Source organism: Streptomyces sp. RLA012, from assembly GCF_056270325.1.
This window is the reverse complement of the sequence record NZ_JBWDPA010000002.1, coordinates 4,298,804-4,414,146: the sequence shown is the minus strand read 5'-3', so window position 1 is coordinate 4,414,146 and position 115,343 is coordinate 4,298,804. Positions and strand designations below refer to the sequence as shown.

Annotated in this window: 104 protein-coding genes, 1 tRNA gene and 3 pseudogenes (2 of these 108 running past the window's edge); 69 read left to right on the top strand and 39 right to left on the bottom strand. The window is 69.5% G+C overall.

The window, feature by feature from the left end; all coding sequences use genetic code 11:
- The 9 genes from pstS to RV986_RS19850 all read left to right on the top strand — a co-directional run.
- Nucleotides 1-607, top strand: the 3' end of a protein-coding gene (gene pstS, locus RV986_RS19890; RefSeq protein ID WP_475918708.1) for a phosphate ABC transporter substrate-binding protein PstS. Its footprint begins 1,139 nt before the window's first position; the window shows 607 of its 1,746 coding nt (coding positions 1,140-1,746); the start codon falls outside the window, past its left edge; the stop codon is at nt 605-607.
- A gap of 38 nt (nt 608-645) precedes the next feature.
- Complete coding sequence (locus tag RV986_RS19885; protein WP_475918707.1) at nt 646-3,087, top strand: hypothetical protein; 2,442 nt, start codon at nt 646-648, stop codon at nt 3,085-3,087.
- Between the two features lie 170 nt (nt 3,088-3,257).
- Nucleotides 3,258-4,247 (top strand): hypothetical protein, encoded by a 990-nt coding sequence (locus RV986_RS19880; protein WP_475918706.1) that lies wholly within the window; start codon nt 3,258-3,260, stop codon nt 4,245-4,247.
- A 422-nt stretch (nt 4,248-4,669) separates the two neighbouring features.
- The gene (locus RV986_RS19875) at nt 4,670-5,821 is read left to right on the top strand and encodes an Ig-like domain-containing protein (protein ID WP_475918705.1); all 1,152 of its coding nucleotides are present in this window, start codon (nt 4,670-4,672) and stop codon (nt 5,819-5,821) included.
- Nucleotides 5,822-5,908: 87 nt separating this feature from the next.
- The gene (locus RV986_RS19870; RefSeq protein ID WP_475918704.1) at nt 5,909-6,850 is read left to right on the top strand and encodes a sortase; all 942 of its coding nucleotides are present in this window, start codon (nt 5,909-5,911) and stop codon (nt 6,848-6,850) included.
- Nucleotides 6,851-6,871: 21 nt separating this feature from the next.
- Nucleotides 6,872-7,771: a phosphate ABC transporter ATP-binding protein gene (locus RV986_RS19865; RefSeq protein WP_475918703.1), complete on the top strand. Its 900-nt coding sequence runs from the start codon at nt 6,872-6,874 to the stop codon at nt 7,769-7,771.
- Between the two features lie 61 nt (nt 7,772-7,832).
- A complete protein-coding gene (locus RV986_RS19860) occupies nt 7,833-8,828 on the top strand; it encodes a hypothetical protein (RefSeq protein WP_475918702.1) in 996 nt (331 codons plus the stop codon).
- A gap of 148 nt (nt 8,829-8,976) precedes the next feature.
- Nucleotides 8,977-9,996: a hypothetical protein gene (locus RV986_RS19855; RefSeq protein WP_475918701.1), complete on the top strand. Its 1,020-nt coding sequence runs from the start codon at nt 8,977-8,979 to the stop codon at nt 9,994-9,996.
- Nucleotides 9,997-10,089: 93 nt separating this feature from the next.
- The gene (locus RV986_RS19850; protein ID WP_475918700.1) at nt 10,090-10,932 is read left to right on the top strand and encodes a sortase family protein; all 843 of its coding nucleotides are present in this window, start codon (nt 10,090-10,092) and stop codon (nt 10,930-10,932) included.
- 155 nt (nt 10,933-11,087) lie between these two features.
- Here the strand turns inward: RV986_RS19850 and RV986_RS19845 are convergent, their stop codons facing one another.
- Both RV986_RS19845 and RV986_RS19840 read right to left on the bottom strand, forming a co-directional pair.
- Nucleotides 11,088-11,360 (bottom strand): DUF397 domain-containing protein, encoded by a 273-nt coding sequence (locus RV986_RS19845; protein ID WP_475918699.1) that lies wholly within the window; start codon nt 11,358-11,360, stop codon nt 11,088-11,090.
- Complete coding sequence (locus RV986_RS19840) at nt 11,357-12,232, bottom strand: helix-turn-helix domain-containing protein (protein WP_475918698.1); 876 nt, start codon at nt 12,230-12,232, stop codon at nt 11,357-11,359. The genes RV986_RS19845 and RV986_RS19840 overlap by 4 nt, the downstream gene beginning before the upstream one ends.
- A 154-nt stretch (nt 12,233-12,386) precedes the next feature.
- Between RV986_RS19840 and RV986_RS19835 the strand changes: the two genes are divergently transcribed.
- The 4 genes from RV986_RS19835 to RV986_RS19820 all read left to right on the top strand — a co-directional run bounded on the left by RV986_RS19835 (nt 12,387) and on the right by RV986_RS19820 (nt 16,657).
- Nucleotides 12,387-12,977 (top strand): ATP-binding protein, encoded by a 591-nt coding sequence (locus RV986_RS19835; RefSeq protein ID WP_475918697.1) that lies wholly within the window; start codon nt 12,387-12,389, stop codon nt 12,975-12,977.
- A 145-nt stretch (nt 12,978-13,122) separates the two neighbouring features.
- A complete protein-coding gene (locus tag RV986_RS19830) occupies nt 13,123-14,082 on the top strand; it encodes a helix-turn-helix domain-containing protein (protein ID WP_475918696.1) in 960 nt (319 codons plus the stop codon).
- A 123-nt stretch (nt 14,083-14,205) separates the two neighbouring features.
- Nucleotides 14,206-14,925: a hypothetical protein gene (locus tag RV986_RS19825; protein WP_475924340.1), complete on the top strand. Its 720-nt coding sequence runs from the start codon at nt 14,206-14,208 to the stop codon at nt 14,923-14,925.
- 376 nt (nt 14,926-15,301) lie between these two features.
- Nucleotides 15,302-16,657: a lytic transglycosylase domain-containing protein gene (locus RV986_RS19820; RefSeq protein ID WP_475918695.1), complete on the top strand. Its 1,356-nt coding sequence runs from the start codon at nt 15,302-15,304 to the stop codon at nt 16,655-16,657.
- Between the two features lie 311 nt (nt 16,658-16,968).
- Here RV986_RS19820 and RV986_RS19815 read toward each other — a convergent pair whose 3' ends face one another.
- From RV986_RS19815 to RV986_RS19800, 4 genes are all read right to left on the bottom strand, one after another.
- Nucleotides 16,969-18,081, bottom strand: a complete 1,113-nt coding sequence (locus tag RV986_RS19815; RefSeq protein ID WP_475924339.1) for a hypothetical protein — start codon at nt 18,079-18,081, stop codon at nt 16,969-16,971.
- 314 nt (nt 18,082-18,395) lie between these two features.
- Nucleotides 18,396-20,054 carry a phospho-sugar mutase gene (locus RV986_RS19810; RefSeq protein WP_475918694.1) on the bottom strand — a complete coding sequence of 553 codons (1,659 nt, stop codon included), beginning with the start codon at nt 20,052-20,054 and terminating at the stop codon, nt 18,396-18,398.
- A 60-nt stretch (nt 20,055-20,114) separates the two neighbouring features.
- On the bottom strand, nt 20,115-20,939 hold the full coding sequence (locus RV986_RS19805; RefSeq protein WP_475918693.1) for a purine-nucleoside phosphorylase: 825 nt from the start codon (nt 20,937-20,939) through the stop codon (nt 20,115-20,117).
- Between the two features lie 159 nt (nt 20,940-21,098).
- On the bottom strand, nt 21,099-21,536 hold the full coding sequence (locus tag RV986_RS19800) for a gamma-glutamylcyclotransferase family protein (RefSeq protein WP_261689046.1): 438 nt from the start codon (nt 21,534-21,536) through the stop codon (nt 21,099-21,101).
- Nucleotides 21,537-21,643: 107 nt separating this feature from the next.
- On the opposite strand from RV986_RS19800, the gene RV986_RS19795 reads away from it, so the two are divergent.
- The 3 genes from RV986_RS19795 to RV986_RS19785 all read left to right on the top strand — a co-directional run bounded on the left by RV986_RS19795 (nt 21,644) and on the right by RV986_RS19785 (nt 25,791).
- Nucleotides 21,644-23,092 (top strand): NAD(P)H-quinone dehydrogenase, encoded by a 1,449-nt coding sequence (locus RV986_RS19795; RefSeq protein WP_475918692.1) that lies wholly within the window; start codon nt 21,644-21,646, stop codon nt 23,090-23,092.
- 167 nt (nt 23,093-23,259) lie between these two features.
- Nucleotides 23,260-24,222, top strand: a complete 963-nt coding sequence (locus RV986_RS19790) for a DeoR/GlpR family DNA-binding transcription regulator (RefSeq protein WP_099920958.1) — start codon at nt 23,260-23,262, stop codon at nt 24,220-24,222.
- A 336-nt stretch (nt 24,223-24,558) separates the two neighbouring features.
- Entirely contained in the window at nt 24,559-25,791 is a 1,233-nt protein-coding gene (locus RV986_RS19785) for an AI-2E family transporter (RefSeq protein WP_475918691.1), read from the top strand.
- A gap of 148 nt (nt 25,792-25,939) precedes the next feature.
- Here the strand turns inward: RV986_RS19785 and RV986_RS19780 are convergent, their stop codons facing one another.
- A complete protein-coding gene (locus tag RV986_RS19780; RefSeq protein WP_475918690.1) occupies nt 25,940-27,712 on the bottom strand; it encodes an acetyl/propionyl/methylcrotonyl-CoA carboxylase subunit alpha in 1,773 nt (590 codons plus the stop codon).
- A gap of 355 nt (nt 27,713-28,067) precedes the next feature.
- On the opposite strand from RV986_RS19780, the gene RV986_RS19775 reads away from it, so the two are divergent.
- The gene (locus tag RV986_RS19775; protein ID WP_475918689.1) at nt 28,068-28,604 is read left to right on the top strand and encodes a hypothetical protein; all 537 of its coding nucleotides are present in this window, start codon (nt 28,068-28,070) and stop codon (nt 28,602-28,604) included.
- A gap of 26 nt (nt 28,605-28,630) precedes the next feature.
- Here RV986_RS19775 and RV986_RS19770 read toward each other — a convergent pair whose 3' ends face one another.
- Together RV986_RS19770 and mmpB are read right to left on the bottom strand one after the other, a co-directional pair.
- On the bottom strand, nt 28,631-29,251 hold the full coding sequence (locus tag RV986_RS19770) for a Maf family protein (RefSeq protein ID WP_475918688.1): 621 nt from the start codon (nt 29,249-29,251) through the stop codon (nt 28,631-28,633).
- 74 nt (nt 29,252-29,325) lie between these two features.
- Nucleotides 29,326-29,454, bottom strand: a complete 129-nt coding sequence (mmpB, locus tag RV986_RS19765) for a morphogenic membrane protein MmpB (RefSeq protein WP_475918687.1) — start codon at nt 29,452-29,454, stop codon at nt 29,326-29,328.
- Nucleotides 29,455-29,618: 164 nt separating this feature from the next.
- On the opposite strand from mmpB, the gene RV986_RS19760 reads away from it, so the two are divergent.
- Entirely contained in the window at nt 29,619-30,761 is a 1,143-nt protein-coding gene (locus tag RV986_RS19760) for an SGNH/GDSL hydrolase family protein (RefSeq protein WP_475918686.1), read from the top strand.
- A 55-nt stretch (nt 30,762-30,816) separates the two neighbouring features.
- Here RV986_RS19760 and RV986_RS19755 read toward each other — a convergent pair whose 3' ends face one another.
- Complete coding sequence (locus RV986_RS19755) at nt 30,817-31,026, bottom strand: acyl-CoA carboxylase epsilon subunit (protein ID WP_475918685.1); 210 nt, start codon at nt 31,024-31,026, stop codon at nt 30,817-30,819.
- Nucleotides 31,027-31,073: 47 nt separating this feature from the next.
- Entirely contained in the window at nt 31,074-32,666 is a 1,593-nt protein-coding gene (locus RV986_RS19750) for an acyl-CoA carboxylase subunit beta (protein WP_475918684.1), read from the bottom strand.
- 322 nt (nt 32,667-32,988) lie between these two features.
- Between RV986_RS19750 and RV986_RS19745 the strand changes: the two genes are divergently transcribed.
- Nucleotides 32,989-33,882 (top strand): biotin--[acetyl-CoA-carboxylase] ligase, encoded by an 894-nt coding sequence (locus tag RV986_RS19745; protein ID WP_475918683.1) that lies wholly within the window; start codon nt 32,989-32,991, stop codon nt 33,880-33,882.
- A gap of 160 nt (nt 33,883-34,042) precedes the next feature.
- Nucleotides 34,043-35,362, top strand: a complete 1,320-nt coding sequence (locus tag RV986_RS19740) for an adenylate/guanylate cyclase domain-containing protein (protein ID WP_475918682.1) — start codon at nt 34,043-34,045, stop codon at nt 35,360-35,362.
- 68 nt (nt 35,363-35,430) lie between these two features.
- Here the strand turns inward: RV986_RS19740 and RV986_RS19735 are convergent, their stop codons facing one another.
- Nucleotides 35,431-36,015 carry a hypothetical protein gene (locus RV986_RS19735; RefSeq protein WP_475918681.1) on the bottom strand — a complete coding sequence of 195 codons (585 nt, stop codon included), beginning with the start codon at nt 36,013-36,015 and terminating at the stop codon, nt 35,431-35,433.
- 535 nt (nt 36,016-36,550) lie between these two features.
- On the opposite strand from RV986_RS19735, the gene RV986_RS19730 reads away from it, so the two are divergent.
- The 5 genes from RV986_RS19730 to RV986_RS19710 all read left to right on the top strand — a co-directional run bounded on the left by RV986_RS19730 (nt 36,551) and on the right by RV986_RS19710 (nt 42,420).
- Nucleotides 36,551-37,357, top strand: a complete 807-nt coding sequence (locus tag RV986_RS19730; protein WP_475918680.1) for an enoyl-CoA hydratase/isomerase family protein — start codon at nt 36,551-36,553, stop codon at nt 37,355-37,357.
- A gap of 112 nt (nt 37,358-37,469) precedes the next feature.
- Nucleotides 37,470-38,624 (top strand): GGDEF domain-containing protein, encoded by a 1,155-nt coding sequence (locus RV986_RS19725; RefSeq protein ID WP_475918679.1) that lies wholly within the window; start codon nt 37,470-37,472, stop codon nt 38,622-38,624.
- 99 nt (nt 38,625-38,723) lie between these two features.
- Nucleotides 38,724-40,262 carry a histidine ammonia-lyase gene (gene hutH, locus RV986_RS19720; protein WP_475924338.1) on the top strand — a complete coding sequence of 513 codons (1,539 nt, stop codon included), beginning with the start codon at nt 38,724-38,726 and terminating at the stop codon, nt 40,260-40,262.
- A 210-nt stretch (nt 40,263-40,472) separates the two neighbouring features.
- A complete protein-coding gene (locus RV986_RS19715; RefSeq protein ID WP_168510673.1) occupies nt 40,473-40,676 on the top strand; it encodes a cold-shock protein in 204 nt (67 codons plus the stop codon).
- Nucleotides 40,677-40,788: 112 nt separating this feature from the next.
- Nucleotides 40,789-42,420 carry a DEAD/DEAH box helicase gene (locus tag RV986_RS19710; RefSeq protein ID WP_475918678.1) on the top strand — a complete coding sequence of 544 codons (1,632 nt, stop codon included), beginning with the start codon at nt 40,789-40,791 and terminating at the stop codon, nt 42,418-42,420.
- 266 nt (nt 42,421-42,686) lie between these two features.
- On the opposite strand, the gene RV986_RS19705 is transcribed toward RV986_RS19710, so the two are convergent.
- On the bottom strand, nt 42,687-43,415 hold the full coding sequence (locus RV986_RS19705; RefSeq protein ID WP_475918677.1) for a DUF2625 family protein: 729 nt from the start codon (nt 43,413-43,415) through the stop codon (nt 42,687-42,689).
- Nucleotides 43,416-43,450: 35 nt separating this feature from the next.
- Nucleotides 43,451-43,855 (bottom strand): cell wall protein, encoded by a 405-nt coding sequence (locus tag RV986_RS19700; RefSeq protein ID WP_475918676.1) that lies wholly within the window; start codon nt 43,853-43,855, stop codon nt 43,451-43,453.
- A gap of 149 nt (nt 43,856-44,004) precedes the next feature.
- Between RV986_RS19700 and RV986_RS19695 the strand changes: the two genes are divergently transcribed.
- The 13 genes from RV986_RS19695 (at nt 44,005) to RV986_RS19635 (ending at nt 66,773) form a co-directional block, all read left to right on the top strand.
- The gene (locus RV986_RS19695) at nt 44,005-44,313 is read left to right on the top strand and encodes a hypothetical protein (RefSeq protein ID WP_475918675.1); all 309 of its coding nucleotides are present in this window, start codon (nt 44,005-44,007) and stop codon (nt 44,311-44,313) included.
- A 264-nt stretch (nt 44,314-44,577) separates the two neighbouring features.
- Nucleotides 44,578-45,843 (top strand): L,D-transpeptidase, encoded by a 1,266-nt coding sequence (locus tag RV986_RS19690; protein ID WP_475918674.1) that lies wholly within the window; start codon nt 44,578-44,580, stop codon nt 45,841-45,843.
- 235 nt (nt 45,844-46,078) lie between these two features.
- Nucleotides 46,079-47,551 (top strand): ABC transporter permease, encoded by a 1,473-nt coding sequence (locus tag RV986_RS19685; protein ID WP_475918673.1) that lies wholly within the window; start codon nt 46,079-46,081, stop codon nt 47,549-47,551.
- 68 nt (nt 47,552-47,619) lie between these two features.
- The gene (locus RV986_RS19680) at nt 47,620-48,303 is read left to right on the top strand and encodes an ABC transporter ATP-binding protein (RefSeq protein WP_475918672.1); all 684 of its coding nucleotides are present in this window, start codon (nt 47,620-47,622) and stop codon (nt 48,301-48,303) included.
- Between the two features lie 204 nt (nt 48,304-48,507).
- Complete coding sequence (locus RV986_RS19675) at nt 48,508-51,807, top strand: S8 family peptidase (RefSeq protein ID WP_475918671.1); 3,300 nt, start codon at nt 48,508-48,510, stop codon at nt 51,805-51,807.
- Nucleotides 51,808-52,374: 567 nt separating this feature from the next.
- Nucleotides 52,375-54,027 (top strand): alpha-keto acid decarboxylase family protein, encoded by a 1,653-nt coding sequence (locus tag RV986_RS19670; protein ID WP_475918670.1) that lies wholly within the window; start codon nt 52,375-52,377, stop codon nt 54,025-54,027.
- 45 nt (nt 54,028-54,072) lie between these two features.
- Nucleotides 54,073-54,888: an SDR family NAD(P)-dependent oxidoreductase gene (locus RV986_RS19665; RefSeq protein WP_475918669.1), complete on the top strand. Its 816-nt coding sequence runs from the start codon at nt 54,073-54,075 to the stop codon at nt 54,886-54,888.
- Nucleotides 54,889-55,165: 277 nt separating this feature from the next.
- Entirely contained in the window at nt 55,166-58,756 is a 3,591-nt protein-coding gene (locus RV986_RS19660) for a LamG-like jellyroll fold domain-containing protein (protein WP_475918668.1), read from the top strand.
- Nucleotides 58,757-58,836: 80 nt separating this feature from the next.
- Entirely contained in the window at nt 58,837-59,355 is a 519-nt protein-coding gene (locus RV986_RS19655) for a hypothetical protein (RefSeq protein WP_475918667.1), read from the top strand.
- Between the two features lie 22 nt (nt 59,356-59,377).
- On the top strand, nt 59,378-65,272 hold the full coding sequence (locus RV986_RS19650; protein WP_475918666.1) for an RHS repeat-associated core domain-containing protein: 5,895 nt from the start codon (nt 59,378-59,380) through the stop codon (nt 65,270-65,272).
- 2 nt (nt 65,273-65,274) lie between these two features.
- Nucleotides 65,275-65,667 carry a hypothetical protein gene (locus RV986_RS19645; protein ID WP_475918665.1) on the top strand — a complete coding sequence of 131 codons (393 nt, stop codon included), beginning with the start codon at nt 65,275-65,277 and terminating at the stop codon, nt 65,665-65,667.
- A 101-nt stretch (nt 65,668-65,768) separates the two neighbouring features.
- A complete protein-coding gene (locus RV986_RS19640) occupies nt 65,769-66,317 on the top strand; it encodes an RDD family protein (protein ID WP_475924337.1) in 549 nt (182 codons plus the stop codon).
- 252 nt (nt 66,318-66,569) lie between these two features.
- Nucleotides 66,570-66,773, top strand: a complete 204-nt coding sequence (locus RV986_RS19635; protein WP_475918664.1) for a hypothetical protein — start codon at nt 66,570-66,572, stop codon at nt 66,771-66,773.
- Here RV986_RS19635 and RV986_RS19630 read toward each other — a convergent pair.
- Nucleotides 66,766-67,086, bottom strand: coding sequence for an ATP-binding protein (locus RV986_RS19630; RefSeq protein ID WP_475918663.1), 321 nt, complete (start codon nt 67,084-67,086; stop codon nt 66,766-66,768). The two genes, RV986_RS19635 and RV986_RS19630, sit on opposite strands and share 8 nt — an antisense overlap.
- Nucleotides 67,087-67,253: 167 nt before the next feature.
- On the opposite strand from RV986_RS19630, the gene RV986_RS19625 reads away from it, so the two are divergent.
- From RV986_RS19625 to RV986_RS19610, 4 genes are all read left to right on the top strand, one after another.
- Entirely contained in the window at nt 67,254-67,751 is a 498-nt protein-coding gene (locus tag RV986_RS19625; protein WP_475918662.1) for a hypothetical protein, read from the top strand.
- Nucleotides 67,748-67,990, top strand: coding sequence for a Scr1 family TA system antitoxin-like transcriptional regulator (locus RV986_RS19620; RefSeq protein WP_475918661.1), 243 nt, complete (start codon nt 67,748-67,750; stop codon nt 67,988-67,990). Before RV986_RS19625 ends, RV986_RS19620 begins: the two co-directional genes overlap by 4 nt.
- Entirely contained in the window at nt 67,947-68,240 is a 294-nt protein-coding gene (locus tag RV986_RS19615; protein WP_475918660.1) for a DUF397 domain-containing protein, read from the top strand. Before RV986_RS19620 ends, RV986_RS19615 begins: the two co-directional genes overlap by 44 nt.
- A gap of 276 nt (nt 68,241-68,516) precedes the next feature.
- A tRNA-Met gene (locus RV986_RS19610) sits at nt 68,517-68,594 on the top strand.
- A gap of 107 nt (nt 68,595-68,701) precedes the next feature.
- Here RV986_RS19610 and RV986_RS19605 read toward each other — a convergent pair.
- The gene (locus RV986_RS19605) at nt 68,702-70,042 is read right to left on the bottom strand and encodes an FG-GAP and VCBS repeat-containing protein (RefSeq protein WP_475918659.1); all 1,341 of its coding nucleotides are present in this window, start codon (nt 70,040-70,042) and stop codon (nt 68,702-68,704) included.
- Between the two features lie 706 nt (nt 70,043-70,748).
- Between RV986_RS19605 and RV986_RS19600 the strand changes: the two genes are divergently transcribed.
- The 3 genes from RV986_RS19600 to RV986_RS19590 all read left to right on the top strand — a co-directional run bounded on the left by RV986_RS19600 (nt 70,749) and on the right by RV986_RS19590 (nt 76,510).
- Nucleotides 70,749-75,389 carry an RHS repeat domain-containing protein gene (locus tag RV986_RS19600; RefSeq protein ID WP_475918658.1) on the top strand — a complete coding sequence of 1,547 codons (4,641 nt, stop codon included), beginning with the start codon at nt 70,749-70,751 and terminating at the stop codon, nt 75,387-75,389.
- Nucleotides 75,390-75,405: 16 nt separating this feature from the next.
- Nucleotides 75,406-75,969 (top strand): hypothetical protein, encoded by a 564-nt coding sequence (locus tag RV986_RS19595; RefSeq protein WP_475918657.1) that lies wholly within the window; start codon nt 75,406-75,408, stop codon nt 75,967-75,969.
- 100 nt (nt 75,970-76,069) lie between these two features.
- Nucleotides 76,070-76,510 carry a hypothetical protein gene (locus tag RV986_RS19590; protein ID WP_475918656.1) on the top strand — a complete coding sequence of 147 codons (441 nt, stop codon included), beginning with the start codon at nt 76,070-76,072 and terminating at the stop codon, nt 76,508-76,510.
- 38 nt (nt 76,511-76,548) lie between these two features.
- Here RV986_RS19590 and RV986_RS19585 read toward each other — a convergent pair.
- Nucleotides 76,549-77,100 (bottom strand): annotated as a pseudogene (locus RV986_RS19585) (HARBI1 family protein); the annotation flags it as partial.
- A 12-nt stretch (nt 77,101-77,112) separates the two neighbouring features.
- Between RV986_RS19585 and RV986_RS19580 the strand changes: the two are divergent.
- Nucleotides 77,113-77,733 carry a hypothetical protein gene (locus tag RV986_RS19580; protein ID WP_475924736.1) on the top strand — a complete coding sequence of 207 codons (621 nt, stop codon included), beginning with the start codon at nt 77,113-77,115 and terminating at the stop codon, nt 77,731-77,733.
- Between the two features lie 88 nt (nt 77,734-77,821).
- Here the strand turns inward: RV986_RS19580 and RV986_RS19575 are convergent, their stop codons facing one another.
- The gene (locus RV986_RS19575; protein WP_475924336.1) at nt 77,822-78,232 is read right to left on the bottom strand and encodes an ATP-binding protein; all 411 of its coding nucleotides are present in this window, start codon (nt 78,230-78,232) and stop codon (nt 77,822-77,824) included.
- An 8-nt stretch (nt 78,233-78,240) separates the two neighbouring features.
- Nucleotides 78,241-78,483, bottom strand: coding sequence for a hypothetical protein (locus RV986_RS19570; protein WP_475918655.1), 243 nt, complete (start codon nt 78,481-78,483; stop codon nt 78,241-78,243).
- A 190-nt stretch (nt 78,484-78,673) separates the two neighbouring features.
- On the opposite strand from RV986_RS19570, the gene RV986_RS19565 reads away from it, so the two are divergent.
- Both RV986_RS19565 and RV986_RS19560 read left to right on the top strand, forming a co-directional pair.
- Nucleotides 78,674-79,537, top strand: a complete 864-nt coding sequence (locus RV986_RS19565; RefSeq protein WP_475918654.1) for a helix-turn-helix domain-containing protein — start codon at nt 78,674-78,676, stop codon at nt 79,535-79,537.
- On the top strand, nt 79,509-79,802 hold the full coding sequence (locus tag RV986_RS19560; protein WP_475918653.1) for a DUF397 domain-containing protein: 294 nt from the start codon (nt 79,509-79,511) through the stop codon (nt 79,800-79,802). The genes RV986_RS19565 and RV986_RS19560 overlap by 29 nt, the downstream gene beginning before the upstream one ends.
- 9 nt (nt 79,803-79,811) lie before the next feature.
- Here RV986_RS19560 and RV986_RS19555 read toward each other — a convergent pair whose 3' ends face one another.
- The 3 genes from RV986_RS19555 to tnpA form a co-directional block, all read right to left on the bottom strand.
- On the bottom strand, nt 79,812-80,063 hold the full coding sequence (locus RV986_RS19555) for a hypothetical protein (RefSeq protein ID WP_475918652.1): 252 nt from the start codon (nt 80,061-80,063) through the stop codon (nt 79,812-79,814).
- On the bottom strand, nt 80,060-80,419 hold the full coding sequence (locus RV986_RS19550; protein WP_475918651.1) for a hypothetical protein: 360 nt from the start codon (nt 80,417-80,419) through the stop codon (nt 80,060-80,062). Before RV986_RS19550 ends, RV986_RS19555 begins: the two co-directional genes overlap by 4 nt.
- A gap of 352 nt (nt 80,420-80,771) precedes the next feature.
- Entirely contained in the window at nt 80,772-81,203 is a 432-nt protein-coding gene (gene tnpA / locus RV986_RS19545; protein ID WP_467595250.1) for an IS200/IS605 family transposase, read from the bottom strand.
- A 25-nt stretch (nt 81,204-81,228) separates the two neighbouring features.
- On the opposite strand from tnpA, the gene RV986_RS19540 reads away from it, so the two are divergent.
- Both RV986_RS19540 and RV986_RS19535 read left to right on the top strand, forming a co-directional pair.
- Complete coding sequence (locus RV986_RS19540; RefSeq protein WP_475918650.1) at nt 81,229-82,509, top strand: RNA-guided endonuclease InsQ/TnpB family protein; 1,281 nt, start codon at nt 81,229-81,231, stop codon at nt 82,507-82,509.
- Between the two features lie 38 nt (nt 82,510-82,547).
- A pseudogene (locus RV986_RS19535) lies at nt 82,548-82,934 on the top strand (group II truncated hemoglobin); the annotation flags it as partial.
- Between the two features lie 89 nt (nt 82,935-83,023).
- Here RV986_RS19535 and RV986_RS19530 read toward each other — a convergent pair.
- Complete coding sequence (locus RV986_RS19530; protein ID WP_475918649.1) at nt 83,024-83,914, bottom strand: helix-turn-helix domain-containing protein; 891 nt, start codon at nt 83,912-83,914, stop codon at nt 83,024-83,026.
- Between the two features lie 175 nt (nt 83,915-84,089).
- Here RV986_RS19530 and RV986_RS19525 point away from each other — a divergent pair, with 175 nt between their 5' ends.
- Entirely contained in the window at nt 84,090-85,130 is a 1,041-nt protein-coding gene (locus RV986_RS19525) for an NAD(P)-dependent alcohol dehydrogenase (RefSeq protein WP_475918648.1), read from the top strand.
- Nucleotides 85,131-85,275: 145 nt separating this feature from the next.
- Here RV986_RS19525 and RV986_RS19520 read toward each other — a convergent pair whose 3' ends face one another.
- From RV986_RS19520 to RV986_RS19510, 3 genes are all read right to left on the bottom strand, one after another.
- The gene (locus tag RV986_RS19520) at nt 85,276-86,283 is read right to left on the bottom strand and encodes a FecCD family ABC transporter permease (protein ID WP_475924335.1); all 1,008 of its coding nucleotides are present in this window, start codon (nt 86,281-86,283) and stop codon (nt 85,276-85,278) included.
- A 140-nt stretch (nt 86,284-86,423) separates the two neighbouring features.
- On the bottom strand, nt 86,424-87,410 hold the full coding sequence (locus RV986_RS19515; RefSeq protein WP_475918647.1) for a FecCD family ABC transporter permease: 987 nt from the start codon (nt 87,408-87,410) through the stop codon (nt 86,424-86,426).
- 56 nt (nt 87,411-87,466) lie between these two features.
- Nucleotides 87,467-88,528 (bottom strand): ABC transporter substrate-binding protein, encoded by a 1,062-nt coding sequence (locus RV986_RS19510; protein ID WP_475918646.1) that lies wholly within the window; start codon nt 88,526-88,528, stop codon nt 87,467-87,469.
- Nucleotides 88,529-88,663: 135 nt separating this feature from the next.
- Here RV986_RS19510 and RV986_RS19505 point away from each other — a divergent pair.
- Together RV986_RS19505 and RV986_RS19500 are read left to right on the top strand one after the other, a co-directional pair.
- Nucleotides 88,664-89,299, top strand: a pseudogene (locus RV986_RS19505) (baeRF10 domain-containing protein); the annotation flags it as partial.
- A gap of 200 nt (nt 89,300-89,499) precedes the next feature.
- Nucleotides 89,500-89,901, top strand: a complete 402-nt coding sequence (locus RV986_RS19500) for a hypothetical protein (RefSeq protein WP_475924735.1) — start codon at nt 89,500-89,502, stop codon at nt 89,899-89,901.
- A 42-nt stretch (nt 89,902-89,943) separates the two neighbouring features.
- Here the strand turns inward: RV986_RS19500 and RV986_RS19495 are convergent, their stop codons facing one another.
- Nucleotides 89,944-90,429: a DUF3885 domain-containing protein gene (locus RV986_RS19495; RefSeq protein WP_475918645.1), complete on the bottom strand. Its 486-nt coding sequence runs from the start codon at nt 90,427-90,429 to the stop codon at nt 89,944-89,946.
- A 250-nt stretch (nt 90,430-90,679) separates the two neighbouring features.
- On the opposite strand from RV986_RS19495, the gene RV986_RS19490 reads away from it, so the two are divergent.
- The 4 genes from RV986_RS19490 to RV986_RS19475 all read left to right on the top strand — a co-directional run bounded on the left by RV986_RS19490 (nt 90,680) and on the right by RV986_RS19475 (nt 94,856).
- Entirely contained in the window at nt 90,680-91,501 is an 822-nt protein-coding gene (locus RV986_RS19490; protein WP_475918644.1) for a hypothetical protein, read from the top strand.
- Nucleotides 91,502-92,000: 499 nt separating this feature from the next.
- The gene (locus RV986_RS19485; protein WP_475918643.1) at nt 92,001-92,228 is read left to right on the top strand and encodes a ferredoxin; all 228 of its coding nucleotides are present in this window, start codon (nt 92,001-92,003) and stop codon (nt 92,226-92,228) included.
- Entirely contained in the window at nt 92,225-93,619 is a 1,395-nt protein-coding gene (locus tag RV986_RS19480; RefSeq protein WP_475918642.1) for an NAD(P)/FAD-dependent oxidoreductase, read from the top strand. Before RV986_RS19485 ends, RV986_RS19480 begins: the two co-directional genes overlap by 4 nt.
- Nucleotides 93,620-93,641: 22 nt before the next feature.
- A complete protein-coding gene (locus RV986_RS19475) occupies nt 93,642-94,856 on the top strand; it encodes a cytochrome P450 (protein WP_475918641.1) in 1,215 nt (404 codons plus the stop codon).
- A gap of 53 nt (nt 94,857-94,909) precedes the next feature.
- On the opposite strand, the gene RV986_RS19470 is transcribed toward RV986_RS19475, so the two are convergent.
- Together RV986_RS19470 and RV986_RS19465 are read right to left on the bottom strand one after the other, a co-directional pair.
- Nucleotides 94,910-95,551, bottom strand: coding sequence for a hypothetical protein (locus tag RV986_RS19470; protein WP_475918640.1), 642 nt, complete (start codon nt 95,549-95,551; stop codon nt 94,910-94,912).
- 119 nt (nt 95,552-95,670) lie between these two features.
- On the bottom strand, nt 95,671-96,264 hold the full coding sequence (locus RV986_RS19465) for a DUF4291 domain-containing protein (protein ID WP_475918639.1): 594 nt from the start codon (nt 96,262-96,264) through the stop codon (nt 95,671-95,673).
- A 344-nt stretch (nt 96,265-96,608) separates the two neighbouring features.
- On the opposite strand from RV986_RS19465, the gene RV986_RS19460 reads away from it, so the two are divergent.
- Together RV986_RS19460 and RV986_RS19455 are read left to right on the top strand one after the other, a co-directional pair.
- Nucleotides 96,609-97,058, top strand: coding sequence for a TMEM175 family protein (locus RV986_RS19460; protein WP_475918638.1), 450 nt, complete (start codon nt 96,609-96,611; stop codon nt 97,056-97,058).
- Nucleotides 97,055-97,243: a hypothetical protein gene (locus tag RV986_RS19455; protein ID WP_475918637.1), complete on the top strand. Its 189-nt coding sequence runs from the start codon at nt 97,055-97,057 to the stop codon at nt 97,241-97,243. The genes RV986_RS19460 and RV986_RS19455 overlap by 4 nt, the downstream gene beginning before the upstream one ends.
- 149 nt (nt 97,244-97,392) lie before the next feature.
- Here RV986_RS19455 and RV986_RS19450 read toward each other — a convergent pair whose 3' ends face one another.
- Nucleotides 97,393-98,454: a DUF5996 family protein gene (locus RV986_RS19450; protein ID WP_475924334.1), complete on the bottom strand. Its 1,062-nt coding sequence runs from the start codon at nt 98,452-98,454 to the stop codon at nt 97,393-97,395.
- 262 nt (nt 98,455-98,716) lie between these two features.
- Here RV986_RS19450 and RV986_RS19445 point away from each other — a divergent pair, with 262 nt between their 5' ends.
- Nucleotides 98,717-99,571 carry an NmrA/HSCARG family protein gene (locus RV986_RS19445; RefSeq protein ID WP_475918636.1) on the top strand — a complete coding sequence of 285 codons (855 nt, stop codon included), beginning with the start codon at nt 98,717-98,719 and terminating at the stop codon, nt 99,569-99,571.
- 673 nt (nt 99,572-100,244) lie between these two features.
- Here the strand turns inward: RV986_RS19445 and RV986_RS19440 are convergent.
- A complete protein-coding gene (locus RV986_RS19440; protein ID WP_475918635.1) occupies nt 100,245-100,529 on the bottom strand; it encodes a hypothetical protein in 285 nt (94 codons plus the stop codon).
- Nucleotides 100,530-100,706: 177 nt separating this feature from the next.
- Entirely contained in the window at nt 100,707-100,919 is a 213-nt protein-coding gene (locus RV986_RS19435) for a hypothetical protein (RefSeq protein WP_475924734.1), read from the bottom strand.
- A 141-nt stretch (nt 100,920-101,060) separates the two neighbouring features.
- Between RV986_RS19435 and RV986_RS19430 the strand changes: the two genes are divergently transcribed.
- Complete coding sequence (locus tag RV986_RS19430) at nt 101,061-101,504, top strand: hypothetical protein (RefSeq protein ID WP_475918634.1); 444 nt, start codon at nt 101,061-101,063, stop codon at nt 101,502-101,504.
- A 79-nt stretch (nt 101,505-101,583) separates the two neighbouring features.
- Here the strand turns inward: RV986_RS19430 and RV986_RS19425 are convergent, their stop codons facing one another.
- Nucleotides 101,584-102,057, bottom strand: coding sequence for a winged helix-turn-helix transcriptional regulator (locus tag RV986_RS19425; RefSeq protein WP_475918633.1), 474 nt, complete (start codon nt 102,055-102,057; stop codon nt 101,584-101,586).
- Between the two features lie 67 nt (nt 102,058-102,124).
- Here RV986_RS19425 and RV986_RS19420 point away from each other — a divergent pair, with 67 nt between their 5' ends.
- The gene (locus RV986_RS19420; protein WP_475918632.1) at nt 102,125-102,790 is read left to right on the top strand and encodes an NADPH-dependent F420 reductase; all 666 of its coding nucleotides are present in this window, start codon (nt 102,125-102,127) and stop codon (nt 102,788-102,790) included.
- Nucleotides 102,791-103,026: 236 nt separating this feature from the next.
- Here the strand turns inward: RV986_RS19420 and RV986_RS19415 are convergent, their stop codons facing one another.
- Complete coding sequence (locus RV986_RS19415) at nt 103,027-103,392, bottom strand: MerR family transcriptional regulator (protein WP_475918631.1); 366 nt, start codon at nt 103,390-103,392, stop codon at nt 103,027-103,029.
- Between the two features lie 91 nt (nt 103,393-103,483).
- On the opposite strand from RV986_RS19415, the gene RV986_RS19410 reads away from it, so the two are divergent.
- From RV986_RS19410 to msrA (RV986_RS19400), 3 genes are all read left to right on the top strand, one after another.
- Nucleotides 103,484-104,008, top strand: a complete 525-nt coding sequence (locus tag RV986_RS19410; protein ID WP_475918630.1) for a hypothetical protein — start codon at nt 103,484-103,486, stop codon at nt 104,006-104,008.
- A 314-nt stretch (nt 104,009-104,322) separates the two neighbouring features.
- Entirely contained in the window at nt 104,323-105,651 is a 1,329-nt protein-coding gene (locus RV986_RS19405) for a vanadium-dependent haloperoxidase (RefSeq protein ID WP_475918629.1), read from the top strand.
- 700 nt (nt 105,652-106,351) lie between these two features.
- On the top strand, nt 106,352-106,864 hold the full coding sequence (gene msrA, locus RV986_RS19400) for a peptide-methionine (S)-S-oxide reductase MsrA (RefSeq protein WP_475918628.1): 513 nt from the start codon (nt 106,352-106,354) through the stop codon (nt 106,862-106,864).
- A gap of 302 nt (nt 106,865-107,166) precedes the next feature.
- Here the strand turns inward: msrA (RV986_RS19400) and msrA (RV986_RS19395) are convergent, their stop codons facing one another.
- Nucleotides 107,167-107,871, bottom strand: a complete 705-nt coding sequence (msrA, locus tag RV986_RS19395; protein WP_475918627.1) for a peptide-methionine (S)-S-oxide reductase MsrA — start codon at nt 107,869-107,871, stop codon at nt 107,167-107,169.
- Between the two features lie 171 nt (nt 107,872-108,042).
- A complete protein-coding gene (locus RV986_RS19390) occupies nt 108,043-109,161 on the bottom strand; it encodes a hypothetical protein (protein ID WP_475918626.1) in 1,119 nt (372 codons plus the stop codon).
- 111 nt (nt 109,162-109,272) lie between these two features.
- Here RV986_RS19390 and RV986_RS19385 point away from each other — a divergent pair, with 111 nt between their 5' ends.
- A complete protein-coding gene (locus RV986_RS19385) occupies nt 109,273-110,427 on the top strand; it encodes a cystathionine gamma-synthase (RefSeq protein ID WP_475918625.1) in 1,155 nt (384 codons plus the stop codon).
- 151 nt (nt 110,428-110,578) lie between these two features.
- Nucleotides 110,579-112,177 (top strand): IS1634 family transposase, encoded by a 1,599-nt coding sequence (locus RV986_RS19380; RefSeq protein ID WP_475918624.1) that lies wholly within the window; start codon nt 110,579-110,581, stop codon nt 112,175-112,177.
- Nucleotides 112,178-112,220: 43 nt separating this feature from the next.
- Here the strand turns inward: RV986_RS19380 and RV986_RS19375 are convergent, their stop codons facing one another.
- The 3 genes from RV986_RS19375 to RV986_RS19365 all read right to left on the bottom strand — a co-directional run bounded on the left by RV986_RS19375 (nt 112,221) and on the right by RV986_RS19365 (nt 113,780).
- Nucleotides 112,221-112,469, bottom strand: a complete 249-nt coding sequence (locus RV986_RS19375) for a hypothetical protein (RefSeq protein ID WP_475918623.1) — start codon at nt 112,467-112,469, stop codon at nt 112,221-112,223.
- Nucleotides 112,466-113,038 carry a sigma factor-like helix-turn-helix DNA-binding protein gene (locus tag RV986_RS19370; protein WP_475918622.1) on the bottom strand — a complete coding sequence of 191 codons (573 nt, stop codon included), beginning with the start codon at nt 113,036-113,038 and terminating at the stop codon, nt 112,466-112,468. Before RV986_RS19370 ends, RV986_RS19375 begins: the two co-directional genes overlap by 4 nt.
- Nucleotides 113,039-113,276: 238 nt before the next feature.
- On the bottom strand, nt 113,277-113,780 hold the full coding sequence (locus RV986_RS19365; protein WP_475918621.1) for a MarR family winged helix-turn-helix transcriptional regulator: 504 nt from the start codon (nt 113,778-113,780) through the stop codon (nt 113,277-113,279).
- Nucleotides 113,781-113,945: 165 nt separating this feature from the next.
- Here RV986_RS19365 and ilvA point away from each other — a divergent pair, with 165 nt between their 5' ends.
- A complete protein-coding gene (ilvA, locus tag RV986_RS19360) occupies nt 113,946-115,175 on the top strand; it encodes a threonine ammonia-lyase (RefSeq protein WP_475918620.1) in 1,230 nt (409 codons plus the stop codon).
- 145 nt (nt 115,176-115,320) lie between these two features.
- Nucleotides 115,321-115,343, top strand: partial view of an ATP-binding cassette domain-containing protein gene (locus tag RV986_RS19355; protein WP_475918619.1) — the beginning only. 1,090 nt of this gene lie beyond the right edge of the window; only the first 23 of its 1,113 coding nucleotides appear in the window; the start codon lies at nt 115,321-115,323; its stop codon lies off the right edge, out of view.

Sequence of the window (115,343 nt, the reverse complement as noted above, 5' to 3'; positions counted from 1 at the left end):
CCAGGTGCGCAAGATCCCCGGCGCCGTGGCGGAGAACATCAACATCAAGAACTGCAACAACCCGACGTTCTCCAGCGACGGGAAGAACCTCCTCGCCAAGAACGCCCCGCACCCCGCGGCGTGCGACAAGAAGGGCGCGGACCAGTGCGCCACCGGCACCGGCGGCGCCAAGCAGCCCACCTCGCCGAGCGGCTCCGGTACGTCCGGCGGCAGCTCCGCCTCGGGCGGCTCCGGTACGACCGGCGGCTCGGGCACGACCGGCGGCTCCGGTTCGACGGGCGGCTCGGGTTCCGCGGGTGCGACCGGCGCCACCACCACCGGCGGTAGTGGCACGGCGGGCAGCACCGGCGGTACGGGCGGGACGACGACGGCAGGGACCGTGGTCGACCCCGACACCGGCCAGGTGCTCAGCACCAGCGGCGGCGGCACCGGCGACACCTCGGTCGTCGCCAGCCCGGTCTCCCTCGGCACGGGCGACGCCCTCGGTCTGCGTACGGCTCTGATGGCGCTGTCGGCGGTGCTGCTGATCGGCATCGTCGTCGGACCACCGCTGATCGGGCGCATGATGTCCAACCGGGCCCGCCGCCGGACCGGGGGTGCGGCATGACCGCCACAACGAGATCGCGGCGCCGTGTCATCGCCGCCGTGAGCGCGCTGCTGGCCGCGCTGGTCCTGGCCCTGCTCCCGCTGCCGTCCGCCACCACGTCCGCCGCCGCGGCGGACGGCACGGCGGAGGACTCCGCGGTGACGGTGACGGGGAAGAAGGGCATCGACGACTTCTCCAGGCTGAAGGTGACCGTCCATCAGACGAAGAACCTGCGGTCGCAGGGGGTGCGGGTCAGCTGGGAAGGGGGGGCGCCGACGCCGGCGGACAGGTTCGATTACAACTACCTGCAGATCATGCAGTGTTGGGGGGACGATCCGGCCGGGCCCGATCGGGATCAGTGCGTATTCGGCGAAACGGACACGAACTCTGCCGTGGTCCCGGGCAACTTCACCACGTACCGGACAGTGGACGCCAAGAGTGGCGGGGAGGCCACCGACCCGGGTGAGACGCAGTACACGGGTGCCAACGCATTCGTTCCTTTCCGCCCTGTCGGTAACCTCCCGCCCACCAAGTCCACCAAGGATCCGACCTACTTCGGTCCGCTGGACACGAATGAGCAGGTCGCCAACCGTACTTTCGCCGACGGTACGGGGGAGGTGACCTTCGAGGCACAGGACGCGCTCGAGGCGCCCCACCTCGGGTGTGGCGCGAATAAGGCGCCCACCGGCAGTACCCCCGTTCCGCGGTCGTGCTGGCTGGTCATCGTGCCACGCGGCACCCACGACGCCGACGGCACGGATGTCACGAATCCGGGTGGCAGCCGCACTCACAATCTTCAGACCTCGCCACTGTCAGCGACGAACTGGGCTCAGCGGATGGTCGTCCGACTGGACTTCCTGCCGAGCGAGGCCTATTGCCCGGAAGGCCAGCCGGAGCGGCCCACGGCCGGCTCCGAACTGGTGACGGACGCCGTCACCTCCTGGCAGCCGAAGCTGTGCTCGTCCACGGGGAGCACGTTCGCCTTCACCCAGGGCGGGGAGGAGGAGGCCAGGAACCAGGTGCTGAGCACGACGGACGATTCGCCCCTGCTGGGCTTCACCGTCGACCCAGTCACCCAGCCGGAAGACGGATCCAAGGTCGTGCACGCGCCGGTGGCGGTGTCCGGGCTGGCGATCGCGTTCTTCATAGAAGGCCCGTCCGGCGTGGTACAGGGAATGAATCTGAATCCGAGGCTTGTGGCGAAGATGCTCACTCATTCCTATGTGAATGATGTAACGCTGGGCGCTGTCCCCGATCATTTGAAGGGAAATAGCCTTGCCCTCAATGAGGATCCGGAATTCAAGGAGTTGAATCCGGGATTTCCTGTGCTGAGTAGCCGCCAGCTGAGGAGCCTCATGGTCCCGCTGCAGAGCTCCGACACCACGCGGATTGTCTGGAACTGGCTCCAGTCGGACAAGGACGCCCGGGAATTCCTCTCCGGGACGAAAGATCGCTGGGGCATGCGGGTGAATCCCAACTTCCAGGACCTGAACTTGGCAGAGAACACTTCGCTGACTGATTACCCCAAGGTGGACCCGACGACGTCGCCGTCCCTCGGCAACGGAACCCCGCCTCTCAACTACACGATCACCGACCTGGACCCGTACACGGCCGACCTGCACGACGGGGCCCTGCGAACCCGCCGGGGCAACAACACTCGCACCATCCAGTATCAGGTGGGAGACAGCCAGACCCCGACCAGGCTCATCAATGACGCCCCCATGTCGGGCAAGCGGGCGGTCATGGCGATCGTCGACGCCGCGTCGGCGGAGCGTTACGGGTTGACGACAGCGGCTCTGCGCAACGCGGACGGCAACTTCGTGAAGCCCTCGGCCGCCACACTCACGGCGGACGTCGCGACCATGCAGCCGTCGTCCGGGGACCCCACGGTGCTCAAGCCCGACCCGGCGCGAGCCAAGGGACAGGCATATCCCCTGACGGCAGTGGCCTACGCCGCGGCCTCGGTGAACCAGGACGCGAAGGTCCGCGAGTCGTACGCGAAGTTCATCAGGTACGTCGCGGGATCGGGCCAGACGCTCGGCGCGTCGGCAGGCCAGCTGCCCTTCGGTTACGCGCCGTTGTCGGCCAAGCAGCGGACGCAGGCCAAGACCGCCGCCGACGCCCTGGAGCGCGGCGAATCCGTGACCGATCCTGCGTCCGACGGGTCGAACCAAGGTGACACGGGGGGAGTCGGAGCCGACACCGGAGGAACTTCCTCCGGCGCGGACACCGGCGGAGTGTCCGCCGGTGGAACGGGCGGAACGGGCGGAACAGGCGGTGCCGGCACCAGTCCGTCGCCTTCGGATTCCGCTGCCGTGAACGGCTCCGCGCCACCCTCCTCCGGGCCGCAACAGAATGTCGCGGAATCCAAGGACACATTCACCCCCGGAGAGATTCTGGGAATTATCCGCTGGGTTCTTCTCGTCGTCCTGTTCGTGGGCGGGGCGGCAGGACTGTCAGGTCCGATAATGCTGCACTTCGCGCAGCGCCGGACTCCCTAGGAGACACCTAGGAAGCCTGCCCGTAACCTTTCCCTCATGGGGAATTGGTTGGTCATCTGGTGGAAACCCTGGAATTGTTTGCGGTGGCCGACCGACGGGTCGGCAGCAAAAAAATCCGGATTCAGCTCGAACGGCCAGCCTTCGAAAACCAGAAACCAAGGGGTTCAGAAGTGAACGTCAAGTCTCGCGCCAAGGTCGGCGCTGCTTTCGGTGTCGCGGCTCTCGGTCTCGGCATCCTGGCCTCCCCGGCGTCGGCGGACCCGAACCCGATCACTGACTACCGTCAGCTGGCTGGTGTCGGTTCGGACACCACGCAGTACGTCATGAACGGCATCGGTGACTCCGTCACGAACGCCAGCGGCAAGATCATCGCTTCGTGGAACGCCACCGGCACCACCACCGTCAAGACCAAGGCGACCGGCTGTGACAGCGTCGCCCGCCCGGACGGCTCCTCGAACGGTATCAACGCGCTGAACGCCGACATCACCGCCGGCACCAACTGCATCGACTTCGCCCGCTCCTCGCGCGGCCCGGCGGACACCAGCACCACGGACCTCACCTTCATCCCGTACGCCAAGGACGGTGTCACCTTCGCCACCGCCCTGGGCAGCACGCTGCCGACGAACCTGACGAAGGCGCAGCTGGCCGCGATCTACGAGTGCAACTCCACCGAGTTCCCGAGCGCGCAGCCGCTGCTGCCGCAGTCCGGTTCCGGCACCCGCTCCTTCTGGCTGTCGGCCGTCGGGATCACCGAGGCGCAGATCGGCTCCTGCGTCGACCAGACCATCCAGGAGCACAACGGCCTGGCGGTCACCAACGGCAACCAGATCATGCCGTACTCGATCGCTCAGTGGATCGCCCAGGGCAGGGGCTTCTCGGACGTCCCGAACCGTCGTGGTACGACGCGTCTGCGCAACATCAACGGCACTGCCCCCACCACGGGCTCGGGCACCGCGCTCGCGCTCAACGCGGCCTTCGACGCCGGCTTCCTCCGGAACGTCTACAACGTCGTCCCGACCGCCAAGCTCGCCGACTCCGTCGTTGCCGAGACCTTCGTCGGCTCCACCTCGAAGGTCTGCTCCAGCGGCACCGTCATCGCCAACTACGGCTTCGGCACCCTCACCAACTGCGGTGACACCTCCATCAAGGCCGAGCGGTAATCGATGACCGTCGTCTGATCCTCGCGTGAAGGCCGGGCACCTCTCCAGGTGCCCGGCCGCACGCGCTGTCCCTGTAATCCGTCAACCGTCCCCCGGGGGGCATAGCCGTGACCCTGCTACATCCATTCCGAAGAGCGGGCGCAATCCTGGCCGCCTGCGCCATACTCGCCCTGGGCCTTGTGGCTCTGGTCGTGTCCCAGTCCCAGCCTGCTCGGGCGGCGGCGTCCATGGGGGAATTCACCTTCGCATCCAGCAGTGGCAAGCTCAGCGATGCGGCGCCGTTCGGCCCGTCCCTCTCGACACCGGCAGCGTGCCCCGACTACGAGGTCAAGGACGACAACGGCAACGTAGTTGTGGCAATCCCCATCAACTACACCCTTAGTCTTTCGGTGGTTAAGCCGGGCGGTGGGTCGGACCCCGTGATGGCTTCGATCACGAGCGCGTCGCCCTACGATGCGGCCAAGTCGGCTTCTTTGGCAGCGGCGGACAATCCCGATCTGGGGCTCAAGAACCCGTCGGAGATCTTTACCTCCGATGGCACGTACGAACTCCGGTTGGTGTGCCTCGATGATTTCGGCGGCACACACCCCGACGGTAACTACTGGACCCAGAAGATCACGGTCACCGGGGACAACTGGGTGGTCGGCGAGGGTGCGAAGGCCACCCAGGTCGCGCTGACCGCCGCTCCTTCCGTGATCGAGCCCAACAAGGAGACAACGCTCACCGCGACGATGTCGCCGGTGGAAGTGGCCGGCACGGTCACCTTCCTGGAGGGCGGGACAACGCTGGGTCAGGCCACCGTGGCCAGTGGGAAGGCCGAGCTCAAGACATCGACGCTGTCCGAAGGACAGCACCACATCACAGCGCGTTTCACCCCTGCGAACACCGCTGAGTGGGGAGCCTCGGAATCCGCGCCTTTCCTGGTGACCGTGCAGTTGCCGAGGTTCGAGATGCGCGACGACTCGGGACAACTCCTGGCTGTCAACCCCGAGCTGAAGCGCGGCCAGACGGTGAAGGTCATCGCCCGCGGATGCCAGCCGAACGCCAAGTATTCGATGGTCATGTTCCACAACGACACCAAATTCCCCGACGGGACGGCTGACGCGAGCGGAACGGTGACCTGGCCCACTCTGACCGTGCCGGACGACGCGGTGGCGGGGCAGACCAGCTGGAACTATGACCCGATCTGCAACGGCGGTGCGGACAACCACCTAAGTGCGGTGCAGTTCACCGTCGCCGAACCGTCCTCCGACTCCCCGTCACCGAGCCCGACCGGCACCACGACGGACGAGCCCACGGACGATTCCAGCAGTAGCCCGACCGACGACTCTTCCGGTGACTCGTCCGGCACCACGTCCGGAACCACCACCGGTGGCAGCAGCACCGGTGGCAGCAGCACCGGCGGCGACTCCACCTCCGGCGGGACCTCGCCGACCGGCGGCCTCGCCTCCACCGGCAGCGAGATCGCGCTGTTCTCCGGCCTCGGCGCCGTCATCCTCGTCACGGCCGGCGTCTTCGCCGTACGGTACGGCCGCCGCGAGGGCCTGCTGAAGTTCGGCGAGCCCCGCTCGTAACAGCTCGGGAGCACGGGCGGCGGGCCCCCACCCCGCCGCCCGCGCCTCCGTTTCTCCACCACACACCTCTCCACAGGAGCGCTCCCCGTGACCGTGTTGTCCCCGCCCCCGCCGGCCGATGCGCCGCCGGTGCCGGCGCCTGCACCCGAGCCCAAGCCCGCCTCGGGGCCGCCGCGGGTCGAGCGCCCCGGCTTCGCGTTCGCCGGGGCCGCGCTGTGCGTGCTCGCCGCGCTGCTGCTCGGCTTCGCCGCCAACCTCACCATCGTGGGTCACCTCCAGCACGCGCGGGACCAGCAGACCGCGTACGACGAGTTCCGCCGTCAACTCGCGGTCGGTGTCGCACCGGTGGGCCAGCAGACGTACGACGGCAAGATGCTGGAGCCGGGCGCGCCCGTCGCCCTGCTGCGCATTCCGGCGCTGGGCCTGAAGGAGGTCGTGGGGGAGGGCACCACCTCCGGGGTGCTGATGTCCGGCCCCGGCCACCGCCGGGACACCCCGCTGCCGGGTCAGGCCGGCACCAGCGTGCTCATGGGCCGCCAGTGGGGGTACGGCAGCCCGTTCAACGACCTGCACCAGCTGCCCCTGGGTACCGAGATCCGGCTGACGACGGGTCAGGGCACGGCCACCTACAAGGTCTCCTCCATCCGCCGGAAGGGCGACCCGCTGCCGCCCACGCTCAAGGAGGGCGAGGGCCGGCTCACGCTCATCACCGCCGACGGCGCGCCCTACACGCCCTCCGGCACCCTCCGCGTGGACGCGACCCTGACGAGTGACGTACAGCCCGCCCCGCCCCGCCCGCTGGCGCTCGGCTGGATCGACGAGTCCGAGCAGGCCCTGGGCACCGAGAACGCGGCCTGGCTCCCGGTCTTCCTCTGGTCGCAGGCTCTGCTCGGCGCGGCCCTGCTCACCATGGCCGCGTACCGCGTGTGGGGCCGCTGGCAGACCTGGGTCGTCGGTGTGCCCGTACTGGCCGCCCTCGGCCTCGCCGTCTCCGGCGCCGCCACCCGCCTGCTGCCCAACCTGCTCTGACCGACTAGGAGTTCAACCATCATGTCCGACACGAACCCGACGCTCGTCGACGAGATCTTCGACCCGACGGTGAAGATGGCGAGCGCGAAGGCGGGCAGGCCTGCCGGTGCGCGTGCGAGTGCCGGTACCGGTCCCGGCGAGAGCAACCCGGCCACCCTGGAGGCCGACTCCATCTCGGCCTGGTTCGGCGACCACAAGGTCCTGGAGCACGTATCGCTCACCATGCCCGCCCGCAAGGTGACCGCGCTCATCGGCCCGTCCGGCTGCGGCAAGTCCACGTTCCTGCGGATCCTCAACCGCATGCACGAACTGATCGGCTCCGCCTCCCTCGCGGGCCGGGTGCTGCTCGACGGTGAGGACATCTACGACCGCGGCCGCCGCATCACCCACGCCCGCCGCCAGATCGGCATGGTCTTCCAGAAGCCGAACCCCTTCCCGGCGATGTCGATCTACGACAACGTCACCGCCGGCCTGAAGCTCGGCGGCATCAAGGCCGGCCGTGAGAGCAAGGACTGGCTCGTCGAGGAGTGCCTGACGAAGGCGGGCCTGTGGAAAGAGGTCCGGGACCGGCTGCGGCAGCCCGGCGGCGCGCTCTCCGGCGGCCAGCAGCAGCGGCTGTGCATCGCGCGCTCGCTGGCCGTACGACCGCGGGTGCTGCTCATGGACGAGCCGTGCTCGGCGCTGGACCCGACCTCGACGCGGCGCATCGAGGAGACGATCCACGAGCTGTCCGAAGAGGTCACCATCGTGATCGTCACCCACAACATGCAGCAGGCCGCCCGCGTCTCCGACCAGTGCGCGTTCTTCCTCGCCGAGCAGGGCACCCCCGGCGGCATCGTCGAACACGGCACCACGGACGCGATGTTCAACAACCCGCAGGATCCGCGCACGACGGACTACGTGAACGGACGCTTCGGATAGGCGCGTCGGCCAGACACATCGCACTTCCAGTGTGCGGTTCCAGTTCGAGCAGCCCGCCCATGTGAAGGAGTTCACCGTGAATCTCAAGACGCGTATCAAGGTCGGCGCGTTAGCCGGCGCCACGACTCTCGCCTTGAGCGCCCTGGCCGTCCCGGCCTCGGCGGACCCGAACCCGATCACTGACTACCGTCAGCTGGCGGGTGTCGGTTCGGACACGACGCAGTATGTGATGAACGGTCTGGGTAACGTCGTCACGAACACCAACGGCAAGGTCATCGCGTCGTGGAATGCCCTCGGCTCCGCCACGATGAAGACCAAGGCGACCGGATGTAACAGCGTCGCCCGCCCGAACGGCGACACGGCCGGTATCGACGCGTTGAACGCCGACATCACCGCCGGTACCAACTGCATCGACTTCGCCCGCTCCACACGCGGCCCGGCCGCGCAGGGTTCGAGTCTCACTTTCATCCCTTACGCCAAGGACGGCGTCACCTATGCCACCGACCTGGGCAGCACCGTGCCGACCAACCTGACGAAGCAGCAGTTGAGGGACCTCTATACCTGCGCGCCGAGCCGGATCCCGGACGTGGAGCCGCTGTTGCCGTATCCGGCTCTCGGCGACACGTTGGCCTTCCTGCGGTCCATTGGTGTGAGCGAGCTCGAACTCGGCTCCTGCGTCACCTACGGCGTCCAGTCGAACGATGGCACGGCGATCACCAAGCCCAACCAGCTCATGCCGTATTCGGTGGCGCAGTGGATCTCTCAGGGCAAGGGCTTCTCGGACGTCCCGAACCGGCGGGGTGCCTCGCGTCCGCGCAGCATCGAAGGCACATCCCCGTTCATCGGCGCGGGCACCTCGCTCGCCGTCAACCCGGACTTCGTCAGTCTCATCGACGTGTACAACGTCGTCCCGACCGCCAGGCTCACCGCCTCCGTCATCGGCGAGACCTTCGTCGGTGCCGGCTCGAAGGTGTGCGCCGCAACCGCCACCATCATGGACTACGGCTTCCGGACCGTGCCCAACTGTGGTGCCACCACCCTCACGGGTAACCGGTAGCTGCTGACCGCCATCTCGCTCCCCCGCCGCAGCCGGGCACCACCAAGTGCCCGGCCCGGCACCCACTGCCCGCACCCCCACGTCACTCGCCCTTCAGAGCCACCTGACCGCCCCGCTCATGAAGCCCAGTAGACCAAGGAGTCCGGAAGTGAACGTTTCGTCTCGCGCCCGATTCGGAGCCGTCCTCGGCGCAGCGGCCCTCGGCCTGGGCGCTCTGGCCGCGCCCGCGTCGGCCGACCCCAGCTCGTTCACCGACTACCGCATCCTGTCGGCCGTCGGCTCGGACACCACACAGGACGTCATGAACGGTCTCGCCAACGGCACCGACGTCGTGAACGCCGGCGGGGCCAAGATCATCTCGTCGTGGAACGCCGCCGCCAGTCAACCGTTCGACACCAAGGACCCGGCGACGACCCCGGGCTGCTCATACACCCGCTCGTCCACGAACGGCTCCACGAACGGTATCGACCGGCTGTCCGACGACATCTACTTCGGCGGGTCCACCTGCATCGACATCGCCCGCTCCTCGCGCGGTCCGAGGCTGCCCGGTCCCGACCTCACCTACATCCCGTTCGCCCGGGACGCCCTCACCTACGCCACCGACCTGGGCAGCACCCTGCCGACCAACCTGACGAGGCTGCAGCTGAAGGACATCTACACGAACTGCACCTACACGGACGGCACGGGCGTGCACGCGGTGCAGCCGCTGCTGCCGTTCGACGGAACGGGCACCTGGCATCTCTGGCTGGACTACCTCCGTGTCACCACGCCGGGCGCGTGCGTCGACCAGACCATCCAGCCGAACAACGGTCAAGCGATCACCGCCGCCAACCAGCTCATGCCGTACTCGGTCGCCCAGTGGATCTCCCAGGGCAAGGGCTTCTCGGACGTACCGAACCGTCGTGGTGAGACCCGTCTGCGCGGCATCGACGGCCAGACCGCCACCACCGGCACGGGCACCACGCTCGCGATCAACCCGAACTACGCCTTCTCCCGCGACGTCTACAACGTCGTCCGGTCGACCGGGCTGAACGACGCTGCGATCGCCGAGGCGCTTGTGGGGAGCACGTCGGACGTGTGCCGGGCGTCCGCCACCATCCAGACCTACGGCTTCCTCCCCATCGCCAACTGCGGTGCGACCACGCTCACGGGCGGCCTGTGGTCGTGAGCGTCGTCCGATCCCGCTGATCCCGTGTCACGGCCGGGCACTCCCGCCCGAGTGCCCGGCCCGCACCACCGACCACAGGAAGGGATGCGCCGCATGAAACGCACCCTCCGCGCAACGACCGAGAGACGTTCCCGCCGCACGACGGCGACGGCCCGTACCGCGGCCGTCCTGGCCGCTGTCGCCACTGCTGCTTCCGTCGCCCTCGCCGGCTGCGCCGTCCCCGGAGCGCCCGACAAGGGCCTGGCGGCCCCGCCCGCGTCCGTCCCGTCCGCCGAGCGGGCGGCCCCGGCCCCGGACCCGGCCGAGCCCACAGCACTCGGGACCTCGGCCCGCCCCCTCACGCCCGAACCCGCTCCCACCGCCACGCCACCGCCCCGCAGCCCCGCCCCGGAGCCCTCGCCCTCTCCCGGCAGGCCCACCGCGTCGTCGACGACGAAGCTCCCGGACCTGTCGCGCACCCCACCCCCGTCCGCGTCGCCGCGCCCCAGCCCCACACCCGTAAAGGCGTCGCCGGAGCCGTCGGCCGGGGCCGGTGCCGAGACGTTCGGCCGGCGCAGCCCGGACGGTTCGACCACCCTGCGCATCGGCTCCTGGTCGGCCCGGGTCGTACGCGGTGGGCAGGAGGAGGTGGACGCGTGCCGTGACGCCGTGCAGTGGGCGGGGCCCGACCTCGGGACGACGGAGGACGGCTACGCGCTGCGCACCGCCGTCGTCGTCGGCCACGACTATTGCGGCGGCTTCGAGCGGTTCGCCAAGCTGCCCGTGGGCTCCGTCGTCACGGCCACGACGCCACGCGGTACGTTCGAGTACCGCGTGTACGCCCACTACGTCAGCCCCGGCCGCGGCACCCCGTCCCAGGGCCTGTACTGGGGCGACCTCACGCTCCAGTCCTGCGTCGGCCCGAACACGGGCTTCAGCTACCTCATGCGGGTGTGAGGCGTAGCCGTCACCGGAGGGAGCACGGGATGTCGGAAGAGAAGAAGAACAGCGACGGCGGTCCTGTCACCAGCTTCGGTGTCCCATGGACGGCACGCTGCTCGACGGCGTGCCGTGGACGGCTTGGTGGTCGGCCTCGGCGGCCTTCTGACGCGTCAGCCTTCCGACGCGTACGTCACGAAGTGCGCCCAGGCGCCAGGCGCGAGCGCCAGTCGGGGACCTTCGACGTTCTTGGAGTCGCGGACGTGGACTGTGGCGGGGGTGGTGGCGATCTCGACGCAGGAGTCGCCTTCGCTGCCGCTGCTGTAACTGCTCTTGAACCAGTCCAGTGCCACTTCCACGCAGGAGTCGGCTTCGCTGCCGCTGCTGTAGCTGCTCTTGAACCATGCCAGGTCGGAGGGGCCCCCGGCCGAGGTCTTGCGGATCATGTTTCCCCCAGCAGTTGTTCGACGAAGGCCATGGACTCACGTGGGGTGAGAGCCTGCGCCCGGATGATGCCATACCGCAATTCCAGGATACGGAGGTGCCTCGGCTCGGAGAGTGGACGGCCGTTGGCCACCGCTGGAGAGCGTCCCACCGCCGAGCCGTCCTGGAACTTCAGCACATCGATCCCGCCGTCTACACCCGCGTGCTCCTCGCGGTCCATCAGCATCACTTGAAGCTCGACGTTCCTCAACTGTCCTGCCTCAACCAGATGTTCGAGCTGGCGGCACAATGCCGCCCTCCCTCCGAGCGGACGTCGCAGCGTCCACTCCTCCAGGACGAAACTGATCTCAGGCGCCGGATCCCGTTCGAAGACGGCCTTGCGGGCCACGCGCGCGGCGATGAACCGCTCCACCTCGTCCCCGGTGTAGGAGGGGCGCCGCATCAGAAGCAGCGCCCGTGCGTACTCCGGCGTCTGCAGCAACCCGTGAATGTTCAGCGGATCGTAGAGCTGAAGCTCAACCGCTTTGGCCTCCATCTGCGCCAGGTCCCGAACCTTCTTCGGATACCGAACCTTCGCCACATCCTCCTTCATCGCCGAGAGCAACCCTCCCGCCCCCAACACGTCGTCCGCCCTGTCCAGATGCTCGGGCCGGGGAATCCGCTTCCCGCCCTCGATCTTGTAAACCAGATCCTCCCCGTACCCCACCGCCGTGCCGAACTCGGCGGTCCGCATCCCCACCGCCTCCCGCCGCAGCTTCAACTGCCGCCCCACCGTGGCCACGACCGCAACGCCCCAGTCGTCGTCCGGGTCGACCTCCCACCCCGTCTCGTCCGCCTCACCCTTGAGCCGTCGTACCTCGCCGTTCACCGACATGCCACACCCCTCCGTCGTACCGCTCGGCCGCAACGCCCTTACCCGTAGGGCAGGTTCCGACAGCCCGGACAACAGCGGACATTCTCCGGACGGTCACCCTACGCATCGGCATCGTCACTGTTCACGGTAGGCATGCACCGCCACGCTCAGTGACGTGAACCAGAAAAAGTCCACCCAATTCCACACTTCGGCACGTCACTTCAGCGTCCTGCTGTCCCCCACGCCACGCGGCGCCCGCCTCGCCCGGCTCCTCGCCGTCGAGTGGCTGCGCACCTGGGGCCTGCCGTACGGCATCACGGAGACCGCGGAGCACCTGGTGGCCGAGCTCGCCGCGAACGCCGCCACCCACGGACGTCTCCCCGGACGGGACTTCCGGCTCGTGGTCCTGGCGCGCAGCGAGACCCTCCGTATCGAGGTGACGGACACGCGCGGCGACGACCTCCCGCGCCGCCAACCACCCTCCCCCGACGGTGAGTCCGGACGCGGCCTTCTCCTCGTCGAAGCCTTCGCCGACCGCTGGGGCGTCGAACTCGGCCCCGTGCCTCGCAAGACCGTATGGGCCGAACTCGACCTGCCGCCAGGAACGGGAGCAGCGGAAACGGCCCGCGCACCGGAACCCGACCGCGTGTGCTCCGGTGCGGCCGGTGCTCTTCCCCAAGGAACACAAGAAGGAACACAAGAGGGAAAGAAACCGCACCAAACCCCACCCCTCCCGACCACGGCGCACGCTCACTCGCGCGAGTGAACATCACCAACTCGGCTGGATTCGGGACAGGTCGGCTGCTCTACGCTCAGCGCGACACCACACCACCGCAGACATGCGACGGCCCTCGCCGGGACTGGCATCCCAGTGCGAGGGCCTGACCACCGAGGAAGTAAGAGGCTTCCTGATGGATACGAAGAACCCTAGCGCGCCCCCGCACGCCCAGACCCGTGGCACGGGCGAAAACCACCCGCTCCGGTACGCCCGCACGAACCCCCACCCGGGCGGCGTGATCCACGACAACACCCGCCACACCACCCGCTTCACGGTGATCGGCAACCACCTCGCCCAACACCCGGAGCTGTCCGGGCTGGCCATCGGACTCGCCGTCCACATCCAGTCCCTGCCCGGCGGCGCCCGCGTCGACATCAAGACCCTCGCCGCCCGATTTCCGGAGGGCGTGACCCGTATCGCCGCCGCCCTGCGCGAACTGGAGACCCAGGGCTACCTGCGCCGCACCCGCGAGCGCACCGAAAGCGGCCGTATCGTCACCCGCACCGTCTCCTGCAATCAGCCGGGCCGACATGGCGACGCGACCGACCATCAGCCGGGCCGACACAGCGCCACGACCGACAACCAGCCGGGCCGACACAGCACCACGACCGAGGCACCCAAGTCCCCGGCCCGCCGCGCGGCGGCACCGCAGCAGAACCCCCCGCGCCGCGCCCTCCCCGCCGTACCGCAGCCCGCGTACGCCAGTCCCGTCCTCCTCCGGACGGCCACCGATGTCCTTGCCGGCTTGCGCCGCCACGACCCCCGCCTTCTCCTCTCCGCCACCGACGCCGAGCACCTCGCCCCCGGCGTCGCCGCCTGGCTGGAGCGCGACCTCACCCCCACCGCCGTACGCCACGCCCTGACCAGCGACCTGCCGTCCGACCCCCTGTACCGCCCGGCCGCCCTCCTGGCCCACCGCCTCACCGCCCTGCTCCCGCCCCCGCCACCGCCGTTCCGTGCGCCCGTCCCACCGCCGACCGCCCGGCACCCGCTCCAGAACTGCGGCGGCTGCGACCGCGCCTTCCGCGCCCCCGAACCCGGCCGCTGCCGCGACTGCCGCGAGCTCCGGCAACCCACCCCCACGGCTGCCTGACGGAGCCGACCGGAGCTCGGACCTTCACCGGAGCTCTACTCACAGCCACGCTCACTCGTGCGGGTGAACATCGTCAACTGGGCTCATGCCAGGCGGTGTTGGCCCCTACGTTCACCGCAAGACCTGCTTCGGCCGCTTCTCCTCGCCGTCGAGGCCCAGGGCAAGAAAGACCCGGACAAGCCCGCGAGCTGGGCGTACTACGCCTCATATCTGCTCAAGAAGTACCGACTGCAGCCCATGCTGCTGGTCGTCTGCCAGGACCGCGCGACCGCGGAATGGGCAGCGCGTCCGGTCCGCTTCGGCCCTCCCCAGTGGCCTCTGCTCACCCTGCGCCCCCTGGTCGCGGGTCCGCACAACATGCCGGTGATCACCGACCCCGCCGAGGCCCGCAAGGACCTCGCGCTCGCCACGCTGTCCGCGATCACCCATGTCACGGATCCGGACATCGGGGCCATACTCAAAGCAGTGTCAACGGTGTTGCGGGACACACCGCAACACCTCACCGGCCCGATCATCGAACTCATCGCACAAGGCATGGGCAAGCACCCAGCCGCAGAACTCTGGAGGAAACTGGTGGCCGTGGACCTGTCTTTCTACAAGTCGCCCCTCTCCGAAGAAATCCGCGACGAAGGCCGGGCAGAGGGCCGGGCAGAGGGCCGGGCACTGGGCGAGGTGCGACGCGCCGCCGAGGACGTCCTGGCCGTCCTGACGGTGCGTGGCATCGACGTCCCCGAGGACGCCCGTGAGCGCATCACCGGCTGCGGCGACCCCGAGATCCTGCGCCGCTGGCTCCGGCGTGCCGTCACCGCCGCCTCCGTCGAAGAGATCTTCGAATCCGAGTAGCCGTGGTCGGCCGGAGGGGCGTCCCGGCGCTTCACCTACTTCGCGCGCAGCGCCTCGTCACTCCGGCCCGACCACGAACGCCCGCCCCCCCGCATCCGCACCCCGCCGCGCGCGGCGCACCGCACATGCGCGCCGCGCCGCCGGCAGGCGCCGCACGCACTGACCCTCAGTCACATGCGGCCCCGGTCAAGGCCCTCAACTGCTCCACCCGTGTGACACTCCGTCAAGCACCCAAGGTGTTCACCTCCCCTTAGCCCCTCGGAGGCCGCCAGGCGTCCCGGAGCCGTCGCGGGCTGCCTAGCGTCGGGCGCGGTAACCGGAACTGACACCTCAGACCCCGTGCGCCACCGAAGTCCCGATGGTCAGGAGTGTCCGCATGTCCCGTCCGCTCACCCGCCCGCTGCGCCGCGTGGGCGCACGGCTGCGTACCCGGCGCGGCCTGCGTGCCACCGTCGTCGCCACGGCCGCCACCGTCGCCACCGCCCTGCTCACCGCCGGTTCCCAGGCGCCGGGGTCCGCCGGTGCCGCCGCGTCCCCGGTGGGCGACGGCTTGAGCGTCCCCGGCGGATTCGTGGCCCCCGACACCCCGCTCCCCGACGTCCCCTCGCAGGGCGACAACTCCTACCACGTCGAACTGCCGCCGCTGAAAGGTGTGTCGGCCGCCGGGAAGGTGTGGGGCGAGAAGGCCGTGGGGTCCTCCGCGCAGCACGCCGCGGCCGAGGCCGGGCTGCCGGCGAGCGTGTTCGCCGCCTACCGGCAGGCCGCGGCCTCCGTCGGGCGCACCGACCCGGGCTGTGGGCTGCGCTGGGAACTGCTCGCGGCGATAGGGAAGGTCGAGTCGGGGCACGCGGGCGGCGGCGCCGTCGCCGCCAACGGCGACACCCTCACCCGGATCACCGGTCCCGCCCTCGACGGCAACGGCTTCGCCCTGATCCTCGACAGCGACCACGGCGCCTGGGACGGCGACGTGGTCCACGACCGGGCCGTGGGCCCCATGCAGTTCCTGCCGAGCACCTGGAAGACCTGGGGCGCGGACGGCAACGGCGACGGCACCGCGAACCCCAACAACGTCTACGACGCCGCCCTGGCCGCGGGTCACTACCTGTGCGCCGGCGAGCGCGACCTGGGCACCTCGGCGGGCCTGGAGCGGGCGATCCTCAGCTACAACTACTCGCGCGACTACCTCAACCTCGTCCTCGGCTGGATGGAGTTCTACCTCCGCGGGGTGCACACCGTCCCCGACGGCACGGGGGTCGTCCCGAGGAGCCCGGGGGCGGGCAGCGACACCCCGGCCACGCAGCCGGTGCGTGAGGTGGGCGGCGGGAACGCGGGCACGGACGGCGACGCCTCCGGCCACCACACGCCCGGCGCCGGTGCCACCCAGTCGCCCGCCGTGCCCACCCCGCCGGCATCCCCCTCGCCGTCCTCCCCGTCCTCCTCGGCCTCCCCGTCCGCGAGCCCCACCGCGGCCCCGGAGCCGACCCCCAGCGAAACCCCCACGGCGACTCCCACCGGGACCCCCGGGGCGACCGCCCCCGACGGCGGCACCGAGCCCGTCCCCTCGGAGAGCTCCACGGCCCCCGAGCCCTCGGCCGGTGCCTCGGAGAGCCCCGGCGAGACGGCGTCCCCCACGCCCACGGAGACCCCTGATTCCACCCCGTCCGACAGCGCCGCCCCGGACTCGGCGGGGACCGGCACGGCCGAGGCCATCGCTGCGGCGTCCATGGGCTGAGCGGGCTCCACGTGGGTGACCCGACACGGGGTTCAGTTGCCTGGGGGGCGGGCTGAACCCCGTGTCCGGCCCATGCGCGGCGTCCCGCTTCTCGTGGTGAAGGGGGCGCGGGACACCTGGTGGAGGATGCGTCCAAGGGGGGCGAGGAGCACATCCGCACTTCCCTCCAGCGTGAGACGCGCGGGGACGGAGCAGGCAGCCGAGGAGCATGCGACAGCCCAACTCCCCGTGAATCGACGAACGTTCGGATCGACGAACCGTTCGGATCGAGGAACCCTCGGATCGAAGGCCGTTGCCGTACGGATGCCCGCTCAGGGTGCGCTCGGCCACACCAGCACCATGTACGCGCCGCAGTACGCCGAACCCAGCACCGCCGCCGTCAGGGCGAGCGTACGGAAGCGGCATGAGGCGCGGGCCAGGTGGAGGGCCAGGGGCAGCAGGAGCGGGAAGCCCGGGAGGAGGAAGCGGGCGCGGGGGAAGTAGACGCCGCCGCTGCCCAGGACGATCAGGAGCAGGACGCCGGTGAAGACCAGCAGGGGGAGTGGCTGGCGGTCCCAGGCGCAGAGGGCGTAGAGGACCACGGACACGATCAGCGTGACCGTCACCATCACCAGGAAGAGTTCCGGCCGGGAGCCGTGCGCCAGTACCTGCCGCATACGGCGCAGGGTCTCCGCACCGCCGTCCCACTCGTTGTGCCACAGCCGCTGCACGGCGAAGTAGCCGTCCCAGCGGCCCAGGCGCAGGCCCACCCAGCCGACGTACGCGAGCCAGCCCGCCGGAGCGAGGGCGGCGGCCGCGAGAGCACGGGGCGAGAACCGCTGCCGCAGGGAGAGCAGGGCCGTGACGCTGACCGCGGCCGCCACCGCGATGCCCGTCGGACGGGTCAGGCCCGCCAGCGCCGCCAGGCCGGCCGCCCAGAGCCGGTGGCCGGTGAGCACCGCGTACAGCGACCAGGCGGCGAACGCCGTGAACAGGGACTCCGTATAGCCCATCCACTGGACCAGGCCGACCGGGAGGGCCGCCCACAGAACCGTCAGGAGCACGGCCACGCGGCGGCCGTGGAGGTGGTCGCCGACGGCGAAGACTCCCCACGCCGCGAGGAAGGAGGCGGCGACCGAGAGCGCCAGGCCCGTCGTCGCGCGCGTGCCCGGGGTCAGGACCGCGACCGCCTTGACCAGGAACGGGTACAGCGGGAAGAAGGCGAGGTTGTTCGCGTCGTACCGGGTCCCCAGATGAGGGGTGTAGCCGTGCTCGGCGATGCCCAGGTACCAGCCCGCGTCCCACTGCGTGGCCAGCATCGGCCAGACGCCGTGGTGCTGGTGGTGCGCCCAGCGGGTGAGCAGCAGCAGGCCCACGAGATGTACGGCCGCGTAGGCGAGGAGGGCGGGGGCGGCCCGGCGCAGGTGGGTACGGAGGGCGCACAGGACGCCTGTGGCCGTACTCGTGCTCGAACTCGTACTCGTGCCCGAACTCGTCTCCGTGTCCGAATTCGTGCCCGAACTCGTGTTCGCGGGGAGTTCGCCGGGGGCGTTCCGGGGTGGGGCGGATGTCGGCCGGGAAGCGGTCGAGGACACGCGGCAGCTCCTGGGGCTCGGCGGTGCGCTACCGCCAACCGTTCCTCGGTCGGACGGTGGCGCACCGGAGCGCTGCGTCAACTGCCGGGCGGAAATCACCCGTAAGGGGCTGAGCCCCGGGCCCGCGGGAGTCCCGGTCTGCGGGAGTCCCGGGGGCCGGTGGGTCAGAGGCCGGCCGCCGCCGACAGGTCCCGCTTGATCGCCGTCAGCAGCTCGGCGGCCTTCGCGTGGGCCGCGGGCAGCTCCGCGTGCGAGCCGACCGGGACCACGACCTCCAGGTAGCACTTCAGCTTCGGCTCGGTGCCGCTGGGGCGGACGATGACGCGGGCGCCGTCCAGCGTGTAGCGCAGCCCGTCGGTCGGCGGGAGCCGGTCCGTGCCCCGCGTCAGGTCCTCGGCCTCGGTGATGGGCAGGCCCGCCAGCCGCGTCGGGGGCCGCTCGCGCAGCCGGCGCATCGCGTTCGCGATGATCGACAGATCCTCGACGCGCACCGAGAGCTGGTCGGTGGCGTGCAGGCCGTGCGCCACGGCGATGTCGTCGAGCAGGTCGAGGAGGGTGCGGCCGCGTTCTTTGAGCTCGGAGGCCAGCTCCGTGATCAGGAGGGCCGCGGTGATGCCGTCCTTGTCGCGTACGCCGTCCGGGTCCACGCAGTAGCCGAGGGCCTCCTCGTAGCCGTAGCGCAGACCCTCCACACGGGCGATCCACTTGAAGCCGGTGAGGGTCTCCTCATAGGGCAGGCCCGCCTTCTCGGCGATCCGGCCGAGGAGGGAGGAGGAGACGATCGACTCGGCGAAGGTGCCACGCGCTCCGCGGTCGACCAGGTGCTGGGCGAGCAGTGCGCCGACCTCGTCGCCGCGCAGCATCCGCCAGTCCCCTCCTTCCCCTCCTTCCCCTGCTTCCCTGCCTTCCTTCACCGCCACCGCGCAACGGTCCGCGTCCGGGTCGTTGGCGATGATCAGGTCGGGGTCCGTCTCGCGGGCCTTCGCGAAGGCGAGGTCCATCGCGCCGGGCTCTTCCGGGTTCGGGAAGGCGACGGTCGGGAAGTCCGGGTCCGGTTCGGCCTGCTCGGCGACGAGCACGGGCTCCGGGAAGCCGGCCCGGGCGAAGGCGGCGAGCAGGACGTCCTTGCCGACGCCGTGCATCGCCGTGTAGACCGTGCGGGCGGTGCGGGGGGAGTCCTGGGTGAGTACGGCGTCGGTGCGGGCCAGATAGGCGTTCAGGACGCCCTCGTCGAGGGTTTCCCAGCCGGTGTCGGGGCGGGGGACGTCCGCGAGCCCGGCGACGGCGGCGATCTCGGCGGCGATCTCGGCGTCCGCGGGCGGGACGATCTGCGAACCCTCGCCCAGGTAGACCTTGTAGCCGTTGTCGCGGGGCGGGTTGTGGCTGGCGGTGACCTCCACGCCGGCCACGGCGCCGAGGTGCCTTATGGCGTACGCCAGCACGGGGGTGGGGAGGGGGCGGGGGAGCACGGCGGCGCGCAGGCCCGCGCCCGTCATCACCGCGGCGGTGTCGCGGGCGAAGTCGGCGGACTTGTGGCGGGCGTCGTAGCCGATGACGACCAGGCCGTCCGTCTCGCCCTGCTTCTTCAGGTACGCGGCCAGGCCCGCGGCGGCGCGGATGACCACCGCGCGGTTCATGCGCATGGGGCCCGCGCCGAGTTCGCCGCGGAGGCCGGCGGTGCCGAACTGGAGGGTGCCGCTGAAGCGTGCGGTGAGCTCGGTGACGTCCTTGGTGTCGATGAGCTTGGCGAGTTCCTCGCGGGTTTCCGGGTCGGGGTCCTCGGCGAGCCACGCCTCGGCCCGTGCGATGAGTTCGTCCTGCACGTCGGGTGAACCTCTCTGTCGGTGGTGCCTTGCTGTGTACCCGGGCGGGGGCGAGGAAGGTTACAGGCGGTCCAGGACCTGGGTCAGGAGGGCGCCCATGCGGGTGGCGGAGTCGCGGCCCGCCTGGAGGACCTCCTCGTGGTTGAGGGGCTCGCCCGTCATACCGGCCGCGAGGTTGGTGACCAGGGAGATGCCCAGCACCTCCGCACCGGCCTCGCGCGCGGCGATGGCTTCGAGGACGGTCGACATGCCCACCAGGTCCGCCCCGATGACACGGGCCATCCGGATCTCGGCCGGCGTCTCGTAGTGCGGCCCGGTGAACTGCGCGTAGACGCCCTCCTCCAGGGTGGGGTCGACCTCCTTGCAGAGGGCGCGCAGCCGCGGGGAGTACAGGTCGGTGAGGTCGACGAAGTTCGCCCCGACGATGGGAGACGTCGCCGTCAGGTTGATGTGGTCGCTGATCAGCACCGGCTGGCCGGGGCGCATGTCCTCGCGCAGACCGCCGCAGCCGTTGGTGAGCACGATGGTCTTGCAGCCCGCGGCGACGGCGGTACGGACCCCGTGCGCGACGGCGGCGACACCGCGGCCCTCGTAGTAGTGGGTGCGGCCGAGGAAGACCAGGGCCCGCTTGTCGCCGATCCGGTACGAGCGGATCTTGCCGCCGTGTCCCTCGACCGCCGGCGGGGGGAACCCGGGCAGCTCGGTGACCTGGAACTCGGCCTCGGGGGAGCCCAGGGCGTCCACGGCCGGAGCCCAGCCGGAGCCCATCACGAGCGCGACGTCGTGGGTCTCGGCGCCCGTGAGCTCCCGCAGGCGGGTGGCGGCGGCGTCGGCGGCGGCGTAGGGGTCGCCCTGGATGTCGTCCGGAAGAAGAGATGCGTTCACGCGCATGAGGGTAGCTGGTCCAGGCCTACGCGCGTAGATGAGGGAGGTCACCGTCTTGCGATCGTTGTCTTGTCGTTGAGGACGAGCTGGGGCGGACCTGGGGCGGACCTGGGGAGGAGTCGAGGAGGATCTGGGGAGGACCGTCGGGTGAGGGCGTCCTCAGCAAGGGCGCTTGCGGAGTTCCATCACGTAGTCGTGCGGCGCCCCCGCCGACTCCGCCGCGTCGGCGAGCTCGCCGAGGTAGCGCGCGGAGGGGAGTCCGCCCTCGTACCCGTTGAGTACGTACACCCACGCGGGCTCCTCGCCCTCCAGCGTGTGCACCCGTACGCGCATCCGGCGGTAGATGTCGAGGCCCACGCCCTCCCAGCGGTCCATGGAGTCCTCGTCCAGCGGGGCGATGTCGTACAGCGCGACGAAGACCTGGGAGCGGGGCGCCTCGACGAGGGTCGCCAGCGCGCCCTCCCAGCCCATGTGCTCGCCCCCGAACGTCAGCCGCCAGCCGTTCAGCCAGCCCGTGGCGCGCAGCGGCGAGTGCGGGGCGCGGCGCGTCATGAGCCGCGGGTCGAGATTGCCGGCGTACGCGGCGTAGAGCGACATGGGGTCGAGGGTACGGCAGCGACACGTACGCCTCTTGCGTAACAGAAGGAGCTCGGATGGACGGGGCGCGGCCCCCCGGGCGGAAGTACCTTGAAGCGTGCGGGACAATGGAGTACGTGACTCGGATCGTGATCATCGGTGGCGGACCCGGCGGATATGAGGCGGCGCTGGTTGCCGCCCAGCTCGGCGCGGAGGTGACCGTCGTCGACTGCGACGGTCTGGGCGGGGCGTCGGTGCTCACCGACTGTGTGCCGTCGAAGACCCTTATCGCGACGGCCGAGGTGATGACCACCTTCGACTCGGCGTACGAGGAGCTGGGGATCATCGTCGCCGACGACACCCCTCCCGCGGAGCAGGCGGCCCGGGTCGTCGGCGTCGACCTCGGGAAGGTCAACCGGCGTGTGAAGCGGCTCGCGCTCGCGCAGTCGCACGACATCACGGCCTCCGTGACCCGGGCCGGCGCGCGGGTGCTGCGCGGGCGTGGGCGGCTGGCGGGCATGCAGTCCCTGGACGGCTCGCGCAAGGTCGTCGTACGGGCCGCGGACGGGACCGAGGAGACGCTCGTCGCCGATGCCGTGCTGATCGCCACGGGCGGGCATCCGCGGGAGCTGCCCGACGCGCAGCCGGACGGCGAGCGGATTCTGAACTGGACGCAGGTCTACGACCTCGACGAGCTCCCGGAAGAACTCATCGTGGTCGGGTCCGGTGTCACCGGCGCCGAGTTCGCCGGCGCCTACCAGGCGCTCGGGTCGCGTGTGACGCTCGTCTCCAGCCGCGACCGGGTGCTGCCGGGCGAGGACCCGGACGCCGCCGCCGTCCTGGAGGACGTGTTCCGCCGCCGCGGCATGAACGTCATGGCCCGCTCCCGTGCCGAGTCCGCCAAGCGGGTCGGGGACCGGGTCGAGGTCACGCTCTCGGACGGCCGGGTCATCAGCGGCTCGCACTGTCTGATGGCCGTCGGCGCCATCCCGAACAGCAGCGGCATGGGCCTGGAGGAGGCCGGGGTCAGGGTCAGGGACTCCGGGCACATCTGGACCGACAAGGTCTCCAGGACCACCGCCCCGGGCGTGTACGCCGCCGGTGACGTGACCGGCATCTTCGCCCTCGCCTCCGTCGCGGCGATGCAGGGACGTATCGCCATGTACCACTTCCTGGGCGACGCGGTCGCTCCGCTGAACCTGAAGACGGTCTCGTCCAACGTCTTCACCGACCCCGAGATCGCCACCGTCGGTTACTCGCAGGCCGACGTCGACGCGGGCAAGATCGACGCCCGGGTCGTCAAGCTGCCCCTGCTGCGCAACCCGCGCGCCAAGATGCAGGGCATCCGGGACGGCTTCGTCAAGATCTTCTGCCGCCCCGGCACCGGGATCATCGTCGGCGGCGTGGTCGTCGCGCCGCGCGCCTCGGAACTGATCCATCCCATCTCGATCGCGGTCGACAACAATCTGACGGTCGAACAGATCGCGAACGCGTTCACCGTGTACCCCTCCCTTTCGGGCTCGATCGCCGAGGTGGCACGGCAGTTGCACACGCGCAAGGCGGGCGACGAAGGCTGACGTCCCGCCCCGACTTCCCGCTGGTCACGGGGGGTTGTCGACCATGCGTACGGCATGGGCGGCGCGAGTAGACGCGTATACCACTTCACGTACTGCCGTGCGAACAACTTCTGTTATTCGGCGCAAACTGCTGAAAGCAGACGGTCGTTGGGGTTACTGTCAGTTTCGTGTTCGCTGCAGAACGTCGCCAATTGATCCTCGAAATGGTGCGAGCGAACGGGGCCGTGTCGCTCCGTGAGCTCGCCCGCGTCGTCCAGACCTCCGAAGTGACCGTACGGCGGGACGTGCGCGCACTGGAGGCAGAAGGACTCCTCGACCGCCGGCATGGCGGTGCGGTATTGCCGGGCGGGTTCACGCGGGAGTCCGGCTTTCCGCAGAAATCGCATCTCGCGACCGCCGAGAAGACGGCCATCGCCGATCTCGCCGCGGGTCTCGTCGAAGAGGGCGAGGCCATCGTGGTGGGGGCGGGTACCACCACACAGGAGCTGGCGCGCCGGCTCGCGCGGGTGCCCGGGCTGACCGTCGTCACCAACTCCCTGCTGGTGGCCCAGGCACTGGCCCATGCCAACCGCGTCGAGGTCGTGATGACCGGCGGCACCCTGCGCGGTTCCAACTACGCCCTGGTGGGCAGCGGCGCCGAGCAGTCCCTCCAGGGGCTGCGGGTCTCGCGGGCCTTCCTCTCCGGCAGTGGGCTGACCGCCGAGCGCGGCCTGTCCACGTCCAACATGCTGTCGGCGTCCGTCGACCGCGCGTTGGTGCAGGCCGCCGCGGAGGTCGTGGTCCTCGCCGACCACACCAAGCTGGGCACCGACACCATGTTCCAGACGGTGCCGACCGATCTGATCACCCGACTGGTCACGGACGAGCCGCCCGCGCACGACGACCGCGCGGTCACCGAACTGCAGGCCCTGGCGGACCAGGGCGTACAGATCGCGGTGGCCGGGCAGTCGGGCGGCGGCACCGGAGGAGACACGGTCCCGGCGGGGCGTCAGTCGCGCCGGGACATGCCGCTCCCCGGTCCGCGACGCGGTCAAGTGCCGGGTGCGGGACCGCAGTTGCGCAGCGCTACCGTTCTGGGCGAGCAGTCCCCGGGAGAGCGGGCGCGGGTAGCGGATTTGCGCCGCCGCTGAGACCGCCGCGCCATGGTCGGTTCGCTTCGGCGGTGACGGGGCCGAGCCTCGGGTCACGGCTCGGGCCCCGTAGTACGTCAGTACGTCCCGAGTACGTCCCGAGTGCGCCCCGTAGTACGTCGCGCAGTGCGTCGCGCGGTACATCCCGTCGTACGCCTCGCGGTACGCACCCGCCCACCCGGGCCGCCGCTCACCCGCCCGGGTGATGAGGCGCACGGTCGTTCCGCCGGACCGCGGCCGCGTTTCCCCGGCGCACCGGGCGGGCATCACGCCACACCCCTCTCTGCCCCCTTCGTCCCGGCTTGCGACGTCTCCTCGCACACCCCCACCCTGTCCATGACGACGACGGGAGGCGGTGACGCACAGGTGAACGACGGATCGCGCCGTTCGCGTCGGCGACGGATGCGGTACGTCGTCCTGGGGAGCCGGCCCGCCCGTGGGGTCGGGGCGGTGGCGCGGGCCCGTACGGCCGGTGCGGCGACGCGGCGTGCCGAGGACCGCGACGGCCCCCTGGTGCGCCACGGGCTGCGGGTGGCCGCGGCGTACGCATGGCGGCTGCTGGTCCTCGGAGGCGCCGTGTACGCGGCGTTCAAGATCCTGGGCCGGCTGCAACTGGTCGCCGTGGCGCTCTTCCTCGCCCTGGTGGTGACCTCGGTACTGCGTCCCCTGGCCGATCTGCTGGCCCGCCGGCTGCCCAGGCCGCTGGCGGTCGTGCTGAGCGTGGTGGGGAGCCTGGTGCTGCTGCTGGGCCTGCTGGCGCTGGTCGGCGGTCTGGTGGCCGGAGAATGGGACCGGTTGGGCCAGCAGTTCGCCGGGGGCGTCGGACGCATCCAGCGGTGGCTGGAGGCCCCGCCCTTCCGCGTCCGCCACAGCGTGCTGACGAACCTTCAGGGCAAGGTGATGGCCTTCATCTCGGAGCACCGGTCCACACTGATCAGCAGCGCGCTCAGCGGCGCGGGGCGGTTGGTGGAGGTGCTCACCGGAGCCGTGCTCGCGCTGTTCTGCTCCCTGTTCTTCGTTCATTCCGGGGACAGGTTCTGGCACTGGTTCCAGGGCCTGCTGCCGGAGGGCGTACGGGATCCGTGGAGCCGCGCGGGACACGCGGCGTGGCGGACGTTCGCCGGGTACACGCGGGGCATCATCGTCGTGGCCGCCGTCAATGCCGTACTGGTCGGGATCGCCCTGTTCGCGCTGCGCGTGCCGCTGGCGCTGCCGCTGACCCTGCTGGAGTTCTTCGCCGCGTTCATCCCGCTGGTGGGCTCGCCCATCGCGCTGGCCGTCGCCACGGTCGTCGCGCTGGCCTCGCGGGGGCCGGTGGTCGCGCTCCTGGTCCTCGCCCTGATCGTGGTCGTCGGCCAGATCGAGGGGCATGTGCTGCACCCGCTGGTGCTGAGCTGGGCGGTCCGGCTGCATCCCGTGGTGGTGGCCCTGTCCGTCATCGCGGGTGGCATCCTCGCCGGGGTGATCGGCGCGGTCGTGGCCGTCCCGATGGTGTCGGTCGCCTGGTCCGTGGTCGGTGCGCTGCGCGCCCCGCCCGCGCCGGACCACCCCGGCCGCTCACCCGGTTGACACAGGAGCACCCACCTTTTTGACGCCCTCCGCGTCGGGGAACGCCGAAGCGCCCGGCGGACCGACTCTTCGGTCCGCCGGGCGCTTCGTACACGACCGTGCCTGCCTTGCCTACCTGCCTACCTACCCGCCTACCTGTCTGCCTGTCTCAGTCCTTGATCTCACAGATCGCGGCACCGGAGGTGATGGACGCACCGACCTCGGCGGCGAGGCCCTTGATGGTGCCGGAGCGGTGGGCGTTGAGGGGCTGTTCCATCTTCATGGCCTCCAGGACGACGACGAGGTCGCCCTCGTTGACCTCCTGGCCCTCCTCGACCGCGACCTTGACGATCGTGCCCTGCATGGGCGAGGCGAGGGTGTCGCCGGAGGCGACCGGCCCGGACTTCTTGGCGGCGCGGCGCTTGGGCTTGGCGCCCGCGGCGAGGCCGGTGCGGGCCAGGGACATGCCCAGCGAGGTGGGCAGCGAGACCTCCAGGCGCTTGCCGCCGACCTCGACGACGACCGTCTCGCGCCCCGGCTCCTCGTCGGCCTCCGTGTCCGCGGGGGCCGTGAAGGCGGGGATCTCGTTGGCGAACTCGGTCTCGATCCAGCGGGTGTGGACCGTGAACGGGTCGGCGGAGCCGGTCAGTTCGGGAGCGAAGGCCGGGTCCTGGACCACCGCGCGGTGGAACGGGATGGCGGTCGCCATGCCCTCGACCTGGAACTCGGCCAGGGCGCGGGCGGCGCGCTGCAGGGCCTGCTCGCGGGTGGCGCCGGTGACGATCAGTTTGGCGAGGAGGGAGTCCCAGGCCGGGCCGATGACACTGCCGGACTCGACGCCCGCGTCCAGGCGGACGCCCGGACCCGACGGCGGGGCGAACAGCGTCACCGTGCCGGGAGCGGGCAGGAAGTTGCGTCCCGGGTCCTCGCCGTTGATGCGGAACTCGAAGGAGTGGCCGCGCAGGGTGGGGTCGCTGTAGCCGAGTGGTTCGCCGTCGGCGATGCGGAACATCTCGCGGACGAGGTCGATCCCGGCGACTTCCTCGGTGACGGGGTGCTCGACCTGGAGTCGGGTGTTGACCTCCAGGAAGGAGATCGTGCCGTCCGTGCCGACGAGGAACTCGACGGTGCCGGCGCCGACGTAGCCGGCTTCCTTCAGGATCGCCTTGGAGGAGGAGTACAGCTCCGCGACCTGTTCGTCGGACAGGAAGGGGGCGGGGGCCTCCTCGACGAGCTTCTGGTGGCGGCGCTGCAGCGAACAGTCACGCGTCGACACGACGACGACGTTGCCGTGGGTGTCGGCCAGGCACTGGGTCTCGACGTGGCGGGGCTGGTCGAGGTAGCGCTCGACGAAGCATTCGCCGCGGCCGAAGGCGGCGACGGCCTCGCGGACGGCGGACTCGTACAGCTCGGGGACCTCTTCGAGGGTGCGGGCGACTTTCAGACCGCGTCCGCCGCCGCCGAAGGCCGCCTTGATCGCGATCGGCAGGCCGTGTTCCCGGGCGAAGGCGACGACCTCGTCGGCGCCGGAGACCGGGTCGGGGGTGCCGGCGACGAGGGGGGCGCCGGCACGCTGGGCGATGTGCCGGGCGGCGACCTTGTCGCCGAGGTCGCGGATGGCCTGCGGGGGCGGGCCGATCCAGGTCAGCCCGGTGTCCAGGACCGCCTGGGCGAACTCGGCGTTCTCGGACAGGAAGCCGTATCCGGGGTGGATGGCGTCCGCGCCGGAGTCCTTGGCGGCCTGGAGCACCTTGGCGATGTCCAGATAGCTGGTGGCCGGGGTGTCACCGCCCAGGGCGAACGCCTCGTCCGCCGCCCGGACATGCAGAGCGTCCCGATCTGGTTCCGCATATACGGCAACGCTCGCGATCCCGGCATCCCGGCACGCCCGGGCCACGCGGACAGCGATTTCGCCACGGTTGGCGATGAGCACCTTGCGCACGATGGCTCCCTCCTTGAAACAAGCCGAGTTTAGGGACTGCCGACACGACCTTTCGACCCGTCCCCAATGGTGAGCTTGCCCACACGGAGCGTGATTCGAGGCGCGCTCGACCCGCGAGATCCCTTGTCACACCGCGGCACGCAGGAATCCTTGCCTGAACCCTAGCCCTCCTGTGTGGTCAAGGTCTCTGTGTGGCAGTGCCGCGCCGCACAGCGTTTCTTTGTGGAGTCCCTACGAATGGCCCAATGATTCTTTGCCCGCGGCGGAACCCTTGTCCCGGCGTTTACCCGTTAGTAGCGTTCGGGATGTCCCGAACATACTTGGGGTAACAGCACTCGGAAGTGGGTGGGGACCGGTGGTGCGCAGACCGGTGGCGTGGGTGGCGGCGATCGTGCTGTTCGTGGAGGCGATCGGTATCGCGCTGCTGAACTGGTTTCTCGGTGTCGTCGTCGACCGCCAGGACATGTCCCTGGCGGGTCTGGACCCGGACATGATGTCCGTGTCGTCGAAGGTCGGCGGGTTGGTCTTCGGCCTCTACTTCGCGCTGTGCGGTGTCGCCGCGCTGCTCGTCGCGGTGCGCGACCGTGCGCCGGGCCTCTTCGGCCGCGTTCTGCTCATCAGTGTCGCCGTGGTGCACGGGCTGCTCGGCGCGTTCACGGTGGGTCTGGTGGGCTGGGGCGCGTTCGCGTTCATGATGGTGGTGCTCGCGCTGGTCGTCTTCACCCTGATGGCCTTCGACAGCGGGCGGGCGGGCCCCGCCGACACCGCCGCACCGGGCGACGGCAAGGGCGGCAACGGCGGCACGAACGGCGACAACGGAGGAACCCCGGCCACGGCTCCCGTGGTCCCCCCGGCGCCCTCCGCCGCTCCCCCCGCGCCCTCCGCCTCCTGATCCACTCCCCTGGCCCACTCGCCCGGTCACTTCTCCCGGGGCGTCCACAGCTCCGTGATGCCGACGCCCAGTTCGGCGAACAGGCGGCGTACCAGCGGCAGTGAGATGCCGATGACGTTGCCGTGGTCGCCGTCGATGCCCTCGATGAACGGGGCCGAGCGGCCGTCGAGGGTGAAGGCCCCGGCGACGTGGAGCGGTTCGCCCGAGGCGACGTACGCGGCGATCTCGGCGTCGGTCGGCTCGCCGAAGCGGACCACGGTGGACGCGGTCGCCGACGCGTAGCGCTTGGCCGCCGTGTCGTAGACGCAGTGCCCCGTCTGGAGGGTCCCGGCCCGGCCGCGCATCGCCTTCCAGCGCGCGGTGGCCTCCTCGGCGTCCGCGGGCTTGCCCAGCGCCTCGCCGTCGAGGTCGAGGACCGAGTCGCAGCCGATCACCAGGGCGCCCTGGACCTCGGGCTTCGCGGCCACCACGGAGGCCTTGGCCTCGGCCAGGGCGAGCGCGAGCTCGGCGGGGGTCGGGGCGGAGACGGTGTCCTCGTCGACCCCGCTCACGATCACCTCGGGATCGAGTCCGGCCTGGCGCAGCAGGTTGAGCCGGGCGGGGGACTGAGAGGCGAGCACGAGGCGGCGGCGCGGCTGATCGGTCATGCCGTCAGGGTATCGGCGTACGGGGGCCCGGTCCTGGCCGGTGGCCCAGGTTCCGGTGGTCCCGTCGCGGCGGCTCACGTCACGCCGAGGACGATCATCGCGAGCAGCATGGCCAACGCCATGAGAAGGCCGAGCCGCCGCAACATCTCCTGCATGTCGCGCAGCTCCTTGGGCGGCTCGTTCTCGGGGTCGGACCACAGCATGCGTTCGATCGTGCGGCGGTGAGGGCGCCGGACGCCTGAGTACGCGTACTCAACTTGCGCTCGACCCTCGTAAACGGGTCTGGAGTTTCTTTAGTGCGGCCATTCCTGCTACGGTCATGGCGACCACTAAAGGAACCATGGTCCCCTTTAGGGAGGGAACTGCCGTGTTCACCACCGCCTGGACCGCACCGCCCCAGTCCCCCGCCGCGGGCTTCACCCCCAACTGGTCCCAGGAAGGCTTCTGGCGGCAGTCCCTGCGCCAGGTCGTCCGGGTCACGGCGGGCGGCGGCCGGGTTCGTATACGGCTGTCGAACGTGTACGGGACCTCGCCGCTGCGGGTCGCGGGGGCCACCGTGGCCCGTACGGGCGAGGGGGCCGCCGTCGAGCCCGGCTCGCTGCGGCGGCTCACCTTCGAGGGGGCCGACGGCGTCGCGGTCCCGGCGCGTGGCCAGGCCGTCAGCGATCCGGCCGAACTCGCCCTGGAGCCCCTGGAGTCGGTGACCGTCACCCTGCGCCTCGACGCCGTCACCGGGCCCGCCACCTTCCACGCGCAGGCCTTCGCGACGAGCCACCGGGGCGCGGGCGACCTCCTGGCGGACATGACCGGTGAGGGCTTCGGCGAGACGACCGGGTCCTGGTACTACCTGTCGGCCGTGGAGGTCGACGCGGGGCGCACGGACGGCGTCGTGCTCTTCGGGGACTCCGTCACCGACGGTTTCGGCTCGACACCGGACACGAACCGCCGCTGGTCGGACGCGCTCGCCGAACGCACGGGGCGGCCCGTGCTGGGCGCGGGCATCGGCGGGAACCTGCTGCTGAACGACTCCGCCTGGTACGGGGAGAAGGGCGTCCACCGGTTCGGGCGGGACGTTCTCGACCAGGCCGGGGCCGAGTCGGCCGTCGTACTCCTGGGGCTCAACGACATCGGCTTCAGCGAGACGGACGAACAGCCGACGTACAAGCCCGCGCCGCTGGTCGAGGCCGATGAACTCATCGACGGGTACCGGACGTTGATACGGCAGGCGCGCGGGCGGGCACTGCGGGCGATCGGCGCGACGCTGCTCCCCTTCGGGGGGTCGGACCACTGGGGGGAGCGCGCGGCGAAGGTGAGCCGGGAGGTGAACGCGTGGATTCTCGGCTCGGGGGAGTGGGACGCGGTGGTGGATCTGCACCGGGCGCTCGCCGATCCGGGGGATCCGGATCGGCTACGGCGTGCGTACGACTTCGGCGATCATCTGCATCCCGATGACGCCGGGTACGGAGTGATGGCCGAGAGGGTGGCGCTGTGTTTGGAGGGCCGCCTGTGACCGCGGGTCGTTCGTGGCCGAGCGCGCGGTTCCCCGCGCCCCTGCCGGGGCGGCCCTAGGCGCGCCAGTAGGTGCGGGCCCAGGCCGTGGGGCCCGGCTGGGGGAGGCGGTGGGTGGCTATGCGGGACGGGTCCGACCAGGAGTCCCTGCTGCCGGGCGCGCCGGGCGGGGTGGTGGCCACCGCCGCGGCGCGCACCCGGACCACCGCCAGTGCGGCGGCCAGCTCCTCCGGGGTCGGATTGCCCCGTACGACCTTGATCGTCATGTCTGCTCCCGAGGGTCGAGGGGTCAAGGGGTCGAGGGATCGGGGGTCTAGAGCGGGATGTTGCCGTGCTTCTTCGGAGGGAGTGATTCCCGCTTTGTGCGCAGTTGACGCAGGCCCCGTACGACATGGGAGCGGGTGTCGGACGGCATGATCACCGCGTCGATGTAGCCGCGCTCGGCCGCCGTGTAGGGATTGAGGAGCGTGTCCTCGTACTCCTGGATCAGCCGGGCCCGGGTCGCCTCCTGGTCCTCGGCGGCGGCGATGGTGCGGCGGTGCAGGATGTTCACCGCGCCCTGCGCGCCCATGACGGCGATCTGCGCGGTCGGCCAGGCGAGGTTGAGGTCGGCGCCCAGGTGCTTGGAGCCCATGACGTCGTACGCGCCGCCGAAGGCCTTGCGGGTGATGACCGTGATGAGCGGGACGGTCGCCTCGGCGTAGGCGTAGATCAGCTTGGCGCCGCGGCGGATGATGCCCGTGTGCTCCTGGTCGACGCCCGGGAGGAAGCCGGGGACGTCCACGAAGGTGATGACGGGGACGTTGAAGGCGTCGCAGGTGCGCACGAAGCGGGCCGCCTTCTCGGAGGCGTCGATGTCCAGGCAGCCGGCGAACTGCATCGGCTGGTTGGCGACGATGCCCACCGGGTGACCCTCGACCCGCCCGAAGCCGGTGAGGATGTTCGGCGCGAACAGCGCCTGCGTCTCGAAGAACTCGGCGTCGTCCAGGATGTGTTCGATCACCGTGTGCATGTCGTAGGGCTGGTTCGCGCTGTCCGGCACGGTCACGTCCAGCTCGCGGTCCTCGTCCGTGAGCGCGAGGTCCGCCTCCTCCGGGAACACCGGGGGCTCGCTGAGGTTGTTGGACGGCAGGTACGACAGCAGCTGCTTGACGTACTCGATGGCGTCCTTCTCGTCGCCCGCCATGTGGTGGGCCACGCCCGACACCGCGTTGTGGGTGCGCGCGCCGCCCAGCTCCTCGAAACCGACGTCCTCGCCCGTCACCGTCTTGATGACGTCCGGGCCCGTGATGAACATGTGCGAGGTCTGGTCCACCATCACCGTGAAGTCGGTGATCGCGGGGGAGTAGACCGCGCCGCCCGCGCAGGGGCCGACGACGAGCGAGATCTGCGGGATGACGCCGGACGCGTGCGTGTTGCGGCGGAAGATCTCGCCGTACATGCCGAGCGCGCCGACACCCTCCTGGATACGGGCGCCGCCGGAGTCGTTGATGCCGATGACCGGACAGCCGGTCTTCAGCGCGAAGTCCATCACCTTCATGATCTTCTGGCCGAAGACCTCGCCCAGGGCGCCGCCGAAGACGGTGAAGTCCTGGGAGAAGACGGCGACGGGACGGCCGTCGACCATGCCGTACCCGGTGACGACACCGTCGCCGTAGGGCCGGTTGTTCTCCATGCCGAAGTCGGTCGAGCGGTGCTGTGCGAACTCGTCCAGCTCGACGAACGAGCCCTCGTCGATCAGCAGCTCGATCCGCTCACGGGCCGTCAACTTGCCCTTGGCGTGCTGCTTTTCGACGGCGCGCGCCGAGCCGGCGTGCGTCGCTTCCCGGACGCGGCGCCGCAGATCCGCGAGCTTGCCCGCGGTCGTGTGGATGTCGGGGTGGTGCAGCTCTTCCGGCTCGGACATCGGGATGCGGCTCCCTGCCTGCTCAGTGGGAAAATGAGGGTGACGTGCTCAGGGGGTTGCTACTGACTCGTAGGGTAGTGGTGCCCATACGGTTCGGCAGTGCGGCGTTTACCACACTCGCCCTCTGGTTTCAGCGGGGACGAGATCTCGGGATCAGGCCGCGGAGAGACCGGGACCAGCCGTGAAATGGGTGCCTCGCGGCGGGACACGCCGGAGGGGTGACATCACGAGAGTGATCGAGCGCCCGTGAACCTCAGCCCGGCAGGGCTGGAATCCGTCCCCTTCTCGCGGGGCGGCGGATGTCAAACCTAGGGTGGGTTGTATGACGACGCCACCAGGTGCAGAAGGAAGCCCCTCCGACGGACACGGTGAGTCGAGGTCGGACCGGTGGTCCGACCTCGACCGTCCGCCGCTCAACGCCACCGCACTGCGCCGGGCCCTGGTCCGCGAGGACGGGCTCTGGTGCGATGTCGAGGTCGTACAGCACACCGGGTCCACCAACTCCGACCTTGTCGCCCTTGTCACGGAGGAGAAAGCGGACGAGGGCGCGGTCCTCGTCGCCGAGGAGCAGAACGCCGGGCGGGGCCGCCTGGACCGCCGGTGGACCGCGCCGGCCCGCTCGGGCCTCTTCTTCTCCGTCCTGCTGAAGCCCACCGGGGTGCCCGTGGAGCGCTGGGGGTGGCTGCCGCTGCTCACCGGGGTCGCGGCGGCGACGGCCCTGTCGCGGGTCGCGGGGGTCGACACGGCACTCAAGTGGCCCAATGACCTGCTGGTCACCGTGGACGGCGAGGAACGCAAGGCCGGCGGCATCCTCGCCGAGCGTGCCGGGACCGACGCGGTCGTCGTCGGCATCGGCATCAACGTAACCCTGCGCGCGGACGAGCTGCCCGTGCCCGGCGCGGGCTCCCTCGTCCTCGCCGGAGCGACCACCACGGACCGTGACACCGTGCTGCGGGCCGTGCTGCGCTCCCTGGAGCAGTGGTACGGGAAGTGGCGTGCCGCGGCCGGCGACCCCGCCGCGTCCGGCCTCCAGGAGACGTATGCCGCAGGATGCGCGACCCTCGGAAGAGTGGTGCGGGCCGAACTGCCCGGCGGTACGTCGATCACGGGCGAGGCGGTGGCCGTCGACGGGGACGGGCGCCTGGTCCTGGCCACCGAGGACGGCGTGCAGCAGCCGGTCGGAGCGGGGGACATCGTCCATCTGCGGTCGGCGTGAGCCAAGGAGGTCGGCCGGCCGTACTCAGCGGGGGACCCGGAAACCGATCACGATGCCGGGCCCCGACCAGGCGTACGAGTCAGGAGTGAGCCAGCCCACACCTGCCGTAGAGTTGAGCGCGGTCGATACCTGACCGTGGCAGATCGGAAGGGCAGCAGGCGTGACCGTCGACGACACGGGCTCCGGCACGGGTGCACACCCCGCCCCCGACGGTGAGCCGGGGCGTGCCGCGGGGCCGGCCGCCGACCCGGTGCCTCCAAGCGTCGACGTGAACGGCACGAGTGGCATGAGCGGCACGAGCGGGCAGGGTGACGCGGGCACCCCCGTGGACAGGAACGACAGGAACGACAGGAACGGCAGACTCGACGGACAGAGTCGGCTGGACGCGCAGAACCGGATGGACGAGGAGTTCGCCGACTCCGGCGAGGACCCCCTCGCGCTCCGCCTCGAAACGCTCATCCTCGGCGCGGAGCGCCGCTACACCCCCTTCCAGGCCGCCCGCAGCGCCGGTGTCTCCATGGAACTGGCCTCCCGTTTCTGGCGGGCCATGGGCTTCGCCGACATCGGCCAGGCCAAGGCGCTGACCGAGGCCGATGTGCTCGCGCTGCGGCGCCTGGCCGGTCTCGTCGAGGCGGGCCTGCTCAGCGAGGCGATGGCGGTCCAGGTCGCCCGCTCCACCGGGCAGACCACCGCCCGGCTGGCCGAGTGGCAGATCGACTCCTTCCTGGAGGGCCTGACCGAGCCCCCGGAACCGGGCATGACACGCACCGAGGTCACGTACCCCCTGATCGAGCTGCTCCTGCCCGAGCTGGAGGAGTTCATCGTCTACGTCTGGCGGCGGCAGCTCGCCGCCGCGACCGGCCGGGTCGTCCAGGCCGGTGACGACGAGGAGATGGTCGACCGCCGCCTCGCCGTCGGCTTCGCGGACCTCGTCGGCTTCACACGGCTCACGCGCCGGATGGAGGAGGAGGAACTCGGCGAGCTCGTCGAGGCCTTCGAGACCACCGCCGCCGACCTGGTGGCCGCGCACGGGGGCCGGCTCATCAAGACCCTCGGGGACGAGGTGCTGTACTCCGCGGACGACGCCGGGGTCGCCGCCGAGATCGCCCTGCGCCTCATAGAGACGATGGCCAACGACGAGACGATGCCGGAACTGCGCGTCGGCATCGCCTTCGGCACCGTGACGACCCGCATGGGCGACGTCTTCGGTACGACGGTGAACCTCGCCTCGCGCCTCACGTCGATAGCGCCACGGGATGCCGTCCTGGTGGACGGCGCTTTCGCGGAGGAACTGATCCGCACCGCGGACGCACCCGCCTCCGAGGCGGAGGCGGCCGAGGCCGCGGCCGCCGCGGAGAAGGAGGGCGAGGAGCCGCCCGCCTACCGGTTCGCCCTCCAGCCGATGTGGCAGCGCCCGGTCCGTGGCCTCGGCGTGGTCGAACCCTGGCTGCTGGGCCGCCGGAACGGCGATCAGCCCTAGCCCCCGCCCCAGCTCTCCTTTTTCTTTGCACGGCTTCCGGTTTCTTCCACCTCGGCCTTCGGTTCCTTTCAATGGCCTCCGGCCGGGCCCGTCAGATCGTTCACACAGATGCCGACGATCGGCACGCACAGGCCCGGCGGGTTCTGACCGGGTTTCGGGGCCGGGGCGCGGGGGGTGGCGCTCGGGGTGGGGTGCGGGGCGGGAGCGCTCGCGGCCGGCGGCCGTGTCCGGGGCCGCGCCGGTACGACGGGGGCGGTGGGGATGCCGGTCGCATCGGGTGCACCGCCCGCCGGGACACCGGCCCGGGCCGACGGCATCGCCGACCGCCATGGTGTCGCCGACGGCGCCGTGGGAGCGAGGCTCGGGCCCGCGGCGGAGGCGGGGGTCGCGCTCGGGCCGCCCGGCGCGGCGGTCGCGCCGGGGGACGCGGGATGTGCGGAGGGCACGGTCCAGACGGTCGGCGTGGCGTCGATCGCCTCGCCCGTGGCGGATCCGGGCCTCGGCTCGGCCTCCGTGTTCCCCCTGTCACCCGCACCGCCGACCACCGAGTCCGGCGCCATCCGCACCAGGCTGAGCGCCCCGGCCGCCAGCGCGAGCCCGCCCACCGCGAAGAGCACCCGTCGCGGCCGCGGCTTGCGGTGCCGCCCCCGCACGGGCCGGAGCGGAGCGGGTGCCTCCGGCGGGACAGCCGCCAGGGGTGCGGAGCCGCCGCCCGGCACGCGCCGCCCGGCCGCGGGGCTCCCGAGCGGCGAGGCGGCCGGAGGCGCCGCGGGCCCCGCCGTCCTGCCGCCGGTCGCCGCCGGGCCAGCCGCCCCGCGGTGTGCGGGCGCGCCGACGGCAGCCGCGCGGACCGCTGCAGCCTCACGAGGCCCCACAGGCCCCACAGGCCCCCCGAAGTGCGGGGCCCACGGAGTGTCCGCCCGCGTCCCCGACTCCCTCGTCACGTCCGTCGTCGTGCCGTTCGTCATGGTCGTCCCTCCCCGGTGTGCCTGCGCCCCCCGATGCGCTGGGCGGTGCGCAGGTTATGTGTCTTTTGGGGGCGTGGGGCGGGAGTTGGGCGGGATGTCACCCGAACGGGGAGCGGGGGCGAGGGGCAAGGGAAACGACGGGTTTCGCCGGGCGGGGTCGGCTGCGATGATCGGAGGCGTCGGGAGTTAACCCGCGTTAACCGTTCACCGGGAGGGTGTCATGGCGGAGCAAGGGGACGAGCGGCGGTTCGGGGAGTTCGTCGTCGTACGGCGGCACGGGTACGTCGCGGAGCTCGCCCTCGACCGGCCGAAGGCCATGAACGCCGTGTCCACGGACATGGCCCGTTCCGTCACGGCCGCCTGCGAGGCGCTCGCGGGCGACGGTGACGTACGCGTGGTCGTGCTGACCTCCACCGCCGAACGCGCCTTCTGCGTCGGCGCGGACCTGAAGGAGCGCAACTCCTTCAGCGACGCCGACCTGGTCCGGCAGCGCCCCGTCGCACGGGCCGCGTACACCGGCGTGCTGGAGCTGCCGATGCCGACGATCGCCGCCGTGCACGGCTTCGCGCTCGGTGGCGGTTTCGAGCTCGCCCTGTCCTGCGACCTGATCGTGGCCGACCGTACGGCGGTGCTCGGGCTGCCCGAGGTGTCGGTCGGGGTGATTCCGGGAGGCGGCGGCACCCAGTTGCTGCCCCGCCGGGTCGGGGCGGCCCGCGCGGCCGAGCTGATCTTCTCGGCGCGTCGGCTGGAGGCGGGCGAGGCGCGGGAGTTGGGGCTCGTCGACGACCTCGTGGACGAGGGGCAGGACCGTACGGAAGCCCTCGCGCTGGCCGCCCGCATCGCCGCCAACTCCCCCGTCGGCCTGCGCGCCGCCAAGCGCGCGCTGCGGCTCGGGCACGGGCTGGACCTGCGTGCGGGCCTGGAGGTCGAGGACGCCGCCTGGCGGTCCGTCGCCTTCTCCGGGGACCGCGCGGAGGGCGTCGCCGCGTTCAACGAGAAGCGCAAGCCGCAGTGGCCGGGGGAGTGAGCCTGCTCCCGCTCCCCCCGGCGTCCCGGGCCCGTACGGCCACTCGGCTCCTCGGACCCCTGTTCGCCCCACCAATGTCCCGGATCGTCGTAAATATCCCTAGCCTGGAGTGATGGGTGAGGACAGACGGCTGACGGCCGTGGTGGAGCTGGCGCAGGGGATGGCGGCGGCGCCCACCCCGCGCGAGTCCTGGCGGGCCGCGGCGCTCGGCGCCTGCCGCGCGCTCGCCGGGAGCTTCGCCGCGCTCTCCGTGTGGGAGCGCGAGCTCGGCCGGCTGAGAGTCCTGGTGAACGTCGGCGAACGCGCGCCGGACGAGGAGGAGTTCCCGGACGGGGAGTCCTACCCGGTGCACCAGTTCCCCGAGATCGCGGAGTTCCTGCACGAGCGCTGGGCCGGGGGCGGCGGCCCCAACGCCTGGGTGGAGACCGCCGACGGCCCGGCGGGTGGCCGTGCCGGGTACGGCCACCAGCGGGTCGCCGCGCTGCGCCGGCGTGGCCGCGGCTGCTGTGTCGTGGCCCCGATCGTGCTGCACGGGCGGGCCTGGGGCGAGCTGTATGTGGCCCGCCCGGCCGCGGCCCCCGCCTTCGACCGCGCCGACGCCGACTTCGCGACCGTACTGGCCTCCGTGATCGCCGCCGGGATCGCCCAGGCCGAGCGTCTGGAGGAGGCCCGGCGGCTGGCGTTCACCGACTCCCTGACCGGGCTCGCCAACCGCCGCGCCGTCGATGTACGCCTGGACGAGGCCATCGAGCGGCACCGGCGCGAGGAGGCCGTGGTCAGCCTCGTCGTCTGCGACCTCAACGGGCTCAAGCACGTCAACGACACCCGCGGGCACGCCGTCGGCGACCGGCTTCTGGAACGGTTCGGCTCCGTGCTGTCGGTGTGCGGAGCGATGCTCCCGGGCACCCTCGCCGCCCGCCTCGGCGGCGACGAGTTCTGTCTGCTCGCGCTCGGGCCGCCGGCCGACGAGGTGGTCCGTGTCGCCGACGAACTCTGCCGCCGCGCCGCCGAGTTGGAGCTGGGCGAGGGGGTGGCGTGCGGGGTCGCCTCGACCGAGGACCCGATCGGGCCGGTCCGCTCGGCCCGCCGGCTCTTCCGGTTGGCCGACGCCGCCCAGTACCGTGCGAAGGCCGTACGGGCCGCCAAGCCCGTCGTCGCCGGGCGCGAGGGGCCCGACGACCCGGTCGTACGCCTCGCCGACGCGCCGTCCCCGGACCGGCGGGAGCGCCGCCGCTTCCGGGGGCGTCACGACCAGCCCCGTCCCTGAGCCTGTGCGGGCGCGTGTGACGTACGGCGAAGTAAGGGGTCAACCGGCCACCCGCTAGTGACATCAACGAATTCACTGCGTACGCTCCTGAATATGGATATGCACACTGTGGTGGTGGGGACGTCCGGAGTGACCGCGTCCGACGTGCTCGCGGTGGCGCGCGACGGCGCCCGGATAGAGCTCTCCGGCGAGGCGCTGGCGGCCCTCGCCGCGGCCCGCGAGATCGTGGACGCGCTGGCCGCCAAGCCGGAGCCCGTCTACGGCGTCTCCACCGGGTTCGGTGCCCTCGCGACCCGGCACATCAGCCCCGAGCTGCGCGCCCAGCTGCAGCGCAACATCGTCCGCTCGCACGCCGCCGGGATGGGCCCGCGCGTGGAGCGCGAAGTCGTCCGCGCCCTGATGTTCCTGCGGCTCAAGACCGTCTGCTCGGGACACACCGGTGTGCGGCCCGAGGTCGCGCAGACCATGGCCGACATCCTCAACGCCCAGATCACCCCGGTCGTGCACGAGTACGGTTCGCTCGGCTGCTCGGGCGACCTCGCCCCGCTGTCCCACTGTGCCCTCACCCTCATGGGGGAGGGGGACGCCGAGGGCCCCGACGGTGTTCTGCGCCCCGCCGGTGAACTGCTCGCCGAGCACGGCATCGAGCCCGTCGAACTGCGCGAGAAGGAGGGCCTCGCCCTCCTCAACGGCACCGACGGCATGCTGGGCATGCTGGTCATGGCCCTCGCCGACCTGGAGACGCTCTACAAGTCCGCCGACGTCACCGCCGCGCTCTCCCTCGAAGCCCTGCTCGGGACGGACAAGGTGCTCGCCCCCGAGCTGCACGCCATCCGCCCGCACCCGGGGCAGAGCGCCAGCGCCGCCAACATGCTGGCCGTGCTGAAGGGTTCGGAGCTCACCGGCCACCACCAGGACGGCGCCCCGCGCGTCCAGGACGCCTACTCCGTGCGCTGTGCCCCGCAGGTCGCGGGCGCCGGCCGGGACACCCTCGCGCACGCCCGTACGGTCGCCGAGCGCGAGCTGGCCTCCGCCGTCGACAACCCGGTCATCCTGCCCGACGGCCGTGTCGAGTCGAACGGCAACTTCCACGGCGCCCCGGTGGCGTACGTCCTCGACTTCCTCGCCATCGCCGCCGCCGACCTCGGCTCGATCGCCGAGCGCCGCACCGACCGGCTGCTCGACAAGAACCGCTCGCACGGCCTGCCGCCGTTCCTCGCGGACGACGCGGGCGTCGACTCCGGCCTGATGATCGCCCAGTACACCCAGGCGGCGCTGGTGAGCGAGATGAAGCGCCTCGCCGTACCGGCGTCCGTGGACTCCATCCCCTCCTCCGCCATGCAGGAGGACCACGTCTCCATGGGCTGGTCGGCCGCGCGCAAGCTGCGCACCGCCGTGGACAACCTCACCCGTATCGTCGCGATCGAGCTGTACGCCGCCACCCGCGCGATCGAACTGCGCCAGGGCCTGACCCCGGCGCCCGCCTCGCAGGCGGTCATCGACGCCGTCCGCGCGGCCGGCGTCCAGGGCCCGGGCCCCGACCGCTACCTCTCCCCGGACCTGGAGGCCGCGCACGCGTTCGTGCGCGGCGGCCAGGTGGTGGCGGCGGTGGAACCGGTGACCGGACCACTGGCCTGACCGGACCGCCGGTCCGACCGGAGCGCCGACGGGCTGCCGCTGTCACAGCGGCGGCCCGAAGTGTGCTACTGTCTCATTGATACGTTTTTGGTACCCATTTACTTTGTGCGCCTGATCGGAATCCTCCGCAGGCGCGTTTTGTTTTACCGGCATCTCCGGCTTTTCCCGGTGCATCTCCGGATGGGGGCCCTACCTGTTCAGGAGAACAACATGGCTACAGGCACCGTGAAGTGGTTCAACTCGGAAAAGGGCTTCGGCTTCATCGAGCAGGACGGCGGCGGCCCCGACGTCTTCGCCCACTACTCCAACATCGCCAGCTCCGGCTTCCGTGAGCTGCTGGAGGGCCAGAAGGTCTCGTTCGACGTCGCGCAGGGCCAGAAGGGCCTGCAGGCGGAGAACATCGTCCCCGCCTGATTTCGGGGACGCGCTTTTCCAGAGCCGGGGCCCCGCACCTTCGGGTGCGGGCCCCGGCTCGCGCTGTGCGTGTGCTTGTCCGTGGGGCCCAGGAAGGAAATCCAGATCCAGCATGACTCGATCCGAACGTCCCGTCCGTAAGCGGCCGGCAAACACACGCGGCGCCCAGACCGGCGGTTCCGGCTCCGCGAAGAACACCGGCCGGGGCACCGGCCGGGCCGGCGGCGGCAGGGGGCCGGTCCGCAAGGCCGTGGCGCCGCAGGAGTTCTCCCTGCCCGAGAGCATCACGCCCGCGCTGCCCGCCGTCGACTCCTTCGACGCGCTGGACATGCCGGCCGCCCTCACCAAGACCCTCGCGGCCCAGGGCGTCATCGAGCCCTTCCCGATCCAGGGCGCCACCCTGCCCAACTCCCTCGCCGGACGCGACGTCCTGGGCCGGGGCCGCACCGGCTCGGGCAAGACGCTCGCCTTCGGACTCGCCCTGCTGGCGCGCACGGCGGGCCGCCGTGCCGAGTCGAGGGCGCCGCTCGCGCTCGTCCTCGTCCCCACGCGCGAACTCGCCCAGCAGGTCGACGACGCGCTCACCCCGTACGCCACCGCCGTCAACCTGCGGGTGGCCACCGCCGTCGGCGGGATGTCGATCGGCCGGCAGGCCGGCGCGCTGCGGCGCGGCACCGAGGTGCTGGTGGCCACTCCCGGGCGGCTCAAGGACCTCATCGAGCGGGGCGACTGCGTCCTCGACCAGGTCGCGATCACCGTCCTCGACGAGGCCGACCAGATGGCCGACATGGGCTTCATGCCGCAGGTCACCGCGCTGCTCAAGCAGGTCGAACCGGGCGGTCAGCGCCTGCTGTTCTCGGCCACCCTCGACAAGAACATCGACCGGCTCGTACGGATGTTCCTGACCGACCCCGTGGTGCACTCCGTGGACCCCTCGGCGGGCGCGGTGACCACCATGGAGCACCATGTGCTGCACGTCGCCGACGAGACCGACAAGAAGGCCGTGGCGCTGCGGATCGCGGCGCGCGACGGCCGGGTGATCCTGTTCGTGGACACCAAGCGGGGCGCCGACCGGTTCACCAAGCGGCTGCTCGCCAACGGCGTGCGGGCCTCCGCGCTGCACGGCGGGCGCAGCCAGCCGCAGCGCAACCGGACCCTGGACCAGTTCAAGAACGGTCAGGTCACCGCGCTGGTCGCGACCAACGTGGCGGCCCGCGGCATCCACATCGACGACCTCGACCTCGTGGTCAACGTCGACCCGCCGACCGACCACAAGGACTACCTGCACCGCGGCGGACGCACCGCCCGGGCCGGTGAGTCCGGCAGTGTCGTCACCCTCGTACTGCCCGAGCAGCGGCGGGAGATGACGCGTCTGATGGCGGACGCGGGCATCACTCCGCGCACCGCCCGGGTCAAGTCCAGCGACGAGGAGCTGGCCCGCCTCACCGGCGCCCGCGAGCCCTCCGGCGTCCCGGTCGTCATCGAGGTGCCGCAGCCGGCCGAACAGCCGAAGCAGCAGCGGCCGAGGTCGCGCGCGCGGCGCCCCGCGGGTACGGGTACGGGTACGGGCACGGAGTCGCAGCAGCAGCGGCAGCCGAGGCGTGCCGCCGGCGGCACGGCGAGCGGTGCGGGCGGTGGCACCGGGGGTGCGGGGCGCGCCGGTGGGCGCGGGCGTGCGCCCCAGCAGCGGCGTGGTGAGCGCGGTGAGCGTGGTGGACAGGGCGGCGGGCGTCGCGCCGCGTAGGCGCTCCGCGTGGGCGTTCCGCTAGGGGGCCCGGTTCACATCGTGCGGGTCGGTGGGGGGCCGGCCGCGCCCGCGCGGCGGAGCCGCACAGGTGACAGCCCCGCGCCCCTTTCCGATGCTGTTGGCCAACCCGGTCGGCCACGTCGGCTCCGCGGCATGTGTGCCGGAAGCCGTGAGCACTAGATCGATCTAGTGCTCACGGCTTCCGGGGAGAGTGTTCCCCGCGGCGGATTTGCCAACAGCATCCTTTCCGGGCGCGGGGCTTCTCAGTGGTCGAAGTCGCCCAGGAAACCCGGGTCGATCTTGTCGAGCTTCAGACCGGTGCTCCGGTGGAGGTCGAGGAGGTCGGTCATGTGGATGGCTCGGCGGCGGGCCGCCGTCAGGTCGCGGCGCGCGGCGGCCGTCCACAGGTCCGGCTTGAACGTGATCCCGTGGGACGTCGGCAGCGGGCCCGTCTCGGCGCGCCAGCCGGGCCAGCGCAGCGTCTCGTAGAGCTCCTCCGAGCCGTCGTTCCCCAGGAACCAGCGGAGCGTGTCCTCGTAGCCCGCCTCGAAGTCGTCCCAGCGCAGTGCGTGCGGCTGGAAGTACACCACCCCGCCCGGCTTGCCGGGGCGGTTCATCGACTGCGGGTCGGGCCCGTTGAGGACGAAGACCCCGCCCAGCACGTCATGGGCGACCACCAGCCCGTCGCTCGGCCGCCAGTCCGGGTCGAACAGGTCGTTGACCTCGGCGAGGCTCGGCAGCGCCGTGGACGCTCCGGTGCCGGGGCTGCCGTAGATGCGCAGCCATCCGCTGTCCAGCAGCACCCCGCCGCAGTTGAGCATGAAGGAGCCGATCCAGGAGTCCGCGGTGAGCTGCGTCCGGAGCAGGGAGGCGCGGGCCTGCGCCGGGTCCACCGGAAGCACCTCCATGGACACCCTGCTGGTGGAGATCGCCTCGGAGAGGAGCGGCCAGGCGGGCTTCTCGACGTCGGTCAGCTCTGTCAGGTCTCGCATGGGTATCCCGTGGGTTCCGGGCCGGAGCGTCGCGCTCAGAAGGCCGCCGTGCGCTCCCGGCGCACCGAGTAGGTCACAAAGCCGGCGCCGAGGCCGAGGAAAAGGGTCCCGCCGACGACGTACGGCGTCGTGTCGACGCTGCCGGTGTCGGCGAGCCGGGTCCCGCTGTCGTTCGAATCGACTGTGCTCGACTCGAGGGTGCTCGACCGGGTGTCGTCCGACCGTGTGTCACCCGACTCCGTGGAGGCCTGCACAGCGGTTCTCGACGCCGTGGTCGTGGACGTCTTGGTCATCGACGCCCCGGTCGGCGAAGTCGTCGACCGGGATCCGTGCTGAGCAGGCGTTTCCTGAGTCGCATTGGCGGACGGTACGAACCACAGGGCCCCCAGGAGGGTCCCCGCTGCGGTGGCGGTCAGCAACGAGCGACGAGCGGCGGACACGTAATATCGATCCCCTTGTGGCGCTGGCGAATTGGCCGTGTGGGCCGATGCTAATGAAAGTCGCGGGTCGCGGGAAAGTCGCGGGAGCTGTGGGCCGTACGCTCCGTCTCATGAGTACTCCTGAGACATCACGATTTGTCCGGCTTCGAGTGGAGCTGGTGCTGGAAGTCGAGGACGCGGGCGCCGTCACCAAGGCCGCGCTGCGTCGCATCGCGGACGATGCCGGTCTGCCGGCCGACGAGCGGACGCATGCCGAGAACGCAGTGACGGAAGACACTGCCGAGGCCCTCGCGTATCTCGTCGACCCGTTCGACCTGGTCAGCGAGGTTCCCGGGGTCGACCTCGCCCAGGCGTCCTGGAGCAGCGAGGCGATCGACTACGACCCCGATTCGCCGGAATGGGACCTCGACGAGGATGATGGCGGCGAGGATGACGACGAGGAAGTCGGAGTCGGCTGACGCCTTTTGGGGAAAACGTGACCCCGGGTGGCAGCCGCCGCCCGGGGTTTCTTCGTCTCAGACGACGCATTGGCCACTTCCGCACCAGAATTCGGTCTGGCTTTCGGTATCACTCGATCGAGGTCCACCGGATCCGGTCGACTCGGTTGACGCCGTTGATCGACGTGGTGAGCCCCACACGCCGAAGAAGTGTGGAAAGGGACGAAACGGTCGTAGCGTTGGGGGTTCCTCCGGGGCTTTCTGGTTCTTGGTGATTCGGCAACGATGGAGAAGCGTGTGATAACGGAGAGTAAGCGGCGCAACGGCCTGATGGCCGCGTCCGCACTGCTCGGCGGGGTGCTGGTGCTCTCTGCGTGCAGCGGGAGCGGCAGTGAGGCCAGTGCTTCGGACGGCGGCGAGACCTCGCAGGCCCAGGCTGATGCGGCGGCGGCCAAGAAGAGCTCCGAGGCGCAGATCAAGATCACGCCGGCGGACGGCTCCGACAACGCCTCCATCAACAACGCCGCGGCGGTCACGGTGAGCAAGGGAACGCTCACGACCGTGACCATGAAGACCGCGTCGGGCACGACGGTTTCCGGTCAGATATCCGCCGACAAGAAGAGCTGGAAGCCCGCCGCCCAGCTCGAACGCGCCACGACCTACAAGGTCGCGGCCGAGGCCACCGACTCCGCGGGCCTCGTGGCCCACGAGAACGCCTCGTTCACCACGGTCTCCCCGGCGAACAGCTTCATAGGCAACTTCACGCCGGAGGACGGTTCCACCGTCGGTGTCGGCATGCCGGTGTCGATCAACTTCAACAAGGCGATCACGAACAAGGCCGCCGTGCAGAAGGGGATCACGGTCTCCTCCTCCAGCGGCCAGGAGGTCGTCGGCCACTGGTTCAACGCCAACCGTCTCGACTTCCGGCCCGAGGACTACTGGACCGGCAACTCCATCGTCACCCTCAAGCTGAACCTCGACGGTGTCGAGGGCGCGAGCGGGGTCTACGGCGTCCAGCAGAAGACGGTCACCTTCAAGGTCGGCCGCAACCAGGTCTCGATCGTCGACGCCAAGACCAAGACCATGAAGATCACGCAGGACGGCAAGACCATCAGGACCATCCCGATCTCCGCGGGCTCTCCGGAGAACAAGACGTACGAAGGCCAGATGGTGATCTCCGAGAAGTTCAAGGAGACCCGGATGAACGGCGCGACGGTCGGCTTCACCGACTCCGACGGCAAGGGCGAGTACGACATCAAGGACGTGCCGGACGCCATGCGTCTGTCGAACTCCGGCACCTTCGTGCACGGCAACTACTGGGGCGCCAAGTCCATCTTCGGTGCGGTGAACACCAGCCACGGCTGTGTGGGTCTGTCCGACACCAAGGGCGCCAAGGACCGGAGCACGCCCGCGGCCTGGTTCTACGACCACTCGCTGATCGGTGACGTCGTGGTGGTCAAGAACACCGGCGACAAGACCATCGCCCCGGACAACGGCCTCAACGGCTGGAACCTGGACTGGGCGTCCTGGAAGTCCGGTTCGGCGGCCTGACGCCCCGCCGGTCGCTCACTTCGACGGCCCGCACCCCACGAGGGGTGCGGGCCGTCGGTCTTGGCGGCCGAAGCGGCCGAAGCGGCCGAAGCGGCCGTGGCCGGCGTGGCGGCCGTGGCGGCCGCACAGGATTCCTCGGTGGCCCACAGGTGAATTCCGCCGCCGCCACAGCCTTCTCATCATTCTCTTATCCCGGCCTTATCCCTCCATCACGCGCGGTACCTAGCTTTCCGCCATGTTCTTCACCTACCTGAGGCGCGAACTGCGCCGCCGCAGGAAGGCGGCGCTCGTCGTCGCCTCCGGACTCGCCCTGGGCATCGCCCTGGTCATCGTGGTCAGCTCCGTGTCGTCCGGCATGGAGAAGGCCCAGGGCAAGGTCCTCCAGTCGCTGTACGGACTGGGTACGGACATGACCGTCACCAAGGCGGCGGCGCCGACGACGAGCACCAGCCAGCGCCCGCGCTTCAACTTCGACGCGAACGACAACGGCTCCACCACGGAGCAGAGCACTGACCGCGTCATGGTGCAGGGCTTCCAGACCCTGGCCGCCTCCACGGTCTCCAAGGTCGACTCCCAGAAGGGCGTCGCCGACTCCGTCGGCGGACTCAGCCTCCAAGTGATCCGGGTCAACGGCCAGTTCACGCGGGGCCAGTTCCAGCAGAACCAGAACAGCGGCGGCAACCAGCAGGGCGGGCGCCCGAACGCCCAGCAGTCCCCGCAGGGCCGCGTCGAGGGCGGCGGCGCCAACTTCGACGTCAACAACTACTCCGTCTACGGCACCGACGTCACCAAGCCCGACCTGGGCCCGCTGACCTCCTCGAAGATCACCAGCGGCCGTACGTTCACGACGTCCGAGACCGACTCCAAGGTCGTCGTCGCCGACGTCTCGTACGCCAAGGAGAAGAAGCTCAAGGTCGGCAGCACCGTCACCATCAAGAGCGTCAAGTACAAGGTCATCGGCATCGCCACGCCCGACAGCGGGGACGCGGCGGCCAACCTCTACATCCCGCTCAAACAGGCGCAGACGCTCAGCGACTCCAAGGACAAGGTCACCACGATCTACGTCAAGGCGTCGGACTCCCAGCAGATCGCCGGCGTCAAGAGCACCATCCAGAAGAACATCTCGGGCACGACGGTCACCACCTCCGCGGACCTCGCGGACACCGTCTCCGGCTCCCTGTCGACCGCCTCCGACCTCGCCTCCAACGTCGGCAAGTGGCTCTCCATCGCGGTGCTCGTGGCCGCCTTCCTGGTGGCGGGCCTGCTCACCTCCTCGGCCGTCTCCCGGCGCGTGCGGGAGTTCGGCACCCTCAAGGCGCTCGGCTGGAAGTCCGGCCGGGTGACCCGCCAGGTCGTCGGTGAGGCCATCGTCAACGGTCTGGTCGGCGGCGCCCTCGGTATCGCGCTCGGCCTCGCGGGCGCCTACGCCGTCACCGAGATCAGCCCCAACCTGCAGGCGCAGGTGGGCGGTTCCGGCGGCGGTGGCGGACAGGGCGGCGGTGGCGGCTTCGGTGGCGGCGGCTTCGGCGGACCCGGCCGGCAGGCCGCGACCAAGGCCCTCGACGTCGCGCTCACCGCGCCCGTCAGCGTCAGCACCATCGTCGGCGCGGTGGCCCTCGCCATCACCGGCGGCCTGATCGCCGGCGCCTTCGGCGGCTGGCGCGCCTCCCGGCTCCGTCCCGCGGACGCCCTGCGCCGCGTGGAATAGGCCCCAGCCCCTCAAAGGGGGGCGCCTGGCGGACCAGGTACCCCCTTCATGTCACCAGGAGTTGCACCATGTACGAACTCAGAGGCGTCACCAAGCGCTATACGCGGGGCAAGGAGACGGTCCACGCGCTCGCCGGGGTCGATCTGACCATCGCCGACGGCGACCGGCTCGTCATTCAGGGCCCCACCGGTGGCGGAAAGTCCACCCTTCTGCAGATGCTCGGCGGACTCGACCGGCCCACCGAGGGCAGCGTCGAACTCGACGGCATCGACATGGCGAAACTGTCCGAGGCGAAGCTCACCAAGGTGCGCAGCGAGAACATCGGATTCGTCTTCCAGAGCTTCAACCTGATTCCCACGCTCACCGCCCAGGAGAACGTGGAGACTGCCCTCGTACCCCTGGGTGTGAAGGGGAAGGAGCGGCGGCAACGGGCCGCCGACGCACTGGAGTCGGTGGGGCTCGCCGAGCGGCTCGGGCATCTGCCCGCCGAGCTCTCCGGCGGCCAGCAGCAGCGTGTGGCCATCGCCCGCGCCCTGGTCAAGCAGCCGAAGGTGCTGCTCGCCGACGAGCCCACCGGCAACCTCGACGAGTCGATGCGCGACGAGATCATGGAGGTGCTGGAGACCATGTGGAAGGAGCGCGGGCTCACTTTCATCATGGTCACGCACGATTCCTCGATCGCGAAGAGGGCCCCGCGCCTCGCGACGATCCGCAAGGGGAAGATCTCCGTCAAGGAGAACGCCGGGGCATAAAGAAGCACAAACGGGGAGTGCGGGAGCGTAGCGGAACAAGTCAGTCAACTCTTCACCCTCGCCCCGCTATTGAGGGGTCGTACACCCCCCCGGCATACTTGCGTATTCCGGGGGGTGTAGGCGCATGCGTGCGAGGCTTCCCCCGACCGGATGAATGGGGTTTTCATCCGGACTTCATCTCCAGGGGGAGACTTGCGCAGACAAGTGAAAAGAGCGTGCACCGCGACCGTCGCCACGGCGGCGGCCGTGGCCCTGGCGGCGGGAATGACCAGCCCGGCGTCGGCGAAGGCGGAGCAGGGCGCGGCGGGCACGACCGCGGTCGGCAGGGCGGGGGGCCTCACGGCCAAGCACCGCATCACCCTGATCACCGGCGACCGGGTGGTCGTCGACACCAAGGGACAGGTCGTCGGCTTCGAGCGGGCCAAGGGCCGTGAACACGTACCCGTGCAGATCCGCAAGGCGGGCGGCCACACCCTGGTGGTGCCGCTGGACGCCCAGGCGCTCATAGCCGCCGGCAAGCTGGACCGCCGGCTGTTCGACGTCACCGAACTCGACAAGGCGGCGGTCCGCAAGTCCCAGCAGCGGGGCCTGAAGGTGATCGTCGGCTACCAAGGGGCCGCGGCGGCCGCCAAGGCCGACGTCCGCGACGCGGGCACGCTCCGCCGGTCCCTGAAGTCCCTGAACGCGGACGCGGTGCAGACCCCGCAGAAGGACGCGGCCGAGCTCTGGTCCGCGGTCACCAACGACGGGCGGACGGCTTCCGGCATCGCGCACGTCTGGCTGGACGGGGTGCGCAAGGCCAGCCTCGACAAGTCCGTGCCGCAGATCGGCGCCCCCACGGCGTGGGCCGCCGGTTACGACGGCAAGGGCGTCAAGATCGCCGTGCTGGACACCGGTGTCGACGCGACCCACCCGGACCTCAAGGACCAGGTGATCGCGTCCAAGAACTTCTCCAAGGCCGCCGACGCCACCGACCACGTCGGCCACGGCACGCACGTCGCGTCCATCGCGGCGGGTACCGGCGCCAAGTCCGGCGGCAAGTACAAGGGAGTCGCGCCCGGCGCGAAGATCCTCAACGGCAAGGTCCTCGACGACGCCGGCAGCGGAGACGACTCCGGCATCCTGGCCGGCATGGAGTGGGCGGCCGAACAGGGCGCCGACATCGTCAACCTCAGCCTGGGCGGACAGGACACCCAGGAAGTGGACCCGCTGGAGGCCGAGGTCAACAAGCTCTCGGCCGAGAAGGGCATCCTCTTCGCGATCGCCGCGGGCAACGAGGGTCCCCGGACGATCGGCTCGCCCGGCAGCGCGGACGCCGCGCTCACCGTGGGCGCGGTCGACGACAACGACAAGCTGGCGGACTTCTCCAGCACCGGCCCGCGGGTCGCCGACGGCGCCATCAAGCCCGACGTCACCGCGCCCGGCGTGGACATCACGGCTGCCGCGGCCCCCGGCAGCCTCATCGACCAGCAGGTCGGCGAGAAGCCCGCGGGCTACCTGACCATTTCCGGTACGTCGATGGCGACCCCGCATGTCGCGGGCGCCGCGGCGATCCTCAAGCAGGAGCACCCGGACTGGACGTACACCGAGCTCAAGGCCGCGCTGACGGGCTCCGCGAAGGGCGGCACGTACACGCCGTTCGAGCAGGGTTCGGGCCGGATAGCCGTCGACAAGGCGATCAAGCAGACCGTGATCGCCGACCCGTCGTCGGTGAGCTTCGGCGTCGCGCAGTGGCCGCACACCGCCGACAAGCCGCTGCCCAAGCAGCTGACGTACCGCAACCTCGGTACGAAGGACGTCACCTTGACCCTCGGCGTCTCGGCCACCAACCCCAAGGGCCAGGCGGCCCCCGCGGGCTTCTTCGCCCTCGGTGCCAAGACGCTCACCGTTCCGGCGGACGGGAAGGCGACCGTCGACATCACCGCGAACCCGAAGCTGGGCGGGACGCTCCTGGGCGCGTACTCGGGGTACGTCACGGCGACCGGCGGCGGTCAGTCGGTACGGACGGCGGTGGCGGTCGAGCGCGAGGCGGAGTCGTACAACGTCACCCTGAAGTACATCAACCGCGCCGGTGAGACGCCCACGCACATCACCGACCTGCAGGGCTACGGTTTCGGTGAGGGCGGGGACTATCTGTCGCTGAGCACGGCGGACACCGTGACCCTGCGGGTCCCCAAGGGCAGCTACTTCCTCAACTCCCTTTCCGCGCAGGACCTGGTCACGGCCAAGGGCGGGGTCGACCTGCTGGCCCAGCCCCGGCTGAGCGTCACCAGGAACACCACGGTGACCCTCGACATCCGTACCGCCAAGGGCGCCGACATCACGGTGCCGGACGCGCAGGCGAAGCCGCTGTCGGCGACGCTCGACTACTACGACAACACCACCGGTCTCGGTGGCGCGATCGGTCTGACGTCCTTCAAGGATCTGCGTCTGGCCCATGTGGGCCCGGCGGTCTCCTCCGGTCTGTTCCAGAGCTGGGCCGGACAGTGGAGCAAGGGGGCGGGCGCCGAGTACGACGTCTTCACCGGTACCAAGGTCACCAAGTTCCAGGGCGCGCACGTCAAGCACTACAAGGCGAGCGAGCTGGCCACGGTGAAGACGAACCTCGGCGCGGCGGCCCCCGGCAAGACGGGCGCGGTCACCGCGTGGGGCTATCTGCCCGACGACCAGAGCATGAGCCTCGGGGTCGACCAGAAGCTGCCGAGCTCGCGCACGCTGTACGTGTCCACCGGTGAGAAGGTCCAGTGGTCCTTCGACTTCGAGCAGCACACCGGCACGGACGCCGGCGGGTACCCGATCCTGGACGCCTTCTACACGGAGGCGTACCCGGGGACCCTCAAGGCGGGCAAGAGCTACTCGAAGACGTTCAACAAGGCCGTCTTCGGCCCGAAGATCAACTCGGACTTCGGTGTGTTCCGTGACGGCAACGGCATCTCCGGCTACCTGCCGCTGTTCGCCGACGGAAGCGGCAACCCGGGTTCCTCGCTGTTCACCTCCGTCACGACGACGCTGTACCGCAACGGCAGGAAGGTCGGCTCGAACGACGATCCGCTCTTCGGGGGCGCGGAGTTCACGGTCCCGGCCGCCGAGGCCACGTACAAGCTCACGACCTCGGTCAAGCGCACCGTGAAGGTCGCCGCGGCCTCCACCCGGATCGACGCCAGCTGGACCTTCAAGTCGAAGAAGGCCGACTCCGTCCAGCTGCCCACCTCCACGGTCCGCTTCAACGCCGCGACCGGCCTGGACAGCCGCGTCGAGGCCGGCAAGAAGGTCACGATCCCGCTCACCGTGCAGGGCTCGGCCGCGGGCAGGAACCTCAAGTCGCTGTACGTCTACGTCTCCTACGACTACGGCCAGACCTGGACGATGCTCAAGGTCAAGAGCGGCAAGATCACCGTCAAGAACCCGGCGAAGGGGAAGGGCATCTCCTTCCACGCCAAGATCACGGACAAGAAGGGGAACAAGTCGACGGTGTCGATCTACAACGCGTACTACGGGAAGTGAGCGGTAGTACGTATGAGCGGTAGTACGTAGCTGAGGCCGACGTATCGGCACATCGGCACATCGGCACATCGGTACATCGGCACATCGGTGCACCGGCGTAGCGCAGCAGTGGCGGGCCCTTCGAGAATTCGTTCTCGGAGGGCCCGTTTCGTGGCCCCGGGGGCTGCAGGCGAGCTCTACGGGACCAGGTCGCGGCGGTTCCGGTTGCAGGTTTCGTGGGATGAGGAATATTTGGTCCCAGTTTTCGCGACTGGTCTGGGATCAAGAAAGCACGGACGACCGAGACGAGGGATGCCCCCCAGGGAGCAAGGTCCCGGCCCGCTTCTCGACGGGCGGCCGCCCACGGCGGACCGCCGTGGGCGAGGGCGCCGAACGACTGATTCAGGCCCAGCATCGCCAGAGGGTCCGCCGACGGCGCGGACCGAAGTCTGCGCCGGTACCGCCCGCTCCACGCAGCCGTCCTCTGGCGTCCCTCACTCAGCTGTGCACTCCACGTGACGGAACAGCGGTCGCGCCGCGCACCAGCCGTCCGTGAGCAAAAGCCCCCCGGAAAGGAACATCGGAAACATGTCGACCACGGTAATCCAGCACGTTCTGAACAGGCTGCGGGACATCGGCGTACGTCACGTGTTCGGCGTCCCCGGCGACTACGCCTTCCCCATCGATGACGCGCTGGTCGAGCACCCGGACATCGAGTGGGTCGGCGCCTGCAACGAGCTCAACGCCGCCTACGCCGCCGACGGCTACGCCCGCGTGCACGGCATCGGCGCCGTGTGCACCACGTACGGGGTCGGCGAGCTCAGTGCGATCAACGGCATCGCCGGCGCCTACACCGACCACCTTCCGGTGTTCCACCTGGTCGGAATGCCCAAGATGCCCGTCCAGGCCCACCACTCGCTCGTTCACCACACCCTGGGCAACGGCGAGTTCGACCTCTTCCAGAAGCTGTCCGGGTCGTTGGTCTGCGCGAGCGCCATCATGACCCCGCAGAACGCCGCGGCCGAGACGGAGCGCCTCATCGCGGCGGCGCTCTACCACCGCCGTCCGGTCTACATGGCTTTCCCGGCCGACCTCGCGACCATGGCGGTGGTCGGGGAGGCCCAGCCCATCCCCGCGCCCAAGAGCGACCCCGGACAGGTGGAGGCCGCCGTTCAGGCGATCACCGACATGCTCGGCAAGGCCCGCAGTGCCTGCGTCCTGCCGGGCGTCCTCACGGCGCGTTCCGGCCTCGCTCCCGAGCTGCAGCGGTTCATCGACGCCACCGGTCTGTCCTTCGCCACGATGATGGCCGACAAGGGCGTCCTGGAGGAGGACCAGCCGGCCTACGTCGGCATGTACGACGGCAAGCTCATGAACGAGAACGTCCGCCGCTTCGTCGAGGACAGCGACGTCGTCGTCCTGGTCGGCGCGCTGATGCACGACTTCAACTCCGGGGCGTTCACCGCCAGTCTCGACCCGGCTCGCACGATCGACATCCGCCACCACCACGTCAGCGTCGACGGCATGACGTATCAGAGCGTGGAGATGAAGGACCTGCTCAAGGCTCTGGCCCAAAAGCTCCCCCACAAGGACTGGCCGACCCTGTCGGCTGCGGCGACCCGCATTGCCCCGCCCACCGGCAGCGGCAGTGACTCCATCACCGCCGAGAACCTCTACTCCCGCTGGGAGAGCTTCCTCAAGCCCAACGACATCCTCGTCGCCGAGACCGGAACCGCGTCCCTGGGCATGGTCTTCGCCCGTCTGCCTCAGGGCGCCACGTTCCACAACCAGACCCTGTGGGGCTCCATCGGCTGGGCCACCCCCGCGGCGGTCGGTGCCGCCCACGCCGCCAGAGACGACCAGCGCGTCGTCCTGATCACCGGTGAAGGCTCCCACCAGCTCACCGCCCAGGAGCTCAGCCAGTTCGGACGGTACGGCCTGCGTCCGGTCGTGTTCGTCCTGAACAACCACGGCTACCTGATCGAACGACTCCTGAGCAAGCACCCGGACAGCGAGTACAACGACCTGGCCAACTGGAACTACGCCGAACTGCCGAAGGCCCTCGGCTGCAACGACTGGTACACCGCCCGGGTGACGACCCTCGCCGAGCTCGACGAGGCCATGGACCAGGCCGCCAAGGCAAACACCGGCTGCTACATCGAGGTCATGACGGACACCTACACGGCACCGCCGCTGGCCAACCAGCTCCACGACAACGTGGACACGCTCTACTCCGCCTGATGCGCGTCCGCCCGATCCGCGCCGCGGCACACGGTCACCGAGTTTGTGCCGGTCGGCACGGTCAGCCTGAACGAGCTGAGCCGTCGGGTCGGGCTGGCCAAGTCCAACGTGCTGCGCTACTTCGAGTACGACTTCCGCGCCCAGATCGACACCAACTTCTACGGTGTCGTGAACGTCAGCAAGGCCATGACGCCGATCCTGCGCAAGCAGGGCTCCGGGCACATCTTCCAGGTCTCCTCCGTCGGCGGCCGGATCGGCTCGGTGGGTCTGGCCGCCTATCAGAGCGCCAAGTGGGCGGTCGGCGGTTTCTCCAGCGTCCTCGCCCAGGAGGTCGCCCCCTTCGACGTCAAGGTCACCGTGCTGGAGCCGGGCGGCATGCGCACCGACTGGGCCGGCTCCTCCGTGGCCGTCCCCCCGATCAGCGAGCCCTACCGGCCCACTGTCGGCGCCTTCGCCGACATGCTCAGGAACCCCGATCCCGAGGCCGCCGCGGCAAACTCGGCCGACCCCGCCCGGGTCGCCCGGACCGTCGTGGACCTGGCCGGCCGCGACGACGCTCCCGTCCGCCTCCTGCTGGCAAGGACGCCGTCCAGTACGCCGGGGCCGCGGCCCCGGCCCTCGCCGACTCCGACGAGATGTGGCGCAAGGTCTCCGAGTCCGTCTGGAACTGACCATCCCCTTCACCAGGGCGGCCAGCCGCTCACCCGGCCGGGCCGCGACAGCACCTCAATGCGGCCCGGTTGTGTGGGTGGGGCGCAGACGATCGCCTCGGTTGTCTTGCTCTTCCTGTACCTCGGCCAGCCCCTCACCGAGGGCCGTGGCGCCCGCATGATCCATGGGTTGATCTTTACTTTTGTTTAATTTCTTTGCGAGTTCAAGGCTCTTCTTTGGTGGGTGCGATGGGATTCCCTTGGGATTCAATGACCATTCGATGTGGATAGGCAGTGCTTTTCTTTGCTCCTCCCGGGGTGGGCGATGATCTGAATTGGTCCGATCTGCGCCCCTGATATGTGATTGACAGAAAGTCGCGATCCGGGATTTGATCACTCGGCTGTAAAGATTCTGTGACCACGGGGTGGGGGCTATGGGGCGGGCTGGAGTGTGCCGTGTTGCAGGCGTGAGGCGGCGTGGGAGACGCATGCCGACGAGTCGTGTCTGGCTGGCGGCATCGGTGCTTGTGGTGCAGTTGCTGGGCACGGTCGGCGCTCAGGCGAATGCCGCCATCCCGCAAGGCGGCTCATCGGCCACGTCCGACGGTGGTGACCTGTCGCCCGAAGCCGCCGCGTCGCAAAAGGCGGCATCGTCGGGCTTACCGGTAGAGGTGGGTGAGGAGACGACTCCCACGCAGTTGGTCACGGCCCAGCCGGACGGCATGTTCACGGTCGAGTTGGATCCGGAGCCGGTGCGGGCGAAGCAGGCGTCGGGTTGGGTGCCGGTTGACACCGACCTGAAGGTGATGCCTTCCGGGCGACTGGCGCCGAAGGCCGCCGCGGCGGACATCACCTTCTCCGGAGGAGGTTCGGGTGCGCCTCTGGCGAGGATCACCCGGGACGGGAAGACATACAGCGTCAGTTCCCCGTGGACGTTGCCGACGCCCACGGTGTCGGGTTCTACGGCCACTTATAGAGATGTCATGTTCGGGACAGATCTCGTGGTGCAGGCCATGCCGGACGGCTTTAGCGAGAACCTGGTGGTCAAATCCCGCGAGGCGGCTCAGAGCGCGGATCTTTCGAGCATTCGCTTCCCCGTCTCGGTCGACGGGGTCTCCGCGCACGACACGCACGCCGGCGGCGCCGCGTTCGTGGACGATCAAGGGCACCCCGTGTTCACCACGGGCAACGCGCTGATGTACGACTCGTCGACGGTTTCCGGGGCGGGCGCGAGCGCGGCGACGGTCTCGAAAGCGTCGTACACCGTGACGGCTGCCACCGCCGAGGCCGTGAACGCTGATCTCAGCGCTGTGAACGGCCCTGTTCCGGGTGCCAGATCGATGGCGATGGACGTGACGGTCGCGGACGACGCGCTGACCTTGAAACCGGACCAGTCGTTCCTCGACGACCCCGACACCACCTACCCCGTGGTGCTGGACCCCCAGACGACCAGCGCGTCGCTCTCGGGCTGGACGACGGTGTGGTCGAGCGCGCCTTCGACGTCGTTCTGGAAGACCTCGCACGCGCTGGGCGTCGGTTATGACGCGTGGGTGGACAACAAGAAGGCGCGTTCCTTCTACCAGTTCGATACGCACACCCTGGGGGGCAAGAAGATCCTTTCGGCGACCTTCACCGCTTTGGAGGTGTGGTCGGCGAACTGCACGGACAAGCCGGTCGAGCTGTGGCGCACCGGGTCGATCTCGTCGTCGACGAAGTGGTCCGCGCCGCCGTCGTGGGCCGCGCACATCGACACCGTGACGACCGCCAAGGGCTACTCGGCCTCCTGCCCGGGCGGGAACGTGTCCTTCGACGCGACGAGCGCGGTGAGCTACACCGCGGGCAAGTCCGCGTCGACCACGACCCTCGGTCTGCAGGCCAGTGACGAGAGCGACGCGATCGCCTGGAAGCAGTTCGCCTCGCCGTCGGAGCACAAGCCCACGCTCTCGGTGACGTTCGTGTCCAAACCCAGCACTCCCGCCGGTGTGAAGATGTCAAACCCGAGCCTGGCGTGTGCGTCGACCAGAGACACCGCCGTCGTCACCCGGGATACGACGCCCACTCTTGCAGCCGCGCCGAAGTCGTCCGACGGTTCGCAGTCCACGCTGCGCCCGAACTTCGAGGTGTACAAGTACGACCCCAATGTCGCCGACCCCCTGGCCGGCTCGGGCAGTCCGTCCGCGTGGACGACGTCGGGCACGGCGGGGACGTGGACGACTCCGACGCTGGCCAATGGGCAGACGTACTGGTTCCGGGCCCGCAGTCAGTACAAGTACTCCTTCGACGGCACGACCGGGTACATGTATTCGGCCTGGTCCTCGGGATGCTGGTTCACGATCGACACCTCGCGTCCCGTCCCGCCGGACGTGGATTCGACGGCCTATCCGGAGTGCGCCAGCCCGGAATCCCCCGACGACTGCACGGAGTATGGCGGTGTGGGTGTGCCCGGTTCGTTCACGCTCAAGGCCAACGGGGCGTCCGATGTCGTCAAGTACACGTATCAGCTGAACGACAACCCCGTGCAGACCAAGACCTTCACGACGGCGACGACCGGTTACACCCGCACCTTCGCACCCGACATGCGGGGAGTGAACACCCTCACGGTCCGGACCTGGGACTCGGCGGGGAACGGGTCGGACAGTTACACCTACAGCTTCAAAGTCGCGGCAGGTGCCGGACCCGTAGACCAGTGGTCGATGGACGACACCGGCTCCACGGCGGCCGACTCCGTCGGAGGCAAGGACGCGACTCTGACCGGCGGGGCGGCCTGGACCGACAAGGCCAGACTTGGCAAGGCCTTGCAGGGCAACGGCACTACGGCGTACGCGGCCACGACCTCCTCGGCGCTGGACACGACCAAGAGCTTCACGGTCTCCGCGTGGGTCCGGCTGACGGGCAACTCCCACAACGCCGTCGCAGTCGCCCAGTCGGGGACCAACGGATCTGCGTTCGCTCTGTACTACTCGACCTCCTACCAGGCGTGGATCTTCAACCGGTACACCTCCGACGTCGCCTCGCCGACGATCGTCCGGTCGATCTCGACCGCTACCCCGGAAGTCGGCGTCTGGACAAACGTGATGGGCGTGTACGACGCGCAGGAGCAGACCATTCAGCTCTACGTCAACGGCGTGCCGCAAGGCGATCCTGTCTCCTTCACCACTCCGTGGCAGGCCAATGGCGGGATACAGATCGCCAGAGGACAGGCGGGCGCCGCCTTCACCGACTACTTCCCCGGCCAGGTCGACGAGGTGGTGGCCTGGAACCGGATCCTGTCCGAGGAGGAGATCGCCGATCTCCAGGCGATGACCAGCGCGACCGGCCAGGCACAGCCGGCTCTTGCCGCCGAGTGGAGCATGGAGGAGACCTCGGGCACCAGCGCCTCGGACTCCTCCGGATACGGCCACACGGCCACTGTCGCCGCCGGCGGCACCTGGACCAGCGACATCGACGGGGCCAAGGGCAACGTTCTGTCCCTGAACGGAACGGCCACGGCCAACGCCACCGCTTCCGGTCCGATCGTGGACTCCCAGGGCGACTTCACTGTTGCGGCCTGGGCCAAGCTCGACGCCACGGCGCTGTCCGACACCACCGTGGCCCATCATATGCGGATCGCCACCCAGTCCGGCGGCGTACGTGATTCGTGGGGCCTCTGGTACGACCAGGCCGCAGGCTCCGCACAGGGCATGTGGGTGTTCGGCCGCACCACGGCCGACGCCACCAGCGGCTCGCTCGTCAAGGTTCCCGCCAGCATCTCAGCGGCCCAGCTCGTCGATCCGGGCGCATGGACCCTGGTGACCGGCGTCCATGACGGTGCCCACCACCAGCTGTTCCTCTATGTCAACGGGATCCGGCAGGGCGCCCAGGGCGACGACGACACCAAGGACGACACCGGCGACGGCATCGTCTTCGATGCCCCCTGGCAGGCGACCGGCACGTTCAACATCGGCCGCGGACGGATCAGCACGGGCGTGTACAGCGACTACGCCAACAGCCTCGTGGACGACGTGCGGGTGTGGACGGGTGTGATGTCCGCCGGCGCCATTGACCAGCTCTACATCAAGGAAGTGCCTGGACCGCTGTGACGGCGGACCAGTCGCAGCAGCGCAGCACGGCTTCGGCGGACTTACACACAAGCGGTTTCATGCATACGGGGAGTGCAGTCATGGGTGGGTTACGGCGTACGCGGCTGTGGATCGTCGCTGTCACAGCGAGCGCGCTGGTGGCCACGGGGCTGGGCACCGCCCCTGCCGTTTGGGCGACCCAGCGGCACGGGCACCACACCGTGCACACCCCGGCGGTCAAAGACGGCACCGCTGTGGCCTTCAAAGCCAAGAAGGCCACGAAGAACGACCCGGCCCGAGCGGCTGCCGCCCGAACGGCCGAGCAACTGGCCAAGCCCACCGTCTGGCCGACCGCTTCCGCCGTGACCCTGCCCGTGGCGGGGAAGGCGGCTCTCGCCAAGAGCACCGCTGTCGGCAAGCTACCGCTCAGGGTGAGTGCCCCGGCCACCGGGGCGGCTCCGGCCAAGGTGGCGGTCCGGGTAGCCGCGCACAAGACGGCGACCGACCTCGGCATCCACGGCACCGTGCTGTCGCTCGCTCGCGCCGACGGGATCAAGGTCGCGGGGCAAGACCCAGCTGACCCTGGACTACTCCGGCTTCGCCAACGCCTACGGCGGTGACTACGCCTCCAGGCTCTCCCTGGTGCGCCTCCCCGCCTGTGCGCTCACCACCCCGGCCCTGAAGAAGTGCCGGACCACAACGCCGGTCGCGACGAAGAACGACATCGAGCACCACACCCTGACCGCTACCGCCCCGGTCAGTGCTTCCGCCGTGACGGCCCTCGCCGCGACCGCCGACGCCAAGTCCGGCGCCGGCTCCTACCAGGCGACGTCCCTCAACCCGTCCGCCGCCTGGAACGCGGGTGGCTCCAGCGGTGACTTCACCTGGTCGTACCCGCTCGCCGTGCCGCCCTCCAACGGCGGTCCGGCCCCCAGCCTGTCCCTCACATACGACGCGCAGAGTGTCGACGGCCGACTGCCGTCCACCAACAACCAGCCGTCCTGGGTCGGCGAGGGCTTCGACCTCTCCACGTCCTACATCGAGCGCTCGTACGACTCCTGCGACGACGACGGCCAGTCGGGCAAGAACGACGAGTGCTGGGCGAACGACAACGCCACCCTGGTCCTCGGCGGCAAGTCCAGTCCCCTGATCAAGAGCAGCACCGGCGACTGGCACCCCAAGACCGACGACGGCGAGCGCGTCGTCCACTCCACCGGTGCCACCAACGGCGACAACGACGGCGAGTTCTGGACCGTCACCACCCAGGACGGCACCCAGTACGTCTTTGGCAAGAACCAGCTCCCCGGCTGGACCACCGGCGCCGCCGTCACCAACTCCGCCTACACCGTCCCGGTCTTCGGCGACGACCCGCTTGAGCCCGGGTACGACAAGGGCACCACGTTCTCCGGCCGGTCGCTCACCCAGGCCTGGCGCTGGAACCTGGACTACGTGGTGGACCCGCACGGCAACGCGATGTCGTACTGGTACACCAAGGAGACCAACTACTACGCGCAGAACGGCACCACGACCGCCAACGGCACGGTCTACGACCGAGGTGGCTACCTCAAGCGGATCGACTACGGGATCACCGCCTCCACCGTCTTCGGCACCGCTCCCGCCCAGGTCAACTTCACCACCGCGGAACGCTGCCTGGTGACGAGCAGCGAGGACTGCTCCTCGCTCACTTCCACCACCGCCGCCCACTGGCCGGACGTGCCGTACGACCAGATCTGCGCCTCCGGCAAGGTGTGCGACGCGACCGGTCCGACGTTCTTCTCCCGCAGACGCCTCACCGGTGTCACCACCAGCGTCTGGGACGCGAAACTGGCCACCCCCGCCTACCGTGACGTCGACTCCTGGGCGCTGGGCCAGTCCTTCCCCGACCCCGGTGACGGCACCTCCGCCGGACTGTGGCTGAAGTCCATCACCCGTACAGGCAAGGACGGCTCGACCACGGCCATGCCGCCGGTCACTTTCGAGGGCATCCAGCTCTTCAACCGGGTCGACACCACGCACGACAACATCGCCGCACTGGTCAAGTGGCGGGTACGCAAGGTCATCTCGGAGACAGGCTCGATCCTCACCGTCAACTACTCCGACCCGCAGTGCGTCGCGGGCACCACCATGCCAGGCGGCCCGGACTCGGACACCCTGCGCTGCTTCCCCACGTACTGGCAGCCGCCGTTCACGACGGACCCACAACTGGACTGGTTCCACAAGTACGTCGTCACACAGGTCACGGAGTCGGATCCGACCGGTGGCGCGCCGCTGAAGGAGACCGACTACACCTACAACGGCTCACCGGCCTGGCACTACGACAGCGACAACGTCACCGCCCCCGCCAAACGCAAGACCTGGTCCGTGTGGCGCGGCTACGGCAGCGTCACCACGACGACGGGTGACGTGCAGTCCACCCGGACCAGGACCGTGGCCACCTACTTCCGCGGCATGGACGGCGACAAGCAGTCCGACGGCACCACCCGCAGTGCGAAGGTCACCGACTCCACCGGTACCTCGGTCACCGACTCCGATCCCCTGGCCGGCACGGTCCGTGAGTCGATCACCTACAACGGCAGTGCCGAGGTCTCCGGCACCATCACCGACCAGTGGATCCACCAGACCGGCTCGGACGGCACCCGCAGCGCCAACTTCACCCGCGCCCACGCCGTCCACACCCGCACCGACCTGTCCTCCGGCGGTACCCGCAACACCACCGTCACCACGACCTACGACGACACGACCGGGGCGGCGCTCACGGTGGACGACGCGGGCGACGACGCCGTCAGCGGCGACGAGCAGTGCACCCGCACCACCCTCGCGAGCAACACCACCGACTGGCTGATGGGCTTCCCCGTACGGGCCGAGACCGTCGACGTCGCCTGTGGCGCCGCCACGAGCCGCCCGGACGACGTGGTCTCCGACGTACGCACCCTCTACGACAGCCAGGCCTACGGCGTCGCCCCGAAGCTCGGTGACGAGACATCCACCCAGCGGATGACCTCCTACAGCAGTGGCAGCCCGGTGTACCAGACGGTCTCCACCAGCGCCTATGACGCCCAGGGACGGATCCACTCCGTCAAGGACGCCGACCAGAACACCACCACCACCGACTACGTGCCGGTCACCGGCGGCCCGCTGACCAGCACGGTCACCACGGACGCCAAGGGCTACGCGACCACCACCAACTACGACCCCGCCCACGGCACCGCCACCTCCGTCATCGACCCGAACATCAAGCGCACCGACTACGCCTACGACGGCCTCGGCCGCCTCACCGGGCTCTGGCTGGCCAACCGCTCCAAGTCCTCGAACCAGACCGCGAGCCTCGTCTACAGCTACTCGATCTCCAACACCGCGGCCTCGGTGGTGTCCACCGGCAAGCTCAACAACGACGGCACAACCTACGACACCACCTACGCGCTGTACGACGCGATGCTGCGCCCCCGCCAGACGCAGACCCCCGCCCCGGGCGGCGGGCGCGTCATCGCGGAGAGCAAGTACGACAGCCGCGGCCTGGCCGTCGAGTCCGACGCCGACTACACGGACGCCACTTCCCCGTCCGGCACCCTGGCCACCATCACCTCGGCGGTTCCCTCCCAGACGCTGACCACGTACGACGGTGCGGGCCGCGCCACGGCGGCCGACTACTACGCCGTCGGCACCAAGCGCTGGACGACCTCCACCGCGTACGGCGGTGACCGCACCACCGTCACCCCGCCCAAGGGTGGCATCGCCACCACGACCCTGACCGACACCCTCGGCCGCACCACCGAGACCCGGCAGTACGACAGCGGCAGCCCGTCCGGCTCGTACACGTCCATCAAGTACACCTACGACGCGAAAAGCCGGCTGAAGGAAGTCGTCGACGACGACGGCAACACCTGGTCGTATGGCTATGACCTGATGGGCCGCAAGACCGGCTCCACCGACCCGGACACCGGCAGCACCAGCACCGTGTACAACGAGCTCGACCAGGTCGCCTCCACCACCACCGCAGTCGGCACGAAGGACGAGAAGACCCTCAGCTACACCTACGACGTCCTCGGTCGCAAGACCGGCATGTACGACGGCACCACCCAGGACGCCGCCCATCAGCTCGCCAGATGGACCTACGACTCCCTGGTCAAGGGTCGGCCGACCTCCTCGATCCGCTATGTCGGAGGCTCCGGCACCACCGGCAAGTCCTACATCAGCCAGGTCGGTGCCTACGACTCCCTGTACCGGCCGACCCTGACCCGGGTCACCATCCCCCAGGTCACCGGCGAGGAGTCCCTGGCGGGCTCGTACACCTCGTCGATCGGCTACAACCTCGACGGCACCGTCCAGTTGACCTCCGACCCCGCGGCCGGCGGCCTGCCCGCGGAATCCCTGGAGTACGGCTACAACGACCTCGGAATGCCGACCACGCTGAGCAGCAACGCCAGCGGCTACGTCCAGGACACCGGCTACACCAAGCTGAGCGACATCGGGCAGATCACCCTCGGGGTCTCCTCCGCCGACACCGCCAAGTGGCTGCAGATCACCAACACCTACGAGAACGGCACCCGCCGTCTGTCGCGCGAACTCGTCACGGACGACACGCACACGGCTCCCGTCCAGGACACCTCCTACGCCTACGACGAGGCGGGCAACCCGACCAAGGTCGCGACCCACGCGGATGCCACCGACGACGTCCAGTGCTACCGCTACGACGGCCACGACCGCCTCACCGAGGCCTGGACCGCCACCGACGGCTGCTCCGCCGACCCGTCCACCGCCGTCCTCGGCGGCCCGGCGCCCTACTGGCAGAGCTACGCCTACGACGACCTCGGCAACCGCAAGACCCAGATCACCCATGCGACGGCCGCCGGCGGCAACGACACCACCACGAACTACGTCTACCCGCCCAAGGGCACCAGCCAGGCCCACACCCTGACCTCGTCGACCACCGTCACCGGCAGCACCACGACCAGCAACTCGTACACGTACGACGCTTCGGGCAACACCCACACCCGCACCCTCAACGGCAAGACCCAGAACCTCGACTGGGACGGCGAGGGCCACCTCGCCAAGGCCACCAACGCCGACGGCACGTCGGCCTCCTACCTCTACGACGCCGACGGCAACCGGCTGCTCTCCCGAGACGACTCCGGCACCACGCTCTACCTCGGCGACACCGAAGTCCACCTCGCCAAGGGCACCTCGACGACCACCGGTACCCGCTACTACAGCTGGGCCGGCCAGACCGTCGCGGTCCGCACCAGTTCCGGCAGCCTTCAGTGGCAGGTCACGGACGCCCACGACACCGCCGAAACCGCCGTCGATGCCCCCACCCAGACCGCGACCCGCCGCCGCCTCGACCCCTTCGGCAACGCCCGCGGCACCCAGCCCACCTCCGGCGCCTGGCTCGGCGACAAGGGCTTCGTCAACGGCATCCAGGACACCACGACCGGCCTGACCCACCTCGGCGCCCGCGAATACGACCCGACAATCGGCCGTTTCGTCTCCGACGACCCCGTCCTCGAACTGACCGACGCCCAGCAGATCGACGGCTACACGTACGCGGCCGACAACCCGGTGACCGGCAGCGACCCCACCGGGCTCATGAACGTACCGGACCCCGGTGGCGATGGGGGCTGCCCCACCACCGGATGCCCGGGGGCACCTTCCACCACGAGCGGCGACGGCGGCACCCATCACGGTGGTAGCGGCGGCGGAAGCTCCCACCACAGCTGCGGCTGGTCGGTCTCCTGCCACCTGTCCCATGCCGGCCACAAGCTGTACAACGCCGTCAAGCAGCACCCGGTCATCGCCGCTGTGGTGGCCACCGCGGTTGTTGTCGGTGTCGTCGCCTGCGTCGTCGCCACAGCAGGTGGTTGCGGAGCCGTGCTCGTGGCCGGCGCCGAGGGGTTCACCGCGGGTGCCGAATCGGGCAGCCTCGGGGTCGCCGCGGTCAACGCGTCCGTCGGGATCATCGGCCAAGGCGGCGCTGTCGTCGCCGGATCATCGGCCATCGCGGGGGCGGGAGCGGCAGCGGTCGCCGAAGGAGCCGAAACCGCTGCCGCATCCAAAGCTGCTCATGAAACGGGTGCTGCCTCAGCCGGCACCCGCGCGGCGGAGATGTCCGACGCCCCACCTGCTGACAACTACACTCCCGGTGGGGGCGCCATCAGGCATACGCGGACTTCGACGTCCATTGGATCGGACCAGGCGACAATGAGCGTACGAGAGCACACCAAGAATGCTGGCCACCATGACGTGATCGTGCATGGATCGAAACGCGGAGTGCTGGGTGTGGACGGGCAGGATACAAACCCGCTTCAGATAGTCGAGGCAGTTCGAGGAAATCCCAATTACGAAGGGGGATGTGTGAGGCTCCTTGTCTGTCATTCAGGGATATCCGGAGTGGGGCAAGACGTTGCCAACGGATTGGGTGTGCCGGTCTGGGCGCCTACCACCAAGGTTGGAGTTATGCCCAGTCTGGGGTTGCAGGAGCCGTTCCTAGAGCCCTCCGGGACTTGGCGGATGTTTCTTCCGATGGCAAGGGGTGCGCATTAATAATGCGTAGGGTCGGATTTGTTCGAGAGTTCTTTGAGGGGCCGGTTAGCCTTCCGGGGATCAATGAAATCGCGCGCTCTGATTCCGTCGAGTGGCAGAGGGATGCTCCTCTTGTCGTCTCATATCTTTCCAGCTCGCCGGTAATTGTTGAATTTACCGAGACCGAACAGTGTTTGCTCGGCTGTGGTGAGAATCTTGTGGGCTGCTCGTCACTTTTCACCGACGGATCCTGGGTTTGGCGTGGAGACCTCGCGCATTATGTGGGGCGCCATGGCGTGGAGCTGCCGGCGGAATTCATTGAGCGGATGCAAAGGTTTGAATGGCATCCGCCCGTCGACGCTGTCGATGCGTCGCTGGCGCGCTCGGCAATACAGGTCGCATGGCAGGTCGTCTAATGAGTGGGGTAGCTGTGGTAAATCGTGAGGGCGTTGAGAGGGTCCCTTCCATGGTTGCCAGGGCGATGGGGAGGCAGTGGTACAGAGACCACTTGGCCGGTATGGACCCGTTGCGGGGAACGCGGCCGGACGGGGCGCTGGTGGAGTACGTCGTGGATGTGGGTGCGGCAGTGGGCGCGACCGGCACTCCGGTGTTAGTGCTGGCCCCTCACGGGCGCAGGGTCGCGGCGCGGCTGGTGGATACGGTGATCGCGTCCGTGTTCGCGTTCCTCGGCTTCATCCTGGTGGCGGAGTCAACTGACGGCGCCGCACTGTTGGTTCTGGTGCCAGTGGGGTTCATGGCCGGTGGGCTGGTCTATTGCGTGCCTTTGGTGCACTGGTGGGGTGCGACCGTCGGCAAACGGATATTCGGGCTGCGAGTGGTCCGACTGTGGTCGGACGGGACGCTGTCGCCCTCATGGAGAGACGCGTTCATCCGGGAGTTCGACAAGGCTGCTTTTTTGTCGATTCCGGTACTGAATCTGTTGGTTGGCGCGATCTTCCTGGCCCAGATGTCCAAGGATCGGGCTTCGTATCATCAGAGCAAGCTGGACCGCGCGGCGCGTACCGTCCTGGTGCGGTGGCCGGCGGTTGCGGGAGTGGGGGATTGATGGGGCAGGGGATGAAGGCGGTGCGGCGTTCTGCGGGGACGGAGACCGCGTTTGACGTGCTGCTGCGGTGGGCGTGGATCCGGCGGCGTACGCCCGCGCAGGACATCGAGGACTTCAAGAACGGGCAGCCGCTTCAGGTTGTGGGGTTCACGAAAAGCATTGCTGGGGCGGCTGTGGTCTCGGTCGGCCGAGGCAAGCCGATCGCGCGGCTTCGGCAGGGGTAATCTGCGTCTCGCTGTGGGGGAGGCGCCGGTGTGGAGCGACCGGCGGGGAGACAGGAGCGCGACCCTGAAGGCGCCCTTCGGGCTCAAGCTCACCGGCGAAAAGGTGCCCATGGCGCCGAAGTTCGAGCGCTATGAACTCGTTGCGGCCGACGGTACGTACGACCTGGCCGTTCCGACGAAGGACGGGGAGCTTGTGCGGTACGTCTTCGGGCAGGCGCAGGGGCTCACCTGAGTGTGTGCCGGCTGGTGATGGAGTCAGTTGGTGGCTCGGCGGGCAGCGGAGCACGGTGGCCCTCGCCTTCCAGTTCGCACCAGACCGTCTTGCTGCCCTCGCCCTGTCGCACACCCCACCGCAGGGTGAGCGCGTCCAGTAGGGCGAGGCCGCGTCCGGACTCGTCGGCCGGGGTGGCGTGCAGGAGTACGGGGAGGGCGCGCGGGTCGGGGTCGGTGACCTCGATCCTGGTGTGGTCGGCGTGCGTGCCGCCCGTAATACGGACGGTCACTGGTGTGCCCTTTCCCGCGTGGTCGATGACGTTGGTGACCAACTCGCTGACGTACAGCTGGACTTCGCCCCGGAGTCGGGTGCGGCGGCGGGCGGGGGCATCGCAGTGGGGGTTGCCGCTTGTCTTTTCGACCTGGCGGCGTGAGCAGGAAGGCGCGTAGCGGACAGAACCCCCTGGACACTCTCATCAAGCAGCACGTGGTGCCGGTTATGAAGGTGGCCGGTTTTGCGAAGAAGGGGAGGACCTTCACCCTGGCGGTCCCGCATGGCGATCGCCTGGTGATGCGGTTCGACACCCACGCGGTCGACCCGGACCGGTACGTCTTCGACGTCAGATTCTGGATCGTGCCGTTGCCTCACTGGGAGTTCATCACCCGGCAGTACGCCAATGCGCCCGCGCCCGACGCCAGCGGCGCCCTGGCGACCTGCCCGGTGATGCCGCCGGCCGAGGTCGCGCACCAGCCGGAGGAGGAGGACCCGTTCCGGACCCGCTGGGCCTTCGCCGAGCCGCAGACCCGGGACGCATGCGGCCGGGAACTGGCGCGCGTCCTCACTGATGGGGCTCTGCCGCGTATGACGCGCCTGCTGGATCGCAGGACCCTGCTGGAGGAGACCCGCACCAATCCCAACGGCAAGTTGGTCCGGCTGTGGGGCGCCCTCCCGAGCGAGATCGTGTTGCGCGTCGACGCCGATCATTCCAGTTCATGATCGGCACTGCCAAGGTCATGACCTTCCCCGATGCCCCGCCGCTGGTTTACACGGAGTCGCTGCACAGTGGAGACACCATCGACGAACCGGCGCTCGTGGAGGAGTACCGCAAGTCGTACGATCGGCTCAGGGCCGTCGCGCTGTCACCGGAGGCGTCCCTGGCCATGATCAGGGCGGCGGCAGAGGAATACCGAAATGGCAGGCAACCAGATCGACTTGAGTGGCGCTCGATGGAGTAGGAGCAGCTACAGCAACGGCAGCGGTGGCAACTGTGTAGAGGTGGGGAGCGACTTTCCCGGCTCCGCCGTCTGGCGCAAGTCCAGCTACAGCAACGGTTCCGGCGGGGACTGCGTGGAAGTCGCCGATGGCCTTCCGGGCCTCGTCCCCGTACGTGACTCCAAGGTCCCCCAGGGGTCGGCCCTCATGCTCCCCGCGTACGCCTGGGCCCCCTTCGTCGCGGCCCTCAAGAGCGACGAACCGACCTCCTGAACGAGGGAGTAGCCGCGGCTTCGAGGGGGTCCGGGGAGTTTTGCCCACGGTCCCGGCAACGACTTCTCCTCCTTCAATCCGTGCGGGGCACCCAAACCAATGGACCGCCTGAGCCGTCTCCAGCGATTGATCAGCGAGCGATGCAGATCCATGCGCGTGCGTACATGGCCGGCTCTTGCCGCCGAGCAATCGGTGTGGAGGAGCCTCGCCCCGGTGGCCTCCACTCGGATAATTGCGCGCACTCGGCCGGCCGTTGACGTAGAGTGGTCCTACCGGCGCGGGGTGGAGCAGCTCGGTAGCTCGCTGGGCTCATAACCCAGAGGTCGCATGGTTCAAATCCTGCCCCCGCTACCAACTCTGGCCCCTTCGACGCCCAGGCGTCGAAGGGGCCAGAAGTATTTGGGGCTGTTCCCTACGCTGCGGTTCGCTGAAGGGCATCCCCGGGGCGGGCGGAGTCGCCGCTACTGCAGGAAGTCCGAGGAGACGGCATCCTTGATGCCCGACGTCGTGATGCCGCTTGAGGTGCCGCGCAGGCGCAGATTGTCCAGGAAGAGGTCGGCGCGGCCGTCGCGGTCGGAGTCGCGCAGTCGCAGACGCTCGCCGAAGCTCGCGTTGGTCTCCAGTCCCCCCGGCACACCCGAGCTGGAGCGGTCGAAGTACTGCGACTTGGAGCCGGTGAGCCCGGAGGCGCTGCCGCGCAGGATGTGGACGGCACCCGCGTCGGCGTGCCCACCGATGTTCTCTCCCGGGCTGGCCACGGCGAGGTCCAGGTAGCCGTCCTTGTTGACGTCGCCCACGGAGATCCGGGCGCCGAAACGGTCACCGGCCTCGGCGGCTCCGGCGACACCGGGGGTGTTCTGGTCGATCCGGACGAAGCTGCCGGGACCGGTGGAGCCACCGCGCCAGACGAGGACGCCGCCCTTGCCCGTGGCGTTGGGGTGCCCCAGGGCGATGTCGCCGTACCCGTCCTTGTTGAAGTCCGCGATCTGGGTGTCGACGTCCCAGCTGGTGTCCTCACCGCTGCCCAGCTTGAGCGTCTTGCCCCGGGTGAGCGTGCTGCCGCCACGGACGAACCAGGCGCCGGTGACCGTGTGCTGGCTGCCGTCCACGCCGCCGACCACCACGAGATCCGCGGCGCGGTCCTTGGTGACCTTTCCGGCGGCCAGGTGCTCGGCGAACATGCGGTCGTTGGTCAGCTTGGTGACCTTGCCGCTGAAGCCCGTCTTCGTGAACGAGCCCACATAGACGTACGCGGTGTGGTTGTTGAGCGTGGCCAGGTCGGGTTTGCCGTCGCCGTTGAAGTCCCCGACGGCGAGGTCGAGGCCGAACTGCCCGTATCTCTGGGGTGCCTTGTTCGCGACCGTGGTGCCGCCGGACAGACCGGCCGCCGACCCCCAGATGATCATGAGGCCGCCCTGCTCGGGGCGTCCGCCGACGTCCTCACCGTAGGAGGCCACGGCCAGGTCGGCATACCCGTCCCGGTTGAAGTCGGCGCCGGCCATCGCGTTGCCGAAGCCGTCGTCCCACTCGTTGGCCCCAGGGATACCCGCGCTGTTCTGGGTGATGTTCTGCTTGCGTCCGTTTGGGCCGGTAGCCGTGCCGTAGATGATGCCGACCGTTCCGGAGCCGTCATTTCCCGCATCGGTGACGCTGGAGCCGTACGCGTAGTCCCGGTACCCGTCCCCGTTGAAGTCGTCCGCGTACTTGGCGGCGGCGGCCGCGGCCGGGAAGGCGAAGGGCAGCGGCGTGAGGGCGCCGGCGAGCATGGCCGTGGTCAGGGCAAGCGTCGTTCTGGTGCTCAAAGTTCGTGTACTCCTCGGTTGGTGAGGTGGTGCCCGCAGGGCAGATCATCGTGGGGGGCAAGGCTCTCTCGGCTTCCACCGGTGAGGTGTATCGCGGATGGGTGGCGGGAGTTGTCGGGGTTGTCCTCGGCGTCCATGCCGACGATGCACGCTGAGGAGGAGACCATCGATGACGCGCAAGGGTTGCATGCGAGCCGGTGGCTTTCCGGTCGACCGTACGGGCCGCGGCCGCGGAGGCCGGGCAGGGGCGGCTGGGTAGTGCTCCGGCTACGCACCATGGGGGCGGCGAGGGCGGCGGCTCCCACCACAACTGCGGCTGGTCGTTCTCCTGCCACCTGTCCCATGCAGGCCACAAGCTTCACAACGCCGTCAAGCAGCACCCTGTCATCGCCGCCGTCGTGGCGACCGCGGTTGTGGTGCCCTGTCTTCATGCGCCGGCGCCCGTGCGGTCACCCGATCAGGCCCCCTGTTCGACCCCCGACTCCGCTGATTCACCCGTAAGCGGCTTACCCAGATCGACACCTGGGCGTGGTCGGCCACCGGCAGCGCGTTCACTCCCGTCGACACCTGGACGCTGACGCAGCAATACCTGGACGGCGGCGACATCGGTGACACCAGCGACCAGACGCTGGCGCTGAAGAGCATCAAGCACACCGGTAAGAACGGCACGGACATCGCCCTACCCCCGGCGACCTTCACGTACCAGATGCGCGAGAACCGGGTCGACGCCACCGACAACATCCTGCCGCTGTCCCGTCCCCGCATCGAGAGCGTCACCTCCGAGACCGGTGCGATCACCCGCGTCACCCTCTCAGAACCGGAGTGCGTGCGCGGCTCCGTCATGCCGAGCGCCCCGGACGAGAACACCAGGTCCTGCTACCCGCAGTTCTGGCACATCAACGGGGCCGAGGACGCGTCGATCGACTGGTTCCACAAGTACCGCGTCCTCGCAGTCAATGTCGCCGACCCCACCGGCACGAACGACGCGGTCGAGAGCCAGTACTCGTATGCTGCCCCTGCCTGGCACTACGACGACAACCCCTTTACCCCCACCGACGAGCGCACCTGGTCCGTCTGGCGCGGCTACGGCACGGTGACCACCACCAAGGGCACCGGCACCACCCGGTCCAAGACCGTGTCGGTCTACCTCCAGGGCATGAACGGCGACCGCCTCCTGGACGCCGATGGCGACCTCGACGCCGACGCCCGCCGCTCGGCCACCGTCAAGGGCGTCGACGTCCCCGGGCTGGACGTTGCCGACCAGATCGACAGCGACCCTTACACCGGTTTCCTGCGCGAGCAGATCACCTACGACGGTTCGACGCCCGTCTCCGTGACGGTCAACGACCCGTGGTCGAAGCGCACGGCCACCCAGCACAAGTCGTACGCCGACACCGAGGCGTACTACGTCCGCGGCGCCAAGACCACCACCCACACCTATCTGACCGCCTCTTCGACCTGGCGCACCCGTGCCGTCTCTACCGGCTACGACGACTACGGCATGGCCACCACCGTCGACGACCAGGGCGACACCGCCAAGTCCGGCGACGAGACCTGCACCCGCACCTGGTACGCGCGCAACGACACCATCGGCATCAACTCCCTGGTCTCCCTCAGCCGTACGGTCGGCCGGCCCTGCTCGGTCGCGGAGACGGCGCTGTCACTGCCGACCTCCTCCGCCACCGCCGGCGACGTCCTCTCCGACACGGCAACCGTCTACGACAACACCTCGGCGACCGCCTGGAGCGCGAGCCAGACGCCCACCCTGGGACTCGCCACCTGGACCGGCCGGGCCTCCGCGTACCCGGCCTCGGCGACCGGCAGCGAACGCAACCCCACGGCCTGGCAGACGGTGAACAGAACGACGTACGACACGGCGACCGCGAAACTCGGCCGCCCGCTGACCGTCACCGACGCCGCGGGCGCCTCCATCACGACCGCCTACACACCGGCCGACGCCGGCCCGCTGACCCGCGTGGTCGTGACCAACGCCAAGACCTACAAGAGCTACACCTACCTGGACCCGGCGCGAGGTACCCCGACCAAGGTCTACGACGTCAACACCAAGCTGACCGAGACCGCGTACGACGCGCTGGGCCGGGTCACCGCCGTCTGGCTGCCCAACCGCTCTCACTCCTCTTCCCAGGCCGCCAGCTACACCTACGCCTACTCCCTCACTGCCGACGCCCCCTCCTGGTCGTCCGTGTCGACCCTGAAGGCCGACGGCGACACCTACAACACCACCTACGCCGTCTACGACTCGCTACTGCGCACCCTGCAGACCCAGTCCCCGACCCCGCTCGGCGGCCGGCTGCTGACTGACACCCGCTACGACAGCCGCGGTATGGCCTACGAGACGTACGCCGACATCTTCGACCAGGACAAGACCCCGAACAGCACCTACACCCGTGCCGAGTACGGCGAGGCATCCCAGCAGACCGCCACTGCCTACGACGGAGCGGAACGGCCCACCAACAGCACCCTGTACATCTACGGAGTCAAACGCTGGGCCACGACGACGAGTTACACCGGCGACTCCACCGCCACCACAGCCCTGGCCGGCGGCTCCGCGACCCGCGTGATCACCGACGCCCTGGGCCGTACCATCGAGCGGCGCGACTATTCCGGCACCTCCCCGGCCGACGCCGCCTACGGGGCCGGCACCGGCGCCGCCTACACCTCCACCGCCCTCACCTACACACCGGACGGCAAGAGGCTCACGGTCAAAGGGCCGGACGGCTCCGCCTGGTCGTTTGGCTACGACCTCTACGGCCGTACGACCTCGGCGACCGACCCGGACACCGGGACGACCACCAACGGGTACACCGACCTGGACCAGGTCTCCTGGACCAAGGACGCCGCCGGACGGGTGGTCGTCTCCGCCTACGACCCGCTCGGCCGGATCTCCGGCACCTGGAGCGCCCCGTCCTCGGCCGACCTCACCTCCACCACCGAGGAACAGGTTCCCGCCAACCAGCTCACCGCCTACACCTACGACACCGCCGCCAAGGGACAGCTCGACACCTCCGTCCGCTACGTCGGCGGGAGTGGCAGCTCAGGCACGGCCTACACCCAGAAGGTCACCAGTTACGACGCGATGTACCACGCGGTGGGCAGCCAACTGGTCCTGCCCGCCAGCGACCCACTGGTGACCTCCGGCGCGGTTCCGTCCGCCACTCTGGACTTCTCCTCGTACTACAACATCGACGGCACCCAGCACTACGCCAAGGAGCCCGCCGCCGGCGGACTTGCCGCCGAGCAGGTCGAAACGGACTACAACGGCCTCGGACTGCCCACCGCTCTGTCCGGCGCGAGCGGATACGTCCTGGGCACCACTTACTCGGCGCTCGGAGAGACCGAAGGGCTGATCCTCGGCACGTCCACCGCCACCGGTACCAAGAAGGTGTCCGTCGCCAACAAATTCGAAGAGGGCACTGGACGCCTCACCCAGTCCGTGGTCGCCGACCAGACCCGCGAGCTCCAGGAGCTCAACTACACCTACGACGACGCCGGCAATGTCACCTCGATCTCCGACCCCACCACCCTGAGCGGGACGTCGGCGGCGGACAACCAGTGCTTCGCCTACGACGGCCACCAGCGGCTCACTGAGGCCTGGACCCCGAAGACCGCCGACTGCTCTGTGTCAGGCCGCACCACGACGGGCCTCGGCGGCGCGAGCCCCTACTGGACCTCGTACACGTACCAGGACTCCGGTCTGCGGGCCACCGACACCACCCACACCACGACCGGCGACACCAAGAAGACGTACTGCTACGACAGCACCAAGACCCACCGGCTGACGGCCGTCACCACTGCGGCCTCCTGCACCGGGGTCACCCCGGTCTACGGATACGACGTGACCGGCAACACCATCACTCGCCCGGACAGCACCGCGACCCAGTCCCTGACCTGGAATCAGGAGGGCGGCCTCGGCACGCTCGTCGAGGGCACCAGCACCACCGGGTACGTTTACGGCGCCGACGGAAACCTTCTGATCAGGCGCAACACCTCCGGGGAGAGCGTCCTCTACCTCGGCAGCACCGAGGTCCACCTCGACACCAGCTCCGGCACGGCGAAGATCTGGGCTCAGCGCCATTACGCGGTCGCGGGCTCGACCGCCGCGGTGCGCACCAACAAATCCGGCACCAACACCCTGCTGTACCAGGCCGGAGACCAGCACGGCACCTCCACGCTGGCCATCACCGCCACCGACCAGGCCGTCACCAAGCGCTACTTCACGCCCTTCGGCCAGTCCCGCGCAGGTGGTACCGGCACCTGGAAGGACGACAAGGGCTTCCTCGGCAAGACGGCCGACACGGGCACCGGGCTCACCCACCTGGGCGCCCGCGAGTACGACCCGTCGACCGGCCGCTTCATCAGCGTCGATCCCCTCCTCAACCTCGACGAGGCCCAGTCCCTCAATGGCTACACCTACGCCAACAACAACCCCGCCACCCTCTCCGACCCCGCCGGGCTCGACCCGTGCGGCGGTCTCAAGTGCGGGCACGCGGGAGACAACTGCAGTGATCCAGGCATCTATTGCTACGCCTCGAAGAACGACGGCACGGCCGACGTCAGCGGAGTAGTCCCCTCATCGGGCGGCGACGAGACCCTCTTCGACGTGCGCGGCACCACTACGTCGAGCGGCGTCCCCGTGCCCGGCCCGGTTCCGTACTACGACCCCACCTGGGCCCTCGACCCGACCGTGCGGCAGTGGGCGGCCGCCGCGAACAACAGCAACCTGGTGGGCAACTTCCTGTTCGGCCTGGGCATGCCGCTCACAACGATCATCGACCTCACGAGCGCCCTGTACACGCCCGCCTGCGTGGTGGAGGGCCAGTGCCTCACCGACCGGTACAAGGCATGGGGCGAGCAGCACGGCCTGAGTCCCGGCTCCAATGCGGCTGGCCTCGGGGCGGCGATCGGCAGCGTCGCAACGGGCGGTGGCAAGGGGAAGTCGCCGGTGGCTGCTTCCGAGGAGGGCGGTCCGGTATCTCCCGCGTTCGAGGGCGATCCCTACCATGCGGATAAGGTGCAGAAGCGGATCGATGCCGGACGGCAGGCCTGGGCGAAGATTCCGAAGGAAGTTCACAACACGGTGAACGGCATTGAAAGCGGTCGGGTCACCCAGCGGATCAACAGCGACGGGCCCGATTGGTTCAACGCAAACGGGAATACCAACAGCCCTTGGTACCATGCGACCATCTTCACTGGTGTGGGCTCTGCCACGTCCCGGACCCGCGTGCTCGTGCGAAGCGATGGGGCCGTCGGGTACGTGCTCGGCCATAACTACAACAACGTGATCGAGTACGGCTACGCCAACCTTCTCGGCCAGTACGTGCCGTAACCGTAGAGATCCCGAGATGGATGAAATGGAACTGAAGGAATCTCTTGCCGCAGCGGGTCTCCTGGTGCTGGAGGAATGTGGCGACCTGGGCGGGCTCGTTCCCCCCCTTGTCACTGGTCAGGCACCAAGCTGTCCTCCTGAGGACGGCCGGACTGAGTCCCTGGTGGACATCGAGGACCCGCTGCTGCTCGAGAAGGCGAACGCAGACTGGTACCGGCTGTCGGTCGAAGCAGGCCTTTTCACTGAGGCCGATCGCCGGTTCCTGGTCGCGCTTACCCCTAATGAGGACGGTCCTTCGCAGTGGATCTGCGTGGAATTGCAGGACTCGTGGGACATTATGGGGAGAGGTGCTTCCGGCCCGCTTGGAAGCGGGTGCTGTCGCCCCGAATTTCGCATGCTATCGCTTGATGGGTCAGTTCTTTCCTGCGGTACCACCTGGGAGTCCGCGATCAGTACGTTCGTACTGAAAGAACTGAGAAATTCACAAGTCCTTCGCAAGTTTGCCGAATGGGTGGCAACAGGTGAAATCGGGCACCCGGCGGAGAGTGCTGCGGCCCGTCGCTGGCTCGACGGCCCTTAGCCTCAAGGGTTGGTTTTGGTTTTCGTGCAGGAATGACGCTCGAGATTTGGGTGTACAAGACCACCAAGACGATTGAAAAGGTTTACCCGATAGGTTGGGGATGAAACTAGAAATTCAGATCGAGACTGAGTCTCTCGAGCGTGCCGCATCGGGGGCTATCTGGGGGAATATGTGGCTGGCGGTTGACGGAGTCGCCTTCCCGGAGCCTTACTGGAACGATATCGTGGTGGCCTATTGTGCTGCACTTTCCCGTGCTGCTCATCACTGCATCAGATACGAGGAGGAGGGGTTTGTCTGCTTCTATGACGGCCCCTTCTCGGTGACCCTCTCACCCGTCGTTGGTAGGGTGAAAATTCAGGCTCTCGGGGAGGGGGCTGAGGTCGAGTGTGAATTGCCGCGTGCTGCGCTTTGTGAGCGAATGATTTCCGCGATGAAACCTCTCCTGGCGGAGTGCGAGCTGCGCGGGTGGAGTCAAGACCTCGATGTTCGGCGATTGAGGAGAGCTGTGGAACTGTTGTCAGACCTGTCTTTGAGTGATTGAACCTTTCCCAGTAATGGATCACGGCGTTGTGTGATCGTTCAGATCATGCGGTCGTGATCGATCTGGAGCAGGACGAGGGCTGCGGCAGCGATTTTCGTGATGCGACTGGGGTCGAGGCTGACTCTGCGCAAGGCCTTGAAGGTGGTCTTGAGCAGGGAGTTGGCGCGTTCGCAGACGCCATGGATGCCGCGAATGACCTTGTTGTAGGTCTGCTGGGCCTCGGTCAGTTCGCTTCCGGCGGGCTTCTTGACGGGGTGGCGGAAGCCGTCGCCGGCGTTCTCGTAGCCGAGGTCGACCAGAGTCGGCATGTCCAGCTCGGTGGCGATCCGGTTGAGGGCGTCGATCAGGCCGTGGTGGCGGGCGCAAGTGGTGTCGTGCTCCCTGCCCGGACGGACCGGCGAGACCCAGATCGGCCAGCCGTCCGGGGCGGAGATGACCTGCACGTTCCCGCCATGGTGCTTGTGTTTTCCGGACCACCAGAGGTCGGCGCCGCCCGGGCCGGGGGCGGCGACGCGGTCGGTGCGGATGACGGTGCCGTCCAGGTTGAGGTGGGTGTATCCGGCGGCCACGGCGCGTTCCAGCGTGGCAGAGGATGGCTGAGCATGGGTTTTTGGGGTTCCTACGTTGTGTGTCGCAGTGGGACACCGCTGGACGAGCTTCAGGCCGTCGTCGAGCGGCATGACGGAATCGACGAGCATGAGTACCCGCCCGGCGGTTGGCAGGTCGGCCGGTATCCGGGCCCGGAGCCCGCGGGCGAGGGCCCGGTCCTGCTCGCCGAACTGGCCAAGGAGGCAGGGGTGCCGGCGCTGACCGGCTTCGTACTGGACAGCGACACCGTCTTCGTCGAGAGCTTCTCCGCCCGAGCCGGTCACTGGCGGTCCTGTCTGGTGCGGGAGGCCGCGGAGGCCTATTGCGAGGACGAGGACTTCGACGCCGAGTTCCCGCGCCCGGAGGCGGCAGCCCGCTTCGCTGTCGCCTGGGCGAGGGAGGCGGGCCTCACCCCCGACCCGCCCGGCCTCCTTGAGGTCTTCGCCGTGGAGGACACCGACTTCGCGGAGGAGCTGTTCTTCCGGCTTCTGGGCAGGCTGGGCGTCTGGACAGGGTCGTGGACCGGAAACGGAGCGGAAGCCCCGCGCTACCGCGCAAGGTATTGGCCCCCTTCGTCGATCGCCGACTCGGCAGCAAACCGATCTGTAGCGTCCGTGACGAGGCTGTGGGCCTGAGGGTCCCTCAAAGGACCGCGGCATGACGGCCGCTGGGTGCCTCGGCCACGTTCGGGGGTGTGCGACGGGCGGCATCAAACCCTGCCGGTCATTCCAGTTCGCACCAGACCGTCTTGTTGTCGGCGCCCTGCACCACGCCCCACCGCCGGGTGAGTGCGTCCAGTAGGGCGAGGCCGCGTCCGGACTCGTCGGTCGGGGTGGCGTGCAGGAGTACGGGGAGGGCGCGAGGGTCGGGGTCGGTGACCTCGACCCGGGTGTGACCGCTGTCCGTGCTGGTGACGCGGACGGTCACCGGTGTGCCCTCGCCCACGTGGTCGATGACGTTGGTCACCAACTCGCTGACGCAGAGCTGGACTTCGATGCTCGGGTCGCCGAGGTGGTCGTGGATCCGGCGGCGTAGTACGGGGACGGCCGCGGGGAGGGCGAACAGGCTGAGTTCGAGAGCCTCGGGGTGGCGCGGGGGCGGTGGGGCCGGTGGGCTGGGTGGGCTTGGTTGGATCCGTGGGTTCACTGGGGCGCCAGCTCGCGAAGGGTGGTGGCCAGCTTGCGGGCGGTGGCCGTGTTGCAGTTCCCCAGGGCGATGAGTCCCGCCGGAGGGGCGTACGTGCCGGCGAACGACGGGAGGTCCACGCGGAGGGAGGGCAGCGTGATGCCGTGCAGGGCGAGTGCGGTGCGGAGTTCCTCTACGCAGTGGGTCATGTCGTCGGCGGTGGGGTGGTTGCCGGAGTACTCGTCGGGGTGGTCGGGCATGAGCTGTTCGCCTTTCTGTTCTGTGCTCTCTGTGACGAATCGCTCACACTCTGGCGTGACTTGACCTACGGTGATAGAGGTTTCGCGTTCCCGTTGTGAACCGCGGAAGCGGGCGGGGGAGTCGCGGAAACCGTGGAAGTGGAAGTGGAAAGAGAACCTGACGGCCGCAGACCCCCCATGGCGGTGAACGATGGCTCAGCGCAAGGACATCGACGGCTCCTCCAGCGTCCCTACCTTCTACGGTAAGGAGTTGAGGTGGCAGAGAGAGGCCGCCGGGCTCACGCTGGAGCAGATGGTCGAGGGGAGCTTCTTCGGCAAGTCCTACCTCAGCGACATCGAGCACGGGAAGCGGCGCATGCCGCTTGACCTTGCCCGACATGTGGACAAGGCGCTGAAGACGGACGGGTTCTTCGAGCGGTGTTGTGAGGATGTGCGGAAGGCGCATCGGGCAGGCCATGCTTGGTATTTCGAGCAGGTGCTGGAGGCGGAGAAGTTCGCGGAGAGCATTGAGGAGTGGTGCCCCAGCGTCATCCCCGGGTTGCTCCAGATTGCCCCGTACGCGCGTGCCCTCGTTCGGGCGGCCCATCCCATGGCCTCCGACGAGGAGGTCGAGGAGAAGGTCAGCGCCCGGATGGCGCGGGCGCGGTTGTTCAAGAACGACCATCACACCCCCGAGTACTGGGCGATCCTGCACGAGTCCCTGCTGCGGGAGCCACTCCTCCCACCGTTGGAGATGGCCGAACAGCTCCACCGGATCGTGGAGTTGGCCGAGTGCTACCGGATCGTTCCGCAGATTGTTCCGCGGACCTGCGGGCCGTACCCCCTCATGGCCGGCACCGTGAAGGTCATGACCTTCCCTGACGCACCGCCGCTGGTCTACATGGAGTCGTCGTACAGCGGTGACACCATCGACGAACCGGCTCTCGTGAAGCAGTACCGCAAGGCATACGATCGGCTCAGGGCCGTCGCGCTGTCACCGGGCGCGTCCCTGGCCATGATCAAGGCAGCGGCAGAGGATTACCGAAATGGCGAGCAACCGGGTCGACTTGAGTGACGCCCTGTGGCGTAAGAGCAGCTACAGCAACGGTGACGGCGGGGAGTGCGTAGAGGTGGCGAGCGATTTCCCCGGCGCCGCCCTCTGGCGCAAGTCCAGCTACAGCAATGGTGACGGCGGGGACTGCCTGGAAGTCGCCGACGGTCTCCCGGGCCTCGTCCCCGTCCGTGACTCCAAGGTCCCCGAGGGCCCGGCCCTCATTCTCCCAGCGTACGCCTGGGCCCCCTTCGTCGCGGCTCTCAAGGGCGACGAACCGACCGCCTGAGAAGCCGCTTCAGACGTAGGTCACCTGCATGATGTAGAGGCGTTCGTGGCGGGGGACGATGAGATGGTTGAAGAACCCGCCGGGGACGTGGGCGAACCCGCCTTTCGGGCCTTCTCCCTGGTAGCCGGATCCGTCGAGGTAGAACGCGGCTGCGGCACGGACCAACTCGTCCGCCTTCTTCTCCACCTCGGCCACGAATGCCGGCGGGGCGCCGCCGATCACGTGCTGTTCGTCCGGGTCGTACTCCCACTCCCAGGTCACGCGGACACCGCCCGCACGGCTTCGTCCTCGACGGCAGCCAGTTCGTTCATGCCGCGCCGAAACGCGGGATCGTCCTTGGCGGTGGTGCCGTGCACGTCGGCGAGGGCGGCGTGGTGTCGGGCGGACAGGTCGGGGCGGCGCTCGATCTCCACCTGCGCGTGCCAGTGGGTGAGCCACGCCTGGAGGTGGCCGATGTTGCCGTCCTGGATCGCGGTGGCCAGCGCTTGTTCCTTGTGTCGTTCCATGTCACCGAGTCGGTGGGGGGCGACACGAGCGAGGGCGGTGCGGACGGCTTCGGGGGTCCGTTCGGGCCGGGGGATGAGGTCTTGCCCCCCGTGGTCGGGCTGCGTGGTCACGTGCGTTCCTCCGCTTGGTCTCCGGATGTCCACGGTACTGGCAGCGGCGGTACGGAAGACGCCTGCCTGCTTCGAGGGAGTGAAGACCGTCACCGCGGCTGTGTCGGCGCCTCCGTTTTCAGGGCCGAGCTGAAAAGGTCGGCGACGGACCGCTTCACCGCGTAGTTGGCGCCGCCACTGGTTTCCCACCACCCACGCTGTACTCCTGGGCCGGGGGCGCCGAGGCCTTCGCCCGTCTCACCGAGGTCTTCTACCTCTGATCTTGGCCAGTGCTCCGCCGTTTACGGCGGGGGTGAAGGCCATCTCGGAACTGCTCTGACCCGCGTGTGAGCACGGGTCTGTGCTGTCTGCCTCAGCTCGTGGGGCGCTGCTGGTTCTCGATGTACTGGCGTACGACGGTCAGCGGTGCTCCGCCGCATGAGCCGGCGAAGTAGGAGCCGGACCAGAAGTGTCCGCCCCACAGGTACCGGCGGACGTGGCTGTCGTATTCCTGGCGCAGGCGGCGGGAGGAGACGCCCTTGAGGCTGTTGACCAGCTTGGAGAGCTGCACCTTCGGCGGGTAGTGCACGAGGAGGTGGACGTGGTCCTGTTCGCCGTTGAACTGCTTCAGCTCGGCCTCGAAGTCCGTGCAGACCTCGCGCATTACCTCCTCACAGCGGGTCAGCATGGCGTCGGTGAACGCCTTCCGCCGGTACTTGGTGACAAAAACCAAGTGGACATGGAGGTTGTAGACGACGTGACGACCGGTGCGTACATCGGGGTTTGGATTCCAACGTGGTGACATAAGCCAATACTGTATAGTTTCGTCCATGAGTGATCACGGCTTGGAGGGGCGGCGGTTCGGGCACCGCGCCCGGCTGGCACTGTTGCCTGCCCTGGCACTCAAGGCTGACGATCAGGCGCACGCGTCCCGCACGATGTGGAATCTCCTGCACGCCTGGTGGCAGATGATGCCGAAGGGGAAGCGGACTCTCGGACACGCGGACACCGCGATCCGCCAGGCCCGCCAGGACATCGATTTCCTCGCCGTCCTTCCCGCGCAGGCCGCGCAGGCGGTGTTGAAGACGTATTTCCAGGCGTGGAAGAACTGCTGGGAGGGCCGGGCGGACGCCCCGAACTTCAAGGCCCGCTTCCGCAGTACCCTGACCGTTGATGTGCCGCAGGGCAGGGATCTGAACATCGTCCGTGTCCATCGCCGGTGGGGCATGGTCAATCTGCCGAAGATCGGCCGCGTGCGCTTCCGCTGGACCAAAGACCTCCCCGTCGGCAAGCACGCCGGCAAGGAAAACCGCATCACCGGCGCGCGCCTGATCAAAGACACACTCGGCTGGCACATCGCCTTCCGCGTCCAGACCCTCGAAAAGGCGCCGGGAACCCACCAGGGGCCGGAGGCCGGCATCGATGTCGGTATCACCGTGCCGCTGGCCCTCTCCGACGGTGAGACGTACGAGCACGGCGAGTGGCTGACCAACCGGGAACAGGCCAAACTCCTGGGTCTGGAGCAGCGCGCCGCCCGCCGCGAGAAGCACCGCAGGCCCGGTGAACGCACCTCCCGCCGTCTGCACCACACCTACGACCAGATCGCAGGACTGCGCGCAAAAGCCAAGCGCCGGGCCACGGACTGGCAGCACAAGACCACCACCGACATCGCCCGCACGTACAGCGTTGCGGTGGTGGAGGCATTGCAGATCACGAACATGGTCAAGTCCGCCAAGGGGACCATCGAGGAGCCGGGGAAGAACGTCGCCCAGAAATCTGGGCTGAACCGCTCGATCAGCGGGGAGGCGTGGGGCCGCACGGTCACCATGCTGACGTACAAGATCGACCGCCAAGGCGGCACCCTGGCCAAGGTCCCCGCCCCGGGCACCTCCCAACGCTGCTCCGCGTGCGGCTTCACCACACCCGGCAGCCGGGAGACCCAGGCCCTGTTCGTGTGCAAGAACCCCGACTGCGGGTGGTCCGGCAACGCCGACCACAACGCAGCCCGGAACATCCTGCACCTGTACCGGATGGGCCACGCGCTCATCCCGGCTGCCGGGAGGGCAGTCGCCAGACGCGCACCGCGCGTCAAGCCCGCCACCGCAAGGTAGGCGGGAATCTCCCTGCTTCAGCTGGGAGAGCACTTCAAGACAAGGTTCTCAAGGACGATGTCCTGGCCCCGGTCTTCGCCGGTCTGGCCCCCGAACACGCCGTCCATGTCGCCCTCTGGCTCGGCGAGGTCTTCGGCGGTCCGCCCGCCTACTCCGAGAGCCAGGGGGGCCACGGTCACATGGTCGCCAAGCATCTTGGCAAGAACATCACCGAGGTGCAGCGGCGGCGGTGGGTCAATCTGCTCCAGGACGCGGCGGACGACGCGGGGCTGCCGACCGATGCCGAGTTCCGCTCGGCGTTCCTCGCGTACGCGGAGTGGGGGACGCGGCTGGCCGTCTACTTCTCCGGGCCCGACGCGACCCCTCCGGGAGAGCAGCCGGTACCGAGGTGGACGTGGGGGGCGGCCCCGCCGTACCAGCCGTAGGGCTACCCCCGTTCGGCCTGAAGATGCGCGCCGGCGCCCCTTCAGGGGCGCGGGGAACTGCGCGCCCAGCCCCCACTCAGGCGCACCCGCTACTGAGGCGTCGTCGCGCCCGCCCGCGTCGCGTCCGTGCCCCAGCTGGCCAGCAGGCGCAGCGCCTCCGCCGAGGGGGAGCCCGGCTCCGCGTGATACGTGATGAGCGACTGCTCACTGTCGTCCGGCAGCCGGAACGACTCGTACTGGAGGGAGAGGTCGCCCACCAGCGGATGCCGCAGCCGCTTCACGCCGTGGCTCTTCTCCTTGACGTCGTGGGTGGCCCACAGCCGTCGGAAGTCCTCGCTCTTCACCGACAGCTCCCCGACCAGGGCGGAGAGCCGCGGATCATCGGGGTGGCAGCCCGCGTCCATGCGCAGCAAGCAGACGATGTCGATCGCCTTCTGCTCCCACTCCACGTACAGATCGCGGTACTCGGGCTTCAGGAACACCAGCCGCGCCCAGTTCCGCTCCTGCGGCGCCAGCTCCGACCAGTCCCCGAACACCGCCGCGGCCATCCGGTTCCACGCCAGGACGTCCGAGCGCCGCCCGCTGACGTACGCGGGGATGCCGTCCATCGAGTCCAGCAGCTGCCGCAGCGCACCCCGTACCTGCTGTGGCCGCCCCGGCTGCTTCTTCTTGTGCGCCTTGGGCTTCGCGAGGTGGGTGAGATGCGCATGCTCGGCATCGGTCAGCCGCAGGGCGCGGGCGATCGCGTCGAGTACCTCCGCCGACACGTTCCGTCCATTGCCCTGTTCCAGGCGGGTGTAGTACGCGACGGACACCCCGGCCAGCTGCGCCAGCTCCTCGCGCCGCAGCCCCGGCACCCGGCGGTGCCGTCCGAAGTCGGGCAGCCCCACGTCCTCCGGCTTCAGCCGGGCCCGGCGGGTGCGCAGGAACTCGCTGAGCTCGGCACGCCGGTCCAGGGGCGGAGAGGGCTGTTCATCCATACGTCCAGTATTCACGGTCGTACGCCGGTGAGCCTGACCCCGCCAGTAGTAGGACCAGCAGACGTACGCAAAGCCGTGACCTGGGTGAAGCCCCTGGCGTCCGGCAGGCTGTACACCGTGCCCGACCGAAGGCAGCCGGGCACAGGACATACCACTCCTTAGGAGAACCCCCGGCATGACCACTGTTGCTGCGTACGCCGCCCCCGCCGCCAAGGCTCCGCTGGAGCGCACCACCATCGAGCGCCGTCCGGTCGGTGAGTTCGACGTCCTGATCGACATCAAGTTCGCCGGCATCTGCCACTCGGACATCCACCAGGCCCAGGAGGGCTGGGGCAAGGCCATCTTCCCGATGGTGCCCGGACACGAGATCGCCGGCATCGTCTCCGAGGTCGGCTCCGGCGTCACCAAGTTCAAGGTCGGCGACCGCGTGGGCGTCGGCTGTCTCGTCGACTCCTGCCGCGAGTGCGACAACTGCAAGGCCGGTCTGGAGCAGTACTGCACCGGAGGCGGCGTCGGCACGTACAACGCCCTCGACAAGAACGGCGAGCCCACCTACGGCGGCTACTCCGAGAAGATCGTCGTCGACGAGAACTACACCCTCCGCATCCCCGACGGCCTCTCCCTCGACGTGGCCGCGCCGCTGCTCTGCGCCGGCATCACCACGTACTCCCCGCTCAAGCACTGGAACGCCGGCCCCGGCAAGAAGGTCGCGATCCTCGGCATGGGCGGCCTCGGCCACATGGGCGTCAAGATCGCGGACGCGCTCGGTGCCGAGGTGACCGTCCTGTCGCAGTCCCTGCGCAAGAAGGACGACGGGCTGAAGCTGGGCGCCGACCACTACTACGCCACCAGCGACCCGAAGACCTTCGAGGAGCTGCGGGGTTCGTTCGATCTGATCCTGTCGACCGTGTCCGCCCCGCTGGACCTGGACGCCTACCTGGCGCTGCTGAAGACGGACGGCGCCTTCGTGAACGTGGGCGCCCCCGAGGAGCCCGTCAAGCTCAACCTCTTCTCGGTGATCGGCGGCCGCAAGACCCTCGCGGGTTCCGGCATCGGCGGCATCCGGGAGACCCAGGAGATGCTGGACTTCTGCGCCGAGCACGGCTTCGGCGCCGAGATCGAGCTGATCACCGCGTCCGAGATCAACGACGCGTACGAGCGGGTGCTGGCGAGCGCCGTCCGCTACCGCTTCGTGATCGACACCGCCACCATCTAGTCGCGCTAGTCGCGCTAGTCGCGCTAGTCGCGCTAGTCGCGCTAGTCGCGCTAGTCGCGGACGGAGTGCAGAGGGCGCCGACCGGTCGTACGACCGGTCGGCGCCCTCGGTGTTTCCACCGTACGTACGGCAGCGGTCGTCGTGGTCAGCGCCGGCCCGACCTGCCCAGCAGCCACAACAGATAGGGGCCGCCCACCAGGGACGTGAGCGCCCCGACCGGGATCTCCAGCGGCGGAACCAGTGTGCGGGCCACGAGATCGGCGCCGACCACGATCAGCGCTCCCGTCAACGCGGAGGCGGCCAGCGGGAGTTGCGGGGTACGGGTGAGACGGCGGGCCAGCTGCGGGCCGGTGAGGGCGACGAAGCCGATCGGGCCCGCCGCGCCGGTCGCGACCGCCGCGAGCACCACACCCAGGACGGTCAGGCCCAGCTGGGTGCGCTGGACGCGGACGCCGAGCGCGGCGGCCGTGTCGGCGTCCAGGCCGAGCGGGCGCAGTGCGCGGCTCGCCCACACCAGGGCGGGCAGGGAGAGGAGAAGGATCCAGGCGAGGGGGGTCGCCTGCTCCCAGCCGCGCCCGTTCAGACTGCCCGTCAGCCACAGCTTGACCTGCTCGGCGGCGGCCAGCTCGCTCTCGGTGAGGTAGAGCTGCACGACGGCGGACAGCGCGACGCCGATCCCCACGCCGGTCAGGACGAACCGGCTCGGCTGCATCCCGTGCCGCCAGGCCAGTACGTACACCAGCGCGGCGGCCGCGAGACCGCCGGTGACGGCGACGGCCGGGAGCGCGCCGGGGGAGGCGACCGTGCCGGTGGCCAGCGCCAGTACGGTCGCGGCGGCGGCGCCGTGCCCGACGCCGATGACGTCCGGGCTGGCCAGCGGGTTGCGGGTCACGGTCTGCACGAGAGCCCCGGAGAGCCCGAGCGCGGCCCCGACCAGCGCGCCGAGCACGATCCGCGGAACCCGCAGCTCGCCGACGACCAGGTCGTACGGGCCGCCCTGGCCGCGCAGCACCCGCCAGACCTCGCCCGGCGGGACGTACGTCTGCCCGACGCAGGCCGCGAGCAGCATCACGCCCGCGAGGAGCAGGAGGAGGACGGTGACGACGGCGGCCGCGCGCCGGTGCAGGAGGAGGGAGAGGCGTCGGCGGCGCAGGACGACGAGTCCGGCGGAGTCCGGGTACGTCGGGGTGCTGTTCGTGGGGGGTGCCTTGGGCGTCTTGAGTTTCTTGGGTGTCTTGAGTTTCTTGGGTGCCTTGGGTGTCTTGGGTCCCGGGGGAGTGGTGGGTGCCGTGGTCACGAGGCCATCCCCTTCCGGCGTACCAGTACGACCAGGACCGGTACACCGACCAGCGCGGTCATCACCCCGGCCGGGACCTCCGCGGGGGCCCGCACCACCCGGCCCGCCACGTCCGCCGCGAGCAGCAGCGCGGCGCCGAGGAACGCGGAGAGGGGGAGGGTCCAGCGGTGGCCGCCGCCCACGAGCCGGCGGGCGAGGTGGGGGACGGCGAGGCCGATGAAGGCGATGGGGCCCGCGGCGGCGACCGCGGCCGCGGTCAGCACGGTCGCGCCGAGCGCCGCGCAGGCCCGTACGAGCGTGACCCGGTGACCCAGCGCCCTGGCCGTGTCGTCGCCGAGCGCGAGCGCGTCCAGGCCGCGGGCGCAGGCCAGTACGAGCAGCGCACCGGCGGCGAGGAACGGCAGCATCCGGCCCACCGTGCTCGCGTCGCGCCCGCTGAGCGCGCCCACCTGCCAGAACCGGAACTGGTCCAGCGTGGCCGAACTCGATGTGAGGACGACGGTCGTGGCACCCGCGGTCATCGCCGACAGGGCGGTTCCGGCGAGCGCCAGTTTCACCGGAGAGGCGCCGCCGCGTCCGCGGGAGGCGATGGCGTACACCACGCAGGCGGCGAGGACGGCGCCGGTGAAGGCGTACCAGACGTACCCGTCGAAGCCGTTCGCCCAGCCGAGCGCGATCGCGAAGACGACACCGGCCGCCGCGCCCTGGCTCAGTCCGAGGATGCCCGGGTCGGCGAGCGGATTGCGGGTGACCGCCTGGAGTGCGGCCCCCGAGAGTCCGAGGGCGGCACCGGCGGTCAGTCCGATCGCGGTCCGCGGCACCCGCAGCGACCGTACGACCAGCGCGTCCGGTGAACTCCCGCCGTGCACCAGCGCGTCGAGGACGGTGGACAGCGGGACGGGGCGGGTGCCGACGGCGAGGCTGAGGGCGGCGGCGGTGACGGCGAGGAGGAGGGCTACGCCCAGCCAGGTCGCACGGCGCACGCCTGCCGGGGCGGACGCGCGGCGTGCGACAGAGGTAGAGGTAGAGGTGCGACCGGTCACTTGCCTATGGTGTCCGCGAGCTGCCGTACGACGAGCTGCGCGGCGGTCGGTCCGGCGTTGAGGTACCAGGGGTCGTCGTCGACCTTCACCGCGTGCCCGGCCTTGACCGCCTTCATCGACTTCCACAGCGGTCCGGCGAGCACGCTGCCCGCGTCGGTCTTGGAGGCGTCGCCCTGCACGGAGTAGAAGATCCAGTCCCCGTCCGCGACATCGATGCTCTCCGCCCCGATGTCCTGCGAAATCGCCTTGAACTGCTGGGACTTGGGCCGAGCGAGCCCCATGTCGACGGCGATGGACCCGGTGAACGACGACACTCCGAACATCCGCGTCCGGTCGGGCGTGAAGCGCACCATGGACACGGCGGGATCGCCGAGCTGCTTCCCGCGCGTCGCGGCGTCGGTCACGATGCCGTCGAGCAGCGTCTGCGCCTTCTCGCCCTTGCCGACCGCGTCACCGACGAGCAGCAGATCCCGCTTCCAGTTGATGCCGTTGCCGGCCGTGACGACGGTGGGCGCGATCTTCGACAGCTTCGGGTAGAGGTCGCCGAGCGAGTCGTTGATCAGGATCAGATCCGGCTTGGCGGCGGCGAGCGTCTCCAGATTGGGCGCGGCGCGGGTGCCCGCGTCGGTCATCTTCGCCAACTGCTTCTTGTACGCGGGGAACGCGTCGCTCAGATAGGCCGGCACCAGTCCGGCGTTGTCGGCGCGGGTCGTGACCGTCGGGACGACGCCGAGGGACAGCAGGTCGTCGAGCTGGCCGGTGCTGAGCGCGGCGATCTTCAGGGGCGCGCTCTTGAGTTCCGTACTGCCCTCGAAGTGCCCCACGGTCCGCGGGAATTCACCGTCCTTGGCGCTGCCCGCGCCCATCCCCTCGGCGACCGCGCTGGGGGCGGCGGCGGGGCCCTCGGAGGCGCCGGCCACGAGGTTGCGGTCACCGGCGGCGGTGCCCTTGCTCTTCGAGGAACCCGTGTCCCCGTCCCCGCTCCCGGAGGAACATCCCGTCAGCAGACCGCCGACCACGACAACGGCCAGGACGGCCTTCGACCCCAAGGTGCGCACGAGTACTCCGATAGTCCGCTAGTCCGATCAAGCAGTAAGGGCAGCCTAACCTTAGGTTGCGTTTGCCGGTGCACCGCCCACCGCGTTAGCTGGAACGCAGTGGCGTGCGGCTCGAAAAAGCGGCAAGGAGCGACGATGATCACGCAAGAGCAGGTCGATCGAATTCTCCGGCTCAGCGGCGGGGACGGGCTCCCGTTGGTCTCCCTGTACCTTCCGGTGGATCCGGACCAGCCAGACCAGTCAGACCGGCCCGACCAGCTCGACCAGCCGGGCCGGCGTGGATACCGGGCCCGGCTCGCCGACCTGTTGGACCGCATCCGGCCCCTCGCGGACGACCACTCGCTGGAGCACGCCGCACGGCTCTCGCTCCGCGACGACATCGCGAGGATCGAGCGGATCGGGGAGAGGGAGCGGATCGGGGACAGGGGGCAGATCGGGGAGAGGCTTGGCGGTGCGCCCCGTCGGTCGGGGACCGTCGTCGTCTTCTCGTGCAGTGGCAACGGCGTCTACGAGGAGGTGTGGCTGCCGCGGAGCACTCGCGCGCGCGTCGTGGTGGACGCCGATCCCTACGTCCGTCCGATGCTGGCGGTGCTCGACGAGTACTACCGCACCTGCGCGGTCGTCGTGGACCAGGACGCCGCCCAGATCTGGGAGTACCACCTCGACCAGGTCAGGGAACTGGAAGCGATCAGCGACCGTACGCTGCGCAGGCCCGACTACGCCGCGGGGCTCGCCGAGGACCGGGTCCGCGGCAAGGCCGACGAGTTGAGCAAACGGCACTACCGGCGGCTCGTCGGCGAGCTCAAGCGGCTGCTCCACGAGGGGGGGGCTTCGATCTGCTGGCCATCGGCGGACACCCCCATGAGGTACCGGCCTTCACCGAGTTCCTCCCCCGTGTCCTGCACGACCGGCTCGTCGGCCGCTTCACCGTCGACCGCGCGACCGCCACACCCGCCGACATCCGCGACAAGGTGCGGGAACTCGTCGCCGACCGCGCGCACCAGGAGCAGGAACGGCTGGTCGGCGAGATCCTGGAGGCCGCGGCGACCAAGCACCATGCCACCGTCGGGCTCGACGACACGCTGTGGGCGGGGTCGGTGGCAGCGGTACGGACGCTGGCCGTGGAGGCCGACGCCGTCGTCCCGGGAGTCGTCTGCGACCGGGATGGGCTGCTCGCGCGGGCCGGAGAGAGCTGCCCGCTCTGCGGGGATGCGCTGCGCGCGGTCCCCGACGTCATCGACGAACTCATCGAGACCGTCATCGACGACGGCGGCGAGGTCCGGCACATCGACCTGGAAACGGACCTGCGCGAGCACCTGGCCGGAGCCCTGCTGCGCTTCGAACTGCCGCCGTACCCGCTCTTCGAGACCTGACAAAGGCGTCCTGAGGCCGCGGCCCGAGAGCCCGGCCGGGTTTCAGAGCCCGGACGGACGGCTGGAGAGCCACTCGGGGTGGCGGTCACGCCGTCGGTCCCGTTCTTCGGCGGTCGTCAGGATGACGTCGGCGCCTCCGTCGTACGGGTGGTGGATGCGCTGAAGCCGGGTGTCGGTGAGGAAGACCCCCGCGAGCCGATCGTCCGCGACGACGCGCAGCAACGCGTCGACGCAGCCCCGCTCCCAGGGGCGGAGGTCGGCGTAGAAGTGCTTGTAGTGGTGGAACTCCGGGTCGGGGTCGTCCTCGTGCGCCTCGGTCCACCAGGGGACGCCTTCGGGGTGGAGCGCCTGCCGCGTCGGGATGAAGGCGGGCCCGGTCCGCGTGATCGACCAGTCCATGGTCACCACGAACACGTCCTCCCCGGCGAACAGTTCGTCGAGGACCGTGTTGTACCGGTCCAGCACGATCGCGTACTCGTCCTCGAACTCGGGGTAGCGTTTCGAGCCGGGCAGACTGTGGAAACGCACCCAGCGGTCGGCATACGCGGTACGGAATTCGTGTGCGACCGGAGGACCCGCCGCACGCCGTTCCCTCCACAGAGCCGCCAGGCGACCGGGGGCCACGGAGAGACTCACCCCTCGCCCCCCAACCCCTCGCCCCCCAACCCTTCGCCCCCCAACCCCTCATTCCTCATTCCTTCATTCCTCATCCCTCAGTCCCATATCAGTCCCAAAAACCCGTCCCGCCCTCCAAGCAGACGATCTACCCTGCTGCTCAATGCCTGAAGCCGGGGTGGATGGCTCGGGCGAACTCTTGAGCCGACGGGACGCCGCGCGCTCAACGACCAAACGGGTGGGGAATACAGTGGTTCGCCGAGCGCGGGTCGGAAGCGCGATTGCCATGTTCATGACCTCGTTGACGCTCGCCGCATGCGGGTCCGGGCAGGATGTCCGGGTAGGCGCGGCGTCGGAAGAGACCAGGACGGCCGCAGTACAGGGCAAGACGTTGAACAAGGCGGACCTGGAGCGGGCGACGATCACTGCGACGGATCTCGACGGCTACGAAGTCAACCAGGCCCTGTCTGCCACCTCGGCCTCTCACCGGACGGCGGATCCCGCCGAATGCGCGCCCGTCGTTCAGGCACTGGGCGGAAGCAGCGGCTTCGCGGCCACCGCACGCACCGCCCGGGTGATTTTCTCGAAGAAGCACGGCCCGGGAGCATCCATGGTCCTGTCGTCACACAGCGCCGGGGATGCGGCACGGGTGATCGACGCACTCCGCACGGCCGCCAAGCAGTGCAAGACCTTCAAGGACATCCGGGCGGACTTCCGCTATGACGGGACCGAACTCCGGCCCGACCCCGGCTACGGCGACGAATCCGTGTCCCTGCGGCTCACACAGCTCGCTGCGGACAATGAGGACGAGGAGCCCATCCGGGTTCCCTGCGCGGTGGTGGCCGTTCGGCAAGGAGCCACCGTCGCCATGTTCTACGAGTTCAACCTCCCCTCAGGGCCAAGGGGCAAGGAGCCGGCCGTCGTACCGGAAACGATCATCAGGACGCAGCTGAACAAGCTCGGCAAGCTGACGGCTTCCAAGTGATCGTGGGGTCGGCCCGTGTTGATCGGATGCCGGCGGACATCTTCCTGTCCTTCGGCATGGGGCTGACGCTGCTCGGCTTCTTCGTCATGGGGCTGACACTGCTCGGCGACGGCATCGCCGTCTTCACCTCCTGACCTCCTGACAGCTTCCGTCGACGTCCGTCGACGTCCGTCGACCTCCGACGGCCTCCGACCGACGCCCGCGCGCCCCATTCCCGGAGTGCGGACCATGTGCGCGCGGGATACGCTTTTGACGGCCAGGTCAGGCTCTCCGGGCGGTTTTTGCAGACGCCGGGGCCTCATTCGCGATGATCGATTCTTCCTGCGGAGACCTTTCACGAGCGTGCTGCACCCCTTGCGTTCGCAGGGGTGAGCAACTGCCGAATCCCTCATCTTCGAGGGCGTGGCGTGCCTCGCGCTTCGGGCGCCGTACGAGTGCTGTCTCGGGTCCCGCGGCTTTGCCGTCCCTGCAATGGGCCGTCCCTGCAATGGAGGTCGGGATGAGAGTCGTCGTTGATCTTTCCCGGTGTCAGGGGTATGCGCAGTGCGCGTTCCTGGCTCCGGACGCGTTCCGGATGCATGGCGAGGAAGGGCTGATGTACGCCTCCAACCCCGACGACGCCCAGCGCGAGCAGGTGCTGCGTGCCGCGGCGGCCTGCCCGCTCCAGGCCATTCTGGTCGACCGGCTGGAGGGGCGGGACGTGCCGGTGGGGGCGTCGCCGTCATGAGCACTGCCGACACCCTGCAGGGGTTCAAGCGCGAGGGCCGCGTCGTGATCGTAGGGGCGTCACTCGCGGGACTGCGGGCCGCGGAGGCGCTGCGCGACGAGGGGTTCACCGGGACCCTGACGATGATCGGTGACGAGTTGGGCGAGCCCTATGACCGCCCTCCGCTGTCCAAGCAGGTACTGACCGGATGGGTGCCGGCCGATGGCACCACGCTGCCCCGGCGTCGTGAGATCGATGCGGAGTGGCTGCTGGGCGTCCCCGCCGACGGACTGGACCTGGCGACCAACCAGGTGCGGCTCGCCGACGGCCGCAGGATTCCCTTCGACCGCATGCTGATCTCCACCGGCGTACGGGCCCGGCCCTGGCCCGTCGAGGCCGAGGCGGCCCTGGAAGGAGTGTTCGTCGTCCGCACGCGCGAGGACGCCGACGGTCTGCAGCGGGCGATCGCCGCCGGGCCCTCCCGGGTACTGATCATCGGCGCTGGCTTCACCGGCTCCGAGATCGCCTCCATCTGCCGTGAGCGCGACATCGCGGTGACCGTCGCCGAACTCGCCCCGTCCCCGCTGGTCGGAGGACTCGGCGCCATGATCGGTGAAATCGCGGCGGACATGCAGCGCGCCCACGGCGTCGACTTGCGCTGCGGCGTCAAGGTCACCCGGCTGGAGGGCGACGCGCAGGGGCGGTTGCGGCGCGCCCACTTCTCCGACGGCGGCACGGTCGACGCCGACGTGGCGGTGGTGGCGCTCGGGGGCATCCGCAACACCGAGTGGCTGCGCGACTCGGGACTGGCGGTGGGCATGTGGGGAGTCGCCTGCGACTCGGGCTGCCGCGCCTTCGACCTCAACGGCCTGGTCACCGACGACATCTTCGTCGCCGGAGACGTGGCACGCTCCCCGAACCCGGTCTACGAGTACCGGTTCATCTCGCTGGAGCACTGGGCCAACGCCGTGGAGCAGGCCGAAATCGCGGCGCACAACATGGTCAGCGCCCAGGCGGACCGCTGGCCGCACCTGGCCATCCCGACGTTCTGGTCGATTCAGTTCGGCGTCAACATCAAGTCCGTGGGTGTACCGACCTACGCCGACGAGGTCGTCGTCACCCAGGGATCCGTGCCCGACCACCGTTTCGTCGCCGCGTACGGCTACCAGGGCCGCGTCACCGCGGCGGTCAGCTTCAACAACGCGAAGTGGCTGGACCACTACCGGCAGCTGATCGAGACGGCCGCGCCCTTCCCACCCTCCTGCCCCACACCCGACCAGCCCCTCGACGCGAAGCCGGTGCCCGTCGACTTCCCCGGCCCCACGCTGCTCGCCCAGGGCGCCACGGTGGTCGTCACCGGCCACGACCCGGGCGAGCGCCGCGTCACGGCCATGCGGCAGCACCACCGGTAGGCAAGCGCGGAGGGAAAGCGACATGACCACGACCGAGACGCCCGACACCCTGCACCGGATCCTCGACTACTCCACCCGGGCCGACCCGTACCCCCTGTACGCCGAGCTGCGCGAGACGCCGGTCGCCCTGCAGGAGGACGGCAGCTACGTCATCAGCACGTATCGCGAACTCGCCGGCATACTGCACGACCCGCACCTGAGCTCCGACGTGCGCAACCTGTCGCATCCGACGGCCGCCGCCGAGGCACGCACCACGCCCTCGTTCATCAACCTCGACCCGCCCGAGCACGACCGCCTGCGGCGCCTGGCGATGCGTCACTTCGGCCCCCCGCACACCCCAGGGCTGGTGACCGGCATGGAACCGGACCTGACCGCCACCGTCAGCGGCCTGATCGACGACTTCGCGGGCAAACAGCGGATCGACATCGTCGACGACTTCGCGTACCCGTTCCCCGTCACCGTGATCTGCCATCTGCTCGGCGTGCCGCGCGAGGACGAACCGCGGTTCCACGTGTGGGTGAACGCCATCATCGAATCGATCGACTACGACCCCAAGACCGACCCGAAGGAGAAAATGGACAACGGCATACAAGCCACCAAAGACCTGCGCCAGTACCTCGGCGGGCTGCTGGAACAGCGCCACGGCCGACCCGGCGACGACCTGCTGACACGGCTGGCCAACGATGACGGGCCGGACGGGCGGATGACCGACGAGGAAATCATCAGCACCGCCAACCTGCTGCTCATCGCCGGCCACGAGACCACCGTCAACCTCATCACCAACGGCATGCTGACGCTGATGCGCCATCCGCAGGTGCTGCGGCGGCTGCGCGACGACCCGGATCTGGTCGTGCCGCTGGTCGAGGAACTGCTGCGCTACGAGCCGCCCGTGCAGATCATTCCCTGGCGGGCGGCGTACAGCGACATCGCCGTCGGCGACACCGTCATCCCGCAGGGCTCGAAGATCATGCTCATGCTTGCCTCGGGCAGCCGCGATCCGGCCCGCTTCGAAGATCCCGATCGCTTCGACCCCGATCGGCGGGACAACCAGCACCTGGGCTTCGGCAGCGGCATCCACCTGTGCTTCGGCGGACCGCTGGCCCGACGGGAGACCCAGATCGCGCTGACCGAACTGGTCCGCCGCCTGGACCATCCCACGCTGGTCGCCGACCCGCCCCCGTACCGGCCCAGCCCCGTCCTACGAGGCCCCATCCATCTGCACGTCGAGCAGAGCTGAGGGGGCCAGTGCCCGTCCCGGGGCGGGGTGTGTGGCATGTGGCGCGGATTCTGTCATGGCGTGCGGCCGTCGGGTTCTGGCTGCGGCGTGGCGGCTCGGTGCGGCCTCGGGGGTGGGTACGAGTCCGGGAGCGGCGTGCGTGTGCCGTCATCACCCGGAAGGTGTCCACGCAGGCGGTTCAGGGCGGCCAGGGGAAAGGGTTTCTCCCACCATGCCCAGTAGCCGTTGTGCCCGAGGACGCCGAAGAGGTCGGTTCCCACCGTCGTGACCGACTGGCTGAGTGTCAGCAGCGGATACGTGCCTGCCCACTGCGGCTTCGCCGTCCGCTCGTCGGAGCTCTCCAAGAGGGACACGGACACGTTCACATCGGCGTCGGAGCGGTCCAGAACCCACCGCAGTCCGGCAGGCTCCAGTTCCCAGACACAGCCGGAGCTCGACGCACCTTCCCACAGCTCCGACAGAGCCGTTGAGAGGCTTCCGAGAGGATCAGCCCCCACGTACGAGGCGTGGCAGGCGACGGTTCCCGACCGGTCGCCCGCCACGACGTGCATCCAGCCCAGGGCCCAGGGGCGACAGCTGAAGTGAAAGCCGTCCAGCGCTTCCAGCGCTTCGGAACGGATCGTCGCTTCTGAGTAGTACTTGTGGAACGAATCGAAGCGTCTGCTGACGAACGGGCCCGAGAGGCTGGACGGCACGGGTTCAGCCGTCGGACGGGACGGGGGCCTCGCCGATCGGGCAGGAGACACCGGTCCCGGCGAACTGGTGCTGCCATCTGATCCGTGGGCGGCGGCGGGCCGCTCGGTGAACTTGCCCGTCACGGGCGCAGGGGGGCCGGCAGTTCGTCCCCGGCGGGATAGGGGTGTTCCTGGGGCAGTAGTCCGGCTGCGGCGTCCAACTCGTTGCGGCTCACGAGCCCGTGGATCTCTCGGGCGAGCGGAGTCACGTCCCTGATGGCCACCGTCCACTCGTCCGCGTAACGCCGTACGGCCTCGCCGGAGAGCCCGAGTTGGAGCGAGCGGTACGGCAGGGGGCGCAGGTGCAGGTCACGCTCGGGGTCCCACTGGATGCGGGTCGGTGCGCGCTTGAGTTGACGTTGCCAGGCGCTGCGGTCGGGGTGCAGGCCGCGCACGTAGCTCGACAGGCAGGCGTGGCGCAACGCCCATTCGAAGCCGTCGCGGGTGATCTCGACGGCCAGGACAGTCTCCTGCCCGGCCTTCGTCGCCCAGCCGCAGCGGTACATCATCCACAGAAAGGACGGCTTGATCCACGTCATCCTGTCCCGCTTCCACGCGGCGGGGAAACGGCCCTCCCGGACGGCGGGCAGGCCGATCTCCGGTGAGTACGCCTGGTAGACGGTGATCGTGGACGCGGTGTGGAGTGCGCGGATGCCGCGCTGCGGTTCTTCCATGGCGTACAGGGTGAGGCTGTCCGGTCCCCGTCGGCCATCGATTTTCGAGTATGCCGGGGTGGCGTCCCCTGCCTCAGTGAGCGCGTACGGCCGCGTCGATTCGGTCGGCGATCTCCTGGGCGACGGCCTTGGTCGTCTTCAGGGGAAACGCTCCTTGGTTGCGCGCGCCGGGGCGTGCGGTGCCGGAGGCGGGGGCGATGACAGAGCCTGTTCATGGATCAGATGGATCAGATGGACCGGATGGATCAGATGGACCGGATGGATCAGATGGACCGGGAGGACCGGGAGGAGGGAATGGACCGGGAGGAGGGAATGGATCGGGAGAAGGGGCGACGTCGTTCGGCGTGGAGCGCGATCCGGCCCGGGTGGTCGCGTTCAGCGACGGGGTCATCGCCATCGCCATCACGCTGCTCGTCCTGGAGATCCACCCACCGCACGACACCCGCCACTTGTTGCACGGCCTCGCCACGCTCTGGCCGTCCTACCTGGCCTACGTCCTTACCTTCATGCTGATCGGGCAGGTGTGGGCCAACCATCACATCATGTTCGACCACATCCGCAGCGCCGACCGAGTGGTGCTCTTCCTCAACACCGTGCTGCTGATGGACGTCGCGCTTCTGCCGTTCGCCGCCTCCGTGCTGGCGAGGCGTTCCGGGACGGACATGGGCAGCGCACCGCTGTCGTCTTCCACGGCGCCGCCTTCGTACTCCTGGCCCTTTTGTTCAACGTCATCTGGGGGTACGTCCGTCGTGATCGCCGGCTGCTCACCGCCACCATCGACGCGGCCGGAGTGACAGCCATCAGCCGGCGCTTCCGGCTCGCCCTTGTCTGGCTCGCCACCGGAATCCTGCTCGGCGCACTGGTTCCCGTACTCGGCGTGGCCGTGATCGCCGCCTTCATCCTCTACTTCTGGCTTCCCATCGCAGGCGAGATCCCCGCGGCGAAGCGTCGGCGGCAGCGTGGACATCGGGACGGGTGAACTCGGCGAAGCTCGCGTAGTCGCGGCGCTTCGGATCGACGCCGGGCCCGAAGCCGCCCCGTCACGCGTCGACAGGCGCCTTGTGCCTGACCTTGTGCCTGACCTCCCCGAGGTCGACGCCGCACTCCGCCGGCTCGGCCCGCGCGGTTTCACGATCGGGGACCACCGGGTACAGGCCCTTCACTCTGCCGGGCTCGGCGTCGGTGAGCCCCACTCCGATCAGCACCGAGCGCGCGGTGGTCGTCGTCGCCGGTCTTCCCGGCGCTGGGAAGACGATGCTGTCGCAACCGGTTCGGGTCCGCTTCCAGGGCCGCCCGGTCCCAGCCGCCGTGTTCCGCGGCAGCCTCGTAGGTCGCGTGCAGGAAATCAGCCAGTGCCCGGTCCGGGTCGGCCGCAGTGCGCACCGCCTCGTACGGCAGAAGGAACTGGCCAAGGTCAGGGTCGTAGAACGCGTCGGCCTGGGCGACCGGGTGGTCGGCGAAGCCGCTCGGCTCGGGATAGGCGTACGAGTAAAAGGCTCCCTCTTCACCGCCGCCGGGCCAGAAACCACAGCTGCTCAACTCACGGGAGTAGCCCTCCGCCATCACCCAGTCACCGCAGTTCGGGGCGCCGCCGGGATGCGGGGGCGCCGCCCGCCCTGAGAACCTCGTGCAGGCCAGGTCCATGGCGCCCCAGAAGAAGTGCACCGGGCTCACCTTGCCGGCGAAGTATGAGCGGAACTCCCCCAGCACCCGGTTGGCCTGCAGCAACTGCCGCCAGAAGAGCTGCGCGGCCCCCGGGTCGTAGGAAGTGTGCTGGTGGTCTTCGTCGAAGGGGATCGCCGGGTCCACCTCGTTGGGAGACGCCTGGATCTTTGTCTCGATTCCCAGCTCGCTCAGGGCCTGCATCGTCTCGCGGTAGAAGTCGGCCACCGGCCTCGGCTCCAGGGCCACATTGCGGTTGGCGCCGTCGCTGCTGCGGATACGCAGCTGATGGTCGAGGAAGTCGAACTCGATGTCGAAGACCCCCGAGCGGTAGGGGATCGCCGACGTGGTGAGGCCGCGCGGGCTGACATACAGGGTGACCTGCCACCAGTGATTGACCAGGGGCGCGTGGGCCAGCCGGATCTTGCCGACGATCTGGGTCCACATGTGCAGGGTGTCCCGGGTCCCGGTCCAGTCGGCGACTCGCAGCCGCGGCCACGTCGTCCGCGACGCCCCATTGGAGACCACGGCCACGGCACACTCCTCCCAGGACAACTGGCCGACACCGACCACGCTGCCCTCAGCCAAAGAATCAGGCAACCCGACGGGCAACCTGATGGGCAAGCTGACAGGCAACCTGACACGCAACTCGGCGCGCCTCACCGGCCACCGGACCGGGACACCTGCATGCTCCACGAGCAGCCGTGCGCCCGCATCGCAAGGAGTGATCCAGCGGCTCAGTCCCACCAACGGCGAGGCCCTTCGGGGTCGATCGGAAGGAGCTCTCATCATGAATGTCGACCAGTCGGTACTGGTTCTCGGGGCGACCGGGGGACAGGGCGGCGCCGTCGTCAGCGCGTTGCTGTCCCGCGGTGCCGCCGTCCGTGGACTGGTCCGCAACCCTCGATCCGCTTCGGCCCGGGGCCTGGCCGACCGCAACGTCGAGGTGGTGGGCGGAGATCTCATGGACCGCGACTCCCTGGCCTCAGCCATGCGGGGCGTAGCCGGTGTGTTCGCGATGACCACGCCCTTCGAGTCCGGACCGGCCGCCGAGATCGCTCAGGGCCGGAGCATTCTCGCCGCCGCCCATGATGCTCGTGTGCCACACCTGGTCTTCAGTTCCGTAGCAGGTGCCGACCAGGACACCGGCGTGCCACACTTCGAGACCAAGGCTGTCATCGAGCGGGAACTGGCCGCGGGCGAGGTGCCCTACACGATCCTGGGGCCGACCTACTTCTTCGACAACGCCCTCGGCGGCGAGGACCGGATCCGCCAGGGAGTGCTCGATCTGCCGCTGCCACCGGACCGTCCGCTGCAGCAATTGGCACGCCCCGATCTGGGCGAGTTCACCGCCGCCGTCTTCGCCGCACCCGACGCGTTCGTCGGACAGCGCATCGAGCTCGCCGGCGACGCCCCCACGCCCGCTGACATGGCAGCCGCGTTGAGCACGGCACTCGGTGGGACCGTTCGCTCCAACGAAGTGCAGCTCAACGAGATCGGCAACGACGACATGCGAGCGATGTGGGCGTTCCTGCGTGGCCCCGGCTACCGCGTCGACCTGTCGGCGCTGCACGCCGCCCATCCCGATCTGCGCTGGACGTCGTTCGCCGACTGGGCCGAAAACACCTTCTCAACGGCACCATGACACGCTGCTTTGTCGACGTGCTGCCTTGTCCGCGGGTCCTTGGAATGGCCCGCGGGTCCTTGGAATGGCCGGCATCAGCTACCACTTGGCATCAGCTACCGCGTGGCATCAGCTACCGCGTGGCATCAGCTACCGCGTGGCATCAGCTACCGCGTGGCATCAGCTACCGCGTGGCATCAGCTACCGCGTGGCGACAGCGCGGTACTGCTTCCGCTTGCGGTACTGCTTCCGCAATGGTCGCCTTGATTCCCCGTCGCCGCAGATGAGCGCGGTTGTCGTGGCGCGGCCGGCATCGTCCAAGAGCCATCAGAAGCGCCCTGGGGTCTGTTTGAGCGCGAGCATCGTCCCGCCCAACCCTTTTCCCTGTCACGTGATCAGAAAGGCCGCCGCGCTGTACCGGGCGAGGGCGGGAGCTGGTGGGAGCTGGTAGGACCGCGGACAGCTGCCCCGCGTCCCGACGTCCGCGAGGCAGCGCAGCGAGTGGTCGCAGACCTACGATCGGACTGAGGAGCCCCACGGGGCGTCCGCTCAGAGGACCTCTGAGGAGGCATCTACCTCTGCCGGCCCGATCGGAACGTCGCGGTCGCGAAAGGAGTCTGTGTAGGGCGACCATGTGGGCACCGCAGGCCGGTACGGCCTTGGAGGCCATCTCATGTGGCTGGTCCGAACGCTGTCATGCGGAAGCCACCACCTCGCCGGCCATGACCTGGGGAGGGTTGGGGAGCAGTGACGCAAGGTTGTCCCGCACGAAGTCCGCAGCCCTTGAGATCGATTCGTCGGCACCGGCCCGGTCCTGGAAGACGCTGGTCGAGACCATCACTCCGTCCCCGGTATCGATCCAGTAGTAGGCCACGAAGCCGGAGACCTGGCGCATGAGCGGCACGAACCCTTCATTCACGAGACGTGCGGCCTCGGCCGAATCGGTCACCCCTTCGTACCGCCGGACTGCTGCGTACATCGACAAGCTCCTCACGGCGTTCTGGGTTCGTGCTCTGCTGAGACGTCGTACCCCTGCGACGGCTGCCTGGCTCATGAGGCGTCCGGCAATCACCTGAAAGGGCCGCCTTGGGTGATCCGAACGCCGACCGTCGGGCCCGGAGCCCAGTGCTGTGACCGCACAGGTTCGCCGGGCTGGTCAGGCTGTGGTTGTCCGTGCGCGTCCGCCCCAGCGGGTGCGTTTCTCGCTGCGGATACGGGTGCGTTCCTTGCGCTGAAAGGTGACGCCGCGGCCCTGGAGCAGGCGCCGTAACGCCTCGCGGCCGATACGGATGACGCCCCGGCGCGCGATCTGCTGCAGCTGCTGCCCTTCCTGATCGGTCAGTCTGCGCACCCGCACAGGCTCGGCCACCACACCTTCCGGCAGTCGGAAACGACGTCGCCGTCCATCCAACGGCCACGGCCGAGAACCGCGGGGGCACGTTTGTGCGTCCTGTCCGTCTTGCAGAGTGACGGCCGCCGCAGGGGGCGCGGACAGCAGCAAAGGGTGATCATGAGGCGGAAATGGGTGCTCGCCGCAGTTCTGGCGTTCCCGGCGGCTTTCGTGGGGTGGATTGCCTGGACGGTCATCACGGACTTCACCGCCGACCCGATGACCCAGGCAGAAACCGCCTCGTGCGAGGACGCCATGCACTACGCGGACCAGGACGGGCTGCCCAAGGGGGCTCAAGACGCGAAGTGCACCGTCCGCGCCTGGCTGGACACGGAATACGAGGCGCGATTTACGATCACACGAGCGGATCTGGACGCGTGGCTGAAGGAGGCCTATCCCGGCACTCGTCTCACGTCGGAGGACTGCTCCGGGACACCGGTGGACGTCTGCGCTCACATCGATCTGCACCCTGAAGCCGACGGCGGGGCGATGGCGATAGACATCGTGGTGCGGTACGGCAAGGACTCGACAGCGGTCGTCGATTTCTCGGCGTACGACGTGTGACGCGGCGGGCGCCGCCCTCCGCTCGATGACCACAGCTTCGCCGGCCGTCATCGCGCGGCGGATTCACACGGAGCTTGTGCTACCCCTCCCCGCACGATCGGTTGCGGCCGCTGCCCTTCCGTCCCGGCCGACCTGTGCGGTCACAGCACCCCTTTGCGTTACTGCTCTCCTGGGCTTCAAGAAGTTCGTCACCGTGCTCGATCACCCAGCGTCCGAACGCCGTCATCGGGCCCTCGACCAGGCTCTGTCCCAAGCCGGTCAGGGCGTAGTCGACGCGCGGCGGCGCCTCGGCATGTGCGTGGCGCTCGATCAGTCCGCCCGTGAGCAGACGGCGCAAGGAGTCGGTCAGAACCTTGTCGCTGATGCCGCCGATCGCGGCACGCAGCTCGCGGCGTCGGCGCGGTCCCGTACGAAGCGCTGCCAGCACAACGGGATCCCAGGTATGGGCGAAGAGATCGGTGGCCGCGCGCAAACGGCAATCGGCGACCAACTCATAGCAGTAGGCGTCGTGATCGGTCATCTCGCCGTCCATCATCGCGCGTCGGTCACGCACCGATCGGTGTGTAACGCCTTCCCTACCGTAGCCACCCGACCGACCACCGTTGGAGAGGCACAGACAGATGCGCATCGGGATCCTGGGAACAGGGACACTGGCGGCGGCCCTGGGTGAGGGCTGGGCACGAGCGGGACATGAGGTGGCGATCGGCGGACGGTCGCAGGTCAAGGCGGAGAAGCTTGCCGAGCGGCTGGGCCACGGAGTGCTCGCCGTCGCGCCGCGTGAGGCGGCCACCGGGCGCGACGCGGTCCTGCTCGCCGTGTCCTGGGACGGCGTCGAGGACATGATGGGAGCGGTGGGCGCGATCGACGGCGTACTCAAGGGGACGCCGTTGATCGATCCCACGAACGCTGTCACGCACGGCGTCGGCACTCTGCTCACCGAACACGGCGAGTCGATGGCGGGGCGGATCGCCGGGCTTGCTCCAGGAGCCCGGGTCGTGAAGGCATTCCATCTCTTTCCCGCCGGGCAGTGGACGAGCCCGCCCGGTGGCGGCCGGTCCCGTGTGACCGTGGCGATGTGCGGCGACGATGCGACGGCACTGCACGTCGTCGGCGAACTGGTCCGTGACGTCGGCGGGACTCCGGCGACTCTGGGGGCGCTGGATCGCGTCCGCCAGTTGGAGGAAGTGGCGGGTTTCGTCATCGGGTTGGCCTTCGCAGGCTTCGACCCCAACTCCGCCGTCCCTCAAGTCCCCTCAATCGACAGGCGCACCAGCTCACAGGAGTAGCCGTACCTCTCGCACGCCCGGTGATATGCCCCGGACGGGGGCTGTGAATGCGGCTTGATGCCCCATGCCCAGGCGTGCCCATGGACTTTTCTTGCGAAAGGTACTCGGGCAAGTCACCCACGGGTGACGGCGCTGCATGACCATCACCCTTACTCAGGGGACGCGACGAACCTGCTCAGTTGATGGCCTTGGCAGGGGGCGTCACGGGTCAAGCCCGCGACGCCCCCACCTCGTGGTCAGCTCGGCCGGCCAACCGCCCGCAACGGGCACCCGGTGTCGACACGCGTGGCGAGTTCAGCCCGCAGGATGGCGAGTTCGGCCATACGGGCGTCGATGACCTGGATCTTCTGCTCGAACAGCACGGACAGCGCCTCCGCGGAGTCCGGCGCCTCCCGCAGCTCCTCGCCGTGCCGCGCGATCTCCGCCAGAGAGAATCCGAGCGTCTGCGCAGTGCGGACGTACTGCAGCCAGGGCACCGCCTCGGGCGGGAAGTCGCGATAACCGTTGGCCAGCCGCCGACCCGTGACGAGGCCGACCTTCTCGTAGAACCGAATGGTGTCCCTGCTCATGCCCGCCTGCGCGGCCAGCTCTCCGATACGCATGCCCCTCCGTCGGATGGTGGGCTTGACCTTGGACCGTACTCCACTGTTTACCGTGAGGCGTCGCCGTCCCGAGACCAGTTGGAGCCTCACCGTGATCCGGCCCATTGCCCCCGAAAGTCCCGCCTATCTTCGCGGCGTACGCGCGAGCGCCTGGTACGACCTCGTTGTCACTGCGGGCTTCGCGACGCCATGGACGTACACGCTGGTGCACGATGCGCTGTCATCGTCGGGCAACGCACTCGGGCTGGGCGCCCTGCCCGAACTCGACCCGATACAGATCCTGTACGCGAATCTGATGGGCTCGGTCGTGGTGGTCTGGGCCGTCCTGCGCATCGTCCGGCCGCTGGCAGTGCACGGACTGCTCGACGGCATCGCGCGCACGCTGTTCGCGGCGTGGCAGTCGTACGCGCTGGCCCACGGCGCCACGCGGCTGCTTTGGCTGTTCTTCGGCGTCGAGGTGGTGTTCGGCCTCGTCCAGCTCGTGCCGTGGTGGCGAAACCGCACCACGAACCTGTTGAACACGGAAGGCCGGCCCGGCCGGCAAGAAGCTGCTGCCTCTGACGGTAACGCAGCCGGGTTCCACGACCGCGTGGTCCAGCTGCCCGGCCAAGCGTGATCGCTTGACCGGATGCTGCCAGGCGGCCTTCTGCTGGATCTTGGCCATCCGGACGGCCTGTTCGCTGGTGTTGTCGAAGGGCACCCGTGCGGGGTCCGTCCGGCGGTGATCTCCTCGTAGCGGGCGGTGAGGCGTTCGAGGGTGCTCCAGGCCTGTCCGGTTCGCGGCGAGTTGTCTTGCTCGCGCAGTGGGCCGTTGCTAAGCCTTGGGCACTCAACTCTATGGAGGACGCTGTGTATCGAGAGCCCCCTCTTCCCGTTCCTCCGCGTTCACGTGTCCAGGGATTCATCTGCGCCGTCGCGGCCATCGCCCTCGTGACGCTCACCGCCGCGACAAGTCCCCCCGACGCGGACACCCGGACCGCGGCGGTCGCGGCAGCCGTGGTCCCGGCAGCCGTGGTCCGCGAGTGGAACGCCATCGCCACCGACACGATCAAGACCAGCCTTGGCCCACGCCCCTCCGGGCAGGCAGCGATCTGGGAGGGGTTCGTCTCCGTCGCCGTGTACAACGCCGTGGTGGGGATCGAAGGCGGCTACGCCCTGTACAAATGGCGCGAGCGCGGTCCGGCCAAGGCATCCTCCGCGGCGGCCGCCGCCACCGCGGCCCACGACGTGCTGCTCACCTGCTTCCCCGCCTTCAAGGAACGGCTCGACACCGCGTACGCGGACTCGCTCGCCGCTCTTCCGGCCGGTCAGGCCAGAGACCGGGGAGTTGACTACGGAAAGCGCGCCGCCGCCCGCATCATCGAACTCCGGGAAGGGGACGGAAGGTTCGCGGACGTTCCTTTCACCGCTTCCCCGGCACTGGGGGTCTGGCGGCCCACCCCGCCCGCGTTCCAGCCCTTCATCGACACCTGGCTCGCCCGGCTCCGCCCCCTCCTGCTCGCCTCCCCGCAGCAGTTCCGCCCCGGCGGACCACCCGCCATCTCCTCGGCCGCCTACGCCAAGGATGTCCAGGAGGTGAAGGCCATGGGCGCGAAGACCGGCTCGGGCAGGAGCGCGCGGCAGACCGAGACCGCCCTCTTCTTCGGCGGCAACCTGGTCGAACAGGTCCAGACAGCCGTACGGGACCACGCCACCCGGCACCGGCTCGGCATCGCCGAGACGGCCCGGCTGTTCGCCGCGGTGAACGCGTCGGCGACCGATGCCGCCGTCACGGCATGGGACGCCAAGCTCCACTACGGCTCCTGGCGGCCGATCACTGCCATCCGCCTCGCCGACACCGACGGCAACCCCGCGACGACGGCAGACCCGGCCTGGGAGCCGCTGCTCCTCACCCCACCACACCCGGACTACATCGCCGGCCATACGACCGTCGCCGCTGCCGTGGCACGCGCCCTGACCGGCGTCCTCGGCACCTCGCGCATCGACCTCTACGTCCCCTCCGAGGTCACCGGCACCACGCGGTTCTACGGGTCCGCCGACGACCTCAACCGGGACGTCGTCGACGCCCGTGTGTGGGGCGGCGTCCACTCCCGCACGGCGGACGTAGCCGGCTGCCGGGCCGGCACCCACATGGCCGCCTGGGCGCTGGACCACTACTTCCAGCCGGTCGCCAAGGACGGCACCCAGCCGTCCCCGCCGACGCGAACGGCTCGGCAGGACAGGCTCGCCGAGCCCAAGTGCGGCGACGACACCGACTGAACCACAGAGCCGAGGAGGACCCGGCGTCGTGCCGCGCTCCGGATCCTGCCCTGAGCACTGGATCGGCGGGTAGACCTTTCCCTTGCAGGGGTCGGCCACTTCCGACAGAGACCGAGCGGGGACTGGGAGTGCGTCCTCCGCGGCAAGGGAGACTCGGGCGGCCCGGAGTGGCTGCTTGGGGACTACGACTCGGAAAAGGCTGTGAACGCGCCTTGATGACCAACGTCAAGCCGTGTTCACAGCCTTTTCTCCGGCACGCGTCCGAGAAGCTGCCTACTGCTCCAGGCTGTGAGTCCTCGGCGCTTTGCCCCTGGCAGGATGGCCGACACGGAGATCATTCCGGGGCTCGGCGTCAACACGGTCAGGATCGGTCCACCCGGAGGTCGCGTTCCGGGAGCCGTAGCTCGGCGACCCGGAAAGATCACCTGGAGTGCCCCTCACAGCGGAGAAGCGGTGCCGCTGTCCGCCCGGACCGGCTGTAGGAGACATCCTGGGGGGCTGGCCTGGGCAACAGGAACAGGTCGGTGCGCTCCTCGCGGTGGCCGGTGGCCGGCGGCCGCAGTGCCGGTTGGACGGGCACGGAATCGCCCGGAACCCTCGCGCGTTGAGCGGAGTGGGTATGGGACGCCGGTGGTGTGCGAGCCGACGAGCCCGAGTGACCGAGCTGACAGATCGAGCTGACAGATATGGAGGGGCCGCAATGGCTGCGCAGACGCAGAGGGCCGTGCTGGCGGGCGGATGCTTCTGGGGGATGGAGGACTTGATCCGCCGACTCCCGGGCGTGACGGCGACCCGGGTCGGATACACCGGGGGGGACGTGCCGAACGCGACGTACCGTAACCATGGCACGCACGCGGAGGCCATTGAGATCCTTTTCGACCCCGAGAGGACCGATTTCCGCGCGATCCTGGAGTTCTTCTTCCAGATCCACGACCCGAGCACCAAGAACCGCCAGGGCAACGACATGGGCCTCAGCTACCGCTCGGCGATCTACTACGTGGATGACGAGCAAAAGCGGATCGCCGAGGACACGATCGCGGACGTGGACGCATCCGGGCTGTGGCCGGGCGAAGTCGTCACCGAGGTGGAGCCGGTCGGCCCCTTCTGGGAGGCCGAGCCCGAGCATCAGGACTACCTGCAGCGTTACCCGGACGGCTACACCTGCCATTTCCCGCGCCCGGGATGGCGGCTGCCCGCCCGCGCGGAGGGCTGACCGCGAGGCGGCCCGGCGGAAGGCGGAGGCTCCGCAGCCGGGCCGTGCTTGCGCTTGTGGGGTCGGCGGTGCCCCGCCGAAGGTTGTCCGTGACCGGTCGCCCGATGGGCGGCATGCGATCGGGGCGTCCGCGACATCGTGGCGCGGGACGCGAGGAAACCGGTTGGCGCACATGATCCCCGAACAATGCTGTGCCGAGAGCAGCAGCTGAGCGAGCGGCACCAGGCTGCCCACCGCCTCGACGATGCGCATCCACGCTGAGGTGATCGAACCCGGGGCTCGCGGCGCTGAAGCCGTGCGTCTCAGCCGTCGGTCGTGGCGACGCCGGTGGGGCATGAGGCGCCCGAGTTGATCTGGAAGGGGTCACCCAGCTTGACGCCCGTCCCGCCTGTCCCGCAGTAGCCCGCCGGGTTCTTGTCCAGGTACTGCTGGTGGTAGCCCTCGGCCGGGTAGAAGGTGCGGCCCTCCGCGGGGAGGAGTTCGGTGGTGATGGTGCCGTAGCCCGAGGAGGTCAGGACCTTCTGGTAGGCCTCGCGGGAGGCGGCCGCGGTGGCTGCCTGGGCCGGGGTGTGGGTGTGGACGGCGGAGCGGTACTGGGTGCCGACGTCGTTGCCCTGGCGGAAGCCCTGGGTCGGGTTGTGGGACTCCCAGAAGACCTGGAGGAGGCGCTCGTAGGAGATGACGGAGGGGTCGTAGACGACGCGGACGGCCTCGGTGTGGCCGGTCAGGCCCGAGCAGACCTCCTCGTACGTGGGGTGATCGGTGAAGCCGCCCTGGTAGCCGACCAGGGTCGTGTACACGCCCGCCGGGAGCTGCCAGAACCTGCGCTCGGCGCCCCAGAAACAGCCGAGGCCGAAGTCGGCGATCTCCAGGCCCTCGGGGTAGGGGCCGAGGAGCGGGGTGCCGAGGACGGAGTGCCGGTCGGGGACCGTGAAGATCGGCTCCGGGCGACCGCGCAGCGCTTGCTCGGCGGTCGGGAGCCGGGGGGTACGGCTGTGCAGGAACATGCGGTCTCCACGGGGTCACAGGGGCACGGGGCCGGAGGGCGGGGGTGGGGTCCGTGCTCGTGAACGTATGAGCCCCGGTTGTCATTCCGGGGCTCATATGTGCTGGGCTCGGACACTCATACGTACCGTGCTCACGAGCTCATCCGTACAGGCTCATGGGCTCGTACGTCCTCAGCGGGACAGCGACGCCGGCGTTCCGCCGTTCGCCTCGTAGCCGGCCACCGCCAGCGCGCGGTAGACCGCGTAGTCCGCGGCCGGGTCGGGGGTGAGGGTCCAGGGCAGGGCGCCCACATGGCCGTCGACGTGCACCAGCTGGTTCATGGCCTCGCCCCAGCGCTCGCCGCGGACCAGGAAGAACACCAGAAGGTGGCGGACGTGCGCCAGCATCGGGTCGTCGGGCCGGGCCGCGTGCACCGCGAAGAGCGCGCCGTGGACCGCCTTCGTCACGACCTCGCTCTGGTAGAAGCTGCGCACCAGATTCACCTCGGGGAGGTGCTCGAAGACCGCGAAGAGAGGCATGGCGGCCAGCAGCGAGCCCTGCGGGGCGCGCGCCGCTGCCGCCTCCGCGAAGGAGTACGCCACCTCGCGCGAGCCGTGCCACTTCTCGCACCAGTAGTGCAGGGCCGACAGATGCGCCCCCATGTGGGCCGGCGCGCGGTCCAGGATCTTCAGCCAGAGCTGCTCGAACTCCGGGCGGGGGTAGGCGAGTCCGCGGGCCACCGACAGCTCGATGATGTACGGGACCGGGTCACCGGGGGAGAGGAGCGCCGCCTCGCCGCACGCCGCCTTCGCCTCCTCCATGATGATCCGGAACTCGTCCGTTCCCGGCGTCGAGGTCCGCCACGCCTGCTGTACCAGGAACTCCGCGTGCACCGCCGAGCCGCCCGCGTCCTTGGGCTTCTCGGCCCGCCACACCCGCAGCCACTGCCCGCCCGGCGTCTCGCTGACCCCGCCGGGGCGCTGCCGCAGCTCCAGCGACGCGGCGCCCGCGAAGGCCTGCACCCGCTGCCAGCGCGTCTCGCCCGTGATCTCGGTGCCGGCCAGGAGCTGCGCGGCCGCGCGGTAGTCCTGTGTGCGCTGCACCAGGTCCAGGACGTCCAGGAGATCCGCGTCCGGTCCGGGCATACGGATGTCCAGCTCCTCCTGGCGCAGGAATCCGTAGTTCGCCGGGTCCGCGGCGTCCGGGTCGCCGGGCGAGACCAGCTGAATACCGGTGCGCCTGCGCCTGAGCACCGGCAGCAGGACCAGGCTGAACATGGCCAGCGCGAACAGGACCCAGAGAATCTCCATGCCTCAAGCGAACCAGACGGGGCCGACAATTGGCCAACGAGGTCGGACCGCAGCCCCGTGCGGCGGCCCGCAGCTGCCGCCGGCCCCGCGGGCGCACTACGCTCGGGACCCATGAGCGACAGGCACATCAGTCAGCACTTCGAGACCCTCGCGATCCACGCGGGCAACACCGCCGATCCCCTTACCGGCGCGGTCGTCCCGCCGATCTACCAGGTCTCGACCTACAAGCAGGACGGCGTCGGGGGCCTGCGCGGCGGCTACGAGTACAGTCGCAGCGCCAACCCCACCAGGACCGCCCTGGAAGAGAACCTCGCCGCGCTGGAGGGCGGCCGCCGCGGCCTCGCGTTCGCGTCCGGACTGGCGGCCGAGGACTGCCTGCTGCGTACGCTGCTCAGCCCCGGCGACCACGTGGTCATCCCCAACGACGCCTATGGCGGTACGTTCCGCCTCTTCGCGAAGGTCGTCTCGCGGTGGGGCGTGGAATGGTCCGTGGCCGACACGAGCGACCTGGCCGCCGTCCGCGCCGCGATCACCCCGAAGACGAAGGCCGTGTGGGTGGAGACCCCCTCCAACCCGCTGCTCGGCATCACCGACATCGCCGCGGTCGCCCAGGTCGCGCGTGAGGCGGGCGCGAAGCTCGTCGTCGACAACACCTTCGCCACCCCCTACCTGCAGCAGCCGCTCGCGCTCGGCGCGGACGTCGTCGTGCACTCGCTGACCAAGTACATGGGCGGCCACTCGGACGTCGTCGGCGGCGCGCTGATCGTCGGCGACCAGGAGCTCGGCGAGGAACTCGCGTACCACCAGAACGCGATGGGCGCGGTCGCCGGGCCCTTCGACTCCTGGCTGGTACTGCGCGGCGCCAAGACCCTGCCCGTGCGCATGGACCGGCACAGCGAGAACGCCACCAAGGTCGCCGACATGCTCACCCGGCACGCGCGCGTGACCCGTGTTCTCTACCCGGGCCTTCCGGAGCACCCCGGTCACGAGATCGCCGCCAAGCAGATGAAGGCGTTCGGCGGCATGGTCTCCTTCCAGGTCGAGGGCGGCGAGGAGGCGGCCGTGGAGGTCTGCAACCGCGCCAAGGTCTTCACGCTCGGCGAGTCCCTGGGAGGCGTGGAATCCCTGATCGAGCACCCCGGACGCATGACGCACGCGTCCACCGCGGGCTCGGCCCTGGAGGTCCCGGCCGACCTCGTCCGTCTCTCCGTGGGCATCGAGAACGTCGACGACCTGCTCCAGGACCTGCAGCAGGCCCTCGGCTAGCCCTGTACTTCGCGGGTCGTTGAATCGGTTGGAGTAGAGGGTTCGGTCGTGTCCGGGTCGGGGCTGTGGGCGTTAGCCGGGTGTGTCGATGACTTCCCGGTCTCCGCGGCCTCGGTCCCAGCGTCAGCGTCTTGAGTGTGTGGTGACGTCTGTGGTGGAGAAGCGTCTGGGCGCTCTGCCTGTCGCTGCCGAGTTTCTGCGCCGGCTGGACGTGGCGGGGATCGTCGACGGTTTGTGCCCGTCCGCGCCGAGCGCGCACCTGACGCACGGGCAGGTCATCGAGGCGCTGGTCGCGAACCGGCTGACCTCGCCGATGCCCCTGTTCCGGGTCGGTGACTGGGCCCGGACCTGGGCGGTGGAGGAAGTGCTGGGGATCGAGGCGGGCCTGCTCAACGACGACCGCCTCGCGCGGGCACTGGACGCGATCGCCCCGAAACTGGAGCAGATCGCGGGCACGGCCGGCGCGCGGGCGATCACCGAGTTCGGCATCGACGTGTCCCGGTTGCACTGGGACATGACGTCGATGTCCGTCCACGGGACCTACCCCCTGGAGGACCAGGACGACGCGTTCCCGGTGATCAAGCACGGGCATCCCAAGGACCGCAGGGTGGACCTGAAGCAGGTCCAGGCCGGGCTCGCGGTCACCGGTGACGGCGGCATCCCGGTCCACGCCCGGGTCTTCGGCGGCGGCGCGGCCGAGGTGTCCCAGGTCGTCGGGGCGATGAAGGACCTGCAGAAGCTGGCCGGCGAGCAGGAGTTCCTGCTGGTCGCCGATTCCAAGCTGGTCTCCTACCCGAACGTCGCCGCACTGCTGGAAGCCGGGACGGCGTTCATCGCCCCGGTCCCGGCAGCCCAGGTCAAGGACGGCTTCTACGCCGCCTTGGACCTGGAGGCCGCCACCGTCGTGGATTGGGTGCCCGGCCGCGACGCGGACAAGGACCCCGCCCAGCGCGAGGTCTACCGGGTACTGGAAGACGTCCACACCCTGAACGGCCCGCGCAAGCGCGACCCGGTCCTGGAAGTTCGCCGAATCCTGGTCCACTCCACCGGCAACGCCGCAGGCCAGCAGGCCGCCCGCACCAAACGCCTCACCCGCGCCACCGAGGACCTGGACAAGGTCCGGCGCGGAGCCGGCGGCAGGTACTACAACACCGCCGAGAAGATCGCCGCCCGTGTCGGGGTGATCGCCAGGACCCGCCGGGTCGTCTCCTGCCTGCGCACCGAGATCAGCGAGGACGACCACGGCAGGCCCACCCTGGCCTGGCACTTCGACCAGGACGTCCTGCGGACCGAAGCCGCCGCCGACGGATGGTACGCCCTGCTGACGGCGCTGACTGCCGAGCAGGCATCCCCGAGCCGGGTCCTGATCCAGTACAAGGGCCAGGGATCGGTCGAGCGCCGCTACGCGGACTTCAAGGGCCCCCTGGCGGTCACCCCGCTGTTCGTGCAGCACAACCACCGCGTCGCCGCCCTGATCCAGGTCATCTGCCTGGCCCTGCTGGTCTTCAGCCTGATCGAACGCCAGGTCAGACAAGCCCTGGGCCCCGAGCAGACCATGGTCGGCCTCTACCCGGACAACCGCCGAGTGCGGCCAACCGGCCGGATGATCCTCTACCACCTCGGCGAACTCACCCTGCGGATCGGAAACGTCACCGACCCACCCACCGTCCAGATCACCCGCGGCGTCCAACTCCACCTCCTGGACCTCCTCGGCATCGAAGTCACCCAAACCCGCTGGCCAATGACCTGAAACGGTGACCCGCGAAGTACGGGGCTAGCCGATCGCCGGAAGATCACCAGCCCGTGAGCGGTGGAGTCGTCTGCGACGGCGGCTCCACCCAGGGACGGGCCGTCGCCGCCCAGACGACGAACACCACGGCCGCGGCGAACAGCAGCAGCCACATCACCCGCCGGGCCACCGTCCTGCGGCGCAGCATGCGGCCCCCGCGGCGCACGACGTCCGGGTACAGGTCGGGCGGCACCGGGGGCTGCTGCTGCTCCAGCAACCGCCGTACGGCCGCCTCGCGCTCGGGCAGGTTCATGAAGGCACCACCTTCGCCATGACCGGCGCCGGGCCCCGCGGCGGGTGCAGCAGCGTCGCCGTCGCGCGGGCGCAGATCGCCCGGACCCGTTCCGTGGGCAACCCGAGCAGGGCCGCCGTCTGCTCCTCCGCGACCCCCTCGTACAGCCTGAGGACCAAGATCAGCCGCTCCTGGGGCGTCAGCCGCGCCAGGACGCCACCGGAGCCGGAGCCGGAGCCGGAGGGGGAGGGGGAGGGGGAGGGGGAGGCAGAGGGGGACGGACGGGAGCGGCCCGCGCCTCCGTACCGGGACCGTCCGAAGCCGCCGTACTGGTGCCACGCGCCGCGCGCGAAGCGGACGGCCAGCTGCTGGCGGGCCCGGTCGTACGGGTCCTCGCCGCGCAGCCGGTCCCAGGAGGCGTAGGTATGGGCGAGGGCCAGCGTCAGCAGGCGCCGCGCGCGCGGGTTGGCGTTCGGCGGCTCCGCCGTGAGCAGCGTGGCGGCATGCAGCAACCGCCCTGCCGCGCCCGCGACGAACACCTCGAACTCCCGGGCCCGACGGGCGCCTTGGGACGCACGCCGTTCTCGCACCACGCCTCCCGCCCGAGGGCGACCCTGAGGGAAACAGGGCCCGGCCGCGCACGATGAACCGTACGTACGACGACGGTTCGTACGACGGATCGCACCACGTGCGACAAGGACCCGGTCTCATATGAGGCCAGCCCCGGCCTTCCGGTCAAGAGCCCGGCCCATATGCACGCGCATGCTTTCCCGGGAAAGGGTCCCCGGGGAGGGGTCCTGGGGAGGGGGTCCCGGAGAAGGAGGAAGGTCAGGAATCCGGCTGGTCCCCCGGCGCGCCCCCCGTGGTCGCCATCCGGGCCGACAGCGCGCCGTTGAAGCGCGTGAGGAGCGTACAGAACGCCTCGCGCTCCTCCGGCGCCCAGTCCTGTGTCAGCTCGGCCATCAACTGACGCCTGGAGGAGCGCACTTCGTCGAGACGGGACTGCCCGCGCGGCGACAGCTGGAGCACCACGGCGCGCCCGTCCTCCGGGTGCGAGGTGCGCTTGACGAGGCCGGTGTCGACCAGCGGGGCCACCTGCCGGGTGACCGTCGACGAGTCGATGCCCATGCTCGCGGCGAGCGCCTTGACGCCCATCGGGCCTTCCTTGTCCAGACGGTTGAGCAGCAGGTATGCGGCACGGTCCATCGAATTGCGGACCTGTCCCACTCCGCCGAGCCGGGTCTGTTCGGCACGGCGCGCGAACAACGCGACCTCGTGCTGCAGCGTGTCGAGGAGACCGGTGTCACCGACGGTCGTCATGTCCATCGACATTTCTGGTGTTGTGGGCATGGCCGGGGGCTCAATTCATGCGTGGGGAGCTGGGTTGGGGGACAGGTTACGCGGCCGGGGCGCGGGCCGTACCGACGCTGTGTAAAACCGGTCTCGGCCCGTGGTCACACCAGGAGTCCTCGAGTGTGAACTGCGAGACTGGTGGTCATGAGCTACAGCACGGTCGACTCCTCGCCCAGGGTGACTCTGGACGACGTACGAGGTGCCCAGAAGATGCTCTCGGGCGTGGCGCGGACGACCGCCATGGAGGGCAGCCGGTATCTGTCCCAGCTGGTGGGCGCCCCGGTGCACCTCAAGTGCGAGAACCTCCAGCGCACGGGTTCGTTCAAGCTGCGCGGCGCGTACGTACGGATCGCCGGGCTGCTTCCGGAGGAGCGTGCCGCCGGGGTGGTGGCCGCCAGCGCCGGCAACCACGCGCAGGGCGTCGCCCTCGCCTCCTCGCTGCTCGGGGTGCACTCCACGGTCTTCATGCCGACCGGCGCCCCGCTGCCGAAGGTCGCGGCCACCCGCGACTACGGCGCCGAGGTGAGGCTGCACGGTCAGGTGGTCGACGAGACGCTGGCCGCCGCCCAGGAGTACGCGGCCCGTACGGGCGCGGTGTTCATCCACCCGTTCGACCACCCCGACATCATCGCGGGTCAGGGCACGGTCGGCCTGGAGATCCTGGAGCAGTGCCCGGAGGTGCGCACGATCGTCGTCGGGATCGGCGGCGGCGGGCTGGCCGCGGGCGTCGCGGTCGCGGTGAAGTCCCTGCGCCCCGACGTGCGGATCGTCGGCGTACAGGCGGCGGGCGCGGCAGCGTACCCGCCCTCCCTGGCGGCCGGGCGCCCGATGGCGATCGACAATCCGGCGACGATGGCCGACGGCATCAAGGTCGGTCGGCCCGGCGACGTGCCCTTCCGGATCATCGAGGAGCTGGTGGACGAGGTCCGCACGGTCTCCGAGAACAACCTGTCCAGGGCGTTGCTGCTCTGTCTGGAGCGGGCCAAGCTGGTCGTCGAACCGGCCGGTGCGAGCCCCGTCGCCGCGCTGCTCGGCGAGCCCGGGACCTTCCAGGGTCCGGTCGTCGCGCTGCTGTCCGGCGGCAACGTGGACCCGCTGCTGATGCAGCGCATCCTGCGCCACGGCATGGCCGCGAGCGGCCGCTACCTCGCGGTCACGCTGCGGCTGACGGACCGGCCCGGCGCCCTGGCCACCCTTCTCGGGGTGCTGTCGCTGGCCGACGCCAACGTCCTCGACGTGAGCCATGTACGGACCGATCCCCGGCTCGGGCTCACGGAGGTGGAGGTCGAGCTGCACCTGGAGACGAAGGGGCCGGAGCACTGCTCCGAGGTCGGCCGCGCCCTGCGCGAGTCGGGCTACACCGTCATCGACTGAGGTCGTCCCCGGCCTCGACCGAAGTCGCCCAGGTCAGGACCGTCGTCCTCATCCAGGTCCAGTACCTTGGAAAAATCTGTTGAGCGACGCGATACATCGCGTTACGGTGTGTTTCTCGCCATCCCCAACGACGTGGAGAATTCACATGCCAGGCGCCATCTATGCCGA

Bases quoted from the DNA above. Each gene is read 5' to 3' on its own strand.
- RV986_RS19875 (WP_475918705.1), top strand. From the start codon at position 4,670: ATGGCTTCGATCACGAGCGCGTCGCCCTACGATGCGGCCAAGTCGGCT.
- RV986_RS19865 (WP_475918703.1), top strand. From the start codon at position 6,872: ATGTCCGACACGAACCCGACGCTCGTCGACGAGATCTTCGACCCGACG.
- RV986_RS19850 (WP_475918700.1), top strand. From the start codon at position 10,090: ATGAAACGCACCCTCCGCGCAACGACCGAGAGACGTTCCCGCCGCACG.
- RV986_RS19845 (WP_475918699.1), bottom strand. From the start codon at position 11,360: ATGATCCGCAAGACCTCGGCCGGGGGCCCCTCCGACCTGGCATGGTTC.
- RV986_RS19840 (WP_475918698.1), bottom strand. From the start codon at position 12,232: ATGTCGGTGAACGGCGAGGTACGACGGCTCAAGGGTGAGGCGGACGAG.
- RV986_RS19830 (WP_475918696.1), top strand. From the start codon at position 13,123: ATGGATACGAAGAACCCTAGCGCGCCCCCGCACGCCCAGACCCGTGGC.
- RV986_RS19820 (WP_475918695.1), top strand. From the start codon at position 15,302: ATGTCCCGTCCGCTCACCCGCCCGCTGCGCCGCGTGGGCGCACGGCTG.
- RV986_RS19800 (WP_261689046.1), bottom strand. From the start codon at position 21,536: ATGTCGCTCTACGCCGCGTACGCCGGCAATCTCGACCCGCGGCTCATG.
- RV986_RS19795 (WP_475918692.1), top strand. From the start codon at position 21,644: ATGGAGTACGTGACTCGGATCGTGATCATCGGTGGCGGACCCGGCGGA.
- RV986_RS19785 (WP_475918691.1), top strand. From the start codon at position 24,559: ATGACGACGACGGGAGGCGGTGACGCACAGGTGAACGACGGATCGCGC.
- RV986_RS19770 (WP_475918688.1), bottom strand. From the start codon at position 29,251: ATGACCGATCAGCCGCGCCGCCGCCTCGTGCTCGCCTCTCAGTCCCCC.
- mmpB (WP_475918687.1), bottom strand. From the start codon at position 29,454: ATGCTGTGGTCCGACCCCGAGAACGAGCCGCCCAAGGAGCTGCGCGAC.
- RV986_RS19755 (WP_475918685.1), bottom strand. From the start codon at position 31,026: ATGACGATCAAGGTCGTACGGGGCAATCCGACCCCGGAGGAGCTGGCC.
- RV986_RS19750 (WP_475918684.1), bottom strand. From the start codon at position 32,666: ATGTCCGAGCCGGAAGAGCTGCACCACCCCGACATCCACACGACCGCG.
- RV986_RS19745 (WP_475918683.1), top strand. From the start codon at position 32,989: ATGACGACGCCACCAGGTGCAGAAGGAAGCCCCTCCGACGGACACGGT.
- RV986_RS19730 (WP_475918680.1), top strand. From the start codon at position 36,551: ATGGCGGAGCAAGGGGACGAGCGGCGGTTCGGGGAGTTCGTCGTCGTA.
- RV986_RS19725 (WP_475918679.1), top strand. From the start codon at position 37,470: ATGGGTGAGGACAGACGGCTGACGGCCGTGGTGGAGCTGGCGCAGGGG.
- hutH (WP_475924338.1), top strand. From the start codon at position 38,724: ATGCACACTGTGGTGGTGGGGACGTCCGGAGTGACCGCGTCCGACGTG.
- RV986_RS19715 (WP_168510673.1), top strand. From the start codon at position 40,473: ATGGCTACAGGCACCGTGAAGTGGTTCAACTCGGAAAAGGGCTTCGGC.
- RV986_RS19710 (WP_475918678.1), top strand. From the start codon at position 40,789: ATGACTCGATCCGAACGTCCCGTCCGTAAGCGGCCGGCAAACACACGC.
- RV986_RS19705 (WP_475918677.1), bottom strand. From the start codon at position 43,415: ATGCGAGACCTGACAGAGCTGACCGACGTCGAGAAGCCCGCCTGGCCG.
- RV986_RS19690 (WP_475918674.1), top strand. From the start codon at position 44,578: ATGGAGAAGCGTGTGATAACGGAGAGTAAGCGGCGCAACGGCCTGATG.
- RV986_RS19685 (WP_475918673.1), top strand. From the start codon at position 46,079: ATGTTCTTCACCTACCTGAGGCGCGAACTGCGCCGCCGCAGGAAGGCG.
- RV986_RS19680 (WP_475918672.1), top strand. From the start codon at position 47,620: ATGTACGAACTCAGAGGCGTCACCAAGCGCTATACGCGGGGCAAGGAG.
- RV986_RS19670 (WP_475918670.1), top strand. From the start codon at position 52,375: ATGTCGACCACGGTAATCCAGCACGTTCTGAACAGGCTGCGGGACATC.
- RV986_RS19660 (WP_475918668.1), top strand. From the start codon at position 55,166: ATGCCGACGAGTCGTGTCTGGCTGGCGGCATCGGTGCTTGTGGTGCAG.
- RV986_RS19655 (WP_475918667.1), top strand. From the start codon at position 58,837: ATGGGTGGGTTACGGCGTACGCGGCTGTGGATCGTCGCTGTCACAGCG.
- RV986_RS19645 (WP_475918665.1), top strand. From the start codon at position 65,275: ATGCGTAGGGTCGGATTTGTTCGAGAGTTCTTTGAGGGGCCGGTTAGC.
- RV986_RS19640 (WP_475924337.1), top strand. From the start codon at position 65,769: ATGGACCCGTTGCGGGGAACGCGGCCGGACGGGGCGCTGGTGGAGTAC.
- RV986_RS19625 (WP_475918662.1), top strand. From the start codon at position 67,254: ATGAAGGTGGCCGGTTTTGCGAAGAAGGGGAGGACCTTCACCCTGGCG.
- RV986_RS19620 (WP_475918661.1), top strand. From the start codon at position 67,748: ATGATCGGCACTGCCAAGGTCATGACCTTCCCCGATGCCCCGCCGCTG.
- RV986_RS19615 (WP_475918660.1), top strand. From the start codon at position 67,947: ATGGCAGGCAACCAGATCGACTTGAGTGGCGCTCGATGGAGTAGGAGC.
- RV986_RS19600 (WP_475918658.1), top strand. From the start codon at position 70,749: ATGCGCGAGAACCGGGTCGACGCCACCGACAACATCCTGCCGCTGTCC.
- RV986_RS19595 (WP_475918657.1), top strand. From the start codon at position 75,406: ATGGATGAAATGGAACTGAAGGAATCTCTTGCCGCAGCGGGTCTCCTG.
- RV986_RS19590 (WP_475918656.1), top strand. From the start codon at position 76,070: ATGAAACTAGAAATTCAGATCGAGACTGAGTCTCTCGAGCGTGCCGCA.
- RV986_RS19580 (WP_475924736.1), top strand. From the start codon at position 77,113: ATGGGTTTTTGGGGTTCCTACGTTGTGTGTCGCAGTGGGACACCGCTG.
- RV986_RS19570 (WP_475918655.1), bottom strand. From the start codon at position 78,483: ATGCCCGACCACCCCGACGAGTACTCCGGCAACCACCCCACCGCCGAC.
- RV986_RS19565 (WP_475918654.1), top strand. From the start codon at position 78,674: ATGGCTCAGCGCAAGGACATCGACGGCTCCTCCAGCGTCCCTACCTTC.
- RV986_RS19560 (WP_475918653.1), top strand. From the start codon at position 79,509: ATGGCGAGCAACCGGGTCGACTTGAGTGACGCCCTGTGGCGTAAGAGC.
- tnpA (WP_467595250.1), bottom strand. From the start codon at position 81,203: ATGTCACCACGTTGGAATCCAAACCCCGATGTACGCACCGGTCGTCAC.
- RV986_RS19540 (WP_475918650.1), top strand. From the start codon at position 81,229: ATGAGTGATCACGGCTTGGAGGGGCGGCGGTTCGGGCACCGCGCCCGG.
- RV986_RS19530 (WP_475918649.1), bottom strand. From the start codon at position 83,914: ATGGATGAACAGCCCTCTCCGCCCCTGGACCGGCGTGCCGAGCTCAGC.
- RV986_RS19525 (WP_475918648.1), top strand. From the start codon at position 84,090: ATGACCACTGTTGCTGCGTACGCCGCCCCCGCCGCCAAGGCTCCGCTG.
- RV986_RS19490 (WP_475918644.1), top strand. From the start codon at position 90,680: ATGCCTGAAGCCGGGGTGGATGGCTCGGGCGAACTCTTGAGCCGACGG.
- RV986_RS19485 (WP_475918643.1), top strand. From the start codon at position 92,001: ATGAGAGTCGTCGTTGATCTTTCCCGGTGTCAGGGGTATGCGCAGTGC.
- RV986_RS19480 (WP_475918642.1), top strand. From the start codon at position 92,225: ATGAGCACTGCCGACACCCTGCAGGGGTTCAAGCGCGAGGGCCGCGTC.
- RV986_RS19475 (WP_475918641.1), top strand. From the start codon at position 93,642: ATGACCACGACCGAGACGCCCGACACCCTGCACCGGATCCTCGACTAC.
- RV986_RS19465 (WP_475918639.1), bottom strand. From the start codon at position 96,264: ATGGAAGAACCGCAGCGCGGCATCCGCGCACTCCACACCGCGTCCACG.
- RV986_RS19445 (WP_475918636.1), top strand. From the start codon at position 98,717: ATGAATGTCGACCAGTCGGTACTGGTTCTCGGGGCGACCGGGGGACAG.
- RV986_RS19440 (WP_475918635.1), bottom strand. From the start codon at position 100,529: ATGTACGCAGCAGTCCGGCGGTACGAAGGGGTGACCGATTCGGCCGAG.
- RV986_RS19430 (WP_475918634.1), top strand. From the start codon at position 101,061: ATGAGGCGGAAATGGGTGCTCGCCGCAGTTCTGGCGTTCCCGGCGGCT.
- RV986_RS19420 (WP_475918632.1), top strand. From the start codon at position 102,125: ATGCGCATCGGGATCCTGGGAACAGGGACACTGGCGGCGGCCCTGGGT.
- RV986_RS19415 (WP_475918631.1), bottom strand. From the start codon at position 103,392: ATGCGTATCGGAGAGCTGGCCGCGCAGGCGGGCATGAGCAGGGACACC.
- msrA (WP_475918628.1), top strand. From the start codon at position 106,352: ATGGCTGCGCAGACGCAGAGGGCCGTGCTGGCGGGCGGATGCTTCTGG.
- msrA (WP_475918627.1), bottom strand. From the start codon at position 107,871: ATGTTCCTGCACAGCCGTACCCCCCGGCTCCCGACCGCCGAGCAAGCG.
- RV986_RS19390 (WP_475918626.1), bottom strand. From the start codon at position 109,161: ATGGAGATTCTCTGGGTCCTGTTCGCGCTGGCCATGTTCAGCCTGGTC.
- RV986_RS19385 (WP_475918625.1), top strand. From the start codon at position 109,273: ATGAGCGACAGGCACATCAGTCAGCACTTCGAGACCCTCGCGATCCAC.
- RV986_RS19375 (WP_475918623.1), bottom strand. From the start codon at position 112,469: ATGAACCTGCCCGAGCGCGAGGCGGCCGTACGGCGGTTGCTGGAGCAG.
- RV986_RS19365 (WP_475918621.1), bottom strand. From the start codon at position 113,780: ATGTCGATGGACATGACGACCGTCGGTGACACCGGTCTCCTCGACACG.
- ilvA (WP_475918620.1), top strand. From the start codon at position 113,946: ATGAGCTACAGCACGGTCGACTCCTCGCCCAGGGTGACTCTGGACGAC.